The sequence below is a fragment of the Pontibacter virosus genome (genome assembly GCF_003096355.1).
GTDB classification, from domain to species: Bacteria; Bacteroidota; Bacteroidia; order Cytophagales; family Hymenobacteraceae; genus Pontibacter; species Pontibacter virosus.
This window is the reverse complement of sequence record NZ_QEKI01000009.1, coordinates 57672-171942: the sequence shown is the minus strand read 5'-3', so window position 1 is coordinate 171942 and position 114271 is coordinate 57672. Positions and strand designations below refer to the sequence as shown.

The window sequence follows — 114271 nt, the reverse complement described above, 5'->3', positions numbered from 1 at the left end:
AAAAGTTTGGCCCTTTTGCCGTAAGGACTCAGCCAGAACAGCAAAAGGGCCAGTAAATGGAAACGAGGAAATGACACAGTTTAAATTACACTCCCCATAAAAGCAGAAAACGCTAGGCATCTGGGCCTAGCGTTTTCCGAACTCTTTCCTCCTAATGGAAGGATGAATCATAATGCAAATATCAATTTTAATTTGGATATATACAAATAACGTGAGAAATGATTCAGGGTTGTCTAATTATAGTCTTCTTCTTTTCTAAAGACTATTAGTAAGGAGGATGTATATCCAAAGCCCATTCCATAAGATTGGTTCTCTGTATCAGAATACTCAGTTTCGCCTGACGTTATTGGCGTAATGCTTTGGACCCCTGAATGTTAAGGGAGCTATATTCTCTAGTTGTTACCTTTATTATCCTGTTTTCTTTTGAACGCTTTACCCATTCGTATAGCTTTCTTTTGAGAAAGCGCTCCTGTCTTTTTCACATCATCTTGCGAAGATATTTGAGGGCTATGAGATGTGGTGCCTTCTGACAAGGACTGGTTAATGTGATAATTATTTTGATTGATAATATAGTTGTTAACAACAGTAGGGCTCTTGTCAATCATTTTATCCTTAATGATATCAGTGATTAGAGAAAGTAGGGCACCTAGAAAGAGAAAGAAGAACTCCTTTCTGTTTGAAACTAAAAAGGTTAGGATAGCTGGTAATGCAGGGTTTATTTGTTCAGCTTCTTTTTTGAATTCATCAGGAGTATACCCTTTACTTAATGCCTTTTTAGTTAAAGTCTCGAACTGTTTTAATACTTCAATCGTGAAAGCAGGCCCATCGAGTAATGTGGCTACACCGTCTTTATCAAAATGAAATGTGCCATCCAAGAATTTAGCCATCCCATCACACCAAGGAGCTAAACAAGAAATATAATTGTCAGAAAAATTGCCAGTAGACCCAGCTATAGAAAAAGTATTCTCATCTTCGAATGTAAGGCCACATTTTGTGCATACTGCTATCATAGTTCCTAATCATTATATGTTATAGTTACATAAAGGAAGCCTCGCTCTTAACTTAAGAATGAACCTTCGGCAAAAGCCTTTCTCATTTCAGCCTTTTTTACTTTGTCAGTTACGGCAATGTACTTCTTCATAGTTCTATAATCTTCGTGGCCAGTAATTTTCTGAAGTACCTCGGGCCTCATACCTCTCTCTAAAGCTAGTGTGATGAAGGTTCTTCTCGCAGTGTGAGTAGAGATAAATTCATGCTTCTGACCAGTGATTTCTATGCGTTCTTTACCCCTATACTTTACTTCCTTAAAGTGGGAGTCGATTTCTGCCATCTGACAAAGCTCTTTGATGTACACATTAAGCTTCTGGTTGCTTATTGGAGAGAAAATTTTATCATTCAATGCCCCACGATTCTGTCTGAATAAGATCTGGGTTGCTTCGCTAATTATTAGTGGCACGTTAATCATTTTAGGCTTATCCCCTTTCTTCTGATATAAATGCCACTCATGATCACCATCGACCTCTTGGATATCCCCCCATTTAAGGTTTTCAATATCTGAGAATCTTTGCCCTGTGAAGCATTGGAATAAAAACATATCCCTAGTTCTAGACAGTCTAGGACTGTTGATTAAATCAAGATTGAAGAGCTTCTTTAGTTCTTCCTCCGTGAGATAAGTTATCTCTTTATCTGTGCTCTTAGATGTGAATTTCTGATAGGATAGGTTTTGATGATATCCCTCCTCTTGGGCCCACTTCAAGAATACTTTCAAACAAGTTATGTATTTACTCACTGTGTTATTGACTTGTTGTAAGTCACCAGTGAGGTAGCTGCAAAAAGCCATCTCAAACTTAGAATCAAACTTGTTGAAGTCAAGTTGATGGTTTTTGTCTTTGCTAAACCCCTGCAGAAGCTTTTTGAGGGTAATAAACTTTTTAACAGTCAACTCTTTGACTTCCTGTGACTTGTGATTTATGAAAGTGTCATATATCTCCCAAAGTCCGATAGTCTTCTCCTCTTTCTTATTTAATTGAGATGAGAGATGGTCTTTGATAGACTGGATGGAAGGGGTTGAGCCTGTCTTCTTGTTGTCAAGATAGAAGTCTTCAACAATGCTTTGTATTCTAAGCAAGGCGCTGTTATATTGACTATAAGAAGAAATCTGATGCTTTGGCCAGTTTTGTCTATGACTCCAGTCTTTGGGGTTGATTGATAGTTTGGTGCTACACTGTAGCCGATAACCATCATAGCTGAAATCAAGGCAAATAGATGTCTTCTTTTTAGCCTTCGGGTCCCTAAGGTAAAATTTTGCGCTAGCCATCGTTCTTATACTTTTGTTATATAAAGATAAGAATAGTTAACGAAATAGTTAACGTTTTTTTTAAATGATCTATACTGGTGTTTAATGTTTTAAACAGAAAAGGCCTTTTTAAAGCGTATAATAATGTTTTTCAGTAAATAGCAGTAAAGGGTATTTAAATAGTTCGAGTCCTGTTCCCGCTACCTAGAAGAAGCCTGATTCAGAAATGAGTCAGGCTTTTTTGTTTTTATGCCTTTCTTAATCTCCCCAGCTAAGAATTCTCCCCTGAAACACATCCAAGTTAAATATTATCTCCACTATATTTAAACAGAACTATACCCATTACCGTAGAAAAGGGTCTTCTATAACAGCAAATATTAGCGTGAAGCTTAAACATTAGCGCGCTTCATTTGTAAGCCAATTTCAAGGAGTGACTTTGCCGACGACTAGTTAGGGAGTATGTACTGTTATTTAATTGTTTTGCTTATATTTAGGCAATATTTGCTTTAAAGTCAGGCCCTGATAAATCATAAATTAAGGTTATATCGTTATAGTTTAGGCGCAGTCCAAATTCACCCTTAAAGCTTTCCTGATGCGGTTTACTTCGTATAAGAATTTTACCTGGTTTCTACTCTTACTCCTCGCGATAGTCCAGCAAGCATCTGGAAGTGTGGCCGACTGCCCTTCCCCAACTGCAACAATCAATAATAACGTCAATGTATGCCTTGGAAGTCAGCCTGCGGTGATTACGGCAAATGCAACTTTTACCGTGGACACCTGGCAATGGTACAAAGATGACCAATTGATAAGCGGGGCTCCGAACGCCAACACCCTTTCAGTAAGTGAACCCGGGTCTTATTACGCCGTCGCCACTCCCGCTCCCGGTGCCTGTGACAATACCACGCCGCTACGCACTAATCCGGTTATTGTATCTGCCGCTCCTCCCACTCCCACAATTGTTGTCGATCCTAACCGTCCAATTTGCTCCGGGCAGGAATTCACGTTCAATGTAACTAACCTTTCGGATGCGGACTATACCTTTGATTGGGATTTTGGCGATGGAAATGTAATAGCCAGGGGAACGGCGACCGTAACGCATAGCTATGAGAGTTTCGGAGCAAACGGCACTTCATTCGATGTAACTGTTATAGCCATCAGCAAGTCAGGCGGATGTCCTTCCCCCACTGCCAGAGTTCCTGTATCGGTGCAGCAACAAGCGGAGGTGTCCTACACGATCGAAGGCGAGGACAAAGATGGCGAGGCGTTTGATCAGTGCCTCCCGGAGGAAGAGGACCCTGCCGAAGCCGAAGTGCGTGCTGTAGTATCGAATCCGCAGTCCCCACAGCTTAACAGCATTACAGAATACTACATCACCTGGGGTCTTGGCGAAGACGAGGAAGAGCAGCGTGTCACTACTTTTCCAGTAGAAGGTCCCGTTTACGAAGAACTGGGTGCTTACTCTATCCGGATCAGAGCAGTGAATAGTAACGGTTGCTCCACCATCTACGAAGAAGTATTCGAGTTTTTGCAAAAGCCCAAAGCCGGGTTCAATCCTGCAAAAAATGACCCTGAAAAGCCGGCTGAAATAGAGCCAGGTATAGGTTGCCGACCAGTTTATGTCACCATGACGGAGACCGAGGAGACAGAAGACCAGGAGGCGAAGGAGTCTACAGGAGGCGGCCTGACCTACAAATGGGAAATAACATCGCCCCCGGGTGTAAAGCCTTATGAGATAGTAGAAGGCGGCTTGGAGCAAAAGGACCTGAAGGTGTTGTTTTTTGACAATGGTGTATACCAGATAAAACTGACGGTTGAAAATGCCTGTGGCACAGACGAGGCGACTGAAAGCGTGGTAGTCGGTTACCCGCAAGTTCAGTTGCCGCCTGTAGGGCCATTTTGTGGGCCAGATGAATTTACTTTCAACAGTACAAACTCATTTTTTGATCGCAACTTCGGCAATGAGTTCACCGTGTCATGGACAATTACAGCTCCTGACGGCACTGTATCAAACAGAACCGGACAAGACCAGACGATAAACTTTAACCAGGTAGGTACTTGGCGGGTGCGAGTATTGGGCGAGAATGAGTGCGGCAGGTCCGATTTCCAGGGCCCTACAGAGCAGGAAGTGATTGTGCTGCCCCCATTGACCACAGCGCCTACTGTGCAGGAGCCAGCTCCTGCCTGTATAGGCGGCACTACCACATTACGCGCATCTGGGCCGGTTTCTGGTCTGATTTATCGCTGGTATACAGAGCCTAGAGGTGGGGATCCTGTGTTTGAAGGAGCGCAGTTCACAACAGAGCCATTGTCTTCAACCACCAACTTTTACGTGGAGGGAGTAAATTCAAATCAATGCGTGAGCCCACGTGCCAGTGTGGTCGTGAATGTGGTGCCAGGTATAGCCGACAATACCATCACCGAAGACCAGGGTATTTGTGTAGGTGATCGTCCTGCAACACTGGAAGGTAGCGAGCCAACAGGAGGCAGTAATACCAACTATACCTATACCTGGGAACTGAGCACCACTGGTCCGGACGATGGGTTCACGGCGGCTCCCGGTGTAAATAATAACCAAAATTACAGTCCGGAGGCTATTAGTGCTCCTACCTGGTTCCGACGCGTCGTGCGGCAGGGTGACTGCGAGCCAAGTATCAGTAATGTCATACAAATACAAACGGTGCCGCGTGTTGAGAACAACACCATCAGCTCCAACCAGGAGATATGCGGTGGCGAATTGCCCGCCCAATTGGTTGGTTCAAAGCCTACAGGAGGTAGCGGAGAGCCTTACACTTACCTGTGGGAGGAGAGTACAACTGGCCCTAATACAGGATTTGTGACGGCAGCAGGCAATAGCGCCGGAGAGAACTATACCTTTGCCTCTGCATTGTCTCAGGATACGTGGTACCGAAGATCGGTTACGTCGGGCGGTTGTACCGTGGTGTCAGAAGCGATCAAGATTTCTGTTTTCCCAGCCCTTGCCAACAATACCATCACAGCTCCAACCCAGGACGAGTGCTCGGGAGCTGCGCCAGGCGCTATTACTGGTTCTGCCCCATCGGGTGGCAGCGGTAACTATACCTACGAGTGGCTGATCAGTAGTACCGGTACGGCTGGCAGCTTTGTGCCAGCTCCGGGCACTAACAACCAGCAGAGCTACACCCCGGGCGCCATTACGCAAACTACCTACTTCCAACGCGTGGTGCGGTCCGGGCAGTGTACACCCAACGAGAGCAATGTGGTAGAGATACGCATACGGCCTGCCATTACAGGTAACGCTATCTCGGCGGCGCAGGAGATTTGCTCAGGCACACAGCCGGCGCCTCTGACGGGCACGACACCTTCTGGTGGAAGCGGTGGATTTACCTATCGCTGGGAAAGCAGCATTAGCGGACCGAATGCGGGCTTCAATCCTGCTCCTGGCCAGAATACAGGAGCGGGTTACGCGCCTCCTGTGCTCTCCCGTGATACCTGGTTCCGTCGGGTAGCTATTTCTGCAGGCTGCGAGAACCCCTCCGAAGCAGTGCTAATTTCGATGCTGCCATTGCCAAATGCGCCTATCCTGACAGTGCAAGATGCCCGCGCCTGCGTCGGTGGATCTGCTACATTAACCGTAGCCAATGCCAACGGCAACACTATTGAGTGGTATGACGCTCCTACCGGGGGGGCGCCGCTCTTTGTGGGTCCGACCTTCGTTACGCCAGCGCTCGATCGCAATACCACTTTCTATGTGCAGGCCAGAAACAGTAACAACTGCGCCAACGCGAGCCGTACGCAGGTAAACGTGACCGTTGTAACTCCTGTAGCTGATGCCGGTCCGGATGTTGAGATCATTCAGGGGCGTCCTGCAGAACTACGTGCCTCTGGCGGGGTGTCGTATGAGTGGACGCCGGCGGAGAGCCTGAGCAATGCCAACGTGTCTAACCCAGTGGCCAGGCCCGATGTGACCACCACCTATACCGTGACCATCACAACCGAAGAAGGCTGTACGGCTACCGATGAAGTGACCGTAACAGTTATACCTGCCATTACGGCGCCCAATGCCTTCTCGCCAAACGGTGATCGGGTGAACGATGTGTGGGAGATTGAGAACATCCAGAATTATCCGGATGCCCGCATTGAGATCTTCAACCGTTGGGGTAACCAGATTTTCAATTCGACTGGCTATGCCACTCCTTGGGACGGAACCTACAATGGCGAGTCGCTGCCGGTGGCCACCTATTACTACATCATTTATCTCAACAGCTCCGAAAAACCAATTTCAGGGCATGTGACCATTATTAGATAATGACTATGAAAAAGCTGTCTCTCCTGTTGGTTGTATTGGTAGGTGTTGTTACGCAGGCTTTCGCACAGCAGCGTCCGCAGTATAGCCAGTACATGGTCAATAACTTTCTGCTCAATCCTGCTCTTTCAGGAATAGAAGACTACGCCGATATACGCATAAGCAACCGGCAGCAGTGGGTGGGGCTCGACGGAGCGCCTGTTACCTACTATGCCTCCGCTCATATGCCCCTGAACAAAGGCGCCACTAGTACCAAGTACGCCAAGGCACTGGCGCATCACGGGGCAGGCATCATCCTCCACACCGATAAAACAGGTCCGCTACGCCGGACAGGGCTGTCGGGCTCCTATGCTTATCACCTGCCTGTTACACGTACCATCAACGTGTCGGCAGGCGTGGCGGCGGGCCTTGTGCGCAATACCATCAACAGTTCAGAGCTCGAGTTTACCAATCCGGCTGAGCCTCTTATAGGTGGAGGTCGGGTAAATCAGAATGTGCTGGATCTCTCGCTGGGACTGTGGGTGTACTCCCGTAACTTCTCAGTTGGCCTTGCGGGGGCGCAGCTGCTTGAGAATGCAGGCACTTTCCGCTCCGCCGAGGACAACAATGTATCACTTGACCTGCAGCGGCATTACTTCCTGACGGGCAGTTACCGCTTTGCACCCGGAGGCCGCATTGACCTCATCCCATCTGTCATGTTCAAGCTGGCTGCACCAAGTCCGCTCTCAGTGGATGTGAACCTGCGCGCGCTTTACGATGAGCGCTTCTGGGTAGGTGCCTCCTATCGCCATAATGACGCTATCGTAGGGATGGTAGGCGTTTACGTTAGTCCACTAATCGATATCTCATATTCTTACGATGCCACTACATCAGGCCTCAACCGGGTAAGCGCCGGGACCCACGAGGTGGTAGTTGGTTTTAAGCTACTAAATGATCGTCGTATCATCTGCCCGCAGTGGGTGTGGTGAGGGAAAGCACTATCTTCGATTTAGTGCAATTTGGAGGCTGCCTGTAAAGTAATATTTTTTTTATGTTACTGATACAGAGTGTGCCTGATTGTAGCTACTTTTGCGCTCAAGTCTAAAAATACCATTGTGGAATGGCCTGGCTAAACAAGGTTGGATCGCCTATAGGATTGGACTGACTAATGATTTAACGCTAAATGAGTAAGATAGGACTTTGCCGTAATTAAGTTTAAACTTTAACTTAAAATTTGGTACTTAACAAATTTTGTTAAATTTTAGGGCTTAATATAGCCCCAAATATATGCAATATACTTTTGAAGCTTCTTAATGTACTTTTTAAAGGGTATACTTGCAACTTATTTGACTGAGTGGGATGAAAGGAATAGAGTTACGGAAATGGCTGTCCGTAGCTGCAAATTGTTGAATATTTAAACGCCAAGTTCTATAACAAACTTATACTCATTGATTTCATGACAAGCTTCTTAAGTAGAGCCTTGCTCTTAGTGCTAGGCTTATGGCTGGTTACGTTTGGCGTAAATGCGCAACAAGCGCCCACACTTGGGGCCTTTTACGACTATAACGTGGTAGGTGGCGATAGGGTTACCAATCAACCCAACACAAACACAATTGTTCGTGCAAAAGTAGCCTCAGTCGCCAATACAGCCCAAGGCTTTAACAACGGATCTGTTTGGCGTGGCATCGAGAACGTAAATGCCGCCGCCAACGATGCGCTTGCAGCAGCCACCTCGGTCTACAATACAGCCGCCGCCACAACCCCCACGGCTACACTAACTAACCCAGAACTTGGCGGACGCACCTACACCCCAGGAGTATACCTGTTTAATGGCAGTGCCACTGTTACGAACGACATCACCCTGGATGGTAACAACAACCCTAACGCGGTTTTTATCTTTATTATCAAAGGCAGCCTTAATATAGGAGCCGGGGTAGACATTGAGCTGATTCGGGATGCAAAAATTGGCAATGTGTTTTGGGTAATAGAGGATGCGCTCACAGTAGGTAATGGTGTTGAGATAAAGGGCCAATACATAGCAAAACAAGCTGTTACGATAGGCGACGGTTCGATCGTGAGAGGACGAGTGGCTTCATTGCAAGGCGAGGTCAAGCTGAACAACAATAACTTCTTTCTGCCAACAGACCTGGAAATCAAAATCCAGAAAACAGAAGGCAATGCTGGTGTCGACCGTTACATTGTTGGCCAGACCATCACCTATACCTTTACAGTTACCAACAAAGGCCCGGTTGATGATGACAACGTACGAGTGAGTCCCATTCTCTTTTCGGGCGTTAACCATACCTTCACGACAGACGCTCCCAACTCTACATTCACGCTTGTAAATGGCAGTTGGGTATGGAATATCGGAAGCCTGAAAGTAGGACAAACTTACACACTCACCCTTACAGCAACCATCAACGAAACAGGGCCGGGCTTTGTGCGCGGTACGATTTCTGGAGCGGCCGAAGACGAGATTCAGCAGAACAACACGGTTGATATCAACTTCTGTGCAGTGCTTCCGGATGCAGGCGTTATCAAAGGCGCTGTTGAACTATGCGTGGGGACTGTCGGAGAGTACAGTATAGAGCCAGTAGTAGGAGCCACTGGCTATACCTGGAACGTGCCGAGCGGCTGGAGAATTACGAGCGGCCAGGGAACCACGACGATCAAAGTGGAGGCAACCGGACGTAATGACGATGCCTTCATACAGGTTTCAGTGAATAACAGCTGTGGTGCCAGCCCCCCTAGCCGTCTGAAAGTAAACAACTACCCTGATCCTCCTGCAACGCCTGGGCCAATTACGGCTAACGAAGGTGTGTGCGCCGGAGAGGGGGCGACATACTCAATAGATCCCGTGCAGGATGCTACATCTTATGTCTGGACAGTGCCTTCCGATTGGAAGATCGTATCCGGACAAGGGACTACGCAAATATCTGTCAGTGTGGGAGAAACGGCGGGCAAAGTAACCGTAAAGGCTAAAAACGTCTGCGGTGAGAGCCCGAATGCAGCTGAGCTTGACGTAAAGCCATTCCTGCAGGCTCCGAACCAGCCATCCAATATCTCCGGATCAGGCACATTGCCCTTCTGCGTATCGACAGAGCGTGTAACATTCAGCGTGACAGCCAGCGGCGATGTGTCAGAATATGTGTGGGAGTACCCGGCTCAGTGGACGCTTATCGAAGGGCAGGGAACAAACACAGTTACATTTAACCCAAATGGAGTTGGTGGCACCGTAACTGTGAAAGGGTTGAATGCCTGCGGACAGAGTCCATCCCGATCATTCAGTGTTGTGCCTGTTCCAGGCCCGCCGGTTGAGCCTGGAGACATCTCTGGAGCCTTCCCTGTATGCCAAAACAGCGCCGGCACGAAGTACTCCGTAGCGCCAGTGCCAGGAGCCACAAGCTATACCTGGTATGTGCCGGATGGCTGGACAATTACGTCAGGCCAGGGCACAAACGAAATCACTGTATCCCTTAGCGAGAATGCGAGCGGTGGCCAGTTGCGTGTGCAAGCTGTCAATGATTGCGGCGCAAGCGGCATCACACGCAAAGATGTAGCGACTGCAACAGGCGCCCCCTCCGCTCCTGTCGTGATAAAAGGAGAAGAGTTTGGCTGTACGGCTAAAACGACGGTATATGAAATAGATCCGGTGGCAGGTGCTCAAAGCTATACCTGGACGCTGCCTCCTACCTGGACTATCAACAGCGGACAAGGCACCACCCGCATCACGGTTACGATCGGAAGCCAATCAGGCAACGTGAGTGTGATCGCAACAAACTCGTGCGGTCAGAGCAGCCCAACCACTAAAGCTGTAAGGCCATTCCCAACGGTGCCGGCGACGCCATTCGCCATCAAAGGTCCGGACGAAGTATGTAAAGGGCAGAGTGAGGTTGTATACATGCTGGAGCCAGTAGACCATACCCTGGAGTATATCTGGGCCGTGCCATCTGGCTGGACCATCCTGGCAGGTCAGGGCACAACAGAAATCAAAGTAAAAGTGGGTACATTGGCGGGCGATATCACCGTAACAGCCTCTAACCCCTGCGGTAACAGTATACCTGCCAAACTGCGCGTTGCACCTGTGGCAGACGTGCCAGCCCCACAGGCAGGACCCATAACCGGAAATACACAGTATTGCGCTGGTCTTAACCAAACGTATTCGGTGGATCCGGTGCAAGGTGCAAAATCTTACTTCTGGAGCTTCCCGGGTACAGACTGGGTGATTATAGAAGGTCAGGGTACAACACGCGTAACCGTGAAAGCCGGAGCAACGCAGGGCCAGGTAAGTGTGGCTACTGTTAACAGTTGCGGGACCAGAAGTACCGCCACAGGCCTGACAGTGCAGTCAGTGGGTTCAGTTCCACCTTCGCCTTCGGCTATCGTGAGCGACAACGATTCTTATTGCGGCAATACAACCGGTCTTACTTTCCGCATCGCCGCCGTTCCAACAGCCCTTAGCTACGAATGGGTGGTGCCGCAGGGCTGGACGATCACATCAGGGCAGGGTACAACAGAAATAAAGGCAACAGCCGGCATGAGTGGTGGCGAAATAACAGTAGTCGCTGTGAACTCTTGTGGAAAGAGCCAGAGTGTTAAACTGCTGACAGAGCCGCAGCGTCCGCTTATGAATCCGGAAGCCATCAGAGGGCCAGAGTTGGCATGCTTGGGCAGAACCGATGCCGTTTATTCTATACCTGCCATCAGTGGTGCCGAGACATATATCTGGACACTGCCAACCGGCTGGGAAATAATAGCAGGAGAAGGCACTAATAGCATAAAAGTAAAAGTGGCAGGCAGAGGCGATGTGAAAGTGAAGGCCAAGAACGCCTGTGGCACAACTGCCGAAGTAAAACTGACAGTAGAGATAGTTACTTCTCCACCGCTCGCACCTGCAGCTATTAAGGGCGAAACGCTGACTTGTGCGACCCGCATCACAATCTACTCCGTTGACGCAGTTGCCAACGCATCGTCTTATTCGTGGAGAGTTCCGGCCGGCTGGACCATTACCGCAGGCCAGGGTACCACACAGATTTCAGTGCAGATGGGTACCAGCTCAGGTGAGGTGAGTGTAGAAGCCATAAACGATTGCGACAAGAGTGCAGCAACCAGACTGTCCGTGTCAACAAGACCACTTCCTGTGATCAGCCGCATTGTGGACCGCACATTGGCCTGTTCCGAAATAGCCACTTTCGAACTCGAGTCGGACAGCCCATCCGCTCTGTTTACCTGGGAGGTGCCGACTGGCTGGGAAATCCTGTCAGGCCAGGGTACCAGCGTGATTACCGTTGTGCAGGGCAATAACAGAGGCGAGATTACAGTAGTAGCCGACAACGGAGAGTGTAAGAGCGACCCTGTTACGATGATCTCAGACCCAAGTATGCGGGAGGCCAACCTGAATGTGCCAAATGTGTTTACGCCGAACAACGATGGTGAGAACGATACCTGGGTGATCGGAAACCTGGCAAATTACCCTGACAACGAAGTAGTGGTAGTGAACCGTTGGGGTAATGAAGTGTACAAGAGCAAAGCTTATCAGAACAACTGGAACGGAGACAAATTAGCAGAGGGTACCTACTACTACCTGATTCGCCTCACGTTGTGCGATGGCTCTGAGAAGACCTACAAAGGTTATGTGATGATCGTCCGATAAGAAAACAAACGAATTAAGTGATTACCATGCGAAAATTAGGGGTACTTCTGGTGTTACTGCTGCTGTCCTGGAAAGGCTACGCGCAGCAGGCACCGCAATACACACAGTACATCTTCAACGAGCTGATCATCAACCCGGCCTATGCGGGTAGCAAGGAGATTATAAACGCCAACCTGACCCACCGCAGCCAGTGGGTAGGTATAGAGGGGGCACCCACCACACAAACCTTTAGTGTGGACGGCTCTTCGCGCAGCGGCCTACTGGGTTTTGGCCTGAATGCTATGAATGACGAGCTGGGAGCACAGCGCCAGATGGGGTTACACGGCAACCTGGCTGTGCGACTGCGGATGAGCGAAACCGCAAAGCTGGCACTCGGCTTTGCAGCAGGCCTTGCGCAGTATACCCTCGACGGCACGAAGCTAAACACGGGCAACACGAGACCTGATCAGGCGCTAAACCCAGGTCGTGTTTCAGAGCTGATGCCGGATTTTCGAATTGGGGCCTTTTTCAACACGGAACGTTTTTACACGGGTCTTTCAGTCGCCAACCTGATCAACACGGGAGGTGACAAGCTGGAGGTAACCATGCCGAACCGGCATTACTTCCTTTCAGCGGGCTATGTACTGGATCTTTCATCGGCGCTTATTTTCAAGCCGAGTTTTCTGGTGAAAGAGGATTTCAACAGCCCGACTAGCCTGGACCTGAATGCCTTTTTCCTGCTGGGAGAGCGCATTTGGTTGGGAGGTTCTTACCGTACGGCCGTGAAAGTGCACAGCAACTACTCTGACGAATACGAGCTGGACCGCCGCAACGCATGGGCTGCCATCGCACAGCTGTATGTGACGCCTAAGCTGCGACTGGGCTATTCTTACGATGTGAGCCTGAACGCCCTACGCCAGCATGCCAGCCACGAAATTTCATTAGGCTACTCCTTCTTCAAGAAGCAGGACAACCGAATGCTGACCCCACGATACTTCTAATTTCACCCAGAAAGCAGACATGAGATTACGATTCCTATACCTACTGATTCTTCTGGCAACACTATGCGCGCAGCCACTCGCAGCGCAGAAAAAAGAGATGAAGGAGGCTGACAAATACTTTAACAGCTTTGAATACGCCCTGGCACTCGATGCTTACAAAAAGCTAATGGAGCGCAAGGAGCCGGACGCTTATCTGCTCGAGCGCATTGCAGACAGCTACCGCCTGATGAACAACAGCAAGGAAGCCGAATTCTGGTATGCCCAGGCCTCTGGCTTTGAAAATATAGCATCGGCCAGCATCTACTACTATGCCGAAGCAGCCAAACGCAACGGCAACTACGAGAAGGCGAAAGAACTGTATACCAGCTATGCCCGCCGTGTGCCGGAGCAGGCATCCATGGCTATGAAACAGGCAGCTTCCTGCGATACGGCTATGTTCTGGACCAACAGGCCACTCTCTTATGAAATCGCTGTTGAGCAGAAACTAAATTCTTCTGGTGTTGACTTCAGCCCAATTCAGCTGCCCAATGGCGACATGGTGTTCTCTTCAGACAGACTCCCGACAGACGACAGTAAGAAAAAAGAGCGCTTTAACTGGACAGGCAATGGCTTCGTTCAGCTGTACTACGCGAGCATGAACGAAGACTCTACCTGGAGCGAGCCAAACCCACTTAGCAAAGAGATCAATACAGACTTTCACAACGGACCGGCATCTTTCCTGCCAAAGGAAAACACCCTATACTTTACCAGAACCAATAGTGTGAAGCGTAGCCAGAGCAAAGTGAACACGGATCCTACCAGCTGGGTGAATAGAGGCGATGGTAAAGGAACTGGGAACATTAACCGCCATGAGATCTTTATGGCGCGTCGCAATGGCGATGAATGGGTTGATGTAAAACCTTTCAAGTATAACAAGCCACAAGAGTACTCGGTTGGTCACCCGGCCATAACCCCAGATGGAAAAGTGCTCTACTTTGTGTCGGATATGCCGGGAGGGAAGGGCGAGACTGACATCTACTATTGCGAGCGACAGCCAGATGGAAACTGGGGCGAACCCGTAAATGCAGGCGAAATAATTAACACAAGTGGTCGTGAAAGCTTCCCGAGCATTGGCGGCGATGGCAAACTCTATTTCTCGTCTGACGGGCACGTAGGCCTTGGCGGACTAGACATCTTTAGAGCGGAGGGAGAGCATGGCAGTTGGACACGCGTGCACAACCTGATGTATCCGCTTAACACGTCGCGCGACGACTTAGGTATAGTGGTAGACAGCTCAGGTACTAAGGGCTGGTTGTCTTCTGGCAGAACGAGCGAATCGGGCTACGACAATATCTACAAATTCAGAGAAGTGAACGTAGAGTGTACACTGGTGGGCCAGACGTACGAAACGGTAGATCAGCCGGGCACGCACATCAAGAAACGCGTAATGGTAGACAATGTGCTCCTTCAGCTGTTTGAAGAAAACGTAGGCTCGATGGTGGAGACACACTCCGACTCAACCGGTAACTTCAATTACAAAGTGGAGGCGGGCATGCAGTACACCATCCGTGGTAGTAAGAAAGGGTACCTGACCCAGACGATCCTCTTTACGCCGGATTGCCGCTTCAGCATAGACTCGCTGCTAGTGGAGATGATCATGTACCGTGACACACCGAACGTGCCTATTGTGCTGGAAAACATTTTCTACGACCTCGACAAGCATGATATCCGTCCGGATGCGGCCATCGAACTGGACAAACTGGTGCGTATTCTGAAGGCCAACCCGACGATCCGCATCGAGCTTAGCTCGCACACGGATAGCCGCCAGACCCGCAAGTACAACCAGGACCTGTCGGAGCGCAGAGCTCAGGCTGCCGTCGACTACATTGTGTCGAAAGGTATAGAGCGTAGCAGAATGGTGGCGAAAGGCTACGGCGAGACCAGGCTGCGTAACAAGTGCGCTGACTTTGTGGAGTGTTCGGAGGAAGATCACCAGGTGAACCGCCGCACCGAATTCAAGATCATCGGTAAGTAATAAATTAAAGTCAAATAAAAGCCCCGGCACTCCTGAGAGAGCCGGGGCTTTTGCTTTAAGATCAACTGAAGTTTGCTCAGGTATAAAACCCTCGGACAAGGTATAGGAATGTTGGAAAACGGCCAGACAGAATAATGTAAAGTAAACAAAATCATGCTGATGCATAAAGTTTGCTGATTCCAGCTGCTTCGCCTACCAAAGGCACCTATTAACGGGATACCTGCCCTTTGTAGTCAGGTATAGCCATACCGTTAAGATGCATTATACCTGATTGCAATAGCAGGTATAGCGTTCTCTGAGGAGCCTATTGCGCAGACCAGCCACCATCTACCGGGAGCATGGCGCCTGTCAGTTGGCTCGCTGAATCGGAGGCAAGGTATAGCGCCAGGTTGCCGAGCGCCTCCACTTCCACAAACTGCTTGATAGGTTGCTTTTTGAGCATCACCTTCTCGATCACTTCTGTTTCAGACATTTGGTGCGCTCGTGCCTGGTCAGCGATCTGGGCCTCTACCAGCGGAGTGCGCACATAGCCCGGGCAGATGGCGTTGCACGTAATACCGTGCGGGGCGCCTTCCAATGCCAACACTTTCGTTATACCTGCCACCCCGTGTTTAGCGGCCACATAAGCCACCTTAAACTCGGAAGCACGCAGCGCATGCGCCGATGCAATGTTGATGATCCGTCCGAATCCTTGGGCTTTCATACCTGGCCACACGGCTTTGGAAGCATGGAAAGTAGCCGACATGTTAATGGCGATGATAGCATCCCAGCGATCTTCCGGAAATTCATCGACCGGAGCGACATACTGTATACCTGCATTGTTGATGAGTACATCCACTTGCCCAAACTCCTGCTCTGCCTGCTGCACCATCTCCCGGATTTGCTCCGGCTGCTGCATGTTGGCCGACGAGAACATGACCTTTATGTTGTACTCCTGTGCCAGGTCATCGGCGATCTGCCGGCCGTTTTTCTCCAGACCGTTTAAGATCAAATTATACCCCTGTTTGGCAAAAAGTCGGGCTATACCTAAGCCAATGCCACTCGTGCCACCTGTAATGATTGCGTTCTTCATGTTCAAAAATGTAAATGAAAAATATCAGGCAAAAAAACAGAGCGCCCTTGCGGGGCGCCCTGCCTTCACCTTAATCTAATCTACCTAACGTCGTTTTTGTCTTTTTTGCCACCGAAGTCGAAGCGCAGTTCAGCTGAGTACAGGCGGCCGATCACCGGTGAACCCACAAACTCGCGCTGCTCAGTATTGAACAGGTTGGATACGCTGGCACCCAGTGTGATCATCTGCGTGAAACGGTAGCCAGCGCTCACGTCCACAGAGGTAAAGCCACCCAGCGGTCCGTAATTGTAAAGGAGCGGTGCCACGCGCTTATTTGCATTTTCTTTAGCTGCCACCTGCGAACCGGAATAGAAGTCATACTCCGGCAGGATGCGCACGTTCACAGAGCCGAAGAACTTGTTGTTGAACAGGTCGCGGGCCGTGAAGTTGAAATTGTAGCGGTGCTTCGGTGCGTTGAGGCTGCTTTCGGCAGGAACCACTTTGCCGTCGCCGTTCGCATCGTTGTCCAGGTTGTCGCGGTCCGTAATGTCAGAGTTGAAGTAAGAGTACTTGGCGCCGACGCTGAAGTTATTGTTCAGGTAGTAGTTCAGGCCAAGGTCAGTACCCCAGGAGTTCACGTTACCATAGTTCAGGTAGGTGAGGTAGTAGTTCAGCGCGTTAGAAGCGGCTTCCGTTACGTCTTCAGTGCCTTTGCGAATCACTTTTTCTTTGCCCATAATCGGGGTGATACCGGTAAGAGGCGAGATAAAATCCTCAGACATAGAATACCAGGTGCTCAAGTCCACATAAAACTTGTCGGTCGGGGTGCCTTTGTAACCCAATTCGAAGGTCTGCACACGCTCCGGCTCCAGTTTCGGAATCTCTCGGGTGGCACCAGTTTCGGTGTTCTGTATGGTCAGGCCGGCGCCGCTACCCAGAATGGCCAGGGCACCGTTGTTCAGGTAAAACTCCTGGAACTGGATAGAAGGGGCCGCATAGGCGCGACCGTAAGTGGCTCTGAAAGTACCGGCCAGCGCGTTGAGCGTCAGGGCGGCTTTCGGGCTGAACTGCGTGCCGTAGTTGTCATGGCGGTCGAGGCGGGCACCCACCACAGCGCGTACACGGTCACCCAGGCCGCGCTCGATCTGGGCAACAGCCCCGTACTGGTTCAGGATGATGTCGCCGTTGCGGTCATCGAGGTAGGTTTGGCGGCTGTAGGCCACGTCGCGCTGGAAACTAAGGCCGGTTACGATATCAAAACCACCGTAGCTGTTGTTGTACTGCACCTCTCCGTTCAGGCGGTGGCTCTTGTCGATGAAGCCCGGGAAAGCGATGGCCGGCGAGTTAGGGTATAGCTCCCCTCTGGCGGCACCTGTCTTGGACTTTTCGTGTGCCACTTCCTGCGACTGACCCAAGGCACGCAAGGTATAGTAATTGTTGGTGCGGGCGTTGATCTGGTAGGTGTCACCGGCATCGTTCCAGGTGTTGTATACCTGTGCAAAGATGCGTGGCGTCACAATGCGGCCGTGCAGGTACTGGAAAGTCCAGCCGTCGATCTGGTTGCGGCCGTTGTTGGTCACGCCAATGTTAGAGCCTTGTCCGATACCGTAGTCCAAGATCACATCCATGTTCTGGGTCGGGCTGTAATACACGGCGGCGCTGGCCCGCTTGAAGTTGAAGTTAAAATCCACATCATACTCAGGCAAGGCACCCAGGGTGGCATTGTAAACGGTGTCGATGAATTCAAAGTCTTTGCCCTGCGTGTATTCTGCATTCACTTTATAGGCAAACTTGCTGTTGATCACCCCGGCATGGCGGGCGCGGGCCGAGAGAACGCTTTGGTTACCGGCACCCAGCGTAACGGTGGTGCCCGGATGACGACGTGGGTCTTTGGTGATCGTGTTGATGATACCGTTGTGTGCGTTCGGGCCATAAAGCGCCGAAGACGGACCCAGAATCACTTCCACACGCTCAATGTCTTCTTTGATCACGGTATTGTAAACACCGGCCGGAAGGCCGGTACCGCCCGGCAGCATGGAGTTACGGCCGTCGGTGAGCTGGAACATCTTTACGTTGAAGGCATTGTTGAAGCCGCGGGCGTTGATACCGATACCGGCCACCCCAGAGCGCACTACTTCCACCCCCTGCACCTTGTTGAGCAACTCACCCACGTTAAAAGAAGGCAGCTCGGTCAGGTCGCGCGTGGATATCACGCTGATGGCGGCGGGCGCCTCGGTGAGTTTCTCCGGGCGGCGGGAAGCCGTTACCACAATCTCTTCGCCTACTACCTGAGTAGTGTTCATGGTCACAGTGCCGATGTCGGTTGTGCCACCAGAGCTAACCGTGATGGATTGTCTTGGGAAGGTATAGCCTACATAAGAAATACGCATGTTGTAGGTGCCGGCCGGTACATCCATAATACTGAACTCGCCGGCGGCATTGGTGGAGGCGCCTTTCGTGGTTCCTTCAAGCAAAACTGTGGCACCCGTCAGGGGCTCCCTGGTATCGGCCCCGAGCACGCGGCCTCGCACACTGCCGCTTTGGGCCAGTGCCACCTGTGTCACTGCAAGGAGTGCGAACAGGAGAGAGTAAATTTTTTTCATGATAATTAGGTTAGATATTAAAGGTTAAGGTTTAGATGCTATTTCAGAAAATCCCGGATCGTTTTGTTAAAAGCGCCCGCCTGCTCGTACTGCAGGAAATGCCCTGCTTCGGGCAGCAGCACCAGTTGGCTGTTGGGAATGCGCTCGCGCGCGTTTTCGGCTACGGCCTGGGTGGTTAGGTTGGGGTTCAGGTAGCGGTTAGGTATAAGCGCGTCATTACTGCCGAAGATGATGAGCGTCGGCACCTGCACCTGCGGCAGTTGTTCGTACACCGGCTCGTCGACCATGGCGGCCACGCTGCCAGCCACAGCCGTACTGTAAGCCCCGAATTCAGCCGACTCAACCATTTTCAGGCGGTCGTCGATCATATACTGCACATCCCCTGGCATCTGGTGGAAGTTCATTTTAAAATTAGCTACCACTTGCTCCGGGGTGGTTTTCTGCACGCTCTCCGGCGTCACGGTCATCTTGAAAAGCTGTTTTTGCTGCTCGGTGAAGGTTTCTATACCTGCCGGGGCGGCCAGTATTAAATGCTTGACGCGCTGGGGCTCTTTCAAGGCGGCCGTGATGGCGATCTGCCCGCCCATAGAGTGTCCCACTAGTGTGGCTTGCTTCAGTTGCAGCGCATCCATCAGGGCCAGCACATCAGCAGCGTAGCTGGCCATACCTGCCGTTATACCTGTTTTGTCGGACTTGCCATAGCCGGGCAGGTCGATGGCGATGCAGCGGTAATGCTGGCTCAATTCGGCCACGTTCTTATCCCAGGCGGGCAAATAGCTGCCTAATCCGTGAATGAAGATCAGCGTTTCAGCTCCTTTGCCTTCGTCGGTATAAGCCATTTTGATACCATTGGGCAGCGTCACTTTTTTGACCGCATGCTTGTAGTTCAGCCCTTCGAACACGGGGTCGGCAGTCGGTGCAACGGTGGCAATCTCGGGGCTGGCTGTTGCGGTTTCGGTGGTCTTGTCTATACCTGTTGAGGTGGCAGCAGGCTGGGCTGACTGGCAGGCCGTATGCAGGTACATTAGGCCAAGCGAGGCCAGTATAAGTTTAGTTTTTAAGCTCACTTTCATAAGTTGGTTCTGTTAAAAGTGAAGGGTCTTCTGTTATCGGCTCAGTGGCTGGCTTCCGGAAGGCATAGTAAAAGATAAGTCCCACTGCCACCGAAGCCAGTATGGCCAGCGCGGCAGCTATACCTGGGTTGCGCACCGGGGCCTGCATGTAAGTGGTGAGTCCGCCGTAATATACCCCGAAATGCACGATCACCGAAGTGATGGATGCCGCCACCGGGGCAATAAGCGGCACCCGGCGCAGGAACATGCCAAACAGCACGGGCACGAAAGCAGCAGAGAAGTAAGCGTATACCCCGTTCTGCGCAAAAATGCCCACGCTCAGGTTCGGGTTCTGCAATTGGTCGAACGTCAGCCAGATGGTGACAGCCGCCAGCACTACGATCACGAGTCGGTTTACTACCACACCTCGTGCTGCGACATTTTTGCCCACGATAGGAGTCAGAATATCGGAGGTGATCGTAATAGAAAGCGACTGGATAAGGCCTTCTAATGTAGAGAGCCCCGCCGAGATTAGACCGAGCACGACCAGCAGGCCCACGTATACCGGAAATTCCTTCACCACATAGGCCGACACGATGCCATCTACCGGCAGCGGCTGTCCGTTCGCCGTCAGATCGGGGAAAGAAAGACGGGCATACAGGCCAACGAAAACTACCAGGAAGAAAAGCGCTTCTGCCAACACACCGGTCAACAGGTATATGTTCACGTCCTTTTCGCTTTTGAGTAATAGCGACTTGGTAATGATGTGTGGCTGGCAAACGATGGCCACACCGATGATCATCTGGCAGAAAATGATCTCAAAGTTATCGCGGAAGAGAAAGCTCTGCGGGTTAGTGGGGGAGACGAGCAAGGGGTCGATCGCCGCCAGTTTATTTAGGAAGCCATGCACGCCATCGCTGAAATGCTGGTAGCCAGAACCAAGTAAAATAAAGGCCACGATCAGCATCAGCACCGCCTGGATCATGTTGGTATAGACCATGGAGTTGGCGCCCCCAAACATCATGTAGCCAAACACAAACACGACGATGCCTACGCACACGTGCAGCTCGTTGAGGTTTAGCACGCTGGCCAGCACCTTGGTGAGGCCCACACAGATCAACACGATGAACGTAATCAGCAACAGCGACAGGAAGGCGAAGAACATGGCGTAACCGCGGCTTTTGTAAACCAGTCCCATCCACTGGGCCATGGTCTGGGCTTTTACCGCGGTGCCCATTTTGCGGAATCCCTTGGTCAGCACCACCAGCGACACGAGTGCCGCAACAGGTAAGGCAATGGCCATGGAGATAACGCCACTTATACCATAAAGTGCCACAAAACCCGGGTTGATGATGAAGGTAGCGGCGCTCGTCATAGAGGCAGCCAGCGCCAGACCAACCGCCACAGGCGAGAAGGCCACGTTGCCGAGAGCATAGTCAGAGATGGAGCGGATGCGCAGCGCCCCCCGTATTACAAAAAACAGGATTATGCCTGCGTAGGCGAGTACGAGTACCCAGCCAGCCGTTACAAGCTCCGATGATGCCAGACTATTCATGCGTGAATGGTATTATTGCTAAGGAAATATTGAATTAATTTAGCTAATAATAAACATTACCAGAAGCCTATACTTGCCAAACGGGAATAATTTAAGGTGAAATCGGTGAGAGGGAAGGTGGGGCGAATTTTAAATGAGTTGGCTGATGGTTAAATTGGTGAATGGTTAGATTGTTAGTTGTTAATTGTTTAGTGCAGGATTCGGGCAGAGCGTTTCCCCGGTGGGCTATACCTCTCCAACTCCTAAACTCCCCAACTCCCCAACTCTCAAACTTCTAAACTCTATAGTATCTGCAGTCGCTTCAGCAAGGCGTCGCGGTGTGTGTTGCCAATGGGAATCTGCTTGCCACCGATCAGGATGTTGTTGTCTTCGATGGCCTCGATGGCGGTGAGCTGCACGATGTAGGAGCGGTGCACGCGCATAAACTGATTGGCAGGCAGGCGCTGCTCCAGATTCTTCAGGCTTTGGCTGACCAGGTGCAGGTGCGTGCGGGTCTTGATGTTGCAGTAGATGTCCTGCGCTTCGGCCCAGACGATGTCTTCGAGCATCACCTTTTCAAGGCGGTTGCGCACCTTCACGAACAGGGCGTCGTGCAACAGAAAGTTGTCGGCCTCCACGGTATCGGTAGCTTGAACAGGTATAGCTACAGCCTGCTCTGGCTGCAGTTGCCGTGTGCCGGCATTGTGGATGGCTAGTTCAATGCTGCTTTGCAGGGTGCGGGCATCAAAAGGCTTCACCAGGTAGGCATGCGGATTGGTTTGCTTGGCGCGGTCAATGGTTTCCTTGTCCGAAAAAGCCGTCATGAAAATAAAGGGAACCTTGGTTGCCTTCGCTAACAGTGCGGCTGTCTCAATGCCGTCGAGTTTGCCCTCCAGCGTGATGTCCAGGATGATCAGATCCGGTTGGTGCTGGTGCACCTGCAGCAGCAACTCCTCGCCCGAACTCACAGCCTGGCATACCTCGTACCCCATCGACTCCAGCGAAAGCGACAGGTTCTGGGCAATCACCACATCATCTTCTGCAATCAGTAATTTAAGCCGGGCCATAGGTATAAGTGTGAGTGAAATCGGTGAGGTATAGCAGCTCAATATAGCAAAAGGTTTCCAATGGCGAAATCTCTTATACCCCGAAGTATAGCTGAACTCAGATTATTTTGTAAATTGACGTATGCTTGCGCCTTGCTATACCTGCTGTTCTCGTCGCCTTTTCAGGGTGCTCGCCTTGCTGCCTTTTCTGTTGGCAGTGTTGCAGGCCCGTGCGCAGGCACCCGATACGGTGGATGTGACGGCTTCGGAACAGCGTATAGCGGAGGCATTGCAGGTATACCACGACCCAAGCGCAACACTGTCAGTTGACCAGGTTCAAACCTATCGCTTTGTCCCAAACAATACCGACGCTGTGCTGCAGCCGGGCAAGACGGTGCACTGGGTGCGTGTGGTGTTGCGGAATCCTACTAATCGTGAACAGACACGCCTCCTTTATGCCGGCGACTGGAGCCACATCCAACTCTTTCAGCAAAACGAAACAGGCCACACCTTCAAGCGCACAGGCCAGCTTTTGCCCATTGGGGAGCGGGATGTGCCTTCTTACAAATCCTACATCCGGCTAGAGCTGCTGTCCAACAGCACCACCACGCTATACCTGCGTCTGCAGGGCGACATCAACCTCTATAAGCCACAGGCGCTGCGGGTGCAACTACTGCTGCCGGAACAGGTGAGCGCGACCAACAGCGACAGGTTGTTCGGGCAGGGTATATTCATCGGCATTATCCTCGTGATGACGCTTTACAACCTCGTGCTGTTCGCCTCGGTGCGCGATCGCAGTTACCTGTACTATGTGTTGGCGCTGCTGGGCACGGGACTCTACTTTATGTTTTATCACGGCTTTGCCCTTGAGCTGCTCTGGCCAAACGCCCCGCTCTGGAATGCGCACAGCTTCCCGTTTATCGTCACCTTCAATGGCTTGTTCCGGGTGTTGTTCACACGGCACTACCTCAATACCCAGCGTACCATGCCTGTCTGGGACAAGGCGCTTACACTATTAGCCCTGCTTTACATGCTGCCGGTAGGGATGGGGCTGCTCTCTTACTTCACACCGCTCGACCTGCTGCAAGCCTGCGTGAGTTTGATCGGCATCATCGGTGGGTTGGTGCTGGTGGCGATGGTGCTGACCAGTATACAGTCGCTGCGCCAGGGGTATAGACCGGCGCTTTACTTCCTGATCGCGAATGTGTTCTTTGTAGTAGGAGCCTTGCTGTTCATTCTGAAAGAAAACCATCTCGTGCCGGACAACATCGTAACTGTGTATGCGGCGCAGGTAGGTATAGTGGCTCAGGTGGTCTTGTTCTCGCTCGGTCTGGCCTACAGGTTGAACACCGTAACAAGCGAACTCAACGCCAGGGTGCTCGAGAAGGAGCGACTCGAGCGCGAGAAGGAAACCGAGCGCAAGCTGTTGATAGAACAGCAGAAGAACGAGCTGGAAGTGATGGTGGCTAACCGCACGGCCGCGCTTCACCATCGCACGCAGGAGCTCAAAGACACGGTGCGCAAGCTTAAGGCTTCGGAGCACAAACTGCGGCGGCTCAACTATTTCAAGGACCGCTTCTTTTCCATCATCTCGCATGACATCCGCACGCCGCTGGCCACGCTGGAGTCTTTCCTGAACATACTCCTGAACTTCTCGGACAAGATGAAGCCGGATCAGATGCAGAAGCTGGCCACGCACACGCAGGTGTCAGTGCGCAACCTGCAGTCCCTGCTCGAAAATCTGCTGCAATGGTCGACAGCCCAGACTGCCTCAGGTCACCATGTGCACTTTGAGCCGGAAGTGCTGTCGGTAACGGAGCTGGTGAACCGCAACGTGGTCCTGCTCAAAGACACGGCCGATACCAAACAAATCGCATGGCAGGTACAGGTGCCGCCCGCGCTGCAAGTCCGTGCCGATGCGCACATGCTCGATTTCATAGTCCGAAACCTGCTGCACAATGCCATTAAGTTCTCCTACCCAGGCGGACTGATTAAGGTATCTGCTGAAGAAAGCCCAGGCAACATGGCGACCATTGCCGTAACAGACCAGGGTACAGGTATAAGTCCCGATGTGCTGGCCACGCTCTTTAAGCTGGAAACGCCCGCCATGGCTACCAAAGGCACCGTGAACGAAAAAGGAACGGGCCTCGGGCTGCTGCTCTGCCGCGATTTTGTGGAGCGACACGGGGGGGCTATACAGGTAGAGACAGAACTCAGAAAGGGCAGTCGGTTTTACTTTACCGTGCCGCTAATTATACCTGAACAGCCCACAGACAAGCAATTGCAGCTGGAAGGCGAGATCTGCTGAGTCCTCGTTCGCGTACCGCGAGCGTGCGCTATCTGCCGGACTTTGGCTGCTTTGATTTGCACCGGATGCTATTTCGGGTTGATAAATCCGAAATCTAACTGTCGCGGATTTGTAATCCGCATTATATATGGCAAGGGGATTAGGAAATCCCTAGCAGTGGGGGTAGGGCCCCTCGATAAAGCTTCTGGATTAGGAAATCCGGAAGAGCGATGGCCAAGGAGGATGAGGTATAGGTTGGTTGCCATTGGCCTTGTGAAAGCTCACGAGTTATATGCAAGACCAGTAACTTAGGTATAGGCAGCCATTTTTTATAAGAAGTTTACCGCGAAAATTTGTGCCTACGCCTGATGCAGGTACGGTTTGGCCATACCTCGCTGAATGCCTTTCAGAATTTTCCTTTAGATTTGGTCATCATTCCCCCCACCTTAAACTAACGACACCATGCGACATCGCCTGCCCGACGGACTGGAACTACACTACGAACTGCACGGAAACGCTGAGGCCACACTGGCGATGGTTTTCCTGAACGGACTGTCGCAGTCGACGGCGGCCTGGGCGGGACTGGTGCATGCCCTCGGTAAGAAGTACCGGCTGGTGCTGGTGGATCTGGTGTTTCAGGGACAGTCGGATGAAGCGGCGGAGCACCGGAGCTTTGAAGGACACGCCGCCGATCTGGCTGATTTGCTCAAAAGTTTGCAATTGCCAGCCGATACGATATTGGTGGGTATATCCTACGGTGGTGCGGTGGCGCAGCGTTTTCTGGTGAATCATCCGGAGTTGGTGCAGCGGGGCGTGCTCCTCTCAACCTTTCCGTACAAAGATGCTTACTTCGACGCCATCGGGGCCAGTTGGAAACAGGCTTTGCTGGCAGGCGGCTATTCGCTGATGCTCGATGTGATGCTGCCTTTTGTGCTGGGCCGCAGCTATTTCCTGAACCCCATCATTACGATTGAGAATCTCAAAAACAGCAAAACGAGCCAAAGTCCCACCCCGGAGCGACTGCTGAAGCTGGTGCGTGCCACCGAAGAAAGCGGCAACTACCTCGAAGAACTAAAGAAAGTACAGCTGCCGGTATTGGTGGTGCACGGCGAAGAAGACATGCTTTGCACGCCGGAGATGGGCCGCGCCATGTACCAGTCACTGCCGCACGGGGAGCTGGAGATTCTGCCGCATGTAGGCCATACCCTCAACCTGGAGTGCATACCGGATCTGATACAACTGCTGGATACGTTTGCAGCAAAGGCGCTGCCGGTTGGGCATAAATAAAGGTTAAGATCGTAACAAAGAGTCTACAGCTTCTCCTCCAGCCATAGGAACCCGGTGCTGAGCACAAACAGCAGGAAAAACCAGATCACGGGCACTTGCTCCTCTGCATAGGCCGTTTTGTTTTCTGCCACTCTAGTGCGCTGCTGTGCGGCAAACCCCAACGTCGCTTCCCGCCTGGCTTGTATACCTTGATGCTGCCACGCGGCAGTATCCTGCACCAGAAAATAAAGCGGCTCCACGCCCGGCGATTCCACTACATGCCAGCCCGAACGGCGCGGCCAGAAAGTGCCTTCGTATACCTCGGGTTGATGAACGCTTTGCTGTAACGCTATACCCGTTCGAACTGTGTCGGCTGTGCTACGGACGGTTGCCGCAGGTATAAGGGAAGCTGTAATTAAGGTATAATCAGTGAGCTGTAGTGTAACCGGTTGGTGAATCTGTGGCACCTGCGGTTTGCTAACTTGCCAGAACTTATCCTGCACTTCGCGTTTGGCAACCGACGATAGCAAGTGTGCCCAGTAGCTGGCGTAAGTGTTTTGCTTGCCTTCGAGCTGCCAGCTGAACGTTTGCGGCACCACCGACAGCGCCACGGTGCCCCAGCCAGCCTTGCGGCCCGCCGCCAACAGGTTGTTGCTTTGCTCTTCTATCAGCCCCGTCACGGCCTCGCTGCTCACCAGGGTATAAGGCGACACAGGTATAACCGCTGCTGTGGTGCCGTTGGTCCAGTAGGCCCGGGCGCTGCGGGTGTCCTGCTGCGACAGGCGCTTGCTTTGGAAATTGGTGAAGAAAGCCGTGGTTCGGTTGCCCAGTTGTTCAGCCGCAACAGTCAGCACACCCAGCCCATCTTCGGTAACGGCTCGCTGCAGTGTTGCCCGTTCGGCGCTGCTAAGTTCCTGCAAAGCCTGGGGCTCTATGATCACCAAATCAAACTGCTGCAGTAATTTGGGCGTGATACGACTCAGGTCGGTTTGTACCATGTTGAGCCATTCGCTCTGGTACATACCTTTGCTGACGGTGCTGCGCAATGCCACTTTGTGCTGCAATTGCCCGAGGTGGTTTTTCAGGAATTTGAACTCGAACAACGGAAAAGACGATACAAGCAACACGGCAGGTTTGATGGCAGCATCTACTTTCACGGGCACGTGACCGAGCGTATCTACTTTGTCGCCTGATCTCGCTGTTAAGGAATAGGTATAGCGGCCCTCCTGCTTCGGGGTATAGCGCAACTGGAAGGTATGCTGGCCAATTTCTTTTAACCTAACGGAGTCGCGTACTTGCCCCGCGGCTTGCAGGTAGAGGGTCGTCTCTTCATCGATAGTCTGGCTATACTGACCCGCCACGGTCAGTGCCTCACCCAATGTGATAGTTTCCGGCCAAGTGATGGAGGCTATACCTGCAGCTACACTGGATAGGTGCGGTATCACACTGACATCCTGCAAGGTTAGCAAATCCTGCTCTGCCAAGCCATGCCCTAGTATGTGTATCGTCTGTACATGCGGTTGCTCCTGCCGGAAAGTATAAAAATCAGATATAGCAGCTGCTTTCGGGGCTTGGGTTTTGTAGGTATACACCAGCGGATTGGGTTCCAGTCGCTCGATCAGGGCACTTAGCGAATCTGCCTCATACCCCTCTGTCAGCAAAATAGCGGTACTTGGGTCAAGCGCCCGCTGATAGGTGGGTGGGAAAAGCAACAGCACCAGACTTATACCTGCTATTGCACTGGCCAACAGGCGCCATACCAGTCGCCTGCGGTCAGGCCGACGCCACGCCAGCCAGCCGAGCAAAAGAACGGCTAAAGTAGCGAGAAGCCAGGGGAGGTATGGGAAGGTATACTGCACTCGTTTGATTGTTTATTTTTTACTGCTCTCTGATAACTGTTCCAAATAACTTTTCGCCAGTTTACTTCTCGTCGTACTCTGCTTCTGCGGCGATGGCTTGGCTGGCGGCAGCAACTCATACCATGCCCGTTCTACCGTCATCAAACAATCATTACAAAGCGGACGGTTGGCGTTGATGTCAGCGATGAGCGTGCGGAGGTCCTGCATAGCGCGGAGGTAGCGACCGGGTTTGGCCAGTGCCTCCTGTGCCAGTTCCCGTCCGGCCCGCTCCAGTAAGGCGACATCCTGCTGGCTATACCTACCGCCCTGCTTTTGGCGTTCCAGCCACTGCAGGGCCTGTCGGGTATGGGGTAGTTTGGTATCGGCTTCTACAGTGCGTCTTTCGGTTAGCGGTTTTATTTTGTTCAAATCCCCTGTCAGGCGCTTTTCAGGTTCTTTGAGTGGCGGTGGGTCGAAACCTGTTTTGGCGGCGTAGGCGCGGGTGCTCTGCTGTACCTCCTTGAGCATGCGCAGTGCTTTGTACTCGTAGGGTAAGGCTTCTTTCGGGCGATGAGTGCGCAGCCGCAGTTCAGCTTCCCACATTTGGGCCAGCGCCCCTTTCAGTTTGGCTTTCACGGCGGGCTCGAAGAAAGTGGCGGCTTCTTCCTGGTCGTGCTTGTGCAGGTAAGGGTCAAGCAGAGCCTCGACGCTAGTCTGGTCTTCGAACTCCGGGTGGTCGTGGCCGTCGCCGGCAAAGTGCTCTTCCTCGTGGCCTTCTTCGCCCTCGGGTATGCCGCCGCCCGGCCCTATACCTGACTCGAACTCCTCGCCCAAAAATTTGCCGTAACGCAGCCGTAAAAGCTTCTGGTCTACGCCCAGGTTGTTGCCGCGCTCTTCGAAAACAGCCCGGCTCAGCGTTTTCTGTTCTTTGATCAGCTTCTCGGTGTCGATGATGATCTGGCGCTGGCTGCGGAAATACTCGGGCACGGGGTTTACGCCCATGGTCAGGTCGTCCATGCTCTCCACAATGGTGGTGTCCTCGATCTGCACAAAATAGGTTTCGGAGCGGGTGTATCCGCGGTGGTTGTCCCAGGCCTGCACATAAAAGTAAAGCTCATCGCCGTAAGTCATGCCCAACTTTTGCAGGTCGATGGTTTTGTTCACACTGAAATTGCGCCGCTGCCCGCTAAAGCCAATGCTGATTTTCTCTTCCCTGAACTTCACGGCCTCGCCTGAGCCTTTGGCCACGGTGGCGATCATATTGGCGTCGCGCAGACCATAGTCGTCCGACAACTCAGCCCGAATAGTCACGCGCTGCGGGTCGCCGAACAGAATCTCGGTGTACTGCTCCGGCTTCTTGATTTGAATTGTCGGGGCTTCATCCGGTATGATCTCCAAAGTATAGTAGGCCGATTTTTGTCCGTTGATGGCAATGTGATAAAGTGCTGGCTCTATGAATGTTCTCGACAAGGTATAGCGGCCATTCTGAGATTGCAGCGGGAGAGGCCTTCCTTCGTTGAGAACCAGTTGCAAAGTGCGGGCAGGTCGGTTGGTGCTGATGCGCCAGGTCACCCGGGCACCCTGCTCCACCCGCAGATTAGGTTGATCGGCCTGATAGGCTTTGCGTCTGGTATAGGCAGGCGGCGTAATGGTGATATCGATCTTCTGAATAGAAACGGCGGTATCTGCAACTGCTGCGGGCGTGTCGGGGAAGTCGAGTTGCAGGGGAGCGGCCTTTGTGGCATCGGCGATTGAGGCGGCTGGCAGTGCAGCTATACCTGCAGCTACGAGCACGGCTATACCTAACGCTGTATAAGTAGGCTTCTTTTGCAGGTGAAAAACCGACTGCTTTTCAGGTATAGCGGTCTGTAGCTGGCTGGTAACCCGCTGTTGCTGCAGGCGCTCCAGTAGGTTGAGCTCGGAAGTAGGCTGGAGCAAAAGCCCTGTGCTTTCTTCAAGCTGCGGATAGGTACGGTTGAGGTGACGAGCCACCTGCTCGAGCTTAACCTTCTGTAGTTGGCTCCATGCCCAAACAAGGTATAGCAAAGCACCAAAGATCGTCAGGATAGCCAAACCAGCCAGCAAAGGCACCTCCAGTCGCCACTTGTACAGGATGGCAGCGCCCACCAAGGCTACGGCCAGCGCCTGCAAGGTATACAGCCATCCTTTCGCCCGGATGTACTCCCGGCGGATACGCTGCAAGGTATGGAGGCTATTCTGCATCAGGCAGTTTTTCGTTTACTCGTGATCAACCGCTCCGCTACAAATAACAAGAACGCTAACAACACGAGCCATGGCATCAAGCTGTACTGCTGCTTTTCGGACTTATCTTTTTTGCCGACCGGCTGCACCACAGTTGACTTCAGTTGTGTTTCATCCAGCGCACGGGCATCGTACTGATCAGTACTTTGCTCTGGTAAGAGCAAGGGTAGCAAAAGCTCCGGTAGCTGCGCACTCTGCCCCAATTGGCTCCAGGCCGGACCAAAACCGCTTCTGAAGTGATAGACCTTACCCAAACCCAATGGCTGCATGAAGAGCAAAGGCTCTCCGGCTGTTGTCTGCCACACTGTGCTTACGTCACTTAGTTTTATACCTGCATTGCTGTTTGCTATATCTGTTGCTGTCAGTTGCTGTATCTTGATTTTCTCTATACCTGAAGCTGCCAGCTGTGCTGTAATTGGCTCAGGCTCTGAAGCTGACTGCACCCACAGACTGGTCCCATTCTTTTGTACCTGTTCTATCCACGAGCCGGGCACGTTCTGGCCACTCAGCCAAAATAACCAGGAGGTAGAAGGGTCGGGTTGTGTAGTGGTAGAGATTACGTGTGCTTTGATAGGTATACCGGTATAGCGGCTGATTGCCTGCACGGCCGCCTGTAGGTAACGAACCTCTGCTTGCTGCGCTTTGTCATGGGCTATACCTATACGGAGTGGCTCTTTATGGATTGCAATTCTTTGCGAGAAACTGTTGCTCCATTGTGCTGTGAGAGAATCTCCCTGCTCACCCAACCGAACCAGATTGCCGTTAATATTCGCCTCCTGGGCAAGAGTAGCCACCTGCACAGCACTAAATTTAGTCCCATCGCGATTACTGTGGCCCGTGATAAGCAAAAGGCTATCAGGCCGCAAGGTATAGGCAGCCTGCACCCAGTTTATCGTGCTTTCCAATGCTACCGGAACCCAACGGATGTTTTCCTGCAATGGAGTTGGCGCACCCTGAAAATGCCGTTGCTGGTCGGAAGTGAAGAGCCAGACACTGTCTTCAGCCTGTTTATATTGTTGCGCCAGTGCAGGCAGCAAGCCCCAGTGGTTGCCATTGCTCACCACAGAGTCTGTCGGGTCATTACTAAGCGCTTGCCAGGCTTCGATAGGTATAGCCTCAAAGTCCGGAGTATAGCGGTGCAGGATATAGCCGCGCTGCAGCAGGCCGTCTACCGTTGGCTTGATGGTGCGGAGAGCGGTGCTATGCAACAGTTCGGGGCTGATAAAAACAGCTTTTTGAGCCTGCTGCGTACTTGGAGCGCCTTGCCACACGGGCTTTGCCAAAGCTACTGCCAAGAGTATTAGAATCAGGCAACGCAGCACCAAAAGCCAGACATCGCTTAACCGGATACTGCTCCAGCGTTTGCTCGCCGATGGCTCCAGCCAACGTAGGCTTCCCACCTTCACAGTCTTCCCCTGCCGCCTGTTCCACAGGTGGATCGCGATCGGGACCACTATCGCCGACGCTGCCAAAAGCCAATATGGGGAGAGAAAGGTCAAGTTTAGGAGTTTGAGAATTTAAGAGTTTAGGAATGATGCACTTTGCCTACTCTGGTCAAGATATCGAACGTGACGGTAGTTGTCTGGCCCTCAAAAGCCTCTCGGATTTGCTTTTCGACCAGCTGCACCGGATTGTGGCCTTGCTGCTTTTCGTAGTGTTTCACCGCCGACCAGGTGTTCAGGTAACCGATCAGGTCATCGGGCGTCCAGGCATAGCTGCTGCTGAATTTCGGCAACTCAAGTTCCTCAAAAGGAAATGGAATGGTGCGGTAGCCTTCGTCGAGGTAGCGGCGCTCCGGATCCCAGTAACCGTCGAGTACTTTGCTGTAGAAGTGCTCTATTACCTTATCCAGTGAAAGACTCGTCTTAAGCAGACCATACCCGATCACAGCAATCACGCCATCCGGCTTAAGTACCCGCTCTACTTCCTTGTAAAATCGATCAAAATCAAACCAATGCACCGCCTGCGCTACCACGATCAGGTCTACGGAGCGATCTGAGAGCGAGGATTGTTCGGCCTGTTCTACTTTGTAGGTGATGTTGGGCAACTGCATCGCATTCTTCAACTGATTTTCGCTGATGTCAGTGGCAACCACCTGGTTGAAGTGTGCGGCGAGCATACCCGCTACCTGTCCATTGCCCGTAGCGCAGTCACAGGCCAGCTGTTGGGCTGGTGCTATACCTGCCAGGTGTGCAATCAGCTCCTGTGGGTACGTGGGCCGATACCTGGCGTAGTCGGCTGCATGTCCGGAAAAGTTGTCCTTCATCATTTTAAACATTCACTCATCCACTCAATAACTCAATCACTCATTCACTAACCCAGAACCAGCCTGTTTTTCAAAAAAGCTCTCAAGGCTTTGTCCAGCGGCTCGTCAGTCACGAAGCGGTCATAGGTGATCTGGCGGTTGCGCATCGCTTTTTCGGTTTGCTGAAGCCAGTCCTGCAGCTTGGCCAAGTATGTCTTGCGTTGTTCAGCAGTACCTACCTGCATGGTCTGACCTGTTTCCAGATCCTCGAAGGTCAGCGTGCCTTCAAACTTAAAATCCAGTTCGTTGCGGCTCATCAGGTGGCATAGCAGCAACTCGTGCCGCTGTGCGCCCAGTTTGTAGAGCAGGTCTGTTATCTCATGCTCATGCTCATACAAGTCGGTTACAAACACGGTCAGCTCCTTCTGGCGACGATCCGAGAACAGGTTAGCAGCTGTCTGGGCGTCGGGGAAGCGTCCGCTGGGTCTGATCTCAGCCAGCTGGTGCCAGAAGCGCTGCAGGTGCATGTTGTCGGAGCGGGGTGTCAGGTTGATCAGTTGCTGCTCGTGCAACACGTACAGACCCACCGCATCACCTTGCGTAGTGGCCAGGTATGCGAGCGAAGCCACCAGAAAACGGGCATAGTCCATTTTGGTCAGGCCATTCTCGTCCTCATGCGCCATCGAAGCGCTACCGTCCACGATAAAGCGCACGGTGATGTTGGTGTCTACTTCGGCTTCGCGGATGTAGTAGCGGTCGGAGCGGGCAAACATCTTCCAGTCGAGTTGGCGCAGGTCGTCGCCGGGCTGGTAGCTGCGGTACTGGCTGAACTCCAATCCGGCTCCCCGCCTGATGCTCTGGTTCTGCCCGCTCAAAAAGCCCTCCACTACCGTTTTGGCCAGCAGCGGCAGGTCTTTAATCGTGGCCAGCACCTTCGGGTCGATAAATTTGTGCCCTGTTTGTGACATAGAATGCTGCTGTTAAACCAGACTCTGGCGTAGTTTCAGATCAACCAATTCTGCCTCTATCATGGCTTCATCCAGTATAATATCCACCCCGCCAACTAACTCTTCGCGCACTCGAAGCATATACTTCTGTGTATCGGTATACAGCACAATCGCTGCATCATAGTGAATGGCTTCGTCAAACTCCTGATTCCAGTCCTGGTATAGTTCGATCATCAGCACAGGGGTTGATAACACCCGTATTTCGGAGTGCTGACCCGACTGTAGCAGTTTCTCGCACCGAAGCGGCATCCTGCTTTCCTCTATTTCGAACTCGTAAAATGTAGTAGACGAGCGGAGAGTCAGTTTGTAGTCAGCGCTAATGTTGATAAAGCGATGATCCTGCTTGTTTTTAGTGAGGCCAATAGCAAACTCGGGCGCCCAGTAGGTAACCCTGCCGCCAGTGGCCTGTATTTTTATGTTGTCAGTGAAGAAATAACAGATGCGCTCTCCTACAATCCTTTTCAGGAGTTGCGCGCCTGCGTCCGTTAGTTTTACGTTTTCTATTTCTTCCATTTGTTTTCAGTTTTTTTAGCTATGTGGAGCTGTCGTAGCCAGTGTTCGTGCTGCTTCCATAGCGGAAGCGCCAACACCGCTATACCTATACCAGAACTGTTTTAGGCAATTTGATGTGTTGCAGTAACTCTTCCACCACTTTATCAGTGGTTATGCGCTCGGCCTCGGCCGTAAAATTAACCAGAATGCGGTGGCGCAGCACCGGAAAAGCCATCGTGTACACGTCGGCGGCTGTTACGGCGAAGCGGCCCTGTAGCAGTGCCCTGGCTTTGGAAGTCAGAATAAGCGCCTGCCCCGCCCTCGGGCCTGCTCCCCAGCGCACATAGCTTTTGATGTGTTCGCTCGAAGTCGTGTCAGGGCGTGTGGCACGCACCAGTTGGTTCACGTAAGTCAGCAGGTCGTCGCTGATGCTCACCTCCCGCACGAGTTGCCGCAGTTGCAGTATTTCCTCGCCCGAAATGGCCGGGTATACCTGTGACTGCCGGGTGCCGGTGGTGCTGGTGAGGATGTTCAGCTCCTCCAGTTCCGTAGGGTATTTTATTTTGATGTAGAGCAGGAAACGATCCAGCTGCGCCTCGGGCAGCGGATAGGTGCCAGCCTGTTCAATTGGGTTTTGGGTAGCGAGCAGGAAGAAAGGCTTCGGCAAGGTATAGGTAGTGCCCGCGTAAGTCACTTCGTACTCCTGCATGGCCTCCAGCAGCGCTGCCTGCGTTTTAGGTGGCGTCCGGTTGATCTCGTCAGCCAACACTATGTTGGCGAAGATAGGTCCTTCGTTAAACTTGAAGAAGCGCTTGCCGGTGGCGTGGTCCTCCTCCAGTACCTCGGTACCGAGGATGTCGGTCGGCATCAGGTCGGGGGTGAACTGGATGCGACGGAAGCTCAGGTCCATTGCGTTGGATAAAGTGCGTACCAGCAAGGTCTTTGCCAGGCCCGGTACACCTTCCAGCAAGCCGTGTCCGCCTGCCAGCAGCGTAATCAGTACTTCGTCGAGCACTTGCTCCTGCCCTACGATCACTTTCTGTATCTCCTGCTTGAGCTGTGGCAGCTTGCCGAGGAGTTGGTTTATGTCTTGTTCAGTCATTTTGTACTTTGTGATGACTTTGGTCGTCTTTTAGAAGCTCGCAGGAGCTGTGCACGCTGCGAGGTCTTCAATGTTTAACTCGTCAGCGCGTACATGATGATGTTGACGCCGAACTTGGTGTTGTCTTCCGCCAGCCAGCGCTTGTTCCGGAAATCATAGTCCCACTCGCAACCGTAGTCTTTGTTGCTGTAGAGCACCCCGATTCTGCCGTTGATCTCGATGGCTTTCAGGTAGTCGTGCACCAGGTCGTCGCCCCAGCCGTTGAGCTCGAACGACGTAGTAGGTGGGCCCTCATCAAAAGTAAAGAAGCTGCGGTAGATCTTGTGGTTATTCGGGATCTTCTTCAAAGCTCCCTGCCCGAATATCTGCTTCATTTGCTCCTCAAACGATCTGGCAAAAAGCCCGTCGAGGTCGTGGTTGCAGTCGTCTACAAACACGAAGCCGCCGTTGCGCACATAGGTCTCAAAGTTCTGCCGCTCCTTCTGGTTAAACTGCACCAGCCGGTGCCCGCTCATGTAGCTAAAAGGGTAGTTGAACAGCTCAGCACTATCCAGCGGTATTACCTTCTCCTGCTCGTTCACCTTCACCGTCGTGTACTCGATCAGCGAGTGCAGCAGGTTGCTCGGCATACGCGGGTCGGTATCCCAGTTGCCGGAGCGGTATTGCAGTCGGACGAAGGTGAAAGGTTGCAATTGAGGAGTTAGATTTAAATTTGTTTAAAGTAAACCAGAAACAGATAGGTCTTCGTCTATATCTTCCCAATGTATACCTATGCCGCCGCCAATTAAGCGCCAGTTCATGCGCTCACTTTCAGATGCATCACGCAATTTGGGAAACCATTCTAACGGTACACCCAACTCACGACCATCAGTTAAGAGAACATACATTTTGGAATCTATAAACCATACCTTCTGTGCATGTGGTGTAGACTTCTTAGCTAAAATACTCATGCCATTTTTGCTCAAAGAGCGCTTTGTTTTCTATTACTAATTTACGGAGTTCATTCAGCTCTTTTGCATTGAAAGCGTAAGAACTGGCTAACTCAACTGGTTCAAGCCAGTATTTTGCGTAACCCTCAGCTTTTTCGATATGAATATGTGGTGGCTCATTTCCTTCATTGCTGAAGAAGAAAAATCTGTATCCAAATATCCGAAGTATAGTCGGCATAAATTATAGGTGTTTAAAAGGAATGCCGTACACAAAGCGCTGTATACGGCATTCAAGGTATAAGTTAGCTGACTACACCGCGTCAGACAAGCTGGTGAAGGTGAAGTCGCGGATCTTCATTGGCGGAACCAGGTTGCCGTTGATGCGTTGCGGACGGCCCAGAGCCTCCAGGTTGTTGAGCATGATGATGGGGCTCTCGTTGAAGCGGAAGTTCTTCACCGGGTACTGGATTTTGCCGTTCTCGATGTAGAAGGTGCCGTCGCGGGTGAGGCCGGTATAGAGTAGCGTCTGTGGGTCTACGGAGCGGATGTACCACAGGCGCGTTACCAGAATGCCGCGCTTGGTGCTCTTGATCATCTCCTCCAGCGTCTGATTGCCGCCTTCCATCACCACACCACCCGGGTTCGGCACTGATTTAGCACCTGTTTTCTCAGCCCAGAAACGGGAGTTGTAGAGGTTCTTGATCACACCTTTCTCAATCCAGGTAGTCTTCTCTCTTGGACGGCCATCGCCGGCAAACGGAGCGGACGGGATTTCAGGATGCATTGGGTCGGAGTACACCGTAATACGCTCGTCTACCAGTTTCTCGCCCAGTTTAGTCTTTCCTCCTGGCTTGCTCAGGAAGCTGCGGCCTTCTTCGGCATTACGCTGGTCCATGTTGCCGAACATGTTGCGCAACAGATCAATGGAAGCGGCCGGCTCTAGAATGACGGTATACTTGCCCGGTTCCAACGCCTTGGCATTACGGGAATTCACGGCTTTGCTGGCCGCGATTTGGGAGGCACTACCGGTGTCGAGCTTGCTCACATCACTGAAGTCCTGGGTCACGTAGCCAGAACCTGTGCCGTCTTCTGTACGCATAGTCACCGAAAAATCGACTACGGTAGACGGATGATAGGCAAACAGGCCTTTTGAGTTGAGGCGCGACATAAAGCTTGTGGAGTGCTCCAGGAAGCCAGCGGCAGTCAGGCCTTTGTCTGCGGCTGCTTTTATACTTTTAGCAGCAGCGTCGGCACGGTAGGCGGCGTCTATTTTGGCGGTGGAGTCGAAGTGTGCTTTCGTGGCGCTGTACTTCTGAGGCCCGAGCATGGGCACATACTCCGGGCTGTCGGGGGCAATGCGGGCGATCTCTTCGGCGCGACGCACTACTTTCTCCAGAGAGGCATCGTCAAACTCGTTGATCGTGGCCACTCCGGATTTTTTACCGAAGCGCGACTCTACCGACAGCGACACGTTTTCTTCAGCCCCGCTCGTAGACACTTCGTTTCGGGCGTAACGGATGTTGCCGCCATTGTAGCCGCTCAGCGTGACCTCACACTCATCGGCTTTTGAGTAAGCCAGCGCCTTTTTCAGCAAGGCCTCTGCTTGTTCTCTTGTATATATTGCCATTTTATCTTTGGTTAAGAGTTATGAGTTTAGAGTTAAAAGTTGATAAAGGAGAGTAGGCATAGATTTCTATACCTGTTACAAGCTTTTCCAGAGTAAAAGTCCATGTGTAGACTCTTCACTCATAACTTTTAACTCCTAACTGAAAATCGTTAGATTTTTCTAGCTGTATTGATCACGTTCACGCCATTGAAACGGGTATGGGCAGAGCCATGCGAAACAGCGCTTACCTGACTCGGTTGGCCTTTGCCATCGAAGAACGAACCGAATAGGCGGTAGTCACTCTCGTCGCAGGAGCCTGCACATGAATTCCAGAACTCTTGCGTGTTGCTCTGATAGGCTACGTCCTCCAGCATACCCACAATCTTGCCTTTGCTGATCTCATAGAACGCCGTGCCGCCAAACTGGAAGTTGTAACGCTGCTGGTCGATCGAGTAAGAACCGCGTCCGGCGATGTAGATGCCCTTGTCGACACCTGAAATGAGCTGATCTACGTTCATCTTCTGCTTGCCCGGTGCCAGCGACACGTTCGGCATGCGCTGGAACTGCACCGAGCTCCAGTTGTCGGCATAGCAGCAGCCATGCGACTCCGGCTCGTTGATGATGTGCGCCTGGTCACGAATAGCCTGGTAGTTCACCAGTATACCGTCTTTGATCAGGTCCCACTGCTTGGTTTTCACGCCTTCGTCGTCCCAACCTACTAAGCCCAATGAGCCCTTCTGGGTCTTGTCGGCGAAGATGTGCACCTTGTCGGAGCCGTATTTAAAGTTCTTGGATTTCCACTTGTCGAGGGTGGCGAAGGAGGTCCCGGCGTAGTTGGCTTCGTAGCCCAGCACGCGGTCGAGCTCCAGTGGGTGACCCACCGATTCGTGTATGGTCAGGCCGAGGTGGTTCGGGTCCAATATGAGGTCGTACTTACCGGCGGCCACTGACTTGGCTGTTAACTTTTCTTTGGCCTGCTTGGCGGCCAGGGCAGCGTCTTCGAGCATGTCGTAGGCGTAGCGGTAGCCCATCAGGCCAGTGCCTTCGGGTCCTTTTATCTTCTCGCTTGCTTTTGGCACCATGTACTCCCAGCCCATGCCCATTGGGGCGCTCAGGGCCTCGCGGGTCCTGAACTTGCCGCTGGCTTTGTCTACGGCCGTTACCGTAAAGTTTGGCCAGATGCGGTGGATGTCCTGGTCGATGTAAGAGCCATCGGTAGAAGCAAAATACTTCTGCTCGTTTACCTGGAAGAGCGCCGAGTTCACGAAGCTGGCTCCGTTCTCCATGGCCTTGGCGTTGGCAGCCAACAGCAGGTCGGCTTTCTCATTGATCGGCACTTCAAAGGCATTTTTCTCGATCGGTGTTTTCCAGCTTACCTCGCCGTAGCTTTTCACAGGGGCAAGCCTTACCGGCTCTTTCTGTAGTTTGGCGTTGGCCTTGGCAATGGCCACGGCTTCCTGAGCAGCTTTGGCTATACCTTTGTCCGTCACGTCGGAGGTGGCAGAAAAGCCCCAGGTGCCGTTGGCCAGCACCCGCACACCTACGCCATAAGACTCGGCGTTTACAATGTTCTGCACCTGCTTCTCACGCGTGAAAACATATTGCTGCAGGTAACGGCCTATGCGCACGTCGGCATAGGACGCGCCGCTTGACTTGGCTGTGTTCAAAGCCACATCTGCCAGTCGCTTTTTCAGGGCCGGGTCTACCTGTTCCAGCGCTCTCTCCGGGGAGATGATATCGCCAAACACAGGTATGGAAGGCATCATGAGCCCGCCGAACCCGAGCGCCGATAGCTCGATAAAATGACGTCTTTTCAAGTTCTTTTAAGTTAAGGTTTAGAGAAGTTTAGTTTTAGGTAACTAAGTTTAGGCATTTGCACGCTTAAATCAAAGTATAGGCAAAAGTTATAAGCCCTATAGCTGGTTTTTATAGATGAAGCAGGTGTATTACTCTGCAAAAGCAGTGCTTTGTCATTAGAAAGTAGACAGTGAGAAAGGTTTAAAGAGGAGGTGCACAAACCTTATTAAATCAAAAAAGCGGAAAACCATGCTGGTCTTCCGCTCCTCGCTTATCAGTAATTATCAGTCGTTTAGGCTTCGCTAACCTTTCCCGCCAGGCCTTCTTCTTCGAGTAACTCGTTGAAGGCTTGGGCTTCGTTTCTGTTGTTGAATTTACCGGCTTTCACCAGTACTACTTTTTGGCCATTTACCTGCTCCTCGGCTATTTCCAGCGGCAAGTGCTTGTCGAAAGCCCTGAGCTTGCGGCTGAGCTCTTCAGCCTGCTGGCGGTTGGCTGTCGTTTGGGTGATGATGGCGCCTTGCTTTGTATCTGCTGTCGCAGCAGCTACCTCGCTCTTGTCCAGCACCTCTACCTTTACTTTGGCCACCCCTGCCGAATGCATACCCAGTTTACGGGCGGCTGCTTCCGACACATCAATAATACGGTTGCCCACAAAAGGTCCGCGGTCGTTGATGCGGAGTATGACAGATTGGTCGGTGGCGGGGTTGGTCACTTTGACCATGGTGCCGAATGGGAGGGTTTTGTGCGCGGCGGTCATCTCGTTTTTGTTGTAGCGCTCGCCACTGCTGGTTTTTCTGCCGTGGTATTTGCTACCATACCAGGAGGCAGAACCAATTTGGGTTTTGTCGTTGCTTTGTGCGAAAGTTGGTTGACTAACTCCGATAAATAGAAAAATGATTACTGTTAAGAGAATGCACTTTCTATCGTTCTTCATATAGTTTTTGGTTGGTGAATCCGCAAAGATACGGAAATATTTTCAAATGAGGCCTTATACGCCATATCACAGCCTTGGTTATAGGGGGATACGCGCTGCCTCAAATAATCGCTATAAGTGCTGTAAAGTCAAAAAGCCTCTTTTTAGCTTATATGAGCATATTTTCATATATTACTATAGCGATTAACTAATTAGCCAATCGTGAAAAAATATTTTGCTTTTCAGTCATAGCTGGAGTTTAAACGGGAACTTTTGGTGGCATATTTTGTTTGGTCCCAAAATTCTGCCAAAGCGTATACTTTATAAAAGCATAGTACCATGGACTTTGGAAAACTCTTCGATATCAGCCGCGTTGACTTCGCATTACCACTCGACCATCCTGATACCTTGCCGCTGTTAAACAGGTATAGCAAACGGTACAAAAAACCAAAGGTGTACATCGGCTTGCCAGTCTGGGTGAACAAGTCCTGGGTAGGCGAGTACTACCCTACGGGTATGAAAGAGAAGGAGTCGCTGCTCTGGTATGGCAAGCAGTTCAACACCATTGAGCTCAACAGCACGCACTACCACATACCGGGTCCCGACACCATCGAGCGATGGCGAAATTCCGTGCCGCAGGGCTTCTCCTTCTGTCCCAAGTTCCCGCAACTCATTAGCCACGAAGGGCCGCTTGTGGGCTCACTCGACATGACAGCCACATTCTGTGAAGCCATCGCCGGATTAGAGGATAAACTGGGCTGTTCTTTCCTGCAACTGCCGCCCTACTTCGGACCGAATCAGCTCAAAGACTTAGAAAAATTCGTGCAGTACATACCTGAAAGTGTGCCGCTGGCCGTAGAGCTGCGCCACCCCGATTGGTTCGTAGACAATGCAGCCTCGCTGGAGCTGTTTGAAGTGCTGGAGAAGTTTCGGGTGAGCACGGTGCTGACGGACGTGTCAGGGCGGCGCGATGTACTGCACATGCGCCTGACCACCCCGACGGCCATGGTACGCTTTGTGGGCAACGGCCTGCATCCCACCGACTATACCCGCATCGACGATTGGGTGGCAAGAATCAAGGTATGGCTCGATGCCGGACTGCAAGAACTCTACTTCTTCGTACACGAACCCGACAACACCACCTCGCCCGAACTGGCCACGTACCTGATCGAGAAACTAAACAAGGTATGTGGGCTCGACATCAAGCCACCCAAAAAGTTTGTGAAGGCCGGGCAGGGGGAGTTGTTTTAGCGAGCCGTGTCAGGGCAGGTATAGCAACTGCTTGTCTTAAAACATCTCGTTGTTGTTTAAGATTGTGGTAGCCTATACCTAGAGAAGTTGCTGCTATACCTGCTCTTCAAGCGTCTGCTATACCTAGAGTTATTGCGTTAGGCTGGCACTTGAGGAGTTCTACTATACCTGTGTTTTAGAGCTTCTTGCTATACCTGCTGTGTTTGCCATACCTATATTTTCAGTGCTGATATACCTGATTCACTGGTCTTTTGCCACGGTACTATAACTTGTAATACCTGTACTTCCAGAATTTTATACCTGCTATACCTTACTCCGGTGGCTATCGCAAGGTATAGCTAAACAAAAAAGCGGCGCGCCCATCTGGACACGCCGCTTTGCTTTGGGTTATTGGGTAAAGGGTATTAGATTTTAAAGGCATCATCGCTGATACCTTTGTTTACTTCCACGCTCTGCACCTCTGCTTTGATTACCTGAGGACCAACAACAGTTTCGATCACGTGCGGGTATTTCACACCGTCTACTTCTTTGTAGTTCTTGTAGCTCTTGGTCTGCGTGATAGCACCCTGCGGGGTTTGCATGCTCTTCACATCTTTCAAAAGCAAGCCTGTAGCTTTGTCAAAGTAATGCAGTGTTTTCTGACCGCTTGTAGCTGTAGCCTCTACTACGTAAGCGTCAGCGCCATCCACTTTCTCCTGACCGGTTACAGCTGTCTTAATGCCAAACTTCTCAAATCGGGTCATGGAGAACATGTCAGACTCCGCTTTAGAAGAAGCAAGCTCCTCGGCGGTCATGTCTTTATTCAAACCTTGCATCGGAGCTTCCATCTTGCCTTTATCACCGTTGATGATCACGCGCTGCATCGGGCTGTTGTTCATCAGAATCTGGATCAGCATTTTGTCAGCGCCTTTTTGCTGCTGCTTAAAAGTAAGCGCCATGCCCTGCACGCTCGCGTTCATGGTCACCGTCACGTCTTTCACCTTCTCGATGTTCGCTTTGCCACCAATGGCCTGGATATACTTTGAGATAAGCTGATCTGCTGTCACATCTGTCGGTACAGCTTTGGCAGCTGCCATATCTACTTTCTCGCCTGTCGCGTCGAAGTAGGTAATGTTGTTGTCGTCTTTGTCGAAAGCAACGAGTTTGTCAGCGATGTCCTTGGCATTGCCAACAGCCAGAATGTAAAGCTGGTCAGGGCGTACGTACTTCTGCGCCACACGCTGCACATCGGCCGCCGTGATAGACTCAACTTTCTTCAGATAGTTGGCATAATAGCCAGCTGGCAGGTTGTAGCGTGCCGTAGAGATGGCATACATGGCCACAGTACCTGGGTTCTCCAGGCCACGGGCGAAGTTACCTGTGATATAGGCTTTGGCATAGGCCAGTTCTTTGTCCGTTACCTGCTTGGTTCTGATTTCGTTGAATTCTTTCATGAACTCTGCCGTGGCACTGTCCGTTACGGCGTTGCGTACGCTGGCAGAAGCATTGAAACGGCCCAGGATCTTGTCAGAAGAAAGCGAAGAATAGGCGCCGTAGGTATAGCCGTTCTTCTCACGCAGGTTCATAAACAAGCGCGCTGTGCTGCCGCCACCAAGAATGGTGTTCATTACCTGAGTTGCTACATAATCTTCAGCACCCGGCTTCATTTGTACAGGGTTTGTGAACGAAAGCACACTTTGCACGGCGCTTGGGCGGTCAACAATCACTACCTGTGTTTTGCCATCGTGCTTCGGCAGGTCGTAGTTGTGGCTAGGTACGTTGCCCTTCTTCCACTTGCCAAACGACTTGTTCAGTAGCTTTTTCGCTTCTTTCGGTGTGATGTCACCCACTACGGCCAGGTAGCCGATGTTCGGTCGGTAGTACGTGTTGTAGTAGTTCTGAATATCCGCCAGGGTTATACCTTCAATGGACTTCTCTGTCATCAACTCCCCGTTCGGATGATTCTTGCCAAAAAGAAGGGTGTTGCGAATCTTACCGGCAATAGCGTCCGGATTGTCCTTTTCTGAAGCCAGGTTGGCCAGCATCTGCTTTTTCACTTTGTCCAGCTCTTCCTGTGTGAAGTTCGGGTTCAAAAGGGCGTCAGCCGTCAGGTCCAGCAGTGTCGGTAGGTTCTTCTTAAGCGAAGAAGCGCCAAAACCGGTCGAGCTGAACGAAAGGTTTGCACCTATAAAGTCCACCTGCTCGTCAAACTGGTCTTTGCTGCGGGTTTTGGTACCGGTGCGCATCATCTGGCCCGCCATACTTACGTATCCTGCTTTGTCGCCTTCCAGAATCGGGTCACGATCCAGCACCAGCGACATGTTTACGACAGGCAGTTTGTGGTTTTCTACCACGTATACCTTCAAACCGTTTTTCAGGGTGAAATGCTCATACTTGCCCAACTCAATTTTAGGAGCAGGACCTGCCGGAGGTGGCGTTTGTTTTGTCTGTGCTGTCGCTACCGTAGTAAGAGCCAGCATCAAAAGGAGTATGTTATATATTCTCTTCATGATAATCTAATTAATTGCTAGGTTGAGCTGACTTAGGCAGGTAGTGCAACACCACACGGTTGTTCTTGGTGAGGTACTTGTTAGCCACGCGCTGGATGTCTTCTTTCGTTACCTTCATGTAACGGTCGATCTCGTTGTTGATCAGGTTGGCGTCGCCATAGTACACGTGGTAGTTGGCCAGGTTCTCGGCACGACCGGCCACGGTGCTGTTCTGCTGCACAAACTGGCTTTCCATTTGGTTGCGCAGTTTCTGAAACTCACGCTCAGTTATCAGCTCCTTTTTCACGAGTTCGATCTCTGCGTCCACAGCAGCCTCCAGGTCCTTCACATCCACGCCCATGTTGGCAATGGCATAGGTCAGGAACAAGCCCGGGTCTTCTGTCGGGAAAGGAATAGAAAGGGCTGCAACTGCTTTCTGCTGCTTGTCCACGATGGCCTTTGGCATGCGGGCACTCTTACCGCCAGAAAGCAAAGTGGTCAGCATTGAAAGCGCATAGTGGTCTTCAGTACCCTGTGCCGGGATATGGTACGCCTGAATAACGGCTGGCAATTGGATGTTGTCATACACCACTTTGCGACGCTCTTCGGTCTGAGCAGGCTCCACGATGTTTGGTCTCGGGATCTCCTGCGTGCCTTTCGGGATCTTCGCGAAATATTGCTCAATCAGCTTCTTTGTCTCGTCGATCTTAATGTCGCCGGCGATAGAAAGCGTGGCGTTGTTCGGCACATAGAACGTCTTATAGAAATCGCGGAACTCCTCGATTTTGGCGTTGTTCAGGTCCTCAAATGTTCCGATTGGCGTAATTTTATACGGGTGCTCGGTATAGGCAAGGCCAAAGGTGTTCTCCAGGATAGTGCCGTAAGGCTGGTTGTCCACGCGCATACGCTTCTCTTCCTGCACTACTTTGCGTTGCGTCTCTACACCTACTTCGTCTACTTTGGCTCCTACCATACGCTCGGCTTCCATCCACAGGCCAAGGGCCAGCTGGTTTGAAGGCAACAGCTCGTAATAATAAGTGCGGTCGAATGATGTATTGGCATTAAGAGAGCCGCCAGCAGCCTGCACCATGTTCATGTACTGGCCACGCTCAATGTTCTCGGTGCCCTCAAACATCAGGTGCTCAAAAAAGTGCGCAAAGCCTGTGCGGCCTTTTACTTCGTTTTTAGAGCCCACATGGTACAGCACCGACACCGCTACGTTTGGTGTGGAGTTGTCCTGGTGCAGAATCACATGTAGCCCGTTCGGGAGTGTGTATTCCGTGAATTCGATCTTATTGCTTTTAGTTTGGGCAAAGGCGGCAAAGCCCGTCGTTACCCACATAAAGCAAAGGAGAAGTTTACGTTTCATAAAAAAAGGTTTAGGAATGATCATCTATAACCCAACTAGTGTTATAGAAACTATAAAATTAGTCTAAATTCAATAGGGTTTCTCCACAAATAGCTGAATGCCTATGTTTACTCTACAAACAGGATGGTATGACGGATAAAATAGAGAATTAGGGCTAATGAATAGAGCTTAGCCACTCTTAACTGAGCTCTATTATCAGGGAATTAAGATTTAACAGCAAAGCGTTTTTGACACTTTATCCTCAATACATCCTCGGCAACTCTATCCCCTTGATCTTCCGATACAGTCCGAGTGCGGCTTGGTCGGTGAGGCTGGTCACGTAGTCGGTGATATGGATGATGCGGTCGTAGTCGGAGGAGCCTTCGGGCAACTGCAGGTAATGGGGCGGTATGAGGTCGGCTACTTTGCGGTGGTGTCTGGAGTCTTGACGGAAAGCGGCTTTCATGCAGGCATCCAGCAGGCCGCCGAGCACTTCGAAGCCGGCTGCTTCTATTTCCAGCACAGGTTTGTTACGGTAAATCAATTCAATGGACAGGCTTTTGATCTCGTCGAGCACTGGTTTGCAGCTGAGCTCGTTGATGAGCGGCTTGTCGTAGGTTCCTGCCAGTATGCCCTCTTCGTGTTGAAGGAATATCTGGGTGGTCTCCTGAATGAGTTTACCGATGATGCGGGCACGCAGGTAGCCAATCTCCTCGCGCCAGTCATAAAATGTAAGGCTGGAGACACGGTCAGGTGCGTCGCCGAGGATCTGGCGCAGCAGCGCTATACCTTGCTGATGCGGCACCAAGCCGAGCTTCAGACCATCTTCAAAATCGATGATGCGATAGCAGATATCGTCAGCGGCCTCTACCAGAAAAGCCAATGGATGGCGATGGTAAAATATCTGATCGTCGGGCCCTTTCTTAAGCAGCCCCAGTTCCTGTGCGATCGTATTAAACCAGGCTTTCTCAGTCTGGAAGAAGCCATACTTTTTTTCGCTGGTGCTTTTTGTGCCTTTGATTTCCGGGAGTGACTCTTTCGGATATTTAGTAAACGTGGCCAGTGTGGTATAGGTCAGGCTCAGGCCGCCAGGCAGGTTGCAGTGCGCCGGGTAGGTATAGGTGAGCACTCTGAAGCCGGCTGCATTGCCTTCGAAGCGCTGCAGATCTGCCTTTTGTGCCTCTGACAGATTAGTCAGAAAGGGTTGCGCCTCCTCACTCAGAAAGTAAGCAGAAATGGCATCTTCGCCGGAGTGGCCAAAGGGTGGGTTACCGATGTCGTGCGCCAGACAGGCTGCCGCCACAATATCGCCGAAGTCGGCTTCCTGTATGTTTTTGTCTCCTGTCAGTTTCGGGTAGCGCTCCAATATGCTCTTGCCCACGATTCGGCCCAGCGACCGGCCTACAACAGATGCTTCCAGACTATGCGTAAGACGTGTATGCACGAAATCACTTTCAGGCATGGGCATCACCTGCGTCTTGTTCTGAAGTCTCCGAAAGGCTGAAGAGAACACGATGCGGTCATAGTCACGCTGAAATTCACCGCGCACCGACTCGTCTGAGCTATACTTGCTATCGGTCGTTTCGAATCGTTTTTTAGAAATTAAGCGTTCCCAGGAGGTAGAAGGAGTCATAGAGTACGAAGGTATAAATTAACTGAACAGTACACTAACGCCAACAGTTGCTACAAACAAGATGATTAAAGATACCAGGTATGTTAAGCCAATCGGTATAAGTTTAACCGCCGTACGCAGGTACGATTCCTTGTATACATGGCGTAGCGCAAAAAATAAATACACCATACTGATCAGGAATACCCATCCATTGGCGTCAAGACTGCTAAAAACAACCTCTAAAAGGATGGCAAACATGATGAGCAGGAAAACAAAGGTATGGAAATGCACAGAGAACATCAGGTGCTCGACATAATTACGGCCCTGCGACCGGAAAAACAGGTATAGAATGAGCCCGAAGAAAGGCATGAGCACGAACATCATGAAGGAGATGTTCTTTAGTAGCTTCTGACGAGACTGTTCCTGGTTTTTGACAAAGCTTCTGAACTTGTTATCTACTTCCTGATTGATAATCACATCAGCTGAGTCTTTAAGAGTTAAGCCTACCCATGGCCTGACGACCGAGTCCGCTTGCATCACCCGGCCGGCGGCTTCTGGATTGGTGGCTTCCAGCTGTGCTTTTGCGCTGTCTACGTCACTTATGACAAGACCATCAGAGGCAAACAGGGCTATGGCTGTAAAGAAAAAGATACTTACAAACACATAAAGCCTGAACGGCGGCACATAGGATGCCCGCTGACCCAGGTTGAACTTTTCAGTCAGATAACCGGGCCGCGTGATCAGGTATCGGAGAGTGCGCCAGAACTTAGTGTCGTAATGGAGGGTGCTCTCAAAAAACTCCTCTACCAGGTGCTTTACTGGCACATTCAAGTCATGGTTTTCCTGCCCGCAGTTTGGACAGTAGTTATTCACCTCCTCAAAGGTGTAGCCACAGTTAGGGCATTGTACAAACTTTCGTCTTTTCTTCGCCATGGGCATGTATCAGGCAATACGCTTAAACTGTCAAATATAGCATACTCACTATGATAATACTACCATTTCTGTCTTCCTAATTATCTTAAGGAAAAATGATATTTCAGTGTTGCAACAATATTGACGCATTACAAGATGTTACCTTTGCTCTGATTAGAGGAAGCTGAATTTGTTTATTTGAGTCGTTAAGGCTGATTATTTGATTAAATCATGTTATGCTAGGTTTATTGTACAAGTTACCTTTGAAGGGAAAGTCTCCTTTGCGTACAGCTGATGTTTTACAACATTTGTATAGTTACTAGAGCCTGAACCAAGCGATGGAAAACAGACTGTGCCTTTCCAAGCTATGAAACAAAACGCGAGCTACTGACAAACCCTGCGTCGGGTATGCGCTAACTCTCCTGGAGCGAATGCCCTGACATCTGAAAGCAAACCTTATCCCTGAAAAGCAACCGGAAACATGTATTTGTTCTGGTTGCTTTTTTATTTTTATTCAAGGTTAAACTATAAGAAAATCAAGGCGTAAAAATTAGTGGAGTTGCCCACATAAATGGGTGATATAAGCCAAGATGTTAAACCATAGCAAAAAGGAGGTACTACTATGAAGCCAATGAGAAAAGAGCGCACAGGAGGTGAGAGTCTCACTCCCAGGTCGTTCTTCACAGACTTTTTTAGCGACGTAGATCGTTTCTTTGAGAACGATCTGCTGCGAATGCCCGCACAAATCGGGCGACAGATCATGCGGAACATGCCTGCGACCAACATCCGGGAGAATGAAAGAGAATACACCATTGAGTTGGCGGCCCCAGGTATGGCCAAAGATGATTTTGAAGTAGACATAGACGAAGGTATGCTCACCATCAGCAGCCAAAAAGAGCAGGATACCTCGACGGAAGAAGAAAACTATACCCGTCGGGAGTATAATTACAGCTCTTTCAGTCGCTCGTTTAAGTTGCCGGATGCTGTTAGAGCAGAAGAAATAAAGGCGCGCTACGAAGAAGGGGTGCTGAAAATAACGGTACCAAAGCAAGAGCAGACAAATACCAACAACCGGAAGCGGGTTAGCATCGAGTAGGAGACCAGGACAACAAGAAAAGGGAGGCCGACAGTCTCCCTTTTCTTGTTACTGCACTTTGACCACTTTCGTGGCGCCGCTGCTGTTGCCTTCTCTCCAACGCAGCACGTAAGTGCCCGATGCCAGGTCTGAGACATTGATTTCGATGATATCCGTCCCGTCGGTTACGGTGGCTTCCAGATCTCGCACGAGTCTGCCCTGCAAGTCGTATAGCTGCAGGCTGAGGTCTGACGTGTTGCGTACCAGGTACTCTATTCGTAGTGTTTCGCTAGGGGCACCGTCGGCATTAGTGGTGAGGCCGATTGGGTTAGGGTATACTTTGAAAATACGCAAATCGCTTGGGTTGAGGACCTGCACTCTGCCTGAAAACGCCTCGGGGTTATTGGTGTAAAGCACGCGCAAACGGTAGAAGCTTCGTCGAGGCAGCGGATCGTTATCTGTAAAGGTATAGTCGCCAGCCCGGCCAGTGGCAGGAACCTCACCTATGTCTTCCCATTGCTGCCCGTCCTGACTGCGCTGGACTACAAAGCGAGCGACGCCTTGCTCAGTGCTGGTAGTCCAGATCACATCCACAGCCCCTGCATTGGTAAAGGAGGCGTCGAAGGTAAAGATCTCGGAGGCCAGATTACAATCGCCGTCCAGCTTCGGTGTCATAGGAGAGCGGCCGCCGCATGCCAGAGGGTTCTGGCTTCGGCTCAGCACCAGGTTGGCTCCCGCTATGTCTGGGGCAGTCAGATCACGAACCTGTGTCCGGCGACCTATGTTGTAGTGCATCAAAGTGTTAGGCAGAATAACATGGCCGAGTTGGTGCGCGTGGCCTAACTCGTGCAGGATCACTGTTTCAAAGTCGAACTGGTCAGCACCCGGTGCCCCTGGGCCGTACTGCCAGGTGATGTTGCTGTTGATCTCCATGTCGAACTCAGTGAGCCAGAAGATCGTGTCGCGGCGGGTGCCGCTAATGGACACGCAGCCCCTGTACTTGCTTATGGTGCGGGCCAACACACCCTGACCTGTCACGGAGGGGGATGCAAAGCGGATAACACTACGGCCGTCGTCGGCAGAGCTTTCGGTTGTGGTGGCAGCGCCAACCACCCAGTTCACGTTTGTGGTGCATACCCAATTGTTTACGGCGCGCCTGAAGCCTTCTTGTGCTGCCGCTCTGTTCTGCAGGCTGGGAGCGAACTGTATGGTATAGCCGCCATTCCGGTTGGCATCTATCAAAACAGGCTGAAAAGGCGTGTTACCACCCTCTGCTACCACATTAGAATAAGCAAATTCGATTACGAGCGACCCAACGCTCATGGCAGATGTGCCGTCGTTGGCTGTTACTTTGATGCGGCCTGTGCCGGCTGTTCCGCCCGTCTGGGTGTAGGAGGGTACTGCTACTTTGATCTGGGTATTGGTCCAGGACAGGTAATCGGATGCGTAAGGACGTACCAGGGTAGTACCACCATCGTCAGCGTTGGGGAACTCCACAAATCCATTGCCGCGCGAGCTCCCGAAGCCTGTGCCTGTAATGGTGAGCACAGCCCCCGTGCCCGCACTGGTGCGCGCAGGGCTAAAGCCGGTTACTACCGGAGCTTGCGTGGCCTGCGTGCTTTCCTGCTGGATTTGGGCCTTTATACCTGATTCCAACTTATCGTTCGCAATCACTGTTTTGTATTGCTGCCCCATGCGGGAAGTTACGGCCTGGTATACTTCCTGCACAGATTTGTATTGGTTAAACGGATCAGCGGCGGTGCCTTGCTCCACATCATAGCGTACAAAACCCTGCCGGCTGGCATATGGTCTGGCTATGACTGAAGCTGCACTGGCTACTATACCTGTGGTGGCCCCTCTTGTAAGGAAGAACATACCTTGCTGTCCTTTTCTCAGCTGTAAGGCTGACGTTACAGTGTGCATGGCCAGCCCTACTGTTCCACCCTCTGTGATTACCTCCACCTGGCGTTCCTCCAGCGCTCCCTTGAAAATCTTAAAGAGCCGGACGGTATGAGCAGTGTAAATAAGCTCCTGCTTTGCATCCCAGAAGGACCGCTGGGCCACAACTTCGCCTTCAACAATCAAGTCAGCTGCTTTGATGCGCTCCTGCAGCGAAATGGGTGCCATGTGCAGGTCTTCAGAGGCGTGCGCTGCAAAGGAAATCACCGATAGAAGGAGTGCCAAGAACATGGCAGCGCTTCGCGACCCCAAGCGGTCAGGTGTTAGGAGTATGGTGGTCATAGAGTGGTGCGGATTGTCAGTTTTGCTGTCTATAAAATTTGGGTGTCGCATTCCAAAGCGGCCATAACGTTCTATTACGCAAAAGGATGTGCCGGGGTATGTACGGTTTACTGCCAAATATAATAAAAATGTGTGTCCGGTAAGGTAAATCAGGTATAGCTTTTGTCTGGAGGCTGTAGTTTAGGCGCTAATGTGCCAGTGCGGATTTTATGAGAATGAACTCGTTGATGTTGTCCGTGTTGATCACGCCGGCCAGACGCCCATTGTCAAGTACCGGGTAAAGGGGAGCTTTGGTCTTCTGCAGCTCGGTATACGCTTCGGCTAGCTTGTCCTGGACGTTAAAAGCCTTAATTTCCTGCGTCATGATAGCGGACACCGGACTTTCGATCTTCTCTTCTTTTACGGCCTGTATCAGCTGCATGCGTGTCAGGGTGCCAACCACCTGGCCTTCCTGCTCCACCACAAAGTCGTGCTCGGAGCCTTTGAGGAGTTTGCCCAGCGCCTCGCGCACCGTTTCGGTAGGAGCGAGGGTAACAAAGTTAGTCATCATGCCTTCACGCACCAGGTGGCCGCGCAAAAAGTCGAGGTGTTGCACGATCATATTCTCAGACCAGGCCCCGAAGAATACGAATATGCCGATCAGGATCAGGAAAGGGTTGTAGAAAAAGCCGATAAAAACGAAGAACATGGCCAGCAGCTGACCCAGGTTGGCCGCTATCTGGGTTGCCCGCACCCTGCCTAGCTTAAAGGCCAGCAAAGCCCGCAGCACACGCCCGCCATCCATCGGGAAGGCAGGTATAGCGTTGAAGATCACGAGCATCAGGTTAACAAAGAACAGCAGGTATAGGAAGTTAGCTGCCGTGATGCGGCTAAAGAACTCCTCACCCGGCATTTCGCGCAGGGGAGGTAGTATGAGCCAGAGCACAAGCGCGATCACCACATTCACGGCGGGACCAGCAATGGCGATCATGAGCTCTTTTTTCGGGTTTTCAGGTATACGCTCCAGGCTAGCCACACCACCTATCGGCAAAAGCGTGATCATTTTGGTGCTCACACCATAGCGCCTTGCCATGAGCGCATGACCCAATTCGTGCAGGACCACGCACAGAAAAATAGTTAAGACAAAAGCGACTGACAGTAGCGTAGCCGTTAGGTCAGAGCCGCGCTGCATTTCCGAGAACACGATCCAACCGATCAAGATCAGGAATGTCCAGTGCACCAGAATCTTGATGCCCGCTATTCTGCCAAGGTTAAGTGACCATTTCATAGGGTGTCTATACGTGACGTGCTATACCTGTAACATGCTTATACGCTATAAGTTAATAGTCAGACGGGCTTTGTGTTACCGCTATACCTTAGCTCAAAAGCTGTGGTACCACCTTACTGCCAAACACCTCAATAAAGCGCTCCTGCCCCAGGTTTACATTGTGCAGCATCAGCTGGCTGAAGCCCAGGTCGAGGTCCTGCTGCAGCCACTCCACGTGCTGGTTCGGGTCGGAGGAAATGCGTACGTGCTCGCGCAGGTCTTCTTCGCGCACGAACATGGCTGCCTGCTCCAGCTGTTTGGCAGTGCGCAGGTCAGACAGTACGGCACTCGGGAAGATGTTGGAGCGCCATTGATCGTGGGCTCCCTGCAGTGCCTCTTTTTCATCTTTGGCGTAGGAGAGCTGCACTTTCAGGTACATGGGTTTGCCCTCGCCCCCACCTCTGTGGAAGGCATCCACCATTTTCTTAAGCTCTTTGGGTGGTTTGGAAACGGTAATTAAACCATCGGCCCAGCCGCCCACCCACTCGGCGGTTTCTTCGGTAATGGCCGCTCCGATTATTTTAGGCGCTACCTTGGCGCGTGTCCAAAGTTTGGCTTCTTCCACGGTCACCAGGCCATGGTGCGTTACGGTCTCGCCGTCCCACAGCGCCCGGATGATGTCGACACACTCTTTCAGGCGATCGTTGCGGTCTTGTTTCACGGGCCAGTGCTCGCCCGTAATCTGCTCGTTGATGTACTGTCCGCTGCCCATGGCCACCCAAAATCTTTCCGGAAACATTTCGGCGAGCGTAGCGGCAGCCTGCGCAATTATAGCCGGATGGTAGCGCTGACCCGGTGCATTGACTATACCAAAGGGCAGATTAGTGGCTTGCATAGCGGCTCCGAGCCAAGACCAGGCAAAGCCACTCTCGCCCTGGTCGAGGCTCCAGGGGGCAAAGTGGTCCGACGACATAGAGGCGTTAAAACCCGCCTTTTCGGCCTGTTGCACATACTGGAGGAGCTCGCTTGGCTTAAACTGTTCGTGCGATGCATGGTAGCCGATTCGGAGCGAATTGTCTTTTTGGTTCATAGGTATAGCCACAATTTTATTCTATGGCATACGGCTATGCTTCAGGCTTTGGTTTCGTGCAAGGGGCGCAGCACAAAAAAAGGGCAAGCCATGGTGGCCTGCCCCTTCTCATCTAGGTAGGTAGTCCTGATTATTTTACCTTCGCCAGGAAGGACTTTACATGCTCGTGGAAAAGCGCCGTCTGCTCTTGATAAGGGCAGTGGCCAGTGGCCATGGGGCGGTAGGTGGCGTTCTTGAACTTGAACAAGCGGTAGTGCTCCGGGCCTACTGATAAATCGTTGTTGCCGGAGATAACCAGGACCGGCATCTTAAGTGATGCACTCTTGATGGTGAAGTCTTGTGCGTATTCCGGGAAGTCCCATACCTTGCTGCCGAAGTCCCAGTTGATGGTGGTGTCCATTACAGCGTTCATCTGATCGAACATCTCCTTTTTAGGGTACATCATCTTGTACATCATACCCTGCTGGTTAAGTTGGTAGGCCACGCCGTTGAGCGCCTCGCCAATAGAGCCACCGGCTTTGCGGAAATCTGACTCGGGTTTGCCCAGCAGGCGTGCCCCGTTTTTGATGTAACTTTCCAGGGCATCGTTCAAGTATAGGGTAGAGTTTACGAAAATGGCAGCGCTGACACGCTTCGGGTGTTGGTAGGCGTACTCTGTGGCGATGGTGCCCCCAAAAGAGTGCGGCATGATCATCCATTTGTTATAGCCGAGGTGTTCGCGCAGCTCTTCAAAGTCTTTTACCAAACGGGCCAGTGAGTAGTCTTTTGCTTCGGAACTAGAGGAGCGACCGCAGCCGCGCTGGTCTACGTAAATCATGGTCATGTCTTGCTCTACCACATCGCCGCCGAGAGCATAGAAGTATTTGGTCCAGGAGCCGGGGCCACCGTGGATGAAGAGGCAAGGCTTGCCTTCGCCTGCCATGCGCACATAGAGCTGCACCCCGTCTGAGGTAGTGAAGTAAAACGACTTGTTGACAGCCTGCGATAGTTGTGGCAGTGCAAACAGCATCAGCAGCAGGTAGACAAAGCGTAACTTTTTCATAGAATAGGTATAAGGTGACCAAAAATTTCACAAAAGACGCACAAAAATCTGAAAAGACGCATATTTGTCTGATATTATCAGCGAACAGGTATAAGGCGTTGGTTACAAGAGTATTTTGGAAGGTATAGGTATGGCAGATATAAGAGAACGGGATTTTGAGCGGGAGCTGAGTTTTCAGGCTTCGCGGAGTGGTGGGGCCGGTGGGCAAAACGTAAACAAAGTTGCCAGCAAGGTCGAGTTGCGCTTCCATGTGAGCGACTCTGAGTTGCTGACGGATGAAGAGAAAGTGCTGGTGCAGGAAAAGCTGGCCAGTCGCATTAACAATGAGGGTTTTCTGCATTTGATGTGCCAGGCCGAGCGGAGTCAGTTGCAAAACAAGGAACAGTGCATTGAGCGCTTTTACGAGTTAATCCGCCAGGCACTTACCCGCCAGAAAAAACGCAAAGCCACCAAACCCACACGGGCATCTGTGCGCAAGCGCCTCGAAAGCAAACGCCGCCAATCTGACAAAAAGGCCAGCCGCGGTGGTTTTAAAGGCGACTTTTAAGGTATAGCTAATAGCCATTTTTACGTGCAGGTATACCAGTATGGTCTATACATGCGTTCCCATAACTCTGGCTCCCGACAAAGCTTCTCTGTAACCGGGAGCGCATTTTTAAAAAACATTGGTAAGCTGCCAGGTATACTATACTGTTTGTGCAGAATAGGTAAGATATTTGCAGCTGCAGGAGTCAGACTCCGAAACAACACATGAAGAAGATTCTTATTACGATACTACTGGTGGCGGGAGCGGCTACGGCCAGCCAGGCGCAGAAATACAGAACGGCAGCAGGTATACGACTAGGTGGCGACCAGTTTGGGGCCACCGTGCAGCAGCGGATTGCAGAGAAAAGCACCCTCGAAGGTTTAGCTCTGGTCGGCTCGCGGGAGTATAGCGGTACCCTGCTCTACCAGCGGCACTGGCCCATGCTGGGCAAGCGCTTCAACTACTACCTGGGCGGCGGCGGCCACATCGGCAACCTCAAAGACCATGGCGTGTTCACCGGTTTGGATGCCATTGTGGGCGTAGAGTATAAGGTGAACGGGCTGCCTTTTTTGCTCTCGGCTGACGTGAAACCGGCCCTGCATTTTAACCACGAAGACTGGGTTAAGCTGGCCACGGGCATCTCGATCCGCTATGTAATTGTGCCCGAGAAGAAAGAGAAAAAGAAAGTCTGGCCTTTTGGCAAGCAGCAGGAAGAAGAGGAAAAGTCGGGTTGGCCGTTTGGCAAGAAGAAAGAGCCGGAGCCGCCTAAAAAGAAGGCATGGCCTTTCGGGAAAAAGGAGGAGCCCGCTCCAGAACCTGAGCCTGAGAAGCGCATTGACTGGAACAAGATATTCAAGAAGCAGGAAAATTAGCAGCAATCGCCCGACCCCATTCAGGTCGGGCGATTGCTGTTATAAGGGCAGTATTTTTGAGGCACTCAGTTTTGAAGTGAGTGTGAGATTGGTCTTAGAAAGAACCTGGATTAAGTGCTTAGCAAAGGTGTAGGACATGTTACAGGCAGCCAGCGTACGCTTTTAGGCGGCTTGCTCTAGCATGGCTACAAGCTGGGGAGCGGGATTCTTGGTGTTGTACAGCAATGTAACCCGCTCCTGCTGCAAGCGATCGGCCAACAGCGTACGCTCGTCAATGGTTTTTTTCAAGGCGAAGCCAAATGCGGCTACCACTACCAGCAAAAGAATGATGATTTTCATGATTTTATTTGGTACTAATGGCGGGGTTAAACAAATCGGTAAAATCAGGGAGTTACTTTAACAGCGAGTCACGCGACACTGTAATGACTACTTCAGGAAGCAGGTTTGGATAGCGCTCCAGCTCTCTCAACTCCTGGCGGTGCTTAATCTCTTCTACATCGCGGGCTGTTTTCTTGCCTGCGGCACCAAAAGCTGCTGTAAGTCCAAACAAAAGAATTAGGATTTTCATAGTGATCTAGGTTAAGATGATGGTAAAGGGGCTATGCTTTCTCAGGGTATCAGGCTTTCGGTGCTACGATCAGCACTTCTGGCAACAGGTTAGGGTAGCTTCGCAATTCTCTTTGTTCTTGCTGCAGTTTGTGCTTGGCGGCGGCTACTTCTATGTCGTTTGCTGTCTTTTTGCCGGTAGCTCCGAAGCCAAGTACTATCGCGAATAATAAGATGATGATTTTCATGATTTTAAAAATTTAAAGGTTTTGAGTTTCATGTTGTAAGTACTTAATAGATAGTAGCTTTAGGTAAAAGGTTGCTTGCTGCTTCTAAAATATTTTTTATTTATGATGAGCATATTACACTTTATGTGCCAATGGTATAACAGTATGTTAATCAGGATATTATCAAATTTAAAACGTATTGTGTCTACTAAAATCGTCCAATAGCGTACAGGTGTTTGTTCGAAAATGAACATAGAAAAAGCGGATTACCGTGCTGTTTTAAATCTTTTCGGACGCTTAATTGTAAAGTATACAGCCGTTTGCTTTTTGTGAGCGGACTGTTTTAATAATCTGGAATACCCATGTATAAAGGAACCTTAATAGCGCTCGGAGGAGGGTATGATGATGACTTGATTAAGCTGATCAGGTCTGAGATATGCCCCGTGCATTCTAACATAGAAGTGATCGCAACGGCAGCTACCGTGCCGCAGGAATCTGGTTTGGCATATAAAGAGGCTTTTGAGGAACTGGGCTGTAACAAAGTGCAGTTCATGCTGATAGACGAAAATCATGCGGCAGACCAGCCGGAGTACATCAGTCGCATTCAGCAGGCTGATGTGATTTTCTTTACGGGAGGCGATCAGGTTCGCCTGACTGAGTTCCTGAACGGCACGCAACTCCTGGAGATCATGCGCCGCCGCTACCACCAGGAGCCCATTATCATAGCGGGTACCAGCGCAGGAGCCGCCATCATGTCAGATCGCATGATCTACGATGGATACGGCCACTACTCGCTTATTAAGGGGGAGATGAAAACCACCATTGGTTTCGGATTCATCAGCCACCTCTACATCGATACGCACTTTGTGGAGCGCGGCCGCTTCGGGCGACTAGCCCATGCCGTGGCGCACGACCCGGCGTATATTGGTGTTGGCCTGAGCGAAGAGACCGGTATCATCATCAAAGAGGGGAATAAAATAGAAGTGTTCGGGACAGGAGTTGTAACGATCATCGACGCCAGCAAGATCCGATTTACTAACACAAGGCAAGTATCCGAAAATCAGCCTATCGCCGTGGAGCACCTGATCATGCACATGTTGGTGGAGGGTTACCGTTACTGCCTGAAAGAGCACCTGTTCCAACCAGTGGAGCAGCATCTGCCCAGCCCTGCACAGGAGGCCAGCGATACTGCTGCCAGCATGGTCTAAGGATTCACTCTGTCTTCCTGCTGCAATTCCATGTTAATGGCTACTCCGGCCTTGGCGCCCTCGGCTGCCGCCACAATCACGAGCTGCATGTCACGGGCCGCATCACCAGCTACATAGAGGCCTGGTATGTTGGCCTGCTGCAGGCGCCGTGTCTTGATAACACCCTTGCCGGTAAATTCACAGCCCAGTTGCTCGCCTATATCTGACTGCTGCTTCGTTTCGCCTGAAAAGAAAAGTGCCCCTTGCTTTTTTGATTCGCCATTTTGCAGCACAATGTGTTGCAGCATGCCGTCCTCGCCTTCCAGCCGGGCAATGGCTCCGGTGCAAACCTTCACGCCGTTTAGTTTCAGCAGCTCCATGTCTTTGTTGTTGAGCTTCCGGGTGCCGTCTGTATAGAGTGTCACGTCATCGCTCCAGTTTTTCATGGCCAGCGCCTGGCCTATACCGCTGCGGTCTTTGCCATACACAGCGATGGCTTTGTCACGGCTCTCCCAGCCATCGCAGTAAGGGCAGTGGTGCACGCTTTTGCCATAGAGTGGCTCTATACCTTCTACTTCGGGCAAAGTGTCTTTCAGGCCTGTCGCCAAAAGCAGTTTGCGGGAGTGGTATACATTTCCATGCTGGTCGTCTACTATATACTGCCCCTTGCTGTAAGTGGCAGTTTCCACGGCGCCTTCAATAACCTGTACCTGATACTTTTGTAGCTCTTCACGACCTTTTTTAATGAAGTCCCCGGGGTTAACTCCGTCGCTTGATAAGAAACCATTCATGCTGGTAGACCAGCGGTTACGGGGCTTGCCACTGTCGAATAAAAGCACCTTGCGGCGCGAACGTCCCAGTATCATGGCAGCGTTCAGACCGGCGGGGCCTCCGCCTATTATAATCACATCGTACTGTTCTTTCATTTGGATTTATGTTGAGACTCTATAAACGCAGAATCCCTTTATGAGATGGCTCTGGTGCCAAAAAAACTGGCCTTTAGAGGCTCGGGAGGAAATCCGAAAGAAGAGGTTGGTAGTTTTTCGACCAAAAATTGATTTTATTTGAAAAAAGGTAGTGGAAGTGCTTTAAGAAGTATGATTGTTTTATATATTTGTTTTACCTTATTAACACCTTCTATTTAAACAAGTCGCATTTTATGAAAAGCAAAATCTTAGCCTTATTAGGTAGCGCCCTGATTTCAGGTACAGCCATGGCCGGAGGATACCAGGTGAACCTGGCGGGCCAGCGCCAAATTGGTATGGGCCATACAGGCACGGGCCTTTTGACAGGTACGTCCAGCATCTTCTTTAACCCTGGTGCCATGAGCCAAATGGGCTATAGTGGCGTGACGATAGGCGGTAGCGCGCTTGTCTCCAGAATTGCCTACTCTGCCCCTGAGTCGGGAGGTGTTACGGCCCGAACTGACAACCCACTGGGCACTCCGTTTCAGGTGTACGGTGTTTACAATATAAACGAGAAATTTTCTGCCGGCCTTGGTGTGTATACCCCGTTCGGTAGTACCGTAAACTGGGGCGATGAATGGAGCGGCCGTTATGGGCTGAACCAGTTAAAACTGCAGGCAATTTATGTGCAGCCTACTGTGAGCTATGCTATTACCGACAAACTAGGTATAGGTGTAGGCCTCTCTTATGTAATGGGCAGCGTAAATCTGCAGCGTTCAGTGCCTGTTCAAAGCCAGGACGGCACAGAGGGCGGTATTGAGCTGGATGGCGGCGCGGAGTCAGCATTTGGCTTTAACGCAGGTATCTTCTTCCAGCCAACTGAGAAGTTCTCTATCGGCGTGAATTACCGCTCCAAAGTAGACCTGAGCGTAGAAGGCGGCGACGTTATGTTCAGCAACATCCCGGCAGCTGCTCGTGGTAACTTTCCTGACGGCACGACTTTCAACGCAGAGCTGCCAATGCCTTCCACCCTTTCAGTAGGTATAGGCTTTAAGCCAAACGAACGCCTGACACTGGCTGCTGATGTGAGCCACGTAGGCTGGAGCGCTTACGAGAAACTGCGCTTCGACTTTAGCCAGAATGTGGCTGGCAGTCCTTTCTCAGAGGCCGGCCGTAACTACGAAAATGCTTTTATTTATCGTTTAGGCGGTGAGTACATGGTGAACGATGCCCTGGCCCTTCGTGCTGGTGCTTACCTTGACAAAACTCCGGTACAAGACGGCTACCTGACACCTGAAACGCCAGATTCAGACTCGCGCGGTCTCTCTGCAGGTATAGGCTATTCTGTTTCTGAGAACATCAGCATCGACGCATCCTTCCTTTACATCAACAAAAAAGAGAGAACAGATGCGGCTGACCTTTCTGGCGGTGTACCAGGTACATTTAAATCTGTCGCCTATATCCCAGGTATCGGTCTAAACTTCAAATTCTAATTTTCTTTAGCAAAGCATATGAAAAAGTTTTTCTATAAATCGAGTGCGCTCGCACTTTTCGCGGGTGTGCTCCTTACAAGCTGCGATCCAGACATAGATACTCCTGCATCAAGTGCGGGCGAGGCTGATTTCACAAAATACATAGCTATTGGTAACTCCCTTACAGCAGGGCAGGGTGACGGTGGCCTGTACCGCGAGGGACAAATCAACTCTTATCCAGCTATTATGGCGGAGCAATTTAGAACTGTGGGTGGTGGCGACTTTACGCAACCGCTTTTCACAGAGGAGCAGCGCAATGGTACCGGATATATACGTCTGGCAGGCTTTACTGCACAAGGATCTCCCATTACAGCGAACGTTACTGAAAATCTGGCCATACGAAGTGCAAGTCCACGTTTGTATACCAAGTATCTGGAGCCGATCAATAACCTGGCAGTGCCGGATATAAAAGTGGCGGATATAAAAACAGCAGGCTACGGGTCTACTCAGGGCAATCCACTCTTTGAGCGTATCACACCAGACAACAACGCCTCACAGACCTATTTGCAGCGTGTTCAGGAGAGTACAGATCACACGTTCTTCAGTGTGTGGCTAGGCAATAACGATGTGTTGGCGTATGCAACTTCAGGTGGTGCTTTCTCTGGAGGCATGCTCAACTCTCCTGCGAGATCTATCACGCCTACAGCAACATTTGATGCAAATTATTCAGAATTGCTGACGGCTTTGACAGCTGGCGGTCAGGAGGGGGTAATTGCAACCATACCTGATGTAACAGCCATTCCGTTCTTCACAACAGTAGGACCATCTGTTCAGCAGTTGATGGCAGCTAATAACATACCTGGTGTGGTAGCCCTTACAGGTTCTGGCAGCTCACGCATACAAATTGCACCTGCTCAGATCAATGCTGCGCAAAACGGAGTGTACTTCCTGTTAACCTCTGCTGCTTACGCACCATTGGTAGGCCAGCGTACAGGCAAATACTGGAGAGATTTGGCCAGGCAGGTCAGCTCGAGCCAAGACCCGGTTGTAGTTAGACTTACCCTTGCTGGTTTGTTAGCCAATTTCCAGGTTGACACGACGGCCATGTTTGGTCTTTCTATTGGCAATCCAATTCCAAGCGCTTTGGTACTGGATGCAACAGAACAGCAAAATGTAAGAACGGCAACAGAAACATTCAACAACATTATCAAAGCACAGGCTGATGCCAGAGGGCTTGCCTTATTTGATGCGAATGCTTACTTCGATTCAGTCAAAACCGGCTTTGGTAAGAACGGTGTTGCTTATTCTCCTGCCTTCATTACAGGTAATTTGTTTTCACTGGATGGCGTACACCCTACCCCACGTGGCTATGCTTTCGTAGCGAACGAAATGATTAGAGCCATCAACAGCAAGTATAATGCAAATGTGCCGGCAATTGATGAAACGCAGTACCGCACAGTACTTTTCCCTGTTCAGTAACTGGTCGACTTTATAAAAAGAAAGGCGCCTCCTTTGCGGAAGGCGCCTTTTTTTTGGTATAGAATATAAGTGGCAGGTATAGCCAGCTATACCTAGTGCGCTTCCAGCCAATTTTTGCCCACACCTAAACCCACTTCCATTGGCACGCTGAGCGGCAGGGCGTTGGTCATCAGCTCTACGATCTTTGGCGTCACGATGTCCACTTCTTCTTTTGGAGCGTCGAAGAGGAGTTCGTCATGCACCTGCAGGATCATGCGGGTCTTCAGGTTTTCGTGACGCAGATAGTCATGTATGTTGATCATCGCAATCTTGATGATGTCGGCGGCGGTGCCCTGGATCGGGGCGTTTACGGCGTTACGCTCCGCAAAGCCGCGCACGGTGGCGTTGCGTGAGTTAATGTCGCGTAGGTAGCGGCGGCGGCCCAACAGGGTCTCTACATACTCTTGTTCGCGGGCTTTCTCGATGGCACTGTCCATGTACTCCTTCACAGCCGGAAACTCCTCGAAGTAAGCTTCAATGATATCAACTGCTTCGCGGCGCGGTATACCTAGCCTTTCAGACAAACCAAAAGCCGAAATACCGTAAATGATGCCGAAGTTGATCGTCTTGGCTTTGCGGCGCATCTCGCTGTCTACCTGGTCGAGCGGCACATGGAATACCTTACTGGCCGTAGAAGCGTGAATGTCGAGTCCGTTTCGGAAAGCCTCTTTCATGGTCGGGTCGCCGCTGAAGTCGGCCATGATGCGCAGTTCAATCTGGGAGTAGTCCGCCGAAATGATCAGGTGCTTGTTATCGCGGGGCACAAAGGCCTTGCGGATCTCACGGCCCCGCTCCGTTCGGATCGGAATGTTCTGCAGGTTCGGGTTAGTCGAGCTCAGGCGCCCTGTAGCAGTCACCGCCTGGTTAAACGAGGTATGCACCCGGTTGTCGAGCGCACAAACCAGCTGCGGCAGTGCATCCACGTAGGTCGATTTGAGCTTGGAGAGCTCCCGGTGGTCCAGGATCAGGCGCACAATCTCGTGCTCACCTGAGAGCTTGGACAAGATTTCCTCCCCAGTGGCATACTGACCGGTTTTGGTCTTTTTGATCTTGGCTTTGCCGTGCAGTCCCATTTTATCGAAAAGCACCTCGCCAAGCTGCTTCGGCGAACCGATGTTGAACTCTGTGTCAGCCAGTTCAAAAATGCGGGTTTCTATACCTTTGATCTCCTGCTCGAGCAATAGTGAAATGTCAGCCAGCGCGTTGGCGTCTATCGATATACCTTCTTTCTCTATACCTGCCAGCACCTGCACCAGCGGATTTTCCACTTCGTTGAAGAGCTTCATCAAACCCTGCTCCTGCAGCAGCGGCTCAAAGTAGTGCTTCAGGCGCAGCGTCACGTCAGCATCTTCGCAGGCATAGTCTTTCACCTCTTCCGGCTTCAGTTCGGCCATCGTGATCTGGTTCTTGCCTTTCGGGCCGATCAGGTCGGTGATGGGGATAGGGCTGTAGTTGAGGTAGGTCTCGGCCAGCACGTCCATGTTGTGGCGCATTTCGGGCTCCAGCAGGTAGTGGGCCAGCATGGTGTCGAACAAAGGGCCGCTCACCTCAATGCCGTAGTTTTTCAGCACCAGGATATCGTACTTGATGTTCTGGCCAATCTTGGCGATGTTGGGGTTCTCGAGCACATCTTTGAATTCGGCGGTAATGTGCATGGCTTCTTCCTCATTATCGGGTGGCACAGGCACATAGTAGGCCTCGCCCGGCAGGTAGCTGAACGACATGCCCACCAGTTTGGCCGTGATCGGGTCGATGCTGCTCGTCTCGGTATCGAAGGAGATCTCCTGTTGCTTTTGCAGGTAGCGAATCAGACTTTGGCGCAGCGCAGGCGTATTGATCAGGTGATAGTCCTGCACGGTATTGTTGAAACGCTGAAAAGGTACATGCTCTGTAGCTATACCTGCTTCTTCGCCGGCAACGGCAGTAGCGGTGGCGGCAACTGTATCAAAAAGTGAGGTCTGTTGCTGGTTTGCAGACTTACCGCGCCTTGTAGCGGTTCTGGCAGGTGATGCCTCCGCCATCGAAATGCCCAGTACGCGTTGCATCAGCTGCCGGAACTCCAGCTCGGCGAACAGTTCCGCCAGTTGCTCCTCGTTGGGGCCGTCGTAGTGCAGGGCCTCGGCGCTGAACGGCACTGGCACGTCGCAGTGTATGGTGGCCAGCTCTTTGGACATAATGCCCTGGTCGGCAAAATTCACGATGTTCTCTTTCTGCTTGCCTTTGAGTTGGTCAGCATTCGCGATCAGGTTTTCGACAGAGCCGAAGCGCTGAATCAGCGCCTTGGCGGTTTTCTCGCCGATGCCCGGTATACCTGGTATGTTGTCCACGGCGTCGCCCTGCAGGCCGAGTATATCGATCACCTGCTCCACCCGTTCAATTTCAAATTTCTCCAATACCCGCGCTATGTCCCATACCTCCACGGCGTTGCCCAGGAAAGCAGGCTTGTACAGAAAGACGTGCTCAGTCACCAGCTGGCAGTAGTCCTTGTCGGGCGTCATCATGTACACATCAAAGTCATCCTTCTCGGCGCGGCAGGCCAAAGTGCCGATGATGTCGTCGGCCTCGTAGCCATCCATGATGAGTACCGGTATGTTAAAGGCCTCTACTATCTTCTTACAGTAAGGTATAGCCAGCGAAATGTCCTCGGGCATAGCCTGTCGGTTAGCCTTGTAGGCAGCGAAATTGTCGTGGCGAAATGTTTTAGCCGCCGAATCGAAAGCAACGCCGATGTGCGTAGGACGCTCTTTCTGAAGCACCTCCACCAGCGTGTTGGTAAAGCCAAGCACAGCGCCGGTGTTCATGCCTTTGGAGTTGATGCGTGGGTTTTTGCTAAAGGCAAAATGCGCCCGGTAGATCAGGGCCATGGCATCAAGCAGGAATAATTTCTTTCGTGGTTCGCTCATATTATAAAGGTATAGGCTGTCGGCTTGCTTTGCAAATATCTGAAAGTGCGCAAAGGTAAGTTTGTACCATTGGGGCTTTATACGCCACATCACGATACCCTGTCGGTAAAAATATTTCGTTGTGGAAATAAAATATAGTGATTTTATAATAAATGGAATAGTCTTTGTATCTTCCTACTATAAGGCTGAAAACAAACAAAAATAAAAATTAGAAGAGCAAAATGATGCACCTCATGAGATGGAAAAGAGCAGTACTAAGCGTATGTTTCGTCCTAACCGCTACGCTAGGCTACGGTCAGGATCTAATCGTTAAGAAGAGCGGTGATGAATTAATCGGGAAGATCGTGAAGGTGGGGGAAGATACCATCCATTACCGCATGCTGAGCGAAGAAACAGGTCCTATGCGATTCGTGCTCCGAAGCGATGTGGCCTCTATGCAGTTTGCAACCCAACCCTCACAGCGCCAGCTCAGCCAACTGCCGCATAGCAACGACGAGTATGCCTCCACCTCCGCTATACCTGAAGGAGCAACATCCTCGCGCGCCTATACCATGGAAGAACTCATGTACCAGGGGCGATACGATGCCTTGCTGTATTACAAGGGGCAAGGACCGCTTTGGGGTACGGCCGGGACTACCTTCCTGCTGCCCCCGGTAGGCTTGGTGACCGGTATCATAACGGCAGCAGTTCCGCCTAATGTCGATAACCTGTTTCACCCTAATTATCAGTTGATGAAAGAACCGGTTTACCGTGAGGCGTTTAAGAAGCAGGCCCACAAGCGCAAAATTGGCAAGGCAGCCGCCGGTTTCGGAATAGGCTTCGGCTCTCTGATTGCATTGGCTCTGATGTTGGGCGCATAAGCACAGCTTATACCTGATTACCCAGTTTGTACTCCCCAAACTGTGGAATTATTGCTACACTTAGCAACGAATTCCACAGTTTGGGGATTTTTGGTTTAAAATACAATGCATTGTGCATCAATCATTTAGTTTTAATATATAGTTCTGGCACAGTTTTGACTAGTAGGCTTTATGAAAAATTAAATTTGAGCGACAGAATAAAACTATGAAAAAAATAACCTACCTGGCAGCCGCCATCGCATTCTTTGGCTTTGCCTCGCTTGATGCCAGCGCACAGTCTGACAACAAGAACAAAAAGAAGTCGAAGAAAAAGGAGAAAGTAGAGCAAACCACTGAAGTGGAAACTGCAGCACAGGCTGAAACTGAGAATCAGGTAAACTACGAAGAGCAGGCGCAGACTGAGACACAGGTAACAACTGAAACACAAACCCAGACTGCAGCGCAGGAAGAGAATGTGAAGCGTGAAGCGATCACGAAGGAAGAGCTTCCGGAGCCTGTAAAGCAGGCACTATCAGCTGAGGCATTTAATAGCTGGCAAATTGTGGAGGTGTTCCGCGTAACTTCTAATGCAAATGCCGCTGGCGCCAATGCACAAGGTATGGAAAACCGTGCTGAGCAGGCCAGCCAAAACGCGCAGAATGCCAAAACAATGTATGAGATCTTCTTCACCAACGAGCAGCAGCAGAGCGCTAAAGTTCGCATTGATGAACAAGGCAACATTATCCAAGACCAAAAATAAGCCACATAGATTAGATATTAGCGACCCTAATATCAAGGAACGAGCCTCCGCCTAGCGGGGGCTTTTCTGTTTTCTGCCAAACCTGCTACATTTATACCCAACCTTAAGCGCCGCTTTTCGGTAAACAGTCGGAATGCCCAGCCGAGTACGTTATTTGAGGGCTAAATTTCCCCCCTGCCCTGCGGTTGTGTATATTGCTTATGATTATGCCCAAGATACTCTTAATCGACGACGATCCTACCTTTTGCCTGATGCTGAGCACGTTCCTGAAACGTCAGCAGTATGAGGTAAAAACTGCCTATACCGCCGGCGAAGGACTCAGCCAGCTTAAAGCGGACTCTTTCGACCTGATCCTAACCGACTTCAGGCTACCTGACAAAAACGGACTGGAACTACTTGAGCAAATTCGCGTGCTGGATACCAAAGTGCCTGTTATCCTGATGACGCACTATGCCGACATCCGCACGGCCGTGAGAGCCATCAAAATGGGTGCCTTTGAGTACCTGGCCAAGCCAATCAATCCGGACGAGACGTTGCTGACCATTAGAAAGGCACTTACCTATGGGCACGAGGGCCATGTCGCGACGAAGCCGGCTATACCTGTGCAAGGCGGCTTTACTTTTGTGAAGGGAGCCAGCCCCCAGTCGACACAGCTAGAGGAATACATCGCCCTGATAGCGCCCACCAACATGTCGGTGATCATAGAAGGCGAGAGCGGCACTGGCAAGGAGTATGTGGCCCGCAAAATACACCAGCGCAGCAAGCGTCACGATAAGCCGTTTGTAGCCATTGACTGCGGCGCTTTATCCAAAGAGTTGGCCGGGAGCGAGCTGTTCGGGCACGTGAAGGGTTCGTTTACGGGTGCTATGGGCGACAAGGAGGGGCAGTTTGAGGCAGCCAATGGCGGCACGCTGTTCCTGGACGAGATCGGCAATCTTTCCTATGAAATACAAGTCAAACTGCTGCGGGCCATACAGGAGCGCAAAGTGCGCAAGATCGGCAGCAACACCGACCTCGATGTGGATGTGCGCATCATCGTGGCTACCAACGAAGACCTGGTGCAGGCCGTGAGCAAGGGTGAGTTTCGTGAAGACCTGTACCACCGCCTCAACGAGTTCAAGATCAACATTTCTCCGCTCCGCGACCGTACAGCTGACATCATGCAGTTTGCCGATCACTTTTTGCAAGTAGCCAATCACGAATTGGAGCGCAACGTGACAGGTTTTGATACTGCTGTGATGATGGCTTTGGAAAGGTATAGCTGGCCGGGAAATTTGCGTGAGTTAAAGAACGTAGTGAAACGAGCGGTTCTGCTGGCCAAAGGCACCGAGATCACGCTCGACGACCTGCCTCCCGAGATCGCCTACCACATACCTGAGCCGACTAGCATCGTGGCGCAACCGGATGCCACGCAGGTAGCACTACCTGTAACGGATTTGCGCGCCGCGACCGAGCGCAGTGAAAAAGAGCTGATCATCGAAATGCTGGAGCGGGTGAAGTACAACAAGTCCAAAGCGGCCCGGCTACTCAACATCGACCGTAAGACGCTATACAACAAAATGCGACAATATAACATCGAAGCCTAAGCGACAGCCTCTTTACGTTTGCTGAGTTCGGCTTCGAGCGCTGCGAGCACAAGTTTAGCTTCGTGCTGCAATTGCTCGGCTGTGGCGGGCAGGTTATCAGTTGAAAGGTCTGGTTGGTGCAGCACCTGCTCGAGCATATCAAGGGCGGGCAGTACGGTGTGGGCCTGCAGATGGCGGAAAGCGGTTTTCATCTTATGCGCCAGTTCGCCCGCCTGATTCCAGTCCAGAGCTGCCGCTGCAGCTGTCAACTGTGCCAGCGAGCGGCGATTGTCCTTTACCAGCACCTCCACAACATCCCAGAGCGCCTCCTGATCATCTCCTACAAAAGCGCGTAGCTCTTCCAGGGTATACGTTGCAGGTATAGCGTCTTCTGCTTTTTGTGTTTTGGCTTCAGTTCCCGGGATGGTTATATCTGGGGTCTCAGTCATACCCTGAGCTTCTGCTATACCTTGAGGCTCGGTTATATCGGAAGGTCCCTCAGCTATACTTTTCATTGCTACTTTATCAAGTGCAGGAATAGCATCAGGTATAGCTTGAGCCGACAGCGCTTTGCTGAGTTTTAGGTATAGGTCTTGTTCCGTAAAAGGCTTGAGCAGGTGATCTGATATACCTGTTTTGGCAAAGAAACGCTTGTTGCTGCTCATGATGTTAGCCGTGAGCGCTATGATCGGTATAGTCGCATTCTCTTTTCGGATCGCCCTGGCAACGGCTTTTCCGCTCATGCCCGGCAGCTGGATGTCGGTGAGTACGATGTCGAAATCTTTCTCTTTGATTAGCTGCAGCGCCTCCTGTCCGTCGTTGGCCAGCGTAACGTGCATACCTTTGCGACCCAGTATCAGCTGGCACAAGGTACGGCTATAGGCATCATCGTCGATCACCAGCACGGCTTTGCCAGCCATTACATCAGTGGCAGAAAGTTGTGGCTGAGGTATAGCTTCGACTTCCGGTGCCGCTACCCGCAGCATAGGTAGTACAATGCTGAAAGTGGTGCCTTCGTTTGGAACGCTGCGCAAGGTAAGCGAGCCTTCCTGCATCTCTACCAGTTTCTTACTGATCGATAGCCCCAGTCCGGTGCCGCCATACTTCCGGATGATAGAGTCGTCGGCCTGGTTAAACTCTCCGAACACATGGGCAGTTTGCTCCATCGGTATACCTATGCCTGTGTCACTTACCTCAATCAGCACCACCACGCGGCCACGACGCTGCGACTTGAGTTTGCAGCGCACCTGCACTTCGCCGTCGTGCGTGAATTTGATGGCATTGTCTACTAAGTTGAAAAGCACCTGACGAAGCCGCAGGGAGTCACCTGAAAGGTAACCCTTCAGCTGTTCATCCATTGTGCAACTGAAGCCAATGCCCTTTGAGCTGGCCTTGAGTCGGAAAGTGCGTTCCACCTCTGTCAGGAGCTGCCGCATCTCGAAAGGAGCCATATGCAGGTGCAGTTTGCCAGCCTCGAGCTTGGAGAGGTCCAGTACGTCATTTACAATATGCAGGAGGTGTTGCCCCGCCCCATGTATGGCCTGCAAATGCTCCTGCTGCTGATCCTGTAGTTGGGTATGGCCGAGCTGCTCTGAAAAGCCCAGCACCACGTTGAGCGGCGTGCGTATCTCATGACTGATATTGGCCACAAAAGCCTCCTTGGCGCGTGCCAGCTGAATAGCCTCTTTGCGGGAACGCTTCAGTTCGGCTTTGTACATGCTGCTGCGGGTAAGGTCGCGCAGGATGATCAAAATAAAGGCGATGCCACTAGCCAGACCGAATACACCAACCAGCAAAAGCACCAGCGACGTCTCTTTGGCGACTTCCTGCGCCTGCGCTGCATTGAGGCGGGCCTGCTGTATTTCATAGCGCTCCAGGTCGTAGACCATGCGGCGTACCTGGTCCATGATCTGTTTGTCTTGTTGCAGTAGCACCAGTTCTTTGGCTACCATGGCCTCCTGCTGCTTTTGCAATTCGCGCTCCACGTCTTTGAGCACAATGCGCACCTTGGCAATCGAGGCCATGTTAGTAGGGGCTGCTTTGCTGGTATCGGCGCTGTATTCTTGCTTTACATTGAGTTGCGGCACCACAACAGGCTGCGGCGGCTCATGCTGCTTTGATTCAGTGCGCCTGCCAAAGAGCTTGTTTAATAGGCCCTTCTTTTGCTCGCTTGGTGGCGGAGGCGCAGCTGCAGAATCTGTATTATAAGCCAGCCTGTCCGAAATGGTGGTTTTTGTGCGCTGGTTAATGGTAGTAGTGGTAGGTTGTTTGGAAGCCGCCGAGGCGATCTGCTTCAGGGCTTTTTCGGTGTAGGCATTGTTGCCGCGCTGCTCCTTCTTCTTGTTTACGTGCTCCTCCAGGCTTTTTCTCTGTGCGAGCAAGAGCGTAGACACCGAGTCAATCTGCGCCAGTTCAGCAGGGTTGTCCTGCATAAGCGAGCAGAGCGAGTCGAGCTGGCTGTTGATGTTCCCAAGATTGTCGAGGTACTCCCGAAAGTGCTTGTCCTCGGTGGTGAGGGTATAGGCGCGTATGGCGCTCTCCGCCGTAGCAATATCAGCGAGGGTGTGCTGCAGTTTGGCCAGCTTGGCATTGGGTTCCGCCAGCACGTTAACGGAGCTGAGCAGTTGTGTGAAGCTGTTGTAGGTGAGGTATATGGCAAAAACCACCACCGAAAGCGCCAGCGTGAAGCCGATGACTACCTTCGATTTAATGTTTTCGTTGTTTATCTTCATACGCGCAGATGCCCCTCCATTTGCAAAGGTACGGATTTTTGGGGAGCTATACTTTCTGTAACGGCAAGAAAGCCAGAATCATATGTCAAGGTGATCCTGCTTGCATAACTTCGAAACGGACAGCATAAAGGAAAACTCCAGATGAGAGCCTGCAGGTGTAACAGGTTACCAGCTGCTGCTGGCCCCGCCACCACCAAAGGAACCGCCGCCAAATCCGCCGAAGCCGCCACCTCCGCCACCAAAGCCACCGCCTCCTCCGAACATACCACCTCCGGTACGGAAGGTGCCAAAGGAGCCCGGACCTAAAATTGGCCCTCCGAGTGTGCGTACGCCACGGCCTCTTCGGCCACCGCCACCTTTAAAGCGCGACATGATGTATACCAGCACAATGACAATCAGGATGATAGTCATCAGCGAAGGGCCTTCGCCCTCTCCCTGGCTTGCTTGCGGGTCGGCCTGGTACTCGCCACTCGCCAAGCTGATGATCAGGTTAGTCGCTTCGTTCAGGCCTTTATAGAACTCCCCTTGCTGGAAGTTGGGTTTGAGCGTGCGTTCGGTAATGCGTTTGGCAATGGCATCGGGTATGATGTGCTCCATGCCGTAGCCCGTTTGGATGGCTACTTTTCGTTCGTCAAGCGCGACTAGTATCACAAGACCGTTGTCGTTCTTGCTGCCTCCTACGCCCCACTGCTCCCCTAACTCGGCAGCGTATTGGTTGGCGTCGTAGTCACCTATGGATTTGATGGTCACAATGGCGATCTGGGTAGAGGTGGTGTCGTTGTAGTTCACCAGTTTCTGTTCCAGTGACTGTATTTCTCCCTGGCTCAGTATGCCGGCGAGGTCGTTTACCAGACGCGGAGGGTTAGGCCTGGGCGGAAAATCACCGCCTTGCGCAAAAGCCAGGGTGCTACACAAAGCAAGGTATAGGAACAGAATCAATCGTTTCATGGTGTGTTATTTTCCAAACGAAATATCGTCGCTCAGTTCGTTAAGGTCGCCTTTGTCGCTGTACGGGAAGTGCGATTTGAGTTGTTCGCCCGCCATGATCACGCCTTTGGCCAGACCTGCAGCATACTCTTGTTTTTTGAAGTGAGAGATTACCTCCGCTGTGATATCTTCCCAAAAGTGGTCGGGCACGATGGCGTTTATGCCAGCATCACCCAGCACGGCAAACTGATGATCTTTAATGGCTACATAAAACAAAACGCCGTTACGCTGCTTGGTCAGGTGCATGTGCAGCTGGGCAAATACCTCGGTGGCACGGTCGAGCACTTCGCCTTCGCAATTGTTTTCGATATGCACGCGTATTTCGCCAGAAGTGTTGCGCTCAGCCTCCTGTATGGCCTCCATGATGACCTTTTCGTCCGCGTCGGTTATTGTATCTTTAGGCATGTTGTTGATGGCTAAATGGTTGCATGGTTAAATTGTTAAATCATCAGCGAGCCAACCATTTAACAATTTAACCATGTGGCAATTAAAGTCTAAAACTGCACTGTTGGTGCACGCTCAGCACCTGGGTCGGCCTGGAAGTGGCCTTTGCGCTCGAAGCCAAAAATGCCGGCCATAAGGTTGTTGGGGAAGGATCGCACTGTTGTGTTATAATCCTGGACAGCCTCATTGAACTTTCGCCTTTCCACCGAAATGCGGTTCTCTGTACCCTCCAACTGTGCCTGCAGTTCCAGGAAGTTCTGGTTTGCCTTTAGCTCCGGATAACGCTCCACGGAAACAAGCAAGCGGCTTAGAGCTCCTCCCAATTCGTTTTGGGCTGCCTGGAAGCGCTGCAGGTTCTCCGGTGTCAGGTCATCGGCGTTCAACTGCACGCTAGTCGCCTTTGCGCGGGCGTTTATCACACTTTCAAGGGTTTCACGCTCAAAGTTGGCGGCGCCTTTCACGGTGTTCACCAGGTTTGGTATGAGGTCGGCACGGCGCTGGTAGGCGTTCTGCACGTTAGCCCATGCTGTTTCCACGGTTTCGTCTTTTTGTACCATCGTGTTGTAACCACAAGACGACAGCGAGTTGATCATAAGGAAGCCGATCAGGTAGAAGAAGATTTTTTTCATGTTTATTGGAGGGTATGGTTTGTATACGATATAAGTACAAAGCTAAGCGATATGATTACGGAAAACATAGGATGACGTTGTAAAATTGGTTTTGTGGGTGTAGCGACTGTTGTTGCAGGTATTGCAAACAGAGTTACTTTTAATTCTGTGACCTTTGGATGGTGCGAGCCTCCTCGCTCGTGACTATTATAGTTGGGGCCTCCGGCCAAGGTATAGCTTGTTTTGCTTCGTAGCAATTGTTATTGCAGGTATAGCAAACTGTACTGTTCTATAGATTCGCCTGTGCGGCGAGCACTCACTTTTTTCCTTGATGAAAAAATCAAGGGCCCCTACCCCCAGTAAGCAAAAAAATCAAGACGATTTTAAATCGAGGGCCCCTACCCCCACTCGCTGACCGCTCTTGACAGGGGGACCCCTTCACCCCCAACACAAAATCGTCAATGATGCACTGGGCGTAGCTTTTTGCTTCGTAGTGTGTGCAAGTTAGCCTTGTTATACCTGCTAGTGGCGTGTGACAATAACTACTAAAATTATTTTGTGAAGGAGTAGCGGTATAAAATCTCCTCTCGAGAGGAGTAGGAGTGTGTTATAGCTGATGCTTAACCTCTCTCAACCAAGATACTTTCAGGATGACAGTCAGGAAAGAAGTAACTCAAAGTCCCCCTTCGAAGGGGGGAGGGGGATGACAACCATGCACGGGAATCCTGAAAATCATTAAATCCTGTGGATCCTGATTCAGATAAGCCATACCTCCATACCCCACCTAAACTTATCAGCCCTTCTTCCCTTTAATCCACTAAATCCTGATGAAAAATTACTATATTGCTGAAAAAGTGTAGTCTATGAAAGTCGTTATTCCTGTTGCTGGTGTTGGTTCTAAACTCCGTCCGCACACGCATACCCAGCCCAAATCGTTGGTGCCGGTAGCTGACAATACGATTCTTGGCCATATTGTGGAGCGGCTTATAAGGGCAGGTATACAGGACTATGTATTCATCATCGGCTACCTCGGCGACAAGGTCGAGAACTATGTGCGACAGAAATATCCTCAGATAAATGCGGAGTTCGTGGTGCAGGAGCCCCGCGAGGGATTGGGCCACGCCCTTTGGATCGCCCGCGAAACCTACCGGCACGAAGACAGTGTGCTCATCATGCTCGGTGACAACATTGTGGAGGCTGACCTGCCCGCTATCATCGCATCGCCTAAATCAGTGCTGGGTGTGAAAAAGGTGGCAAAGCCCTCACTCTTTGGCGTTACTGAAGTGGGAAACGACGAGTACATTGTGAAACTGGTGGAGAAGCCGAAAATTCCGAAGTCCAACTTTGCATTGGTAGGGCTTTACAAGATCATGCAGCCCGAAAAACTGGTGCGATCGCTAGAGCATATTATCACCGAGAATGTACGCACGCACAACGAGTACCACCTCACTGATGCGCTTATGCACATGATCCGGCAGGGCGAGAAGATGGTGACCTGGAACGTGGACAACTGGTTTGACTGCGGTCGCAAAGAAACCCTGCTCGAAGCCAATGCCAAGCTTCTGAGCCGCCCCCGTTTTCGGGAAATGGACTACTCAAGCCAATACCCGGGCAATATCATCATTCCGCCGGTAAGCATCGGGGCAAACTGCACCATTACACACTCCATCATCGGGCCGAATGTAGCCATTGGCGAGAACGCCATTGTTTCGCGCACTTCGCTGAGCAATTCGATTATCGGGGCTTACTCTGAGCTACAGAATGCGGTGATGCATGACTCCATTATCGGGAGCGATGCCAGCTTTAAGGGGTTGAGCCACAGCCTCAATATTGGCGACAGCACCGAAATAAACTTTGCGCAGTAGTTGAATTGAAGAGAAAGTATGTGACAAAGGATAACACCCATTCATCTCATCCTTTGTCACATCCGTTCTTGTTTCTTCTACAAGAATGTTAGTTCATTCAGCTGATCCAGCATCCAGCCGGTCAGGCTGTAGCGATGGCGGTTGGCGGCCAGCACCTCGTGCGGAATAATATCGGCCCGGAAGCAGGCTAAGCGGCCGGCAATGGGGAGCACATCCACTTCTTCTTCAGAGCCATCTTCGTTGGGCAGGTATAGGCGCAGGTTGCCGCCGTTCTCAGGCTTCCAATCTTCATTCAGGTAGCAGATAAACGAAAGGCGACGGTGGTCGTCGGTCCTGAACTGGTCGAGATGGCGCTGGTATACTGTACCTGGCGGGTATACCGTGAAGTGAAACTCAAAGTCTCTAAGACCCAGAAAGCAGGTGCGGTTGATGTAACGCATCACCTCATGCATGCGGTCCAGAAACACCTGGGTGGGAGGCAAGGCTTCTCTGGGCTCAATCCAGCGGATATAATCGCCTCGGACTTGTTTGTTTACTGTAACACTTTCTGCAGGGCCAATGCCGGCTTTTTTAAAGGTGCCCTGTTCCTGGTGGTGTTGTAGTACCTCCAACAAGTTGCGCACTTCGGTTGGCTGCAGAAAATTATCAATTATCGCATAGCCCTTGTCAGATAAGCGATCAGCAATCTGCTCGAAATGCTGCAATTCCCTCCCTTCGATCTCGTCTTCTATCATATATAAAGTAATAGTGCTTTCTAAAAAAAAGCCAACAAATGTAATGCGCAGATGCATTGCTTGTATACGCTAACCGAAAAGATATTTTTTAATCTGAACCTGCTGATTAGAATGCGGCAACGGCGTTCCATTTTTGGGGTTTCGAGAGGTGTTTTTGCCTTGTATGAAGTAAAATGCTTATCTTAGGTGCCAGTTAGACCTATGTCCAAACGATAAATCTATATGAGAAAAACAACGGCTCTTTTGCTTGCTGGCGGCCTGACCGCCGTAACAGCCTGCAAATCCTCACAAACTGAGAATACCGCCACTGGCATGAATACCGAAACTACTACGACAGCGCCCGTAGCGGCTGCTGAAACCCAACTGACTTACCCTGAAACCAAGAAAGTAGACCACACCGACGATTACTTCGGTACCAAAGTGGCCGACCCATACCGCTGGCTCGAAACCCACAACGAAGAAGTGGACCAGTGGGTAGAGGCGCAGAACAAGGTGACCTTCAATTACCTTGAGAGCATCGAGTTCCGAGACCAGATCAAAGATCGCCTGACAAAGATATGGAACTACCCGAAGTATGGCGCTCCGTTCAAAAAAGGTGGTAAGTACTACTTCTATAAGAACGACGGTCTGCAGAACCAGAGCGTGCTGTATGTACAGAACACACTGGAGAGCGAGCCGAAAGTGTTCCTTGATCCAAACAAGTTCTCAAATGACGGTACTGTGGCCCTCACCGCTTTGTCGTTTGACAAAGATGCCAAGTATGTGGCCTACGGCACGTCGAGCGGTGGTTCTGACTGGAACACCTACGAGATAATGGAAGTGGCCACGGGCAAGAAGCTCGACGACAAAGTGGAGTGGGTGAAGTTCTCTGGCCCAAGCTGGCACAAAGACGGCTTCTTCTATAGCCGCTACGACGCCCCAACCGAAGGCAACAAACTCGCCAACAAGAACGAGTACCACAAGGTATACTACCACAAAATAGGTACACCACAGAGTCAGGACCAACTGGTGTACGAAGACAAAACCAAGCCGCTACGTAACTTTTACGGCCAGACCACCGACGATGAGCGCTTTCTGATCCTGAACGTGTCGGAAGGTGCCAGCGGTGCCAATGCCCTGTACTACCGCGACCTGAAAGACCCGAAGTCTACTATCAAGCCGATCATCGACAACTTCGAGTCGGAGTACAACGTGGTGGACAATGTAGGCGACAAGCTGTTGGTGCGCACCAATAAGAACGCCACACGCTACCGTCTGGTGCTCATCGACCCGAAGAAGCCGCAAGAGCAGAACTGGAAAGTGATTGTGCCGCAGAATGAGAACGTAATGAATGGCGTCTCGCTGGTAGGTGGTCGCATCATTGCTTCTTACATGAAAGACGCTGCCAGCGAAGTGGTGGTATACGACACCAACGGCAAGCAACTGAACAAAGTAGAGCTGCCAGCCATTGGTACGGTAGGCGGTTTTGCCGGTGAGAAAGACGACAAAGAAACGTTCTTCACGTTCACGTCTTTCACTTACCCACCAACCATCTATCGATATGACGTGCCAAACAACAAGGTAGAGCTGTTCCGCAAAACCGAAGTGGATGTGGATACTGAAGCTTACGAAACCAAGCAGGTATTCTATACCTCGAAGGACGGTACTAAAGTGCCCATGTTCATTGTACACAAAAAAGGCCTGGAGCTGAACGGCAACAACCCGACCTACCTGTACGCTTACGGTGGTTTCAACATCTCGCTGACGCCTAGCTTTAGCATCGCCAATATGCTGTGGCTCGAGAACGGTGGCGTATATGCCATGCCGAACCTGCGCGGTGGTGGTGAGTACGGCGAAGACTGGCACAAAGCGGGTATGACCCCGAACAAGCAAAACGTGTTCGACGACTTCATCGCAGCAGCTGAGTACCTGATTGCCAACAAGTATACTTCCAGCGAGAAACTTGCCGTGGGTGGTGGCTCAAACGGTGGTCTGCTAGTGGGTGCTTTCATGACACAGCGTCCGGAACTGGCGAAAGTTGCCCTTCCTGCGGTAGGTGTAATGGATATGCTGCGCTTCCATAAGTTCACCATCGGCTGGGCCTGGGTACCGGAGTATGGTTCTTCTGACGACGAAGCGCAGTTTAAAAACCTGTATGCGTTCTCACCACTGCATAACCTGAAAGAAGGCGTGAAATACCCAGCGACAATGGTAAAGACAGCTGACCACGACGACCGTGTAGTGCCGGCACACTCGTTCAAGTTCATCTCTGAGCTGCAGGACAAAGGCGCGCCAGGCAACCCATACCTGATTCGCATCGACGTGCGTGCAGGTCACGGTGCCGGCAAGCCGACTTCCCTCGTTATTCAGGAGTGGGCCGATACTTGGGCCTTCATGTACAAGAACATGGGCGTGAACCCATATGCCAAGCAGCAACCATAACAGGTATAGCTGATAATTGAAATAAGAAAAGCCAGTACTGCAGCGATGCCGTGCTGGTTTTTTTGTTTTATACCTGGCTGGTCCCAAGCTTGAATCTTGCGTACCTTGCAACACGAATCTACTCCACAAACTATGAAATCAGTGACAGGGCAGAGCAGCTTTACCATACGCTCCACCGAAACCGACCAAAACGGGCAGGCGACCTTGCCGGCGCTGGTCGGCTACATGCAGGAAGCCGCCTGGGACAACACAGCCACCATGGGCATCTCGATGTATGAGTTGCTGGAACGGGGTCTTACGTGGATATTGCAGCGCATGCGCGTCGAGATGTTCCGCTACCCGAAGCACCGCGAAAGTGTAACCGTCGAGACCTGGGCCTCGGGACGGGAGCGGGTGTTCCTGCACCGCGACTTCAGGGTGTACGGTGCCGACCGTGAACTGCTGGGACAGGCAACGAGCGTATGGCTGGTGATGGATATGGTGAAGCGCCAACTCGTATCGGTCCCCGATTTTATTACAGCCATTGAGGTAGTGCCGGGGCATGAGCCGCTGCCTTTTGCCAAAGGAAAATTGTCATCACTGGAGCACGTGAGTTATGAACAGCAAATGCCCGTGCGCTGGCACGACATCGACCTGAACCGCCATGTGACCAACACCCGCTACCTGCAATGGGTCCTCGAAACACTGCCAGTAGAGGTGCTCGAAAAGCAGCAGCTAAGCGAAATTGATATTATCTTTAAGGCCGAAAGCACTCTCGGTGACACTGTAGCTGCCACAGCAGGGCCAGACGAAGAGGCTAACACGTTCCTGCACAAACTCACCAGCACCGAAACAGGCAAAGAACTGGTGCAAGCGAAGACGAAGTTTAATAAGTTTGAGAGTTTAGGAATTTAAGAGTTGGGGAGCTATCAGGAGCCTCAAGTTCGGGTTGATTTTGTAGGGACAGGTCGCGGTCCGTCCGAATCGTGCACGTAAAATTTCGTCTGGGGGTAGGAAGGAATGCTGCCAACTACAGGATATTTTTGTCATTTCGACCCTTGGGAGAAATCCGGAATATTGCGTGAACCCCTAAATAACCCAGATCTCTCCATGCTGTCGAGATGACAGTTTGGGAGCAGATTGCTTAAGTTGACGGCAGTGCAGTAGGTTGTGACTTGTCCAAATCGTGTACAAAATTCCCCTCTCGGGAGGGCAGGGGTGGGTTAATCGTGCACTCAACAACAATTTAACCATTTAGCCCTTATATCAATATGATCAACATCAGAAGAGGAACCATAGACGACCTGCAGCAGGTACACGCCCTGATAAAAGAGCTGGCCGTGTACGAGAAGGCGCCGGACGAAGTAACCAATACCGTGCAAGAAATGCATTGGGATGGCTTCGGAGAGAACCCTATATTCAAGTTCTTCGTGGCCGAGACGGAAGAGGGTATTGTAGGTATAGCTTTATACTACATCGCTTATTCCACGTGGAAAGGCAAAATGCTTTTCCTGGAGGACCTGATTGTAACTGAGCGCCTACGCCGCAGCGGCATCGGCAAAATGCTTTTCAATGCCGTCGCCCGCGAAGCGAAAGAGATTGGCGCCAAGCGCATGAAATGGCAGGTACTGGACTGGAACGAGCCGGCCATTGCCTTCTATAAAAAGATTGGTGCCGACATCAGCAGCGAGTGGCTCAACTGCAACTTCGACGAAAACCAAATCAAAGCATATAGCGCTGACTAAAGTGTAGCAATTATACCTTGCCGGCATGTTGATCGCAGTCCATTAGGTAATGCTATACCTTAAACCAACTTTCTGGCCATACGCAGCAAAAAAACAGGCCCGTGCTATACCTAAGCACGGGCCTGTTTTTTTATCAGCAGGATTCAATTACTGTTCTCGTTCCACGTCTTTACTAACGATCTCCAGCAAAGAGCGGAAAGCCACGTACTTTTCCGGGTAGCGCTCCTGCACTTTTGCCTGCAGGGCGGGCGCATGGTCGCGCTGGTATTCTTCCAGATCTTCCAGGTTGCGGCAGGTATACTGCACGGCGTAAGTGGTGCCGCCATTGTCCTCTTCGTGCAGCAGGCGGGCTATCTGGTTATTCAGGAAATAGCCGGTGGCCATCACCTCTGGTATGTGTGTGCTCTTCATCCAGTCCAGCCACTCCTCGGCCACGCTGTTGTCGATGTTGATGGTTACGTTGTATATAATCATACCCAAAATTACGATTTCGGCAGGTTTTTGTCAGGTATAGTTGGGTAAATTTGTGAATAAGCCTTTTGTCAAAAATCAACCGCTACAGCGGTTCCATGTAATTCAGGTCCTTGCCATAGGTTTCCTCGAGTGTCAGGATAGAGTAAATGGCCACGGAGAGGCAAAGTACGGCCAAAAGTATGGCGCCCGGCACCAGCCCGACTCCGTCTTTCAAATAAGTGAAGGCGATGGTGAGCGGCACCACGGCGCCCCGCACGAAGTTGGGCACCGTGGTCGTTACGGTAGCCCGGATGTTGGTGCCAAACTGCTCGGCTGCAATGGTCACAAACACTGCCCAGTAGCCACCGGCAAAGCCCAGCGCCACACACAAGGTATAAAAAGCGGTCAGGCTGAACTCCCTGCCCAGCAGGTATACTGCTATAAATATACCGGTGAGCAGCAGAAAGGCCAGCACGATGTTGCGGCGGCTCTGAAAGCGCTGGCTCAGGAAGCCACTGGCAAAATCTCCGAACACCAGGCCGAGGTAGCAAAACGACACAGCCCGTGCCGCCGACACGGTATCGGTTACGCCCAGGGCCACGCCAAACTCCGGCGAAAAAGTAATCAGGATACCCACCACATACCAGATCGGAACCCCAATCAGGATGCATTTCAGGTATTTCCAGAATCGCTGTGCATTGGTGAAGAGCGACAGAAAATTGCCTCGCGTCACGTTGGTCTGCTTCAGGTTGTTGAACATACCTGACTCATACACCCCCACCCGCAGCAGGAGCAGCAGCATGCCCAGTCCGCCACCTATAAAGTAAGCTGTGCGCCAGCCAAAGTACTCGCCCACTATACCTGCCAGTATGGCCCCGGATATGCCAATGGTGGCCACCACCATCGTGCCGTAACCCCGCTTCTCTTTGGGCAGCACCTCTGATACCAGGGTTATACCTGCGCCTAACTCACCAGCCAGTCCCACGCCTGCCACAAAGCGGAGCACCGCATACATCGGAATGGTGGTCACAAATCCGTTGAGGATGTTAGCCAGTGAGTACAGAAAAATAGAGCCGAACAATACTGAAAGCCTGCCCTTTTTATCGCCAAGTACACCCCAGGCTATGCCGCCCAGCAACATGCCAGCCATCTGCATATTCAGTAGCATTACGCCGTCTTCCAGCAGCGCATCCGGGTCGGTCACGCCCAGCGACTGCAGGCTGGGAATGCGCACAATGCTGAACAGCACGAGGTCGTAGATGTCTACAAAATAGCCGAGGGCCGCCACGATAACGGCTGTGTTGAAAAGGTAGTGCTTTTGAGGTGATGATTGCAGTGTGGGCATAAGGCGCAGTATATGACAGCTTTAAATATAGCCTTTTGGTGATAATTGTGAAAGACCAGGTGCCCAAGGCGTAAACTTTTTGTAAATTCTGTTAGCTTAGAGCGTAAAACCAGACAACACGAACCTATGCAGGACATTGCCAAAAAATTAAATCTAAAGTCAGGATGGCAGGTGCTGGTGCTCAATGCCCAGGCAGGTATAGCGGAGGCCTTAGGGACTCAGGGTATAGAAGTGCATACCACGCCCGCCGCAGGTATAGCGTATGATGCCGTACAGGTCTTTGCTACGGATAGCCGTGAGCTGAACTATTATGTGCCCCTGGCCGAACCCGCCCTGAAACGTAAAGGAGTGTTGTGGGTGGCTTATCCAAAGAAGTCGTCAGGTATAAAGTCGGACTTGAACCGCGACAGCGGCTGGGAAGCAATAACAAGCTTAGGGTATGCGCCTGTGCGGCAGGTGGCGATAAATGAAACGTGGTCATCGCTGCGATTCAAACACGAGTCCGAAAGAAGTGAGCCATCTAAGTTCGGGGTAGATGCGCCAGGTATAGACCGCAAGAACAGGACCGTGGAGATACCGCAGGACCTGCGCGAAGCACTGGAATCGGCTGGGTTGCTGGAGACATTTGAGAAGCTGGCCTTCACGCATCGCAAAGAGCATGTGCTGGCCGTACAGGAGGCTAAACGCCCAGAAACTAGGGCCAATCGCATCGGCAAAACCATCCAGATGCTGATGGGGCAACAGCTGCTTGACCGCTAAAGCAGGTAGAGTATCCGCGCAAATGCCATACCTGATCCTGTAATCGCATTGCCCAAGTAGCCAACAGGTATAGACAGATACAAAAAGCAAAAGACCGCAGTAGGCTATACCTACTGCGGTCTTTTTTATGCTCTCTAACGAAAAGACTTAGTTAGTCACGATCACATTAAAGTTCACGTCAACATCGGTTTCGCCTGCAGTTGTGTTGGTGCCTGTTTTAAGGCCACCAGGCTGATGCTTTAATACCACTCTCAGCTTGCCATTTCCTATACCTGTTCCGGTTGTCACAGTAGATTCCAGCCCGACAGGGCGGTTGTTCTGATCAAGGTCTGTGATGGCTACGTTCACCGTTGCACTGCTTCCAGCATCAGGCGTAAAGGTATACACCAGTAAGTGCTCGTCACGTTCATTGCGGATCTCCGCTGTCATGTCGGCTACCGGGTTTTTGCTTTCGTCGGCCATGGTCACTACAGCTGTATATTCAGTGCCTGGCCGTAGTGTAAGTGGTGCGTTCTGTACCTGCGTACCGGTTATGGTGCTAATGGTAGCTTCTGCATTTTGGCCTTTTCCGGTTGGGGTCAGCGAGATGGTCACAGCCGTAATTACTTCCTGCTCATCTTCCGGACCGGGTTCGTCCTCGTCTTTGCAGGCCGAAAAAGTGAGTAAGCTGCCCATTAGCAGAAAAGTGAGGTAGGGTCTGAATATACTGTTCATGTAGTTTTAGTTTCGTAGTGAGACTTTCTGTCAAATAGGGTCTAAATATAGTGTATTATTTCAAAGATTGCGTGCTGCCTACGTGATGGCATTCATACACTGCTGGTTAAGCGGACTTACGCCAAACACAATAATGTAGTTGTTAGCACCTGAGGCTATCCCTTTGCAGCTGAGTCTCTATAGTGTTAGGGGCTGAACAAAAAAAGGGGGAACCAACAGGCTCCCCCTTTTTATCTTTTCAAATTAGTTGCAAACTACTGAACTCTAGTGTCGAACGTGATGTCCACGTCAGACTCGCCTGTGTTCTCGTTGCTGGTGCTGGTTTTTGTACCTGGCTGGTGCTTCAGTATGATGCGTACCTTGCCTGTTCCGGCTGCCGAAGTAGTAGCAGTCGTTTCCAGTCCTATCGGGAGGTTGTTGGCGTCCTTATCGGTTTTGTTGAAAGTAACCAGGCCCTGTGGCGTCACCAGGTAGAAAATCTCGTGCGCTGTTCCCTCTTCACGGATTTCCTCTGTCAGGTCATGTGTGTCGTGGTGGTCACCGTGCTCTTCTTCGGAGGCAAAGGTTATGGAGCCGGTATACGTGGTATTGGCGCTTAGCACTAACTCATCTATCTCAGGAGCGTTTCCACCTGGGCCGTCATGGTCTTCCCAGGTAGCTGTAACTGCCTGGCCCCCACTAGTAGGTGTAAGCGTTAAGGTCACTGTCGTAACTGCATCGTGTTCGTGGTCTGGCTCAGGATCTTCCTCGTCTTTACAGGCTGAAAAAGTAAGTAAGCTGCCCATTAGCAAAAAAGCAATGTAAGGTCTGAATGATTTCTTCATGATAAATAAACTGTTTTGTTTTAGTTTTAATTAATTGAATCTCTAAAAATAAAGGTGTCTACAGCGGGACCTTGATGCGGAACATGATCATGCGGCCCATCTCATCGGCAAAGTACCGGAGACGGTTCTGGTAATCGCGGTAGCTGGTGTTGAGCAGGTTGCTGCCCACTATACCTAGCTCTACCTGTTGCTTTCCGAACTGCAGGTTGGTGCCCGCCTCGGCATGCAGCAGAAAGTAAGCATCGGGTGCCGCTAACACAGGGTCAGACTGCGCATCAGAACGATTCTGGCGGCCTACGTATAGCCCTCCGAGCGCCAGGTAGTTGTCAGAGAGCCTGGAAGCGCTCTTGTTCTCGAAGCTGTAGCGGAGGGTGTTGTCGGTGCGGCCAGGCGTAATGAAGGGCAGGTAACTGCCTGTCTCCCTGTTCTTGGCATATACCAGCGACGTTTTGTTGTTCAGCGTCAGCCGGTTGGTTAGAGCGTAGTCGAAGTTCAGATCCGCCCCCCAGAACCGGGCATCGGCCTGCATGTAGTCGGCCTGCAGGTAGGCGCCACCTATACCCAGCGCATAGTCTGGTGCCAGCTGCAGGTAAATGTAATTGTTGATGGTGTTGTAATAGAGACTAAGCTCTCCGTTTAGCCGGAGGTTAGAATGGTAGTTCAGGGTAGCTACCGTGTTCACGGCATCTTCCGAAACCAGCTCAGGGTTGCCACGCTCAAAAGAGGCCGCACTGTTGTGTAATCCATTGGCAAACAACTCATAAGCGTGCGGTGCTCGGGAGGCATAGCCCACATTGGCGCTCAAGGTAACATGGTAGCCCAAGTCGTACAGGGCGCCAAAGCTGCCGGAAAAGTTGTGGAAGGTATAGGATGGGCGCAACACGCCCTCCGTGCGGTTCCACCGCTTGATGTCGAGCGCTTTATTGTCGTAGCGTATGCCCGCCTCCAACTGCAGGTTGTCCTTTCGCCATTTCTCCGAAACAAAAGCACCGATGGTGGTATTGATGAAGTAAGGCAGCAAAGGCCTGGTGTTGGCAGCGTAAGAGTTGTTTTGCCAGATGGTGGTGGCCCCCATGCTCCCGGAAAGATTGGCAACCGGTTTGTGCTCCCATACCAGTTCAGTGGTGTGCGTCTGCAGGTCCAGGTCCAGCTGCGGACGGTCTCCGGTGTTGCGGTGTCTGTCGTACTCCTGCCGCACGTTCTGCTGCAGCCCGTAAGTGAACTGCAACTCACCTGCCTCGCCTGTCTGGTAAAAAGCTTTGGCCTTGAGCAGGTGGTGGGACACATCCTGGTAAGGGCGGGCGATGGTATACGTAAAGCTGCCCGTCTCCTCCGGCCGCTCCCGCCCGATGGCGTTTGCCAGATCCGTTAGGTTACCGATGTGCGCCGACGACAAAAAGCCCAACTTAGTGTGGAAGTAGCTATAGTATAGCTCCGCCCCAAAGCGCTGCTGCTTGTACCCCAGCATAGCGGCCATGTTCTGCTCCTCAAAGCCTGTGTTGTTCAGATTGTAGGCAGGTGCCTGGGCGCTGCCCGCTTTTTTTGCCGAGGTATGCAGGCGCCAGCTCAGCGGCAACTGCCGCAACTTACCTTCTGCCATGGCCGCCACCGTGCCCATACGGTTGTTGGTGCTTCCGATCAGGGTGACCTCTCCGTTTATACCGGCAGAATCTGGTAGCGCACTAGGCTCCACCAGCACGATTCCCCCGATAGCGTCGGAGCCGTAGCGTACCCCTGCCGCTCCCTTGATTACCCGCATCTGCTGGGCATTCAGCGGGTCAATTTCCGGGGCGTGTTCGTTCCCCCACTGCTGCGACTCATGCCGCACACCGTTGTTCATGATCACTACGCGGTTGCCGAACAGGCCGTGTATCACAGGCTTGGAGACGGTGGGCCCCGTTTGCACAGAGCTTACCCCCGTCAGTTTTTTCAACGACTCGCCTAGCGAGAGGCCACGGGTTTCCTCCAGTTCACGCCCTTGAAGCGTTTCTATCGCCTGCGCCTGCTCCTGTAGGCGCCCACCTGTAATCACAACCTGCTTGAGTTGGCGCGCATCGGTGTGCAAGGTGAGGTTTCGAACCGTAGAGGTGCTTATTCGAAGCACAGGCCGCTCCGCGACATAGCCAATGTAGGTAACCTTGAGGGTGTAGCTGCCACGGCACAAATGATGAAAGTGGTAGTTGCCGTATTCATCGGACATAGTGCCCCGCTGCAGCTCTTCAATATAAATAGTAGCGCCAATGAGCGGCTCGCGGGTGTCGTGGTCCAGCACCTTGCCTGAGAGGGTAAGGCCGCAGTCCTGCTCCGGATCGTCTCCGTCCAGGTATAGCTGCCCCTGGGCCACTGCCATGGGGGCCATCAGGAGTAGCTGCCACAACAGCACTAGTATGAATTTAGGTCTGAACACAGTCCGTGCAAAATTTAGGTATAAGGTATGGGTTACAGCCTCTCGCTAACCTGCTCGCCGAAAAGCAGCTACAGGTATGGGAAGAGCCATAATGCCAGCAAAATAAAATGAACGCCAGTGCGCCTTGCCTATCGCTGCATCTGGGCAGTCGGTATGCAAAACTGATTGGCCAGTCTGTAACAGGCGTCGGGAGAGGCGACACACGGTAAGACTGCAGTAAGCGTGAGAGGTTTAGCCGAGAGCGGGCGGGCCGCGGAGTGTGAGGCGGGCAAATGAATCAAAAGCCGAGTAGTGGGTATAGCGTATAGCATACCCCGTGAGCGCAACAGGCGTCCTGAAGGTATAGACTGCGGTAGCACTTTGATAGGGCGCGCCAAACAGTTCCTCTACGGGACAGTGGTTATGCTTTTTCTCGACATGCGCTTTTTTCTGGTCGCCCGGGTGGCTATGCTCCGTGTGGGCATGGCTGTGCAGGCTCAACAGCAACTGGTCCGGCACCATGGCGCGCGTGAACAGCAGCAGCAGAAAAAGGGCGATATATGTCGTGAACCGGTACACCTATAGCAGGGCTTTAAAACAAAGTTAGGACTTTTTTACCAATGTTGTATGTACGCATAAGCATACGGCTGGTTAAATTATGCTTTTGCTGGCGCCAAAAACATGCCAAAACAGCTCATGGCTAGATCTGAAATTTCGATGAAAGACTGGTTTTCTGCCATCATGTCACAATTGGGCTGCGAGGTTCCCTGTGGAACAGGATTTGAAAGCGCTTGGGCAGAGAGACCACAGACCTTTTCAAAGGCATCGATTTCGAAGACATCACTTATTAAAATATAGATTTTAAAAGTACAGCACATGGAAGAAAGAGGTAATATCAGTATTCACACTGAAAACATTTTCCCGATCATCAAGAAGTTCCTTTACTCTGACCACGAGATTTTTCTGCGTGAACTGGTGAGTAATGCCGTGGACGCCACCCAGAAAATGAAGCGCCTATCCGCCATCGGCGAGTACAAAGGCGACCTGGGCGAGCTGAAGGTGGTAGTGAAGGTAGATAAAGAGGCCCGCACCATTTCAATTTCGGACAACGGCATCGGTATGACAGCCGAGGAGATTAAAAAGTACATCAACCAAATTGCCTTCTCCGGTGCGACTGAGTTCGTGGAACGCTATAAGGATGCCGGCGAGCAGAACCAGATCATTGGTCAGTTCGGTTTGGGCTTCTACTCCGCCTTCATGGTGGCCGACCGTGTGGAGATCATCACGAAATCTTATAAAGAAGGTACGGAAGCCGCGCACTGGACCTGCGACGGCAGCACCGAGTTTGCCATCGCGCCGGCCCATAAAGAAGATCAGGGAACAAATGTGATCCTGCATGTAGCTTCCGATTCAGAAGAGTTCTTGGAGACGGCCCGCATCCGTACCATCCTCGATAAGTACTGCAAATTCCTGCCAGTGCCAGTGGAGTTTGAGGGAGAGGTCATCAACAACCCGAACCCGATCTGGACCAAGCAGCCGTCTGAACTGACTGACGAAGACTACAAGAACTTCTACAAAGAACTATACCCGTTTTCGGAGGCGCCGCTGTTCTGGATTCACCTGAACGTGGACTATCCGTTCAACCTGACCGGTATACTCTACTTCCCTAAGCTTAAGAATGACTTCGAGATCCAGCGCAACAAGATTCAGCTCTACTCCCGCCAGGTGTTCATCACCGACGAGGTGAAGGATGTGGTGCCGGAGTTCCTGATGCTGCTGCACGGGGTAATCGACTCGCCGGACATTCCGCTCAATGTGAGCCGCTCGTTCCTGCAGGCCGACTCCAACGTGAAGAAGATCAACACCTATATCACCAAAAAGGTAGCTGACAAGCTGAACGATATTTTCAAGAAGGACAGACCTACGTTCGAGACCAACTGGGAGGACATCAACGTGTTCATCAAGTACGGCATGCTGAGCGACGATAAATTCTATGAAAAAGCGAAGGACTTTGTGCTGCTGCAGAACACCGAAGGGAAGTACCATACCTTGGAAGAGTATAAGGCGCTTACCCAAGCAAACCAAACCGACAAGAATGGCCAACTGGTGATGCTCTATACTACCGACGCCGATAAGCAGCACGCTTTCGTGGAGGCCGCTCAGAACCGCAGCTACGACGTGCTCAAGCTCGACTCTATCATTGACAGCCACTTTATCGGTATGCTGGAGCAGAAGCTCGAGAAGACCTCACTGAAGCGTGTGGACTCTGAGACGATCGGCAAGCTGATCGAGAAAGACGAAACCAAGGACAGCGTGCTGAACGACACCGAAAAGGAAGACCTGAAGAAGGTCTACGAGACGGCGATCAACAACCAGAACATGCAGGTGGAAGTAGCACCGATGGCCCCGGACGATGCGCCGGTGATCATTACCCTGCCGGAATTTATGCGCCGCATGAAGGACATGAGCAAGTCTGGCGGCGGCGGTATGATGTTCATGGGCAACATGCCGGACACTTACAACGTGACCATCAACGCGAACCACAGCATAAACCAGCGCATCCTCAAAGCCAAAGACGACAACAAGGAGCGCATTGCCCGTCAGGCTTTCGACTTGGCCCTGCTTTCGCAGAACATGCTTTCCGGCTCCGCTCTCACTGCCTTTGTGAAGCGCAGCGTGGACCTGATAGACAAAGAGTAACAGTACTTTTCATAATTATACTTAACAGTACAAAAGCGGCACCCGGCTGGGTGTCGCTTTCGTTTTGAAGGGGATTCGGTGAACTAAGGCGCCGGGCTTAAAGTTATAGGGACTATACCTGCCGGATCGGTACTTGGCAGGTATATGATTTATCTGCATATTTACGTTACCTTAAACAAGGTATAGCTTTTTGGAAACAACAGAAGTGCATTTATCTGAACGAAAACATATGAGGCACACGCTTTATCTTGGCTGGCTGGTTTTGTCTGTGGTGCTGGGCGTTGCGGCTTGCAAGCCCCAGGCGTATAACAGCGACTACAATCTGAGCCGGGCTGCTGAAAAGCAGAGCGCCAAAGCCGAAGCTATCGCATTGGCTGACACGGCCAAGCCCTCTGTGCAAATAGGCGACTCCCTGGATAAAGTAGAGGAAAAGCAGCCTAAAAAGCGCAAGAAGAAAGCTGACAAGCGCTACTTCATGGGCGACCGAGTAGCCCGTGGTTTCGTGAAGACAGGCCGTGGCGATAGAGAGGTGATCGAATCCTTCAGCTACCTGGTAGAGTTTCAGCAGCCTGACCCTTATGCCCCAGAGAAGTACTACTACGACACCAAGCGGCGCAAACTCTACAAAACCCGCGGCGAACTGAACCCGGATCAGCACAAGGTATTGCACGGTCCTTACAAAAAAGAGCAGGGCGGCGAGGTGGTCGAAGAAGGATACTTTTATATCGGCACCAAACACCTGCGCTGGGAACGCTACAACCGCGATGGCATACTACTGGCAAAGGAGCATTTCGAAAAAGGCTATTTGCGCGATGCCGTGGTGAAGTATTACGAGGGCACCAAGAAAATAAAAGAAGTGATCCCGTATGCCTATGGAGAAGTGCAGGGGACTTACTACCGCTTCTATGAAAATGGCCAGCTCGAGTGGATGGGGCAATACCAGAAAGGCCGTAAAGTGGGCCTTTGGGTCAAGCACTTCGACTTCAGAGCCCGTCGACAGTTTGAGTACCAATACCCCAAAACACCTTACGAGCCGCAGGCAGAGCCAATCCTGGTGAAGCAGTACGACCGCCACGGGTCCCTCATTTTCGAGAAAGACAAGCTGGACAAGCGGGCTTCGAGCCGTTAAGATATAGCCTACTGCCTTTCGTAAAGTTATTCCCATTTTTAGATACTAGTTCACTTCGGCTACATTATGTTTACAACCGACGAAAGCAGAATCGATGAGGCAATAAGTAAGCATCTCAAAACATGGTGGACATTTGAGACGAAGCAGGAGATTGAGCTGAACTATGGTATAGCTGTACTGAATCAGATAATCTCAATTTACGACTTCGCAAGCCAATCAGAGTTTTGGCTGTCCCTGGAGCTTGAGGACGCTTATAATCTGGCTGTAGAAAGATTAAAGGAACAGTATCCGTTTTTGTCTGATGACTCTGTGAGAAGAATTGCGAACATGGCTGCGTATAGCTGGAAATAAGTAGGTAGTAGCTGCACTATGAAATGTCTCGGATGCAATGTCGTCTTGTCAATGAAAAGCGTCTTCGATGTGGAACAGCTCCGGCGGGTTGCTCATCGTGACGGCGATGATGTCGAAGCGGATGTCTTCTTTCCAGCCTGTTTTTAAGATATAGGAGTCCGCCGCGTTGAGGATCATGCGCTGCTTCCGGCGGTTTACAAACTCCTCTGGGTATCCGAAATTATCGTTGGTTCGGGTTTTCACTTCTACAAACACCAATACCTCGTTTTGGTGGGCAATGATGTCGAGTTCGGCTTTGCCCATACGCAGGTTGCGCTGCAGAATGCGGTAACCTTTCTGGTGCAGCAGTTCGCAGGCCAGGTCCTCGCCGTTGGCGCCGGTGGAGAGATGGGGTGCTAGTGGTGTCGTCATATGTGACTTAAACTTATAATGGCGAAAGGCGGTTTTACATTGGCAGCCTCAGTGCCGTTTGCGTATGCCCCCGGGCGGCCGTATCTTTGTTGAAAATTAGAGGTATAGAAGTTCGGCTGGCATCTGATCAGCGCTGCGGCTATACCTTGCAAGAAGGGAGAAAAGACGTGTCACAGAATAAGACCATACAATTTGAGCACCTGGGGCTGATCGATTACAAAGAGGCCTGGGACTATCAGGACAAGCTCTTTACAGGTATACTGGATATGAAGGCGCGTAACCGCACGGCAGCTCCCGAAGCACAGGAAGTTACAACGAACTACCTGCTTTTCTGCTCGCACCCGCACGTCTATACCCTGGGCAAGAGCGGCCACGAGTCCAACCTGCTGATTAACGAAGAAGGACTTAAGGCCAAGGGTGCTACCTTCTACAAGATCAACCGTGGCGGCGACATTACTTACCACGGGCCGGGGCAGATCGTGGGCTACCCGATTCTGGACCTCGATCACTTTTTTACGGATATACACAAGTACCTGCGCTTTTTGGAAGAGGCGATTATCCTGACTTTGAAAGACTACGGTATAGAAGCCGGCCGTATACCTGGCCTCACCGGCGTATGGTTGGACCACGTGGAGCAGAAGAACCCACGCAAGATATGCGCCATGGGCGTGAAATGCAGCCGCTGGGTGACCATGCACGGTTTCGCCTTCAATATCAACACCGACTTAGACTATTTCAATAACATCGTGCCCTGCGGCATTACCGACAAACAGGTAACATCGCTGGCAAAAGAGCTGGGCCGCGAATTGCCGATGGCAGAAGTAGAGGAAAAACTTCTGGGCCACCTGGCCACCCTTTTCGAGGCCAGCATTACAAAAGATTAAATGAAGAAGGACATTGATTTCACCCCGGTTCAGGGTGTGGCCGTGGCGATCGCTTTCACGGGCGAGTCGCCGGAGGAGCGCACCTGGAACGTATACCTGATCAACAACAACAGCGTAGCCCTCGACAGTGTGTTTGTCACCTCTAAGGGCTATGGTATTATAAAGGATGAAGAAGTGAAAACATCCGTACTGCGACACATGTTCGAGCGTGTGGAGGCCAAAAGTTTTGTGCAAGTGGAAGTGATCGACCCGTCGGTTTTCAAGCTCAACAACGAGTACTGGGTGAGCTACTACATCGATGGTAAGATCTATGACAAGCGCTTTGTGTTCGTGCCCGACTCGATCACCGATGAGCATCTAATCGACATCAGCATGCTGCAAATGCAGGGTGTATTGCATTCATAAGGTATAGCTTCCTAAATTTTCACCCTGACCGTGTATTTCACTAACCGCATTAGGTATAGCTTCGGGTTGTTGCTGCTGCTCTTCATGCTGACCTGGCCCTTACAGGCTCAGGTGCTGCCACTGGAGCAAAAGAACACCCTCAATGGCAACTGGCAGGTATACGATGCAGGCTCCAATAACCTGGTGCCCTATGCTACGAACCTGCATGGCGGCTACAGTGCCGTGCACCAGTGGGTGACCATGGCGCCTGCCAAGCCTTTTGTGATTGAGTTTACGGCCCAAAAGGACCTGTGCCTCTTTCTGAACAACCAACTTATCTTCACGGCAGACTCCACTTCCAACTATACCTTCGACCTGGCCACGTGGAACAATCGGGTGAAGCCAGTGAACGGGCGCTACCTGTTGTCGGTATGGCATCCATCGCAGCACCCCAATGTGGGCTCCTTTCGCAACCGGGTACAAACAGAGCGAGCCGACAGCGAAACGATGCAGGGAAGTTTCTCGGTGCGGCTTCGCGAGTACGTCAACCAAAATGCTTTTATTATTTTCATGCTGCTGATCGGACTGCTTTATGGGGGGCTCAAGACCACGTTCCCCTCCGACTTCCAGGCAGTGTTTGGGGCACAGTCCTTCTGGCGTACCCGGTCTCTGGATGAAGGCATCCTGGCTAAACCGCTCAGCACCTGGTCAGGTGTGCTCTTTATCATCGCCTTTTCTATGTCTATGGCGCTGCTGATCGCGGCTATTCATACCAATGTGCAGCATGTGCGCATCTTTAACCGCCTTTTTCCGGTGTCCGAGTCCGACATTACGACCAAGATTCTGTTCTATACCTTCCTGATCTTTGCGGTCATCCTGCTAAAGTACCTTTTCCTGAAAGTAATGGGCTACATTTTCGGATTGGAGCAGATCGTGCAGGTGCAATTCAGTGAGTTTCTGCGTTCTCTGTTGTTTCTGGGTCTGTTTCTGCCCGTGGTTATGCTGCTATACCTGTCGCTCAACCACGTAGCTCCCGATACCGTACTCACGGTTTCGAGCATGGCAGTGTTATTGTTACTGGTAATCACGGTTATTCGTGTATTTGTGACAGTAAATAAGCAGACTTCTGTGATAAATTTGCATTTATTTTCTTACCTTTGCGCCACAGAAGTGATTCCGTTGACAATCATGCTGAAGTTTATTGTGTTTAACTTTTAAAAACACAAAATTGACGGTTTCGGCATGTTGCCAATATTATAATAACAGACTTCCATACTCTATGGCTGAAAGTAAAGAAAAGGCTTGGGCAAATCCTGAAAGACACAGTATTCCGATCAGGAGTATACTCGTAACGCAACCACAGCCTACTACCGACAATTCTCCTTATCTCTCTATAGCAGACAAATATGGGATTAAGGTAGATTTCAGGGCGTTTATCGAAGTAGAGCCTGTTTCCTTCAAAGAATTCCGCAAAGACAAGGTGGACATCCTGGCGCACACAGCTGTGATATTTACCAGCCGCAATGCCGTGGACCATTTTTTCAGAATTTGCCAGGAAAGTAAGATAGAGATGCCTGCTGACATGAAATACTTCTGTATCTCAGACCAGACGGCTTATTACCTCCAGAAATACATCACCTTGCGCAAGCGCAAGTTGTTCGTAGGCGAGAAAACGGCTAAGGATCTGTTTGAGGTGATCAAGAAGCACAAGAATGAGAATTTCCTGTACCCTTGCTCCAATATCCGCAAAGACGATATCCCGGGTTTCCTGAAAGCGAACAAGATCAAGCACACGGAAGCCATCATCTACAAAACAGTAGAGGCCGATTTGTCGGACCTGGACGATGTGACCTACGATTGCATCGCCTTCTTCAGCCCGTCAGGTATAAGCTCGCTGTTTATCAACTTCCCTAACTTTAAACAGAACAACACCCGCATAGCGGCTTTTGGGCCAACCACGGCCAAGGCTGTGCGCGACGCTGGGCTGGAACTGGATATAGAGGCGCCGATGCCCAACGCCCCTTCCATGACGGGAGCCATAGAGGTATACATCCAGAATCAGAAGAAGTAAGAGAGGCTAGATAAAAACAGTAAAACGCAAAAGCAAGTAGAATCAACCATCTGCTTGCTTTTGCGTTTTACTGTTTAATATATATATTTGGTTCAACTCTGGCTCTTTAACGTCCAGTTAACGTTTGCTTAGCTGCAACATTCTATGAAAAAGATTATACCTGCCGTTTTGTTGCTGTTTGTATGCCACCTCAACTCCTGGGCGCAGCAACAGCCTCAGTTTACCCATTATGGATTCAACGGCATGTATATCAGCCCTGCTTATGCAGGTATAACCAACCGCCCGGAAATACAATCCATTTACCGCTACCAGTGGCTCAACTACGATGCCTCGTTTGACGACGGCGGTTCGCCGCGCACCTTGCTTCTGACAGCGCACACGCCAGTACGGCTTTTAAAGGGTGGTCTGGGTATAACGCTCATGCAGGATCAGATCGCCAACACCCGCATTCAACAGGCGGCCATCTCATACTCCTTCCACCTGAACGTGGGAGAGGGCAAACTGGGTATCGGCCTGCAAGGCAATATAAATAATATAAGAAAGGGCAGTTACCGCTTTATCGATGAGGGTGACCCCAGCATCCCGTTTAACAGTTCTGATTCTAAATTCGACATGGGAGCCGGTGTCTGGTATGAGTCAGAGCGCTTCTATGCAGGCGGTGGCGTGACCAATTTACTGGGTTCGAGCTACCAGTTTATGAACGTGGATAACACAGGAAGTGGCCGCGTGGTAGGCGAGAACCACCTATACCTGACAGGCGGTTATCATTTACCACTCACCAACCAGTTGGTGCTCACCCCGACAGCCCTCTTAAAGCATGACACAGAGACTTTTTCGTTTGATGCCGGTGCCCGCGTAACATTTGATGAAAAATATTGGGGCGGATTGAATTTTCGGCATCAGGAAGCTGTTAGTGCGCTTGTGGGTATAGCGATGTTGCAGGACAACGCACTGCGGGTAGGATATGCATTAGATCTCACTACATTTAATAAGGAGGCCAAGGCCCCAACATCACACGAAGTGATGGTATCCTACCGATTACCAGAGCCAGTTGTTCGGTTCAGGCCTCCAGTGCGAACCCCTCGCTATAATTTCACAAAATAAATATTAGGGATTTTGTATTTATCGCTGAAAAGCTGTATTCTTGAAAAAATACAGTTAAAATAATTTGCATATGGTATAATATTCTTGATATTGTACCGTTTGAAAATTATTAATAAGTGAGAATTTCAATTGTTTTTGTTTTATTTCTAATTCTCAATATATTTGCTACACCAGAAATAGTGTGCATAAATAATTGCTAAAAAATTTACTTTTTCCAAAGTCATCATGAACAAACTATTAAAGCTGTCTTCCTTCGCTTTGGCGGTGGTACTGCTTGCGAGTTGTGGGTTAAGAAGAGGACCGCAAGGCGACCTGGTGGGCGCAGAGGATCGACCAGACTACAATCCACAGGCTGTACCCTACGGCATGATCGCCGCCCCGGGCGGAACTTTCCACATGGGTCAGGCGGATCAGGATATAGCGGCAACTATGGCGAACCTGAACAAGCAGGTAACAATAGGTGGCTTCTATATGGACGAAACCGAGATTACGAACAACGAATACCGTCAGTTTATTGAAGTAATGGTCAATGACTCGATCGATGTTCTGGGCGAGGACTTCGTGATGACAAGCCTATACCCTGACACAACCGTTTGGGTACGGGACTTCACTTACCACATGGGCGATCCCTTGATGGAATACTATTTCTCTCACCCGGCATTTGACGAATATCCGGTGGTGGGTGTAAACTGGTTTGCAGCAAAATACTTCTCTGACTGGAGAACGAAGCATAAGAACCAGGCCAATGCCGACAACGGCATGGCGCCAATGCCGCAGTTCCGTCTGCCATCTGAGGCGGAGTGGGAATATGCAGCAAGAGGCGGTCGCGATATGGCAACTTACCCATGGGGTGGTCCATACCTGCGTAATGCCAAAGGCTGTCTGCTGGCTAACTTCAAGCCGGGCCGCGGCGACTACTACAGCGATGGCTTTACTTACACAGCTCCTGTAGCCCAGTTCTTCCCGAACGACTTTGGTCTGTATGACATGGCCGGCAACGTAGCCGAGTGGTGCGAAGATGCCTACGCTGACGCTACTGTTCCGATCACCTGGGACTTGAACCCTGTTTATTATGATGATAACGAGCCTCGCAAAGTAGTAAGAGGCGGCTCCTGGAAAGATATTGCATACTTCCTCGAAACTGGCACCCGTAACTTCGAATATCAGGACTCAGCCAGGTCTTACATCGGTTTCCGTAACGCGATGATCTACCTGGGACGCTCTTCAGGCAGAGAGTTCAGATAGGCAGTAGAAGTGTTCTAACAGTTAAAAACTAAACAATTTAATACCCAATCGTTCACATTTAATTTTTGAAAACAAAATGAGCAAAGCTAGAGGTCGCAGTTTCTTGTACGACGTGTTGATGCCCAAAATCTATGGTCTTGGTGCCGCAGTCGTAATTATCGGAGCATTGTTTAAAATTCAGCACTGGCCAGGTGCCGACATTATGCTGATCGTAGGTCTTGGTACAGAGGCCGTAATCTTCGCGCTGAGTGCATTCCAGCCACAGCCACACGATCCGGATTGGGCAAGAGTATACCCACAATTGGCTGATGACTATTCAGGTGAGGCGCTTATCCCAACAACAGCTTCGAGCAACACTTCCGTTACAAAGGAGCTTGACAAAATGATGCGTGACGCTGACATTACGCCAGCCACAATCAACACACTGGGTCTAGGCCTGAACAGACTAAGCGAAACAGCTGCACAAATGGCTGACTTGAGCCAGGCTACAGCTGCTACTAATGAGTATGGTGTACGCGTGAAAGCTGCCGGCGACGAGCTGGGCCGCATTACCGAAGCTTACTCTGCAACAGCAGATGCACTGTCTAAAATGGCAGTTGCTACAGGTGATGCACAGGAGTATCACACTCAAGTACAGAGCATGACAAGAAACTTAGGAGCTTTGAATGCTGTTTATGAAATGGAGCTTCAGGATGCTAACACGCACCTGAAAGCAATGAACAAGTTCTACGGAAACCTGAGCATGGCCATGGAAAACCTGACCGATGCCAGCAAAGACACGGAGCAGTTCAAGCAAGAAGTTTCTAAACTGACGCATAACCTACACTCACTGAACACAGTGTACGGTAACATGCTGACAGCTATGAAAGGCTAATTGCGCATCATTTCCTAAATCAACAAGAAAACAACAGTAACTAAGTAGAAAATGGCTGGAGGAAAAGAGACACCACGGCAGAAGATGATCGGTATGATGTACCTGGTACTGACCGCACTTCTCGCCCTGCAAGTGAACTCTGCTATCCTGTTAAAGTTCCAGTTTATCGATGAAAGTCTTAAGGACGTTAACGATAAGACGATAACAGATAACAGCGGAGTTGTAACTAATATTAAATCAAAGGTCAGCGAAGGCGGTAACCGAGACAAAGACAAAGCTGTCCTCGAGAGCGCCAATGCTGTGAGACAGCAGACATCTGAACTGGTCAACTTTATTCGTAGTACCCGTGATATGCTAGTACAAAAAGCAGGCGGTATGAATGAAGATGGAACAGGATACGCAAATCCAAGTGCAGAAGATTTGGTTGCCATTAACATGATTGGACCTGCAAGTGCTAAAAACGGTGCGGCTTATGACTTAGAGCAGCGCTTGAACAACTATGCAAAGTTCATGAAGCAGTATAACCCGAACATGCCGGACATCCTGGCACGTGATGGAAAGACTGACCCAATGGCTTCTAAAGACCGTAGCCAGCGTAACAAAGACTTCGCTCAGTTGAACTTCGAGGCTACTCCACTGGTAGCAGCACTTGCAACCCTTTCACAGAAAGAAGCAGAGATCCTGAAGTACGAAGCAGATGCCTTGCAGAACCTTGCTCAGAGAGTGGGTGCTGACATCATCAAGTTCGAGAAGATCTTCGCGATGGCACGTGCTGAGTCGAAGACAGTAGCTGCCGGTACAAAATACAAAGCTGATATGTTTATCGCTGCTTCATCTGATGCTATCACGCCAAAGATGACGTTCCAAGGCAAGCCAATCAACGTTGTAGACGGCAAAGGCCAGATCGAGTTCACGGCTGCTGCTAACAACTACGATGCTGACGGTAACTCTAAGCAGACCTGGAAAGGTCAGGTGATCATCGACAAAAACGGTGAGCAGGAAATACTGGACGTAACAGAAGAATATATCGTAGCGAAGCCAGTAATTCAGGTGCAGTCAGCTGCAGTTCAGGCCCTATACCTGGGTTGCGCGAACGAACTGAACGTACAGGTACCTGCATTAGGTGCAGTATATGATCCTAGCTTCTCTGCTGCTGGTGGTTCTGCCATCAAAGGTGCTAAGAAAGGTCAGGTTACCATTATCCCAACTACTACTGAAGTGAAGCTTAACGTGAGCAGCGGTGGTAATGCGATTGGTACAGAAACGTTCAAAGTTCGTCCGGTGCCAAGACCATCTTTGCAGACTGTGGTGAATGGCAGACCAGTAGACCAGAAAAGAGGTTTACCGGCTCAAGGCATCAGATCAGTAGAGATACAGGCGATCGCTGACGAAGGGTTTAAGCAATTTTTGCCTAACGAAGCACGTTATAGAGTAACAAAGTGGAGAGCATTCCTGGTTAGAGGTTCAAACCCAGTAGACCAGGCTGAATTTTCAAGCCCAACTGGTGACTTGACCCGTTTTGCAGCAAAAGCTGGAAAAGGCGACAGAGTAACCATCGAGGTACTGGAAGTGAAGCGTTTGAACTACCAAGGCTCACCAGTTGATGCGAAACCAACAGGAGACGGTATCTTCACTATCCCACTTAACTAATTAAGATTAGAAGCTTACAGGAGTATGAAACTTATCAAAGTAATAGGTGTAGCAGCTGGTATGATGCTCTCTTACGGAGCAGTAGCACAGCAAGTGTCTACCACGCAGTCCAGTAATCCATCAGCAAGACCTATTCCGGAGTCTGATGTATTGTTTAAGAAAACGGTTTGGCGCAAGATCGACTTGCGTGAGAAACAAAACAGACCGCTGTTTTCTGAAAACAAAGAGATCACCAAAGTTTTGATCGATGCTGTAAAAAGCGGCGAGTTGGTGGCCTATAAGACGGACTCTGTAAACGTACCGCTATCCAGAGAGGAGTTCCTGGCAAACATGACCGGCAAAGATATGGGCGGTGGTTTGACGGAAGAGGAAATCGCTGCTGGTTTCGGTCAGGAAGAGGAAGATGATGACGCCTGGGGTGCTGCTCTTGGTACAACTGCTACACAAGAGACTGGCCCTGTAAGTAATGAATTCTTTGCAAAGCAGCTTTACCTGCTGGAGCTGAAAGAGAACGTAGTATTCGACAAGAAGCGTTCCCGTATGTACCACGACATTCAGACGATCAGCATTAAGGTTCCTGCTACGCTTAACCCACTAGGTTTTGAGCAGACAGTAGGCAGCTTTAAAATGAGCGATCTGGTTAAGGTTTTCAGAAACAACCCTGAAACTGCTATCTGGTACAACGCTCAGAACGATGCACAGCACAAGAATCTGGCTGATGCGTTTGATCTGTGGCTGTTCAGCTCTTACATTACCAAAATATCTAACCCTAACGACAGAGCACTGGGCGATATCTATGGTGGTGGTAAAAAAGGCTTGTTAGCCGCTCAGGAAGCGCTCGAAGCGTTGATCGAGTACGAGTACAGCCTGTGGAGCTACTAATTGTAAGACAATCATAAAAAAGGGAGATCTGAAAAGATCTCCCTTTTTTGTTTTAACCAAGATGGCCTCTAATGACAAACGATGTGATAACTGTTGTATCTGAAAGTACGGCCTTTCAATCCCAGACAAGGCCAGATCTAGGTGTTAAACAAGGCAGGTCAGGTATAGCTACGTAAGTGGCTCGTTCTAAAGTAGAAGGTAAGCTGTCAGAAATTGATGTCGTAAAAATCGAAGGGCAATCTACGATGAGAGGCACAATAAAGCAGTTCATGCAAATGACTGTGGTTCAGTTAAGGTATAGGAAAGAGGAATTATCTAATTCAGGAAGCCTCACCAGAACTAGCAGTCTCCCCTGAACTATGAAAATGGTCGAAGAGGATCTGGGCTTTGCGCTGGCCTACTTCCTCCGTTAGTTCTGCAAGCGAAAGTTCTTTAAGCTTTTTGACGGACCTGTATTTCTGAAGAAGCGCATCAGCAGTCGTTGGGCCTATCCCCTTTACTTCTGTCAACTCGGTCTTGAGCGTACCCGCGTCGCGACGGGAGCGATGGAAAGTAATGGCAAAACGGTGCGCCTCGTTTCGTAAGCGCTGAATCAGTTTAAGCGACTCAGATTTCTTATCAATGTAAAGCGGAAGCTTATCACCCGGGTAAAAGATCTCTTCCAATCGTTTGGCTATACCTACAATTGCAATCTTGCCCCAAAGATCAAGGTCTTTCAGTGCCTTCACGGCAAAGCTAAGCTGTCCTTTGCCGCCGTCTATAATGATCAGTTGAGGCAATGGTTGGTTCTCTTCTATCAGCCGCTTATAACGACGAGTCACTACCTCGTACATCGACTCAAAGTCATTGGGGCCAACAACAGATTTAATATGGAAGTGGCGGTAGTCTTTTTTGCTTGGCTTACCGTTTTTAAAACATACCATCGACGCAACCGGATTGTCCCCCTGAAAGTTGGAGTTGTCAAAACATTCGATCTGGCGGGGCAGCTCGGTAAGGCGCAAGTCTTTCTTCAGCGTTTCCAGAACGCGCATCTCACGCTGCTCGCCTAAGTTCTTGTTCTGCTCCTGACGACCTTCCCGCTCTTTGCGCAGGTACATGGCGTTCTTCAACGAAAGATTTAGCAGCTTGCGCTTATCGCCTATCTGGGGTTGGGTGATGGTAATGTTATCGAGCGGAAGTGTGAGTTCAATATTGGTGATGATCTCACGGGAAGTACTCTCGAACTCGTGTCGCAACTGCACAATGACAGTGGCGAGCAGCTCTTCATCACTTTCATCTAACTTCTTGTGAAGCTCTAAGGATTGCGTTTGAATGATGGAGCCATTCATGACCTTGAGGTAGTTCACAAAAGCGCACTTCTCGTTCGAGGTGATCGAAAAGACATCGATATTCGAAAGCGTGTTGCTTACTACAGTAGATTTGGCCTGGTAGTCTTCCAGCAAATCAAGTTTCTGCTTGTAACGGTGGGCCTGCTCATACTGGTAATCCGCAGCGGCCTCGGCCATACGCTCCTTGAAATAGGTCTTCGCGATGGATAGGTTGCCCGACAAGATATTCCGGATCTGAGAAATGTACTGGTTGTAAGTGGTTTCGTCTATCAGGTCTTCGCAAGGGCCTTTGCAGTTGCCAATGTGATACTCCAGGCATACCTTGAATTTGCCAGCAGCAATATTCTCCGGGGACAAATTATAGGTACACGTACGCAGAGGATATAGCGTCCGGATAAGATCCAGCACGATGTGCATGGTGGTGCCGCTTGGGTAGGGACCGAAATACCGGGAACCGTCGTTTATCTTGTTGCGTGTGCTGATGACCCGAGAGAAACGCTCGTTCACGATGCAAATATACGGATAGGTTTTCCCGTCCTTGAGCAGAATGTTGTACTTGGGCTGGTACTGTTTGATCAGGTTATTTTCCAGCAAAAAAGCGTCGGCCTCCGTGTCCACAATCGTGAACTCGATGTCCTTGATCCTGGAGATGAGCTTAAGCGTTTTTTTATTATGCTGGGCAGAGCGATTGAAATAGGAGCTGACACGCTTCCTAATATCAATCGCTTTGCCTACATAGATGATACCCTCATCATCAAAGAACTTGTAAATGCCCGGTTTATGTGGTAAATGGGAAATCTTCTCCCGCAGCTTCTCGTTTGCAGCCATGCTTAATTTTCATTAGAAAGCATCTAAGTCGATCGGGGCAGGAACCTGGTAAAACTCGTCTTGCTGCGAAGAGTCTACCGGCATGCCATTGTTATACTTAGCGCAATCTAATTCTACCGATAAAGGCGTAGAAGGTTTAGGGAACGGGTCTTTTGATCTTTCCAGTGATTTGTCGGCGTATACCTTTTGCATGAAGTTACCATAGATCGGCATCGCCAGTTTGTTACCCTGACCCAGCGCAATCGTACGGAAGTGGATAGAGCGGTCATCGCCACCCACCCAGGCACCTGCCACCAGATCAGGCGTTATGCCCATGAACCAGGCATCCGAGTAGTTCTGGGTCGTACCCGTTTTACCGCCAATCTCGTTTTTGAGTCCGTTGCGGTGGCGCAGGCCGTAATAGGCAGTACCACCCGGCTCAGCAGCCGCTTTTAGCATATGCACCATCATATAGGCAGTTTCTTCGCTGAGCGCATCTACTGTCTTTGGCACAAACTCATGCAACACGTTACCGTGCTTGTCTTCGATACGGGTAATGAAATTTGGTTCTATCCAGGTTCCGCTGTTCACATATGTGCCGTACGCGCCTACCATGTCATAGAGTGTCACGTCGTTTACACCCAATGCGAGTGATGGATTCGCCTCGAGCGGGGTAGTGATACCCATGCGCCTGGCTGTCTTAACCAGTGTTTCAGCGCCGAGCTTGTTTACCAGGAAAGCAGAGATAGAGTTCACGGACTGGGCCATGGCTTTGCGCAATGTGAACTTTTCGCCGGAGAACTTATTATCGGCATTGTTCGGGCACCACATCGTACCGTCGCCCAAAGGTATACACACCTGCGTGTCGAGCGTTTCGTAGCATGGGTAATAGCCGTTTTCGATGGCAGCGGTGTACAGGAAAGGCTTGAACACAGAACCCGGCTGGCGCGCGCCCTGTTTCACGTGGTCGTACTTGAAGTGCTTGTAGTTGATGCCACCCACCCAAGCCTTGATATGGCCCGTTTGTGGCTCCATGGCCATGAAACCGGTCTGCAGGTAGTGCTTGTAATGCTTGAGCGAGTCAAGCGGGCTCATTTGAACTTCCTTCTCCCCATCGTAGGTAAAGATGGTCATCGGGATCTTCTTGTTCAGGTAGAAGTTGATGGAGTCCTGGTTACCATCGAACTGCCTGTTCAGGTTGCGGTAGCGGTCCGTGCGTTTAATGGCGGTCTGCAGGTAGTTCGGGATTTCCTTGCCCTGGCGGTCGATCCATGGGTTGCGGCCTTTCCAGTGGGAGAAGAACTCTTTCTGACGATCCTTCATGTGCTCCTCCACTGCCTGCTCGGCATACTGCTGCATGCGTGAGTCGATGGTGGTATAGATCTTCAGTCCATCCGCATACAGGTCGTAACCATTCTCGCGGCACCACTTCAGCAAAAACTTGCTGGCCTCAGTACGAAAATACGGCGCCAAACCAACGTTTTGGTTTTCAACACGGTACTTTAACGCAATATCCGTGTTCTTCAGGTTGTCGAATTCAGCCTGTGTCATATAGCCGTACTTCACCATCTGCGAAAGCACCACATTGCGGCGATGCTTCGAGTTATCTGAATTGAATTTAGGGCTATAGAAGTTCGGGTTCTTAAACAGGCCTACCAGCACAGCCGACTCCTGTACCTCCAGGTCCTTAGCATCTTTGCCAAAAAACGTCTTCGATGCTGACTGCAGGCCAAAGGCGTTGCTGCCAAACTCGAAGATGTTCAGGTACATGGTCATGATCTCCTGCTTGGTATAGGACTGCTCCAACTTCACGGCCATAATCCACTCTTTCGTTTTGTGGATCAACGTACGGAAACCCGGCTTGTCGTTGAGGTAGCCGTTGTTCAGCTCTTCACCACGAGTGCGGAACAGGTTTTTGGCCAACTGCTGTGTAATGGTACTGCCACCACCCTTCGAGCTGCCGATCATCAGAGAGCCGGCCACACGTGCCATCGCCTCCGGGTCTATACCTGAGTGCTCTTCAAAACGGATGTCCTCTGTTGCCATTAGGGCATGCACAAAATTCTCAGGCAGGTCAGAAAACTCAATCGGGGTTCGGTTCTCGCGGAAGTACTTGCCCAGCTCCTTGTTGTCGGCTGAGTAAAGCACGGAGGAAAGGGCACTCTTCGGGTTCTCAAGCGTGCGCATGTTCGGCAGGTCACCAAACAGGTTCAGGAAATTGACGCTGACCGCATAAATGTAAAGTATGAACACAGCCAGGCCACTCAGGAAAAGCAGCCAGAGTGTGGAAATGATCTTAGGGAATACCGTTTTTGGTTTTGGGCGGGTGGTTGTTGCCATGTTAATTATTCGTTCTGAAGTAATTCAGATATTCTTCTACATCCTTCTTCTGAAGCAACTTCTGCCAGTTTTCGGATGATATTGCAAAGGTAATGAATTCTACGCCTCGAATTTTGCCTATCGGGGATTGTGGCGCTTTTTGTTTTATGGTATAAGCCTGTGCTTCTTTCAGGTTAGGGAAAGTCCGCAGCAGCAGTATACCTCTGTTGCCATCAAATGGCTGCTGCTCCATAGTCAGCTTCTGGTTGCGGAAGTAGGTGTTGTTATACTTCTCATACTTTGCTCCGATGTCTTTGAAAGCGGCGTGCTCCGTAGGGTATAGCATCACAAAATAGTAAGCCGAATCAGGGGCACTGGTATAAGCCAGCGGATCAACTACGGGCGGCTGTACCGTTGGTGCCTGAGCCCTTGCGGTGTCCTGTGCTACGGCTGTCGCATCCAAAGGCGTGCCAATTTGAGTCGTATTTGTCGTGTCCGGTCTGGCAGTGGCAGAATCAGGGATTGTATTTAGATTAATTGGCTGCGGCTGCTGTCGTGGCGACGGGTTACGTCCTCGTGCCGATGCCAATGCGATGCTGTTGCTAACCCGTTGCTCCGGCGTACGCTCGTCCGGTTTCTGTGCTGTAGGTGGTGCAGGTGCTTCCTGGCGGAGCTGTTGTTTGCCCTCGAGATCCTGGTAGCGCTTCAGCAATTCGTCGGCGCGAGGGGCCAGCGAACTGGACGGGTGCTGCTGCTTAAAGGCCAGCAGTTGTTGCCGAAGCAACTCCGGTCTTTGGGAGCGTGCCGTGATCATGACATGCAGGAAGGCTACTTTATCAGGTATATCATTGAGCGGGTATGCCTGGCTCAGTTCTGTCAGCAAAGCGGTGGCCTGCTGGTACCCACCTTGCTCATATTGCGCAAAAGCGGAGTCATAGAGCGCGTGCGCCTTGATGTTGTTGAGGGCGTTCTGACTCAGGAAGTTCGGGTCGTCTACCAGCTTGGCGTAGATCGTATTCGGGTACTGCTGCTTGATTTTAGCGTAGTACGTGTCCTTCTGCTCGCTGCCTGCCCGGCTATAGATCAGGTATAGGCTATAATGCGCCTCGGCTGCGTGCTCGGATTGGGGAAATCGCTGCAGGAACTTCTCGTATGTAGCAGTCGCGTCTTCCGGTGAGTTGAGCTTTTGTGAGTAGATGTTGCCCAGGCGGAACATGGCATCTTCCAGCAGTTTTTCGGATTGCTGTAAAGCCAACGTCGTAGTCGGGATGTTTTGCAGGTAAGTTTCGACCTGGGTCTGCAAGCGGGCAGAGCGGTTTTCTTCAGATTCAGCTGCTGCGGTGTCGGCAGGAGCGTCCATTGCGATCACTTCTTCCTGTCCTCCCACTGTCTCGCCGCGGCTAAGGAGTCGCCAGTTGTCCTGCAGCGGACGGTCACCCCATCGCCGCACAAATTCAGAACGGGCTGTTGCCAAAGCAGCCGGGTTATCGAAGTAGAATACGCCTCCTGTATTGCCGTTTGCTGCTGCAGCCGCCGGATTATTGCGACCTCCGACGGTTACAGCTGCCTGTTGTTCCTGGGCACGGCGTCCCTGGCGCTGCTTTTCCTGCTCCAATTGTTTGGCTTGCTCCTGCAGGCGAGCTTCCTCTTCCTGCTGCACCAGATTCTGCACAAAAGCCAGGCGCTCGCCTTCACTCAGGGCAGCCAGCTGCTGCAGACTGTCCTGCAACTGGATCGTGTTGTACTGCTTGGTGAAGTCAGCCAGTACGTTGCGGCGCTCGAGCACCTGCTCATATTCCAGGGCCTGCTGTGGGTATACCTGTAAGGCGCTGTCATAATAGGCCTGCGCCAGATCGTACTTGTTCAGGTTCTCAAAATAAATCTCACCGGCCAGCAGGTAGGTATAGGCTTTCTGGTTAGGTATAGTGCCTGGTGTTTTCAGGGAAGCTTCAATGTTCTGCAGTGCTTTGTCGTAGTGCTGCTGGCGGCGCTCAAACACAGCCATTTCGTAATAAATCTTGTCGCGGTACTCGGCGTTTTTCTCGTCGCGCAGCATTTTCTGGTAATAGCCTGCAATGCGGTTCAGGTCCTGCGCATCGTCCAGTTCCGAAACCTGGCCCAGGTATAGCCGGCTGAAAAAGCCCAGGTCGTAAGGCGGGTTACGACGCAGGATGCGGCTGTACTGTTGGTAGGCCTCCTTGCTCTGACCACGGTCTTGGTATAGGCGGGCTAGCGAGAAGCGAACGCGCGACTGGTCATCCCGCTCCGTAAAGTTCGGCAGCGACAAATCCAGGTTCTCGATCACGGCAGCGGTATCGCCCTGCATGAGGTGGTACTCGGCGCGGGCCAGGTATAGCTCGCGGGCATTGTCGCGGTTCAGGCGCTCTTTGCGCAAAAACTCCGATACCTGCCAGGCATTGTCTGTCTCACCCAGTTTCAGGAAAGAGCGCATCAGCCACACCAGCGCCTCGTGTTTCACGTGGCGGTCTTTGCCTGTGGAGTTTACATACCTGAACGTCTGAGCGGCCTCCGGAAAATTGAGTTCATAAAAGCGCACCTTGCCGATGACCAGGTAGCTATCGTCGATCCATTTGCTGTTCGGGTGGTACTGAATCGGGAAAGAGGCCTTTTTAATGACGTCCTCCAAATCGGCGGCGTGCGCCTTGTAGGTAGCAGAGTCGATGGGCGGGAAGATGGGCAATGGCCGGTTGTAATCGTACACAGTCTGGTCCTGGATGCTCTTTTCGATGGCATCCAGCTTCTCTTTCGCTAAAAAATAGCCATTGTAGCGGGCCGTAGTGTTATGATAGGCCTTGCTGAGCGGATTGTTGCGTTCAGCAGAACAGCCTGCAAGCAAGAGGCAGGCTAGCACGTAGAGAAGGTATGGTGAGTTTTTGCTCAAAGTATCGATAGTGTGCAGCATTAATTGGCTCCCATGCCGCTTATTCCATTATAACGGCCTGGCTATACCTGAAAGTATCCAGACCGCAATAGCACGAAAGCGGCAAGCCATCTACAAAAATACAATAATATGCCAATTATGTAAGGTCCTACAGATAAAGCCTGAAGCTCGCTATTGAACTATAGAAAAAGAGAAATGGTTTCAGGCCTCAGAAGGCTTAGAGGAGACTTTAAAAAGCGACCGAAATAAAGCTGATTTGCAGAGAAGCCCATGAAAAAAGCGTAATTTTGTTAATCATTGAAAAACAACCCAGCGCATGGCACAGCCAGATGAACAGAAACCGAAAGGCGAGGACTCTTTTAAAGGCTACCTAAAGTATTCTGGTCTGGCCTTTCAGATGATCGGGGCGATGGTGCTGGCCGCCTGGGCCGGCTCGGCGCTGGACGAGCGCATGGGCAACGAGAATCCGTGGATGACGATCGTGCTGCTGGTAGTGGCCGTGGTGGCTTCTATGGTGTTGGTAATAGTATCCTTAAATAAAAAGTAACCGCATTGAAATTCTTTAAAAACCTCCTCATCTTCACAGGTGTCGTGAGCATCGGCATCGGCCTGCTCTCCTTTTATACAGGCACGGCGCTCTTGCATCCGCTTATCTGGTATATTTTAGGCTTTATGGTCTTTGTGACGGCGCTGGCCTTTTATGTGTCGCGGCTGGGCGTGGGTTACGACCCGGACAATTTTCAGTTGTACTACTTCGGCTCGATGGGCTTCAGGATGATCCTCAGCATCACCGTTATTTTTATTTACATCTACATGTACTCCGAAAATGAACTTCAGTTCGTTTTCAACTTCTTCGCGTTATATTTTCTATTTACCGGGTTTGAAATCTACAGCTTAATAACTAACTTCGCACCGCAATTGAAAAAGCAAAACTAGAAATAGCTTTTGTATATTTTAACTTTGCTTCTAAATCTCTCTTAATGAAGAAGTTATTTATTTTACTGTTTTCTTTTCTGACAATTTCTGCGAATGCAGTAGCTGCAGAAGGTGGCGAGTTTAAGCCGGGCGACATGATCACGCATCACATCGCCGATGATTATACCTGGCATTTTGCTGATGGTGTTGTGCTATACCTGCCTGTTATCCTGATTGATAACGGTCAGCCACAGGTATTCTCATCAAGTAACTTCTACAACGAGAACCATGAGTTAGTGCCTTACAACGGCTACGTGCTCGACCATGGTCACATCTACCGCGCTGATGCTTCGGGCCAGCCAGCGGCTGACCAGTCTTCTCTTTTAGACTTCTCTATCACAAAGAACGTTGCCTCTCTTTTTATTAGTGTGGCCCTGCTGTTAGTTGTGTTCTTCACGATTGCTGGTAGCTACGCCAAGGGTAAAGGCAGAGCTCCTAAAGGTATACAGTCTTTCTTTGAGCCGATCATCATCTTCATTCGTGACGAAATTGCCAAGGCGAACATCGGTCCGAAATACGAGCGCTACATGCCGTACCTGCTGACCATTTTCTTCTTTATCTGGTTTAACAACCTGCTTGGTTTGATGCCGGGTGGTGCTAACCTGACAGGTAATATCGCGGTAACGCTTGTGTTGGCTACCATGACGTTGTTGATCACCGTGTTCAGCGGTAATAAGAGCTACTGGTCGCATATATTTGCTACACCGGGTGTTCCTACCTGGCTGGCTCCAATCATGATTCCGGTGGAATTAATTGGTATCCTGACTAAGCCGTTCTCGTTGATGGTTCGTCTTTTTGCCAACATCACGGCAGGTCACATCATCATCCTGTCGCTGTTCAGCCTTATCTTCATCTTCGAGAGTATCTTTGTAGCGCCACTGAGCGTGGCCTTCGCTATCTTCATGTTCTTCCTGGAGTTGTTCGTGGCCCTGCTACAGGCTTATATCTTTACACTGCTTTCAGCGATGTACTTCGGTGGCGCAGTAGAGGAGCACGACCACGTAGGTGATCACGGTCATGGAGATGGTGCACATTAATCTGTTTTTTATTTTTTAACTATATATAACTATAATTATGTTAGCAATTTTGCTTCAAGCAGTAGCAGCTACAACCGACTTCGGTTTGGCTATCATGGGTGCCGGTATCGGTGCTGGTCTGGTTGCCCTTGGCGCTGGTTTGGGTATCGGTAGAATCGGTGGTTCAGCCATGGAATCTATCGCGCGTCAGCCAGAAGCTGGTGGTAAAATCCAGACTGCTATGATTATCGCGGCTGCCCTTATCGAAGGTGTTGCACTTTTCGGTGTGGTAGTTTGCTTGCTAATCTCTTTCAAAGGCTAATATCCTTTGTATTTGGTCTCTCGTCCGGACGCATGGTCCGGACCGAGAGCTCAAAATAGTTAAATAGTTAAAAGCAATGCCGGTTGAGAGCCGGTGAACTGATTAAAACCTAATTATTCAAATTCATACACAATGGAATTAGTAACCCCAGGTATAGGTTTAATTTTCTGGCAGTTGGTGACTTTCATCATCGTGCTGTTCCTGCTTTCCAAGTTCGCCTGGAAGCCAATCATGAACGCCCTGCATGAGCGTGAAACTTCTATCGAAAATGCACTGAGCGCTGCTGAGAAAGCAAAGCTTGAGATGCAGGGTCTGAAGGCTGAGAACGAAAAACTGCTGGCTGAAGCCCGTATGGAGCGTGACAAGATCCTGAAGGAAGCTTCTGATGCTGGCAACGCGCTGATCGAAACGGCGAAGCAGAAGGCAAACGAAGAAGGTTCGCGTATGATCGCACAGGCACGTGAGTCCATCGAAAACGAGAAGCGTGCTGCTATCACGGAAGTGAAGAACATGGCTGCTGTACTTTCAGTGGACATCGCTGAGCGTATCCTGCGTAAAGAACTGAGCAACCCACAGGCACAGCAGGAGCTTGCCAAGGATTACATCAAAGAAGTAACGCTTAACTAATCGTATCAACATAGCCAGACCGCTTATACTGCAGGATGGCCATAATAAAGCAATATGTCAGAAATTAGAATTGCTTCGAGATACGCAAAGTCACTGATTGAGCTGGCACAGGAAAAAGGTGTGCTGGAGCAAGTGAAGGAGGACATGGATATGTTCGCCAAAGTACTTGACCAGAACAGAGAACTGAAGCTCCTGATGCGTAACCCAGTTGTGAAGTCAGATAAGAAACTGGCTGTGATCAATGCGGTGTTCAAAGGCAAAGTAAACGACCTTACCCTGGCTTTCTTCAAGATCGTGGCTCAAAAAGGCCGTGAGTCGGTGCTTGTGTTTATTGCTCCTGAGTTTACGAAGCAGTATAATGTATACAAAGGCATCACAACAGCCAGCGTGACTACTGCCGTGCCGCTTACAGAAGAGCTTCGCAACGAACTTGGCCAGCGCCTGGTAGCCCAGACTGGTCAGCGCGTAGAATTAGAAGAAAAGATTGATACAACCCTGATCGGTGGCTTCGTGCTCCGTGTGGGCGATCAGCAGATTGACAGCTCTGTGAAGTATAACCTGAACAAGCTGAGAAATAAATTTAAAGACAACCCCTATATCAATAAATTATAATCATGGCAGAAGTAAGACCTGACGAAGTATCAGCCATACTAAGAGAGCAGCTATCTGGCTTCCGTTCTGAGGCAGAATTGGAAGAAGTAGGTACAGTACTGCAAGTGGGTGACGGTGTCGCTCGTATCTATGGCCTTTCCAAAGCACAGTCTGGTGAGCTATTAGAGTTTGAGAACGGACTTCAGGCGCTTGTTCTGAACCTGGAAGAAGACAACGTAGGTGCCGTAATGCTTGGCGACTACAGCGAAATCAAAGAGGGCGCCACTGTAAGAAGAACGAACCGTATTGCCTCTGTAAAAGTAGGTGATGGCATTATCGGCCGTGTGGTAAACACACTGGGTCAGCCAATCGATGGTAGAGGACCTGTTGCAGGCGACCTGTACGACATGCCACTGGAGCGTAAAGCACCAGGCGTGGTGTTCCGTCAGCCGGTAAACGAGCCAATGCAGACGGGTATCAAGGCGATTGACTCCATGATTCCGATCGGCCGTGGGCAGCGTGAGCTGATCATCGGTGACCGCCAGACAGGTAAGTCTGCCGTTGCGATAGACACCATCCTGAACCAGCGTGAGTTCTTCGAAAAAGGACAACCAGTGTTCTGTATATACGTTGCCGTAGGTCAGAAAGCATCTACAGTAGCCCAGGTAGTGAAGTCACTGACTGAAGGTGGCGCGATGGATTATACAGTAGTAGTTTCGGCTTCTGCTTCTGATCCAGCTCCAATGCAGTTCTTTGCTCCATTTACAGGTGCTGCTATCGGTGAGTTCTTCCGCGATACCGGCCGTCCTGCACTGGTTGTTTATGACGACCTTTCCAAGCAGGCCGTGGCTTACCGCGAAGTGTCCCTGCTGCTGCGTCGTCCTCCAGGGCGTGAAGCTTATCCTGGTGACGTATTCTACCTGCACTCCCGTCTTCTGGAGCGTGCCGCTAAGGTAAACGCTTCTGACGAGATCGCTCGCAACATGAACGACTTGCCAGAGTCTATCAGGCACCTCGTGAAAGGTGGTGGTTCATTGACTGCCCTTCCAATTATCGAGACGCAGGCTGGTGACGTTTCTGCCTATATTCCGACAAACGTAATCTCGATTACGGATGGTCAGATATTCCTGGAGACCAACCTTTTCAACTCAGGTATCCGTCCTGCGATTAACGTAGGTATCTCTGTATCGCGTGTGGGTGGTAACGCTCAGATCAAGGCGATGAAGAAAGTATCTGGTACCCTGAAGCTGGATCAGGCGCAGTTCCGTGAACTGGAAGCGTTTGCGAAATTCGGTTCTGACCTGGATGCCGCTACCAAGCTAACAATTGAGCGTGGTCGTCGTAACCTCGAGATCCTGAAGCAGCCACAGTTCTCTCCAGTATCAGTTGCTGAGCAGGTAGCCATTATCTACTGCGCTACAAACGGTCTGTTGGACAACGTGCCTGTATCAGAAGTTAGAACATTCGAGAAAGACTTCCTGCGCACGATGCGTGCCCAGCACCAGGACACCCTAAACGCGCTGCTGGCTGGAAAGCTGGACGACGAGACAACAGGTGTTATCAAGCAGGTGGCCAGAGAGCTTTCTGCCCGTTACAAAAAGTAATAGTTGGTTATAAGTTAGAGACTGCCGGTTAGAAGCGGTCTCTAACTTTATGCTCATATCATACATAATATGGCAAGTTTAAAAGAGGTTAGAGGCCGCATTACATCTGTATCGTCAACACAGCAGATCACCAAAGCCATGAAAATGGTGGCGGCTGCCAAGCTGAGACGTGCTCAGGACAATATTCTGCGTATGCGCCCTTATGCGCAGCGTCTGAGTGGCATCCTGGCCAACCTGTCTCAACTGACAGAGGGCTCTGTGTCGAACGTTTACTCTGAAAAGCGCGAAGCGAACAGAGTGCTTGTGATCGTGGTAACTTCTGACCGTGGTCTGGCGGGTGCTTTTAACTCAAACATTATCAAAACAGCCAATGTATTGGCACAGGGCAAGTACCGCAGCCAGTATGAGGCCGGTAACCTTACCTTCCTGACAATTGGCCGTAAAGGTGCTGAGGCTTTGAGCAAGCGTGGTTACAAAGTGATTGGTGACTACACCGGCACTTTCGGAAACCTTTCTTTTGACACTGTTCGCGTTGCAGCGGAGCGTGCCATGGATGGTTTCGTAGCCCGTGAGTTCGATCAGGTGGACATCATCTACAACGAGTTCAAGAACGTGGCAACGCAGATTGTGCGTACCGAGCAGTTCCTGCCAATTGAAGATAAGCCAGTTGAAGAAACGGCCAACAACATGGTGTCTGACTATACCTTTGAGCCATCAAAAGAGCAGATCATCGAGGAGCTTATACCTAAGTCGCTTAAAATACAGGTATACAAAGCGGTGCTGGAGTCGAATGCCTCCGAGCACGGTGCCCGAATGACTGCCATGGACAAGGCGACAGAAAACGCCGGCGAGCTGCTGAAAGAACTGAAGCTTACTTACAACAGGACGCGTCAAGCGGCCATTACGAAGGAGATTCTCGAGATCGTGGGGGGTGCAGAGGCGCTTGCTGCAAAATAGAAGTAAATACCAAATAGAAAAGCAACGCCCATCACACCAGGTGGGCGTTCTTTTTTTGGGGATATAATACGCTGTGTTATATTTTTGTTAAAACATCGAGTACAGGACAATGGCCAGGCCAATTAGTTGGGATGTGCTGCCTATATTTGAGAAACTCAACAACAAACACATGAAGCTAAGCGGTTTTAGATCTGGCATTCAAACTTTGATTGCAGCAGTGCTTTTGGTTACTGTGCAGGCTTGTACAACATCTAACGCCCCAAGCGTAGAAAAGGAGCAGCAGGTGAACCAACCTGTGATAGGCATAGAAAGTCGGCCGAAGCTCGTAGTGGGCATCGTGGTAGACCAGATGCGTTATGACTTTCTATACCGTTACTGGGACAAGTACAGCGAAGGCGGATTTAAAAGACTGGTAAAACAGGGCTTCAATTTCAAGAATAACCAATACAGTTATGTGCCTACGTATACCGGACCAGGCCATGCTTCCGTTTATACGGGTAGCGTCCCAGCCTTAAACGGTATCATCGGAAACTCCTGGTACGACCGCACAACGGGCAAGTCTATTTACTGTGTGGAGGATAAGACAGTGAAAACGGTAGGCAGCACATCCGATGCCGGCCTGATGTCGCCGCGTAACCTGCTAACGACTACCATCACAGACGAGCTGCGCCTTTCCAACAACATGCACTCGAAGGTGGTAGGTATAGCCCTGAAAGACAGAGGGTCTATTCTGCCAGCCGGCCATACCGCCAATGGCGCCTATTGGTTTGATTCTCCTTCCGGAAACTGGATCACGAGCACATTTTACGCCAATGCCCTCCCTAACTGGGTACAGGAGTTCAACAATCAAAAGCATCCGGACAAACTGTTGGGAGAGGTATGGAATACACTCCTGCCGATTGAGCAGTATACCGAAAGTACAGCAGACGACATGCCGTGGGAGCGTGCCCTGCCAGGCGAAGAAAGACCGGTGTTCCCTCACAACATCCCTGCCATCCGCGGCAAAGATTTCGAGTTGATTCGCTCTATACCTGCCGGCAATACACTCACCACGGAATTTGCCAAAGCAGCCCTACGCGGAGAAAACCTGGGCAAAGGGAATCACACCGATTTCCTGGCACTGAGCTACTCCACACCCGACTATACCGGGCACTCGTTCGGACCAAACTCCATTGAAGTGCAGGATGTATACCTGCGACTCGACCGTGAAATTGAAGAACTAATCAACCTGCTGGAGAAGGAAATCGGCAAGGACAACATCTTGATCTTCCTGACAGCGGACCACGGCGCGGCGCATGTG

General features: G+C 50.9%; 91 protein-coding genes (1 of these 91 running past the window's edge). 43 read left to right on the top strand and 48 right to left on the bottom strand.

Annotated elements, in window-relative coordinates; translation table 11 throughout:
- Nucleotides 1–392: 392 nt before the first annotated feature.
- Both C8E01_RS14315 and C8E01_RS14310 read right to left on the bottom strand, forming a co-directional pair.
- Complete coding sequence (locus C8E01_RS14315) at nucleotides 393–1010, bottom strand: hypothetical protein (RefSeq protein ID WP_133242773.1); 618 nt, start codon at nucleotides 1008–1010, stop codon at nucleotides 393–395.
- Between the two features lie 47 nt (nucleotides 1011–1057).
- The gene (locus C8E01_RS14310) at nucleotides 1058–2317 is read right to left on the bottom strand and encodes a site-specific integrase (RefSeq protein WP_116544123.1); all 1260 of its coding nucleotides are present in this window, start codon (nucleotides 2315–2317) and stop codon (nucleotides 1058–1060) included.
- Between the two features lie 748 nt (nucleotides 2318–3065).
- On the opposite strand from C8E01_RS14310, the gene C8E01_RS14305 reads away from it, so the two are divergent.
- The 5 genes from C8E01_RS14305 (at nucleotide 3066) to C8E01_RS14285 (ending at nucleotide 15204) form a co-directional block, all read left to right on the top strand.
- A complete protein-coding gene (locus tag C8E01_RS14305) occupies nucleotides 3066–6581 on the top strand; it encodes an Ig-like domain-containing protein (RefSeq protein ID WP_243409588.1) in 3516 nt (1171 codons plus the stop codon).
- 5 nt (nucleotides 6582–6586) lie between these two features.
- Nucleotides 6587–7546 (top strand): PorP/SprF family type IX secretion system membrane protein, encoded by a 960-nt coding sequence (locus C8E01_RS14300; RefSeq protein ID WP_116544142.1) that lies wholly within the window; start codon nucleotides 6587–6589, stop codon nucleotides 7544–7546.
- A 500-nt stretch (nucleotides 7547–8046) separates the two neighbouring features.
- Nucleotides 8047–12210, top strand: a complete 4164-nt coding sequence (locus C8E01_RS14295) for an ice-binding family protein (RefSeq protein WP_243409587.1) — start codon at nucleotides 8047–8049, stop codon at nucleotides 12208–12210.
- A 26-nt stretch (nucleotides 12211–12236) separates the two neighbouring features.
- Nucleotides 12237–13190 (top strand): PorP/SprF family type IX secretion system membrane protein, encoded by a 954-nt coding sequence (locus C8E01_RS14290; protein ID WP_165820651.1) that lies wholly within the window; start codon nucleotides 12237–12239, stop codon nucleotides 13188–13190.
- A gap of 19 nt (nucleotides 13191–13209) precedes the next feature.
- Nucleotides 13210–15204: an OmpA family protein gene (locus C8E01_RS14285; RefSeq protein ID WP_116544119.1), complete on the top strand. Its 1995-nt coding sequence runs from the start codon at nucleotides 13210–13212 to the stop codon at nucleotides 15202–15204.
- 304 nt (nucleotides 15205–15508) lie between these two features.
- Here the strand turns inward: C8E01_RS14285 and C8E01_RS14280 are convergent, their stop codons facing one another.
- From C8E01_RS14280 to C8E01_RS14260, 5 genes are all read right to left on the bottom strand, one after another.
- Nucleotides 15509–16276: a 3-hydroxybutyrate dehydrogenase gene (locus C8E01_RS14280; protein WP_116544118.1), complete on the bottom strand. Its 768-nt coding sequence runs from the start codon at nucleotides 16274–16276 to the stop codon at nucleotides 15509–15511.
- 80 nt (nucleotides 16277–16356) lie between these two features.
- The gene (locus C8E01_RS14275) at nucleotides 16357–18858 is read right to left on the bottom strand and encodes a TonB-dependent receptor (protein ID WP_116544117.1); all 2502 of its coding nucleotides are present in this window, start codon (nucleotides 18856–18858) and stop codon (nucleotides 16357–16359) included.
- Nucleotides 18859–18896: 38 nt separating this feature from the next.
- Nucleotides 18897–19931, bottom strand: a complete 1035-nt coding sequence (locus tag C8E01_RS14270) for an alpha/beta fold hydrolase (protein WP_116544116.1) — start codon at nucleotides 19929–19931, stop codon at nucleotides 18897–18899.
- Nucleotides 19909–21465, bottom strand: a complete 1557-nt coding sequence (locus C8E01_RS14265; protein ID WP_116544115.1) for a sodium:solute symporter family transporter — start codon at nucleotides 21463–21465, stop codon at nucleotides 19909–19911. The genes C8E01_RS14270 and C8E01_RS14265 overlap by 23 nt, the downstream gene beginning before the upstream one ends.
- 281 nt (nucleotides 21466–21746) lie before the next feature.
- Nucleotides 21747–22511, bottom strand: coding sequence for a LytR/AlgR family response regulator transcription factor (locus C8E01_RS14260; protein WP_116544114.1), 765 nt, complete (start codon nucleotides 22509–22511; stop codon nucleotides 21747–21749).
- A 121-nt stretch (nucleotides 22512–22632) separates the two neighbouring features.
- On the opposite strand from C8E01_RS14260, the gene C8E01_RS14255 reads away from it, so the two are divergent.
- Both C8E01_RS14255 and C8E01_RS14250 read left to right on the top strand, forming a co-directional pair.
- A complete protein-coding gene (locus C8E01_RS14255) occupies nucleotides 22633–24798 on the top strand; it encodes a sensor histidine kinase (RefSeq protein WP_116544113.1) in 2166 nt (721 codons plus the stop codon).
- A 441-nt stretch (nucleotides 24799–25239) separates the two neighbouring features.
- Nucleotides 25240–26064 carry an alpha/beta fold hydrolase gene (locus C8E01_RS14250; protein WP_116544112.1) on the top strand — a complete coding sequence of 275 codons (825 nt, stop codon included), beginning with the start codon at nucleotides 25240–25242 and terminating at the stop codon, nucleotides 26062–26064.
- Between the two features lie 23 nt (nucleotides 26065–26087).
- Here C8E01_RS14250 and C8E01_RS14245 read toward each other — a convergent pair whose 3' ends face one another.
- The 13 genes from C8E01_RS14245 to C8E01_RS14185 all read right to left on the bottom strand — a co-directional run bounded on the left by C8E01_RS14245 (nucleotide 26088) and on the right by C8E01_RS14185 (nucleotide 40258).
- Nucleotides 26088–27902, bottom strand: coding sequence for a hypothetical protein (locus C8E01_RS14245; protein WP_116544111.1), 1815 nt, complete (start codon nucleotides 27900–27902; stop codon nucleotides 26088–26090).
- A gap of 12 nt (nucleotides 27903–27914) precedes the next feature.
- Nucleotides 27915–30104 carry a DUF4175 family protein gene (locus C8E01_RS14240; protein WP_116544110.1) on the bottom strand — a complete coding sequence of 730 codons (2190 nt, stop codon included), beginning with the start codon at nucleotides 30102–30104 and terminating at the stop codon, nucleotides 27915–27917.
- Nucleotides 30104–31642: a BatA domain-containing protein gene (locus C8E01_RS14235; protein WP_165820650.1), complete on the bottom strand. Its 1539-nt coding sequence runs from the start codon at nucleotides 31640–31642 to the stop codon at nucleotides 30104–30106. The genes C8E01_RS14240 and C8E01_RS14235 overlap by 1 nt, the downstream gene beginning before the upstream one ends.
- Before the next feature lie 26 nt (nucleotides 31643–31668).
- Nucleotides 31669–32412 (bottom strand): class I SAM-dependent methyltransferase, encoded by a 744-nt coding sequence (locus C8E01_RS14230; protein WP_243409586.1) that lies wholly within the window; start codon nucleotides 32410–32412, stop codon nucleotides 31669–31671.
- Nucleotides 32413–32456: 44 nt separating this feature from the next.
- Complete coding sequence (locus C8E01_RS14225; protein ID WP_116544108.1) at nucleotides 32457–33356, bottom strand: DUF58 domain-containing protein; 900 nt, start codon at nucleotides 33354–33356, stop codon at nucleotides 32457–32459.
- Between the two features lie 12 nt (nucleotides 33357–33368).
- The gene (locus tag C8E01_RS14220) at nucleotides 33369–33908 is read right to left on the bottom strand and encodes a hypothetical protein (RefSeq protein ID WP_116544107.1); all 540 of its coding nucleotides are present in this window, start codon (nucleotides 33906–33908) and stop codon (nucleotides 33369–33371) included.
- Nucleotides 33909–33993: 85 nt separating this feature from the next.
- Nucleotides 33994–34989, bottom strand: coding sequence for an AAA family ATPase (locus tag C8E01_RS14215; protein WP_116544106.1), 996 nt, complete (start codon nucleotides 34987–34989; stop codon nucleotides 33994–33996).
- Nucleotides 34990–35063: 74 nt separating this feature from the next.
- Nucleotides 35064–35681 (bottom strand): DUF4159 domain-containing protein, encoded by a 618-nt coding sequence (locus C8E01_RS14210; protein WP_116544105.1) that lies wholly within the window; start codon nucleotides 35679–35681, stop codon nucleotides 35064–35066.
- A 24-nt stretch (nucleotides 35682–35705) separates the two neighbouring features.
- Nucleotides 35706–35939 carry a DUF2442 domain-containing protein gene (locus C8E01_RS14205; RefSeq protein WP_116544104.1) on the bottom strand — a complete coding sequence of 78 codons (234 nt, stop codon included), beginning with the start codon at nucleotides 35937–35939 and terminating at the stop codon, nucleotides 35706–35708.
- On the bottom strand, nucleotides 35923–36156 hold the full coding sequence (locus C8E01_RS14200; RefSeq protein ID WP_116544103.1) for a DUF4160 domain-containing protein: 234 nt from the start codon (nucleotides 36154–36156) through the stop codon (nucleotides 35923–35925). Before C8E01_RS14200 ends, C8E01_RS14205 begins: the two co-directional genes overlap by 17 nt.
- Before the next feature lie 72 nt (nucleotides 36157–36228).
- Nucleotides 36229–37545, bottom strand: a complete 1317-nt coding sequence (locus C8E01_RS14195; RefSeq protein ID WP_116544102.1) for a TldD/PmbA family protein — start codon at nucleotides 37543–37545, stop codon at nucleotides 36229–36231.
- A 149-nt stretch (nucleotides 37546–37694) separates the two neighbouring features.
- Nucleotides 37695–39341 (bottom strand): TldD/PmbA family protein, encoded by a 1647-nt coding sequence (locus C8E01_RS14190; RefSeq protein WP_116544101.1) that lies wholly within the window; start codon nucleotides 39339–39341, stop codon nucleotides 37695–37697.
- A gap of 272 nt (nucleotides 39342–39613) precedes the next feature.
- The gene (locus C8E01_RS14185; protein WP_116544100.1) at nucleotides 39614–40258 is read right to left on the bottom strand and encodes a septal ring lytic transglycosylase RlpA family protein; all 645 of its coding nucleotides are present in this window, start codon (nucleotides 40256–40258) and stop codon (nucleotides 39614–39616) included.
- A gap of 318 nt (nucleotides 40259–40576) precedes the next feature.
- Here C8E01_RS14185 and C8E01_RS14180 point away from each other — a divergent pair, with 318 nt between their 5' ends.
- Nucleotides 40577–41488, top strand: coding sequence for a DUF72 domain-containing protein (locus C8E01_RS14180; protein WP_116544099.1), 912 nt, complete (start codon nucleotides 40577–40579; stop codon nucleotides 41486–41488).
- Nucleotides 41489–41892: 404 nt separating this feature from the next.
- Here C8E01_RS14180 and C8E01_RS14175 read toward each other — a convergent pair whose 3' ends face one another.
- The 4 genes from C8E01_RS14175 to C8E01_RS14160 form a co-directional block, all read right to left on the bottom strand.
- Nucleotides 41893–43977, bottom strand: a complete 2085-nt coding sequence (locus C8E01_RS14175) for an insulinase family protein (protein ID WP_116544098.1) — start codon at nucleotides 43975–43977, stop codon at nucleotides 41893–41895.
- A gap of 10 nt (nucleotides 43978–43987) precedes the next feature.
- Complete coding sequence (locus C8E01_RS14170; protein WP_165820649.1) at nucleotides 43988–45325, bottom strand: M16 family metallopeptidase; 1338 nt, start codon at nucleotides 45323–45325, stop codon at nucleotides 43988–43990.
- Nucleotides 45326–45566: 241 nt separating this feature from the next.
- Nucleotides 45567–46937 carry a dGTP triphosphohydrolase gene (gene dgt, locus C8E01_RS14165; protein WP_165820648.1) on the bottom strand — a complete coding sequence of 457 codons (1371 nt, stop codon included), beginning with the start codon at nucleotides 46935–46937 and terminating at the stop codon, nucleotides 45567–45569.
- A gap of 18 nt (nucleotides 46938–46955) precedes the next feature.
- Nucleotides 46956–47849 carry a DUF3667 domain-containing protein gene (locus tag C8E01_RS14160; protein WP_243409585.1) on the bottom strand — a complete coding sequence of 298 codons (894 nt, stop codon included), beginning with the start codon at nucleotides 47847–47849 and terminating at the stop codon, nucleotides 46956–46958.
- A gap of 601 nt (nucleotides 47850–48450) precedes the next feature.
- Between C8E01_RS14160 and C8E01_RS14155 the strand changes: the two genes are divergently transcribed.
- Nucleotides 48451–48924: an Hsp20/alpha crystallin family protein gene (locus C8E01_RS14155; protein WP_243409584.1), complete on the top strand. Its 474-nt coding sequence runs from the start codon at nucleotides 48451–48453 to the stop codon at nucleotides 48922–48924.
- A gap of 48 nt (nucleotides 48925–48972) precedes the next feature.
- Here the strand turns inward: C8E01_RS14155 and C8E01_RS14150 are convergent, their stop codons facing one another.
- The 4 genes from C8E01_RS14150 to C8E01_RS14135 all read right to left on the bottom strand — a co-directional run bounded on the left by C8E01_RS14150 (nucleotide 48973) and on the right by C8E01_RS14135 (nucleotide 54522).
- The gene (locus tag C8E01_RS14150) at nucleotides 48973–51195 is read right to left on the bottom strand and encodes a T9SS type A sorting domain-containing protein (protein ID WP_116544096.1); all 2223 of its coding nucleotides are present in this window, start codon (nucleotides 51193–51195) and stop codon (nucleotides 48973–48975) included.
- A 136-nt stretch (nucleotides 51196–51331) separates the two neighbouring features.
- Entirely contained in the window at nucleotides 51332–52411 is a 1080-nt protein-coding gene (locus tag C8E01_RS14145; RefSeq protein WP_116544095.1) for a site-2 protease family protein, read from the bottom strand.
- An 88-nt stretch (nucleotides 52412–52499) separates the two neighbouring features.
- A complete protein-coding gene (locus tag C8E01_RS14140; RefSeq protein ID WP_116544094.1) occupies nucleotides 52500–53480 on the bottom strand; it encodes a TIGR03885 family FMN-dependent LLM class oxidoreductase in 981 nt (326 codons plus the stop codon).
- Nucleotides 53481–53610: 130 nt separating this feature from the next.
- Nucleotides 53611–54522, bottom strand: a complete 912-nt coding sequence (locus tag C8E01_RS14135; protein ID WP_116544093.1) for an alpha/beta fold hydrolase — start codon at nucleotides 54520–54522, stop codon at nucleotides 53611–53613.
- A gap of 130 nt (nucleotides 54523–54652) precedes the next feature.
- On the opposite strand from C8E01_RS14135, the gene arfB reads away from it, so the two are divergent.
- Both arfB and C8E01_RS14125 read left to right on the top strand, forming a co-directional pair.
- Nucleotides 54653–55069 carry an alternative ribosome rescue aminoacyl-tRNA hydrolase ArfB gene (gene arfB, locus C8E01_RS14130; protein WP_116544092.1) on the top strand — a complete coding sequence of 139 codons (417 nt, stop codon included), beginning with the start codon at nucleotides 54653–54655 and terminating at the stop codon, nucleotides 55067–55069.
- A gap of 203 nt (nucleotides 55070–55272) precedes the next feature.
- Nucleotides 55273–55920, top strand: a complete 648-nt coding sequence (locus tag C8E01_RS14125) for a hypothetical protein (RefSeq protein ID WP_116544091.1) — start codon at nucleotides 55273–55275, stop codon at nucleotides 55918–55920.
- 162 nt (nucleotides 55921–56082) lie between these two features.
- Here the strand turns inward: C8E01_RS14125 and C8E01_RS21695 are convergent, their stop codons facing one another.
- From C8E01_RS21695 to C8E01_RS21685, 3 genes are read right to left on the bottom strand one after another with little or no spacing between them, the layout of a single operon-like run.
- The gene (locus C8E01_RS21695; protein WP_165820647.1) at nucleotides 56083–56259 is read right to left on the bottom strand and encodes a hypothetical protein; all 177 of its coding nucleotides are present in this window, start codon (nucleotides 56257–56259) and stop codon (nucleotides 56083–56085) included.
- Between the two features lie 52 nt (nucleotides 56260–56311).
- Complete coding sequence (locus tag C8E01_RS21690; RefSeq protein ID WP_165820646.1) at nucleotides 56312–56488, bottom strand: hypothetical protein; 177 nt, start codon at nucleotides 56486–56488, stop codon at nucleotides 56312–56314.
- A 49-nt stretch (nucleotides 56489–56537) separates the two neighbouring features.
- The gene (locus C8E01_RS21685; RefSeq protein WP_165820645.1) at nucleotides 56538–56714 is read right to left on the bottom strand and encodes a hypothetical protein; all 177 of its coding nucleotides are present in this window, start codon (nucleotides 56712–56714) and stop codon (nucleotides 56538–56540) included.
- Nucleotides 56715–57055: 341 nt separating this feature from the next.
- Here C8E01_RS21685 and C8E01_RS14120 point away from each other — a divergent pair, with 341 nt between their 5' ends.
- Nucleotides 57056–57901: a cyanophycinase gene (locus C8E01_RS14120; protein ID WP_116544090.1), complete on the top strand. Its 846-nt coding sequence runs from the start codon at nucleotides 57056–57058 to the stop codon at nucleotides 57899–57901.
- Here the strand turns inward: C8E01_RS14120 and C8E01_RS14115 are convergent.
- The gene (locus C8E01_RS14115; RefSeq protein ID WP_116544089.1) at nucleotides 57898–58806 is read right to left on the bottom strand and encodes an NAD(P)/FAD-dependent oxidoreductase; all 909 of its coding nucleotides are present in this window, start codon (nucleotides 58804–58806) and stop codon (nucleotides 57898–57900) included. The genes C8E01_RS14120 and C8E01_RS14115 overlap by 4 nt on opposite strands.
- Nucleotides 58807–59039: 233 nt before the next feature.
- Between C8E01_RS14115 and C8E01_RS14110 the strand changes: the two genes are divergently transcribed.
- Nucleotides 59040–60278 carry an OmpP1/FadL family transporter gene (locus C8E01_RS14110; protein WP_116544088.1) on the top strand — a complete coding sequence of 413 codons (1239 nt, stop codon included), beginning with the start codon at nucleotides 59040–59042 and terminating at the stop codon, nucleotides 60276–60278.
- An 18-nt stretch (nucleotides 60279–60296) separates the two neighbouring features.
- Nucleotides 60297–61736: an SGNH/GDSL hydrolase family protein gene (locus tag C8E01_RS14105; protein WP_116544087.1), complete on the top strand. Its 1440-nt coding sequence runs from the start codon at nucleotides 60297–60299 to the stop codon at nucleotides 61734–61736.
- A 92-nt stretch (nucleotides 61737–61828) separates the two neighbouring features.
- Here C8E01_RS14105 and polA read toward each other — a convergent pair whose 3' ends face one another.
- Nucleotides 61829–64678, bottom strand: coding sequence for a DNA polymerase I (gene polA, locus C8E01_RS14100; protein ID WP_116544137.1), 2850 nt, complete (start codon nucleotides 64676–64678; stop codon nucleotides 61829–61831).
- A gap of 233 nt (nucleotides 64679–64911) precedes the next feature.
- Between polA and C8E01_RS14095 the strand changes: the two genes are divergently transcribed.
- From C8E01_RS14095 to C8E01_RS14085, 3 genes are all read left to right on the top strand, one after another.
- Nucleotides 64912–65538, top strand: coding sequence for a hypothetical protein (locus C8E01_RS14095; RefSeq protein WP_243409583.1), 627 nt, complete (start codon nucleotides 64912–64914; stop codon nucleotides 65536–65538).
- A gap of 205 nt (nucleotides 65539–65743) precedes the next feature.
- On the top strand, nucleotides 65744–66277 hold the full coding sequence (locus C8E01_RS14090; RefSeq protein ID WP_116544085.1) for a hypothetical protein: 534 nt from the start codon (nucleotides 65744–65746) through the stop codon (nucleotides 66275–66277).
- Between the two features lie 206 nt (nucleotides 66278–66483).
- Nucleotides 66484–67863: a sigma-54-dependent transcriptional regulator gene (locus C8E01_RS14085; RefSeq protein ID WP_116544136.1), complete on the top strand. Its 1380-nt coding sequence runs from the start codon at nucleotides 66484–66486 to the stop codon at nucleotides 67861–67863.
- Here the strand turns inward: C8E01_RS14085 and C8E01_RS14080 are convergent.
- The 4 genes from C8E01_RS14080 to C8E01_RS14065 all read right to left on the bottom strand — a co-directional run bounded on the left by C8E01_RS14080 (nucleotide 67860) and on the right by C8E01_RS14065 (nucleotide 72634).
- Nucleotides 67860–70574 carry an ATP-binding protein gene (locus C8E01_RS14080; RefSeq protein ID WP_116544084.1) on the bottom strand — a complete coding sequence of 905 codons (2715 nt, stop codon included), beginning with the start codon at nucleotides 70572–70574 and terminating at the stop codon, nucleotides 67860–67862. The two genes, C8E01_RS14085 and C8E01_RS14080, sit on opposite strands and share 4 nt — an antisense overlap.
- Before the next feature lie 165 nt (nucleotides 70575–70739).
- Entirely contained in the window at nucleotides 70740–71522 is a 783-nt protein-coding gene (locus C8E01_RS14075) for a TPM domain-containing protein (protein WP_165820644.1), read from the bottom strand.
- Between the two features lie 6 nt (nucleotides 71523–71528).
- Nucleotides 71529–71966, bottom strand: coding sequence for a TPM domain-containing protein (locus C8E01_RS14070; protein WP_116544083.1), 438 nt, complete (start codon nucleotides 71964–71966; stop codon nucleotides 71529–71531).
- Nucleotides 71967–72055: 89 nt separating this feature from the next.
- Entirely contained in the window at nucleotides 72056–72634 is a 579-nt protein-coding gene (locus tag C8E01_RS14065; RefSeq protein WP_076668096.1) for a LemA family protein, read from the bottom strand.
- Between the two features lie 842 nt (nucleotides 72635–73476).
- Here C8E01_RS14065 and C8E01_RS14060 point away from each other — a divergent pair.
- The gene (locus C8E01_RS14060; RefSeq protein ID WP_116544082.1) at nucleotides 73477–74478 is read left to right on the top strand and encodes a sugar phosphate nucleotidyltransferase; all 1002 of its coding nucleotides are present in this window, start codon (nucleotides 73477–73479) and stop codon (nucleotides 74476–74478) included.
- Between the two features lie 77 nt (nucleotides 74479–74555).
- Here C8E01_RS14060 and C8E01_RS14055 read toward each other — a convergent pair whose 3' ends face one another.
- Entirely contained in the window at nucleotides 74556–75212 is a 657-nt protein-coding gene (locus C8E01_RS14055; RefSeq protein WP_116544134.1) for a 2OG-Fe(II) oxygenase, read from the bottom strand.
- 222 nt (nucleotides 75213–75434) lie between these two features.
- Between C8E01_RS14055 and C8E01_RS14050 the strand changes: the two genes are divergently transcribed.
- The 3 genes from C8E01_RS14050 (at nucleotide 75435) to C8E01_RS14040 (ending at nucleotide 79357) form a co-directional block, all read left to right on the top strand.
- Nucleotides 75435–77633 (top strand): prolyl oligopeptidase family serine peptidase, encoded by a 2199-nt coding sequence (locus C8E01_RS14050; protein ID WP_116544081.1) that lies wholly within the window; start codon nucleotides 75435–75437, stop codon nucleotides 77631–77633.
- Between the two features lie 132 nt (nucleotides 77634–77765).
- On the top strand, nucleotides 77766–78527 hold the full coding sequence (locus C8E01_RS14045) for an acyl-[acyl-carrier-protein] thioesterase (protein WP_116544080.1): 762 nt from the start codon (nucleotides 77766–77768) through the stop codon (nucleotides 78525–78527).
- Between the two features lie 356 nt (nucleotides 78528–78883).
- Entirely contained in the window at nucleotides 78884–79357 is a 474-nt protein-coding gene (locus C8E01_RS14040; RefSeq protein WP_116544079.1) for a GNAT family N-acetyltransferase, read from the top strand.
- 147 nt (nucleotides 79358–79504) lie between these two features.
- Here the strand turns inward: C8E01_RS14040 and C8E01_RS14035 are convergent, their stop codons facing one another.
- Both C8E01_RS14035 and C8E01_RS14030 read right to left on the bottom strand, forming a co-directional pair.
- On the bottom strand, nucleotides 79505–79831 hold the full coding sequence (locus C8E01_RS14035) for a DUF4286 family protein (RefSeq protein ID WP_116544078.1): 327 nt from the start codon (nucleotides 79829–79831) through the stop codon (nucleotides 79505–79507).
- Between the two features lie 82 nt (nucleotides 79832–79913).
- A complete protein-coding gene (locus C8E01_RS14030; protein WP_116544077.1) occupies nucleotides 79914–81155 on the bottom strand; it encodes an MFS transporter in 1242 nt (413 codons plus the stop codon).
- 126 nt (nucleotides 81156–81281) lie between these two features.
- On the opposite strand from C8E01_RS14030, the gene C8E01_RS14025 reads away from it, so the two are divergent.
- Nucleotides 81282–81914: a YdeI/OmpD-associated family protein gene (locus C8E01_RS14025; RefSeq protein WP_116544076.1), complete on the top strand. Its 633-nt coding sequence runs from the start codon at nucleotides 81282–81284 to the stop codon at nucleotides 81912–81914.
- Between the two features lie 147 nt (nucleotides 81915–82061).
- Here C8E01_RS14025 and C8E01_RS14020 read toward each other — a convergent pair whose 3' ends face one another.
- The 4 genes from C8E01_RS14020 to C8E01_RS14005 all read right to left on the bottom strand — a co-directional run bounded on the left by C8E01_RS14020 (nucleotide 82062) and on the right by C8E01_RS14005 (nucleotide 86417).
- Nucleotides 82062–82628: a hypothetical protein gene (locus tag C8E01_RS14020; protein ID WP_116544075.1), complete on the bottom strand. Its 567-nt coding sequence runs from the start codon at nucleotides 82626–82628 to the stop codon at nucleotides 82062–82064.
- A gap of 254 nt (nucleotides 82629–82882) precedes the next feature.
- Nucleotides 82883–83452 (bottom strand): hypothetical protein, encoded by a 570-nt coding sequence (locus tag C8E01_RS14015; protein ID WP_116544074.1) that lies wholly within the window; start codon nucleotides 83450–83452, stop codon nucleotides 82883–82885.
- A gap of 58 nt (nucleotides 83453–83510) precedes the next feature.
- On the bottom strand, nucleotides 83511–85859 hold the full coding sequence (locus C8E01_RS14010) for a TonB-dependent receptor (protein ID WP_116544073.1): 2349 nt from the start codon (nucleotides 85857–85859) through the stop codon (nucleotides 83511–83513).
- Between the two features lie 231 nt (nucleotides 85860–86090).
- Nucleotides 86091–86417, bottom strand: coding sequence for a hypothetical protein (locus C8E01_RS14005; protein ID WP_116544072.1), 327 nt, complete (start codon nucleotides 86415–86417; stop codon nucleotides 86091–86093).
- A 297-nt stretch (nucleotides 86418–86714) separates the two neighbouring features.
- On the opposite strand from C8E01_RS14005, the gene htpG reads away from it, so the two are divergent.
- From htpG to C8E01_RS13985, 3 genes are all read left to right on the top strand, one after another.
- Nucleotides 86715–88538: a molecular chaperone HtpG gene (gene htpG / locus C8E01_RS13995; protein ID WP_116544070.1), complete on the top strand. Its 1824-nt coding sequence runs from the start codon at nucleotides 86715–86717 to the stop codon at nucleotides 88536–88538.
- 229 nt (nucleotides 88539–88767) lie between these two features.
- A complete protein-coding gene (locus tag C8E01_RS13990) occupies nucleotides 88768–89667 on the top strand; it encodes a toxin-antitoxin system YwqK family antitoxin (RefSeq protein WP_116544069.1) in 900 nt (299 codons plus the stop codon).
- Nucleotides 89668–89733: 66 nt separating this feature from the next.
- Nucleotides 89734–90018, top strand: coding sequence for a hypothetical protein (locus tag C8E01_RS13985; RefSeq protein ID WP_116544068.1), 285 nt, complete (start codon nucleotides 89734–89736; stop codon nucleotides 90016–90018).
- A gap of 48 nt (nucleotides 90019–90066) precedes the next feature.
- Here the strand turns inward: C8E01_RS13985 and C8E01_RS13980 are convergent, their stop codons facing one another.
- The gene (locus C8E01_RS13980; RefSeq protein ID WP_116544067.1) at nucleotides 90067–90429 is read right to left on the bottom strand and encodes a YraN family protein; all 363 of its coding nucleotides are present in this window, start codon (nucleotides 90427–90429) and stop codon (nucleotides 90067–90069) included.
- A gap of 167 nt (nucleotides 90430–90596) precedes the next feature.
- Here C8E01_RS13980 and lipB point away from each other — a divergent pair, with 167 nt between their 5' ends.
- The 9 genes from lipB to porN all read left to right on the top strand — a co-directional run bounded on the left by lipB (nucleotide 90597) and on the right by porN (nucleotide 99523).
- A complete protein-coding gene (lipB, locus tag C8E01_RS13975; protein WP_116544133.1) occupies nucleotides 90597–91313 on the top strand; it encodes a lipoyl(octanoyl) transferase LipB in 717 nt (238 codons plus the stop codon).
- Entirely contained in the window at nucleotides 91314–91718 is a 405-nt protein-coding gene (locus C8E01_RS13970) for a hypothetical protein (RefSeq protein WP_116544066.1), read from the top strand.
- A 30-nt stretch (nucleotides 91719–91748) separates the two neighbouring features.
- Nucleotides 91749–92915, top strand: a complete 1167-nt coding sequence (locus C8E01_RS13965; RefSeq protein WP_243409582.1) for a DUF4271 domain-containing protein — start codon at nucleotides 91749–91751, stop codon at nucleotides 92913–92915.
- Between the two features lie 61 nt (nucleotides 92916–92976).
- Nucleotides 92977–93768, top strand: a complete 792-nt coding sequence (locus C8E01_RS13960) for a uroporphyrinogen-III synthase (RefSeq protein WP_116544065.1) — start codon at nucleotides 92977–92979, stop codon at nucleotides 93766–93768.
- A gap of 144 nt (nucleotides 93769–93912) precedes the next feature.
- Nucleotides 93913–94872, top strand: coding sequence for a PorP/SprF family type IX secretion system membrane protein (locus C8E01_RS13955; protein WP_116544064.1), 960 nt, complete (start codon nucleotides 93913–93915; stop codon nucleotides 94870–94872).
- 225 nt (nucleotides 94873–95097) lie between these two features.
- Nucleotides 95098–96117: a T9SS ring complex lipoprotein PorK/GldK gene (gene porK / locus C8E01_RS13950; protein ID WP_116544063.1), complete on the top strand. Its 1020-nt coding sequence runs from the start codon at nucleotides 95098–95100 to the stop codon at nucleotides 96115–96117.
- Nucleotides 96118–96193: 76 nt separating this feature from the next.
- Nucleotides 96194–96991: a type IX secretion system motor protein PorL/GldL gene (porL, locus tag C8E01_RS13945; protein WP_116544062.1), complete on the top strand. Its 798-nt coding sequence runs from the start codon at nucleotides 96194–96196 to the stop codon at nucleotides 96989–96991.
- Between the two features lie 51 nt (nucleotides 96992–97042).
- Nucleotides 97043–98641: a type IX secretion system motor protein PorM/GldM gene (gene porM / locus C8E01_RS13940; RefSeq protein WP_116544061.1), complete on the top strand. Its 1599-nt coding sequence runs from the start codon at nucleotides 97043–97045 to the stop codon at nucleotides 98639–98641.
- A 24-nt stretch (nucleotides 98642–98665) separates the two neighbouring features.
- Nucleotides 98666–99523: a type IX secretion system ring subunit PorN/GldN gene (gene porN, locus C8E01_RS13935; protein ID WP_116544060.1), complete on the top strand. Its 858-nt coding sequence runs from the start codon at nucleotides 98666–98668 to the stop codon at nucleotides 99521–99523.
- A 320-nt stretch (nucleotides 99524–99843) separates the two neighbouring features.
- Here the strand turns inward: porN and uvrC are convergent, their stop codons facing one another.
- From uvrC to porW, 3 genes are read right to left on the bottom strand one after another with little or no spacing between them, the layout of a single operon-like run.
- A complete protein-coding gene (gene uvrC, locus C8E01_RS13930; RefSeq protein WP_116544059.1) occupies nucleotides 99844–101679 on the bottom strand; it encodes an excinuclease ABC subunit UvrC in 1836 nt (611 codons plus the stop codon).
- A 12-nt stretch (nucleotides 101680–101691) separates the two neighbouring features.
- Nucleotides 101692–103998 (bottom strand): penicillin-binding protein 1A, encoded by a 2307-nt coding sequence (locus C8E01_RS13925; protein ID WP_116544058.1) that lies wholly within the window; start codon nucleotides 103996–103998, stop codon nucleotides 101692–101694.
- 1 nt (nucleotide 103999) lies between these two features.
- Nucleotides 104000–106849, bottom strand: a complete 2850-nt coding sequence (gene porW / locus C8E01_RS13920) for a type IX secretion system periplasmic lipoprotein PorW/SprE (RefSeq protein ID WP_243409581.1) — start codon at nucleotides 106847–106849, stop codon at nucleotides 104000–104002.
- Nucleotides 106850–107195: 346 nt separating this feature from the next.
- Here porW and C8E01_RS13915 point away from each other — a divergent pair, with 346 nt between their 5' ends.
- The 9 genes from C8E01_RS13915 to pafA all read left to right on the top strand — a co-directional run.
- Nucleotides 107196–107426, top strand: a complete 231-nt coding sequence (locus tag C8E01_RS13915) for an AtpZ/AtpI family protein (protein ID WP_116544056.1) — start codon at nucleotides 107196–107198, stop codon at nucleotides 107424–107426.
- A gap of 5 nt (nucleotides 107427–107431) precedes the next feature.
- A complete protein-coding gene (locus C8E01_RS13910; RefSeq protein WP_116544055.1) occupies nucleotides 107432–107815 on the top strand; it encodes a hypothetical protein in 384 nt (127 codons plus the stop codon).
- Between the two features lie 44 nt (nucleotides 107816–107859).
- Complete coding sequence (gene atpB, locus C8E01_RS13905) at nucleotides 107860–108891, top strand: F0F1 ATP synthase subunit A (protein WP_116544054.1); 1032 nt, start codon at nucleotides 107860–107862, stop codon at nucleotides 108889–108891.
- A gap of 37 nt (nucleotides 108892–108928) precedes the next feature.
- Nucleotides 108929–109192, top strand: coding sequence for an ATP synthase F0 subunit C (gene atpE, locus C8E01_RS13900; protein ID WP_007653345.1), 264 nt, complete (start codon nucleotides 108929–108931; stop codon nucleotides 109190–109192).
- A 132-nt stretch (nucleotides 109193–109324) separates the two neighbouring features.
- Nucleotides 109325–109819 (top strand): F0F1 ATP synthase subunit B, encoded by a 495-nt coding sequence (locus tag C8E01_RS13895; protein WP_116544053.1) that lies wholly within the window; start codon nucleotides 109325–109327, stop codon nucleotides 109817–109819.
- A 54-nt stretch (nucleotides 109820–109873) separates the two neighbouring features.
- Nucleotides 109874–110431, top strand: coding sequence for an ATP synthase F1 subunit delta (gene atpH / locus C8E01_RS13890; protein WP_116544052.1), 558 nt, complete (start codon nucleotides 109874–109876; stop codon nucleotides 110429–110431).
- Nucleotides 110432–110433: 2 nt separating this feature from the next.
- The gene (gene atpA / locus C8E01_RS13885; protein ID WP_116544051.1) at nucleotides 110434–112014 is read left to right on the top strand and encodes a F0F1 ATP synthase subunit alpha; all 1581 of its coding nucleotides are present in this window, start codon (nucleotides 110434–110436) and stop codon (nucleotides 112012–112014) included.
- Between the two features lie 69 nt (nucleotides 112015–112083).
- Nucleotides 112084–112971, top strand: coding sequence for an ATP synthase F1 subunit gamma (atpG, locus tag C8E01_RS13880; protein ID WP_116544050.1), 888 nt, complete (start codon nucleotides 112084–112086; stop codon nucleotides 112969–112971).
- 109 nt (nucleotides 112972–113080) lie between these two features.
- On the top strand, nucleotides 113081–114271 hold the 5' portion of the coding sequence (gene pafA / locus C8E01_RS13875; protein WP_243409580.1) for an alkaline phosphatase PafA. The gene runs 573 nt beyond the window's last position; only the first 1191 of its 1764 coding nucleotides appear in the window; the start codon lies at nucleotides 113081–113083; its stop codon lies off the right edge, out of view.

Bases quoted from the DNA above. Each gene is read 5' to 3' on its own strand.
- C8E01_RS14315 (WP_133242773.1), bottom strand. From the start codon at position 1,010: ATGATAGCAGTATGCACAAAATGTGGCCTTACATTCGAAGATGAGAAT.
- C8E01_RS14310 (WP_116544123.1), bottom strand. From the start codon at position 2,317: ATGGCTAGCGCAAAATTTTACCTTAGGGACCCGAAGGCTAAAAAGAAG.
- C8E01_RS14300 (WP_116544142.1), top strand. From the start codon at position 6,587: ATGAAAAAGCTGTCTCTCCTGTTGGTTGTATTGGTAGGTGTTGTTACG.
- C8E01_RS14290 (WP_165820651.1), top strand. From the start codon at position 12,237: ATGCGAAAATTAGGGGTACTTCTGGTGTTACTGCTGCTGTCCTGGAAA.
- C8E01_RS14285 (WP_116544119.1), top strand. From the start codon at position 13,210: ATGAGATTACGATTCCTATACCTACTGATTCTTCTGGCAACACTATGC.
- C8E01_RS14280 (WP_116544118.1), bottom strand. From the start codon at position 16,276: ATGAAGAACGCAATCATTACAGGTGGCACGAGTGGCATTGGCTTAGGT.
- C8E01_RS14275 (WP_116544117.1), bottom strand. From the start codon at position 18,858: ATGAAAAAAATTTACTCTCTCCTGTTCGCACTCCTTGCAGTGACACAG.
- C8E01_RS14270 (WP_116544116.1), bottom strand. From the start codon at position 19,931: ATGAAAGTGAGCTTAAAAACTAAACTTATACTGGCCTCGCTTGGCCTA.
- C8E01_RS14265 (WP_116544115.1), bottom strand. From the start codon at position 21,465: ATGAATAGTCTGGCATCATCGGAGCTTGTAACGGCTGGCTGGGTACTC.
- C8E01_RS14260 (WP_116544114.1), bottom strand. From the start codon at position 22,511: ATGGCCCGGCTTAAATTACTGATTGCAGAAGATGATGTGGTGATTGCC.
- C8E01_RS14255 (WP_116544113.1), top strand. From the start codon at position 22,633: ATGCTTGCGCCTTGCTATACCTGCTGTTCTCGTCGCCTTTTCAGGGTG.
- C8E01_RS14250 (WP_116544112.1), top strand. From the start codon at position 25,240: ATGCGACATCGCCTGCCCGACGGACTGGAACTACACTACGAACTGCAC.
- C8E01_RS14240 (WP_116544110.1), bottom strand. From the start codon at position 30,104: ATGCAGAATAGCCTCCATACCTTGCAGCGTATCCGCCGGGAGTACATC.
- C8E01_RS14230 (WP_243409586.1), bottom strand. From the start codon at position 32,412: ATGATGAAGGACAACTTTTCCGGACATGCAGCCGACTACGCCAGGTAT.
- C8E01_RS14225 (WP_116544108.1), bottom strand. From the start codon at position 33,356: ATGTCACAAACAGGGCACAAATTTATCGACCCGAAGGTGCTGGCCACG.
- C8E01_RS14220 (WP_116544107.1), bottom strand. From the start codon at position 33,908: ATGGAAGAAATAGAAAACGTAAAACTAACGGACGCAGGCGCGCAACTC.
- C8E01_RS14215 (WP_116544106.1), bottom strand. From the start codon at position 34,989: ATGACTGAACAAGACATAAACCAACTCCTCGGCAAGCTGCCACAGCTC.
- C8E01_RS14205 (WP_116544104.1), bottom strand. From the start codon at position 35,939: ATGAGTATTTTAGCTAAGAAGTCTACACCACATGCACAGAAGGTATGG.
- C8E01_RS14200 (WP_116544103.1), bottom strand. From the start codon at position 36,156: ATGCCGACTATACTTCGGATATTTGGATACAGATTTTTCTTCTTCAGC.
- C8E01_RS14195 (WP_116544102.1), bottom strand. From the start codon at position 37,545: ATGGCAATATATACAAGAGAACAAGCAGAGGCCTTGCTGAAAAAGGCG.
- C8E01_RS14185 (WP_116544100.1), bottom strand. From the start codon at position 40,258: ATGAAGAACGATAGAAAGTGCATTCTCTTAACAGTAATCATTTTTCTA.
- C8E01_RS14180 (WP_116544099.1), top strand. From the start codon at position 40,577: ATGGACTTTGGAAAACTCTTCGATATCAGCCGCGTTGACTTCGCATTA.
- C8E01_RS14175 (WP_116544098.1), bottom strand. From the start codon at position 43,977: ATGAAGAGAATATATAACATACTCCTTTTGATGCTGGCTCTTACTACG.
- C8E01_RS14170 (WP_165820649.1), bottom strand. From the start codon at position 45,325: ATGAAACGTAAACTTCTCCTTTGCTTTATGTGGGTAACGACGGGCTTT.
- dgt (WP_165820648.1), bottom strand. From the start codon at position 46,937: ATGACTCCTTCTACCTCCTGGGAACGCTTAATTTCTAAAAAACGATTC.
- C8E01_RS14160 (WP_243409585.1), bottom strand. From the start codon at position 47,849: ATGGCGAAGAAAAGACGAAAGTTTGTACAATGCCCTAACTGTGGCTAC.
- C8E01_RS14155 (WP_243409584.1), top strand. From the start codon at position 48,451: ATGAAGCCAATGAGAAAAGAGCGCACAGGAGGTGAGAGTCTCACTCCC.
- C8E01_RS14150 (WP_116544096.1), bottom strand. From the start codon at position 51,195: ATGCGACACCCAAATTTTATAGACAGCAAAACTGACAATCCGCACCAC.
- C8E01_RS14145 (WP_116544095.1), bottom strand. From the start codon at position 52,411: ATGAAATGGTCACTTAACCTTGGCAGAATAGCGGGCATCAAGATTCTG.
- C8E01_RS14140 (WP_116544094.1), bottom strand. From the start codon at position 53,480: ATGAACCAAAAAGACAATTCGCTCCGAATCGGCTACCATGCATCGCAC.
- C8E01_RS14135 (WP_116544093.1), bottom strand. From the start codon at position 54,522: ATGAAAAAGTTACGCTTTGTCTACCTGCTGCTGATGCTGTTTGCACTG.
- arfB (WP_116544092.1), top strand. From the start codon at position 54,653: ATGGCAGATATAAGAGAACGGGATTTTGAGCGGGAGCTGAGTTTTCAG.
- C8E01_RS14125 (WP_116544091.1), top strand. From the start codon at position 55,273: ATGAAGAAGATTCTTATTACGATACTACTGGTGGCGGGAGCGGCTACG.
- C8E01_RS21695 (WP_165820647.1), bottom strand. From the start codon at position 56,259: ATGAAAATCATCATTCTTTTGCTGGTAGTGGTAGCCGCATTTGGCTTC.
- C8E01_RS21690 (WP_165820646.1), bottom strand. From the start codon at position 56,488: ATGAAAATCCTAATTCTTTTGTTTGGACTTACAGCAGCTTTTGGTGCC.
- C8E01_RS21685 (WP_165820645.1), bottom strand. From the start codon at position 56,714: ATGAAAATCATCATCTTATTATTCGCGATAGTACTTGGCTTCGGAGCT.
- C8E01_RS14120 (WP_116544090.1), top strand. From the start codon at position 57,056: ATGTATAAAGGAACCTTAATAGCGCTCGGAGGAGGGTATGATGATGAC.
- C8E01_RS14115 (WP_116544089.1), bottom strand. From the start codon at position 58,806: ATGAAAGAACAGTACGATGTGATTATAATAGGCGGAGGCCCCGCCGGT.
- C8E01_RS14110 (WP_116544088.1), top strand. From the start codon at position 59,040: ATGAAAAGCAAAATCTTAGCCTTATTAGGTAGCGCCCTGATTTCAGGT.
- C8E01_RS14105 (WP_116544087.1), top strand. From the start codon at position 60,297: ATGAAAAAGTTTTTCTATAAATCGAGTGCGCTCGCACTTTTCGCGGGT.
- polA (WP_116544137.1), bottom strand. From the start codon at position 64,678: ATGAGCGAACCACGAAAGAAATTATTCCTGCTTGATGCCATGGCCCTG.
- C8E01_RS14095 (WP_243409583.1), top strand. From the start codon at position 64,912: ATGAGATGGAAAAGAGCAGTACTAAGCGTATGTTTCGTCCTAACCGCT.
- C8E01_RS14090 (WP_116544085.1), top strand. From the start codon at position 65,744: ATGAAAAAAATAACCTACCTGGCAGCCGCCATCGCATTCTTTGGCTTT.
- C8E01_RS14085 (WP_116544136.1), top strand. From the start codon at position 66,484: ATGCCCAAGATACTCTTAATCGACGACGATCCTACCTTTTGCCTGATG.
- C8E01_RS14080 (WP_116544084.1), bottom strand. From the start codon at position 70,574: ATGAAGATAAACAACGAAAACATTAAATCGAAGGTAGTCATCGGCTTC.
- C8E01_RS14075 (WP_165820644.1), bottom strand. From the start codon at position 71,522: ATGAAACGATTGATTCTGTTCCTATACCTTGCTTTGTGTAGCACCCTG.
- C8E01_RS14070 (WP_116544083.1), bottom strand. From the start codon at position 71,966: ATGCCTAAAGATACAATAACCGACGCGGACGAAAAGGTCATCATGGAG.
- C8E01_RS14065 (WP_076668096.1), bottom strand. From the start codon at position 72,634: ATGAAAAAAATCTTCTTCTACCTGATCGGCTTCCTTATGATCAACTCG.
- C8E01_RS14060 (WP_116544082.1), top strand. From the start codon at position 73,477: ATGAAAGTCGTTATTCCTGTTGCTGGTGTTGGTTCTAAACTCCGTCCG.
- C8E01_RS14055 (WP_116544134.1), bottom strand. From the start codon at position 75,212: ATGATAGAAGACGAGATCGAAGGGAGGGAATTGCAGCATTTCGAGCAG.
- C8E01_RS14050 (WP_116544081.1), top strand. From the start codon at position 75,435: ATGAGAAAAACAACGGCTCTTTTGCTTGCTGGCGGCCTGACCGCCGTA.
- C8E01_RS14045 (WP_116544080.1), top strand. From the start codon at position 77,766: ATGAAATCAGTGACAGGGCAGAGCAGCTTTACCATACGCTCCACCGAA.
- C8E01_RS14040 (WP_116544079.1), top strand. From the start codon at position 78,884: ATGATCAACATCAGAAGAGGAACCATAGACGACCTGCAGCAGGTACAC.
- C8E01_RS14035 (WP_116544078.1), bottom strand. From the start codon at position 79,831: ATGATTATATACAACGTAACCATCAACATCGACAACAGCGTGGCCGAG.
- C8E01_RS14030 (WP_116544077.1), bottom strand. From the start codon at position 81,155: ATGCCCACACTGCAATCATCACCTCAAAAGCACTACCTTTTCAACACA.
- C8E01_RS14025 (WP_116544076.1), top strand. From the start codon at position 81,282: ATGCAGGACATTGCCAAAAAATTAAATCTAAAGTCAGGATGGCAGGTG.
- C8E01_RS14020 (WP_116544075.1), bottom strand. From the start codon at position 82,628: ATGAACAGTATATTCAGACCCTACCTCACTTTTCTGCTAATGGGCAGC.
- C8E01_RS14015 (WP_116544074.1), bottom strand. From the start codon at position 83,452: ATGAAGAAATCATTCAGACCTTACATTGCTTTTTTGCTAATGGGCAGC.
- htpG (WP_116544070.1), top strand. From the start codon at position 86,715: ATGGAAGAAAGAGGTAATATCAGTATTCACACTGAAAACATTTTCCCG.
- C8E01_RS13990 (WP_116544069.1), top strand. From the start codon at position 88,768: ATGAGGCACACGCTTTATCTTGGCTGGCTGGTTTTGTCTGTGGTGCTG.
- C8E01_RS13985 (WP_116544068.1), top strand. From the start codon at position 89,734: ATGTTTACAACCGACGAAAGCAGAATCGATGAGGCAATAAGTAAGCAT.
- C8E01_RS13980 (WP_116544067.1), bottom strand. From the start codon at position 90,429: ATGACGACACCACTAGCACCCCATCTCTCCACCGGCGCCAACGGCGAG.
- C8E01_RS13970 (WP_116544066.1), top strand. From the start codon at position 91,314: ATGAAGAAGGACATTGATTTCACCCCGGTTCAGGGTGTGGCCGTGGCG.
- C8E01_RS13960 (WP_116544065.1), top strand. From the start codon at position 92,977: ATGGCTGAAAGTAAAGAAAAGGCTTGGGCAAATCCTGAAAGACACAGT.
- C8E01_RS13955 (WP_116544064.1), top strand. From the start codon at position 93,913: ATGAAAAAGATTATACCTGCCGTTTTGTTGCTGTTTGTATGCCACCTC.
- porK (WP_116544063.1), top strand. From the start codon at position 95,098: ATGAACAAACTATTAAAGCTGTCTTCCTTCGCTTTGGCGGTGGTACTG.
- porL (WP_116544062.1), top strand. From the start codon at position 96,194: ATGAGCAAAGCTAGAGGTCGCAGTTTCTTGTACGACGTGTTGATGCCC.
- porM (WP_116544061.1), top strand. From the start codon at position 97,043: ATGGCTGGAGGAAAAGAGACACCACGGCAGAAGATGATCGGTATGATG.
- porN (WP_116544060.1), top strand. From the start codon at position 98,666: ATGAAACTTATCAAAGTAATAGGTGTAGCAGCTGGTATGATGCTCTCT.
- uvrC (WP_116544059.1), bottom strand. From the start codon at position 101,679: ATGGCTGCAAACGAGAAGCTGCGGGAGAAGATTTCCCATTTACCACAT.
- C8E01_RS13925 (WP_116544058.1), bottom strand. From the start codon at position 103,998: ATGGCAACAACCACCCGCCCAAAACCAAAAACGGTATTCCCTAAGATC.
- C8E01_RS13915 (WP_116544056.1), top strand. From the start codon at position 107,196: ATGGCACAGCCAGATGAACAGAAACCGAAAGGCGAGGACTCTTTTAAA.
- atpB (WP_116544054.1), top strand. From the start codon at position 107,860: ATGAAGAAGTTATTTATTTTACTGTTTTCTTTTCTGACAATTTCTGCG.
- atpE (WP_007653345.1), top strand. From the start codon at position 108,929: ATGTTAGCAATTTTGCTTCAAGCAGTAGCAGCTACAACCGACTTCGGT.
- C8E01_RS13895 (WP_116544053.1), top strand. From the start codon at position 109,325: ATGGAATTAGTAACCCCAGGTATAGGTTTAATTTTCTGGCAGTTGGTG.
- atpH (WP_116544052.1), top strand. From the start codon at position 109,874: ATGTCAGAAATTAGAATTGCTTCGAGATACGCAAAGTCACTGATTGAG.
- atpA (WP_116544051.1), top strand. From the start codon at position 110,434: ATGGCAGAAGTAAGACCTGACGAAGTATCAGCCATACTAAGAGAGCAG.
- atpG (WP_116544050.1), top strand. From the start codon at position 112,084: ATGGCAAGTTTAAAAGAGGTTAGAGGCCGCATTACATCTGTATCGTCA.